The organism is Marinobacter lipolyticus SM19, assembly GCF_000397065.2.
Lineage (GTDB): Bacteria > Pseudomonadota > Gammaproteobacteria > Pseudomonadales > Oleiphilaceae > Marinobacter > Marinobacter lipolyticus.
Genome location: NZ_KE007317.1, coordinates 521,836 through 634,711, shown reverse-complemented (window position 1 = coordinate 634,711; position 112,876 = coordinate 521,836). Strand labels below are relative to the sequence as shown.

Below are 112,876 nucleotides of genomic sequence, written 5' to 3'. Positions count from 1 at the left end.
GGGGTGCGAGTTACACCTCCGAAGCGGACATGAATCTCAAGGGTACCTTCGAGATTGAGTACACTGATGACTGGTCGGGTTTCTGGCAGAGTGTGAATGGCTCGGTACTGGGGGCGATTACCTCCGCCATTCTCAGCTTGCCGTCAGGTGCCCCCCGTGAGGCCGGTAACGTAAGCATGGATCTGGTGTATCCTCAGCACTTCCAGACCGGTATCAGCGTGGACGTCCATCCGAAGCTGACGGTGAATGTGGATGCGGGCTGGACCGACTACAAACAGTGGGATGCGTTCGTTTTCCGCTTTGACCGCAACCTGGAATTCCTCAACGCGGCACGCATCCTGTCTCCGGATAATGCGACGCCGAATACCCTGCGGCTGCCCCTTGGCTTCACGGATCAGTGGAACTGGGCGTTTGGGCTGGAGTTCCATGCCTCATCCCGCCTGGACCTGCGGGCCGGGGTGGAGATCCGTGATTCGGTGATCCCGGATGACCAACGATCCATCATGGCGCCGTTTGGGGGCGCTAACCTGTATAGCATTGGTATGGGGTACCGGTGGGACAAGGACACCGAAATTGATATGAACCTGAGTTACCTGCACTCCGTTGAGACCATTCCGGCGGATACCAGTTGCAACATTAACTGTGACAATATAACCAATATCATCTACAACCCGTACGCTGGGCTGGATGTGAAAACTTCACTGCGTGTCGTGATGGCGGGCCTCAGTTTCCGGACAAAGTTCTGACGCGTCCCCAGGGTTTGGTTGCGTCGTTAAGGTGATCAGAAGATATGCCCAACAACCGGTTCCCGTACGCGGCAATTCTCACTGTAACGATGGCCCTTGCCGCTCTCGTTGGCTGCCAGGCCGATGGAAGTTCACCTTCCTCGCGGGAAGGGTATTTCACCTGGGTGGATGATAAGGGGCGGGTCCAACACTCCCGGATAATCCGTGAATCCGAACCGGAGTCTGAACAGCCCTCCCGGGATAAAGCCCGTAGCGAACAATCCGCCTCCGCAGATGACTCGGAGTTCAACCTGGAAAATTATCCGGATGGGAATGAACTGGAACGGCGAGGTTATGTCCGTCCGGGAGAGCCCCAGCCATACTTCACCTGGCAGGACGCCGAAGGCAATATCCGGACGAGCTATTATCAACCGGATACACGCTCAGAGGTGGAAAAAGGTCGAATCAGGCCACCCGTCAAGCTGACGCCTGCCAGCATCTATCACCGCAGCGCTTATTCTGCACCCGTTACCAAAAGGGAAGGTGGCGATCCGGATGCCTTTGCCATTCTCGGTATTGATGACGCAGGAGACGGCTTCCTCAAGCGCTGGGCAGGGAATTGTTGTGAGGACTTTGGGCGCGGGGATGTTGAGGTCTGGCGCAGCGATCGTGAGTTTGGCGTGACACTCGACGACAGCTCACCGGTTCATGATTTTATGACCGGGCGCAGTCCGTATCGGCTGATTCGTTTGCCTGCCGGGGCGGAGAAGCGTGATTTTATCCTGCGGCTGCGATCATTCGCGAATGACGGGCTGTTCGTACCTTCGATTGCCTTTCTCGATACCAGCATGAAACCAGTGAGAATTGTTACCGACCTGGTGGCGGAGTATGTGCCGGAAACCTGGCATCGCCATGGTTACCTGGAAGCCTTTATACCGGTGTTTCCCGGGCACGGTGAACGCTGGATGGTGATCTTCACCCGAGACGAGGACCTGCAGGGGCAGACCGTTGTTGAGGATAAACGCGGCCCCCGAGCCATTCACCACAGCCTGCGGGGCGAATTGGGTCTGGCTGAGATTCGGGAGCGTTAGGGTCAGTCTTCCGGCTGGCCCAGGTCCAGCCATTGTTGAGACAGCCAGTAGTAGCTGCCATCGTCGGCGGGGTGTGTGCAGTTGTAGCGGAAACGTCGACTGTTGAAGGCGTCTGGAGCCGTCACCTTGACTGTACCGCCGCCCATACTATCAACGTCGATACGGCCCTGGCCGGATGCGAAGCAGGCCAGTCGATTCACGCTCAAGGACCCAGGAAGCGTGAATTCCAGCGTTGGCGGATTGTCGGTGATAACGCCTGCAGGCAGGGTACTGGTATCTACAGGCAGTGCCTTGCTGAGCAGTTTGTCTTTCAGGGTACTGAGCTGGCCATAGGCGTTGGCCATGGGGAACCGGGGTAGCCGGGTGGTGCCTGAGTTTTCTCCAACGGCGCCTGATTGCTGTCCGAATCCGAACCAGCCTCTCTCAGCCAGTTTTTCCTCGAGCCGGGCATCAAATTCGCCGTAGGGATAGGCAAACAGGGCGGTATCAGTGCCGAGCTTCTCCTCCAGGCCAGACTGGGCGCGGTCGAGGCTGGTCTCCACTCTCTGTTCCCACTGAGATTGGCTTTCGTCGGGTCGCTTTGCCAGGTGGCCGTGATCGTGGCTGTGGTTGGCAATGGTAACCCCGTTCTTTTCCCCGAGTTCTCTCAGTTGGGCCCAGGTCATGTAGCCGGTGCCGCCCACGGCGCGGGTGTTTACAAATATCGTGTAGGGGTAGCCTCGGCGCGCGAGCCTGGGTGCCGCCTCCGAATAGACGGATTCATAGGCGTCATCGAAAGTGATGGCAATCAGTTTGCGATTCGTCAGTTCGCCCTTCAACGCCGCTTCTGTTCCGTGCTGCAGCGAGACGACGTCCAGCTGCAGGTCTTCGATCATTTCCAACTGCCTTTCAAACAGGGAAATGGACGTGCTGGTGGCTGGCGGTGTGGCATTACTGACGTGGTGATACTGGAGAACCACGAGGTCTGCCTGGGCACTGAGTGCGGCACCGGTAAACAATAAACCACATAAAAATCGGATTGTTATCTTCACCATTGATCCTTCCTGGCTCTGATTATTGAAAGTGTGCTTTGAGTACCGAAAAGGCCTGGTTCAGGCTCTGGATACTCTCGGTATCGCCACCGCGATCCGGGTGGGCCTGCATGACAGCCCGGCGGAACCGGTGCTTCACCTTGCTGAAACTGTCCGGAAGGTGAGCAAACCCCAGGATCTCGGCCGCCTCTATCGCTTCCTGCCGTTGCGGGCGTTTCGGGTAGTGTCCGGTCCAGAAATCGTTCATCATTTTCTGAATAGTGACCTCTGACATCCGATACTGGGAAATATCCAGGTAAAACTCCCGCAGTGTATCGACTTCGCCGGCAACACCTGACCCCGAAACGACAGGGCTCCTCAGCAATTGCAGGCGCATGGGGGAAATATTCAGGGTTTCCCCGTTGTCATTGAGCTGATCACGCAATCGATACAGGGTATGGAATAGTAGAAAGTGAACCGGGTAGAGCTTCTCCGGTTCACTGAATGAGACCTCGCCAATCAGTTCCCATGGTGGGCTCTGAAGGCGCTTGATGAGACTGAGTTCGTTGATACCTTCCGGGTGCCGGCGCAGTTCGTTCTCAACCGCGACCAGCATGTGCTGGATTTGCAGGTCCAGCACCGCACCGTGATCGGACTCTGCTGGCGAGGTTCCGTTTGCGGATGATGCGTTGGTCTGGGATGGTTCGTTCATGGCTCCATGTTAGGGGACCCGGCGTGGTTAGGAAAGCTTGGGCAGTTGTGTCAGTCCGCCCATAAACAGCGTGGCTGCAAATTGTGCTGCCTGTTGCGCCTCATGCTCACCCTTGCCTGGAGATTCATGAGTTCTTCTGGCGACGCGTAAACTCATTTCGTAGGCGACGCCGGAAAATGCCGCGCGAAGGTAATCCTGGTCAACGTCAGGCAACAGCTCCCGTTTGACGGCACTGTGGATTTCTTCGTCCAGGGCTAACATCGCCAGACCAAGGAGATCAGCCCCAAACAGGTCGCGGATGGCATGATCGTTCCGATGAGCCAGTTGGTAAACCAGCGGGTCATCCGCAGTGGCCTGGAACAGGGCAAGATAGGCCGTATGGATAAACTCCCTGGCGGTATCGGATGTCTGCCGGTAATGGTTCAGGTTGGTATTGAGCCGATTGAGGAAATCAGTCAGCAGGGCAGCGAATATATCCTGTTTGCTGGAGAAGTAATTGTAGAAGGTGCCGGCGGCGAGCCCCGTCCGGCGGACGATATCCCGGATGGTGGAGTTGTCATAGCCCTTTTCCCGGAAACATTCCCGGGCCGCCGCCAGTATGGCGTTGCGGTTACGGATACGGTTGGTTTCCCGTTTGCCAACGGTATCGTCCGTGGTTTGTAACATATCCATGTCGGTATCCTGTCCCTGAGTGTTTCACACGCGTATAATTCTGAGCCCACCAATCCAGTGAACGTAGTGTTTTATGTCTGATGCAATGACAGCCAACCCAGATTATCCCCTGACGTCCGACGCGGATCGCAGGAAGAAACTGGAACTTAACAAGCTGCAGAAGCGTCTGCGCCGTGAAGTCGGGCAGGCCATTGCAGAGTATTCGATGATTGAAGCCGGTGACAAGGTTATGTGCTGCCTGAGCGGCGGCAAGGATTCCTACGCGATGCTGGATATCCTGATGAACCTGCAGAAAAGTGCGCCGGTCTCCTTTGAACTGATTGCCGTCAACCTTGACCAGAAGCAGCCGGGTTTCCCGGAAGAGGTGTTGCCCGACTACCTGAAAGCCATGGGCATCGAGTACCACATCATCGAAAAAGACACATACAGTATTGTTAAGGAAAAAGTGCCGGAAGGGAAGACCACATGCGGTCTTTGTTCCCGCCTACGTCGCGGAATTCTTTATAATTTTGCGGAAGAGCACGGTGTCACCAAGATCGCGCTGGGACATCACCGGGACGATCTGCTGGAAACCCTGTTCCTGAACATGTTCTACGGGGGCAAGCTCAAGTCAATGCCACCGGTCTTGCACAGCGACGATGGCCGGAACACAGTGATTCGCCCCCTGGCATTCAGCCGTGAAAAGGATATTGCCCGTTATGCGGCACTGCGTGAATTTCCGATCATTCCCTGTAACCTGTGCGGTTCTCAGGAAAACCTGCAGCGTCAGGTAATCAAGGAGATGTTCCAGACCTGGGACAAGCAGCACCCAGGCCGTTTGGAAACCATGTTCCGTGCCATGTGCAACGTGGAGCCATCGCACCTGGCGGATAGCACGTTGTATGATTTCCGTGAGGGCAAGCGGCTGAACGGGCAGAGCGCACCGGCTGTTGGCTCCGTGGAGCCCGAGCCCGCTGACTTTGGTCGGCTGGACGTACTCAATATCTGAATCGGGAGCCTGGTAGGAGGCTTTACCCGCCGTGCCCGCTACGCAGAACCATGCCCAGGGGCAGTGTCCAGATCCCGAATCCGATCAGAAGCACACCGGTTAGCTGTCGGATCTGCTGCTGACCCTGAAGCTTTTTTATCCAGGTTGCCGCGTAACCGGTGGCCAGCATGGAAGGCAGGGTGCCGAGGCCGAAAAAGACCATGGTAGTGGCCGCGCTTCCGACAGAGGGCTGCAGCGCGGCCCACCCGAGGGTGCTGTAGATCAGGCCGCAGGGCAACCAGCCCCACAGACTCCCCAGGGCAAGTGCCTGCCAGGCGTGGTGGACGGGCAGGAAGCGTCGGGTCAGGGGGGAAAGCACCTTCCATACCGGTGCACCAACACGTTCAATATAACGAATACCCTGCCACCACTGGCCCATCGACAGGCCCATCAGAATCAGCAAAATGCCAGCGATGCTTCTCAGCACCGGTGCGAGCTGGGCCCACTGGTCGGCAGCGCTGGTGGTCAGCAACGCAATCAGGGTAGCAATCACCGTGTAGCTGCCAATTCGCCCGCCGTTGAAGGCCAGGAGCATCAACGTCTGACGCAGGCGAAACCCTCTGCCGACGGGCAGCGCCAGGGACAGAGACGCACTGATGCCACCGCACATGGCCAGGCAATGCGTACTGCCCAACAAGCCGATGAGAAAAGCGCTGGGGTAGCTCAGGTACAAGCCTTCGGTCATCAGCTGTCTTTTTTCTCGTCTTCGGTCTCGTCGGAGTCAGCGATCTTCCTTTCACTGGGCGGCTTGGCGTCATCCGGAATCATGTCTTTGTCGTCATCGTACAGGATGCGATGCGCCGGCCCTTCCAGGTCGTCGTACTGGCCGTTTTTGACCGCCCAGGAAAAAAGAACGATACCCAAGGCCACGAGGATGAGCATGACGGGGACCAGGATCATTACTATTTGCACAGTGAAACCTCGGATTAACTGGGTGTCCTGACTAAGGTATCAGGGTGTGGTCAGGGCGCCAACCGCATGGCCGGTCTGGTGATCATCAGGTGTTGTGCGGCCAAGCCTGAGTGCATTCAATACCACCACCAGTGAGCTCAGGGACATGCCAATGGCAGCAAGCCAGGGCGGCACCATGCCGGCTGCTGCCAGTGGTAGCGCCAGCACATTGTACACCAGGGCCCAGCCCAGGTTCTGACGAATGACCCGGCGGGTCAGGCGGCTGGTGTTCATGGCCTCGGTCAGTTGCATCAACTGGCCGTTGAGCAGCACGGCATCGGCCTTCAGTTGTGTCAGGTCGGCTGCACTTCCCATGGCCACGGAAATGCTTGCTCCGGCCATGGACGGAAGATCGTTCAATCCATCGCCCACCATCATTACGTTGCGGCCTTCCCTCACCAGTTTACGCAATGTTTCCAGCTTCTGTTCCGGTGTCGCTTGTCCAATGGCTTCGTCAACGCCCACGCTCCGTGCAATCTGCTCCACATGTCCTGACCGGTCACCACTGAGTAGCAGCGTGTGGATACCCAAAGACTTCAATCTGGCGATGGTGGCCTTCGCATCGGGCCGGGGCTGGTCGTCCAGCGTGAAGCGCGCCAGCCATTCGCTATCGGTGGCCAGCCAGATGTCGATACCCTGAGTGACCGGTACTGATGGTTGTGGAGCGCGGGTGTGCTCTCTGACAAACCCACTGTGGCCGATATACACCGGTTTGCCATCATGGACACCGGACAGGCCGCCACCCAGATGGTTGGTGACTGAGGACACGGTAGCGCCGGAAAACGGGTGGAATATCCGGGCAATGGGGTGCTCGGAGTGTTTTTCCAGGCCAGTGGCGAGACTGATGCAGGCTGGCTCGTTCAGGGATCCGGTCACTCGGGTTTCAATCAGGCTGAGTTCACCGCGGGTGAGGGTGCCGGTTTTATCGAAAATAACCGTATCGATATCGTTGAGGGATTCCAGAGTGTGGCCGCGAGTCGGCAGAAATCCCAGCCGGCGAAGTCTGACCGTTGCGGAGGTGATGGCCGTCGGCGTCGCCAGCGACAAGGCACAGGGGCAGGTGACCACCAGCACGGAGAGGGTGATATCAAAGGCGTTGTCAGCTCCCGCCAGCCACCAGCCTATCCATACCAGTGGCGTCAGGATCAGCACCCGGCTGACGAAGGTGCCCGCGATACGATCGGCCATCCTGGCGACCGGAGGTTTCTCCGCCTGTACGCGGTCGAGAATGCGAAGGATGCCTGAAAGCCGGGTCTGTGCACCAGCACTGCTGACTTCGATATCCAATGGGTTTTCGCCGTTAACGCTGCCGGCATGCACGGTATCGCCGGGCTGCCGGGTTTCTGGTAGGTATTCACCGGTCAGAGCGGCTTCGTTGAGAGTGGAATGGCCGCTGATGATGCGACCATCCACTGGTAACGTCTCCCCGGGACGTACCCGAATTGTGTCTCCGGCGCGCAGTTCATGGCTGGCGACGATGGTGGTCGTATCCCCACTGATACGCGTCGCTACGTCCGGCTGAAAGCCGGCCAGGGCGTTACCGGCAAGTCCTGCCCGATACCTCGCCTGCATCTCGATGTAGCGGCCCAGCAACAGGAAGAATGTAAACATGCACACAGATTCGAAATAGACTTCGTCACCGCCCATCACGGTGACCCAGGCGCTGGCGGCGTAGGCCAGACCAATAGCAATGGCGACCGGCACATCCATGGTCAGGTGGCGGCTTAGCAAGTCCCTGCGGGCGTTTCGGAAAAAAGGCCGGGCACTGAACAGCACCACCGGGGTGGCGACCAGCAGGCTGAACCAGCGAAAAAACGCAATGAAATCCGGAGACAGGTCATTGACCAACTCAAAATACAGGGGGAACGCCAGCATCATACTCTGCATTGTGCCGATGCCTGCAACCGCGAGCCGAATCAGCGTGGTACGGTGTTCTGCCTTGAGCGTTTTTTCCGCATCATCGGCCTGATAGGGTCTGGCCCGATAGCCGAGTTCGTGGATAGCAATGAGCAGATCGCTCAGCTTCGCCTGTTCCGCAGACCAGACCAGTCGTGCCCGCTGGGTGGTGTGGTTCACAGAGAATGACTGCACCCCGGGTTGCTTGGCCATGTGGTTTTCCAGCAACCAGATGCACGCAGCACAGGTGATGCCCTCAATCAGCAGTTGGGCTTCCTGCCCGCCTTTGGTGGCAGTGACGAAGGATGACTGAATCAGCGGATGATCTACTTCACGTATCCGCTCCAGCTCGTTTCGTGTCAGCTGTTTCGGCGTGACGGCGGGTTCCGTTCGGTACTGGTAAAAGCCGGTCAGTCCTTCCGAGCGGATGGTTTCACACACTGCCTTACAGCCCCGGCAACAGAAATGCCGGGTTTCACCGTCGAGCTCAAGGGTGATAGGCGGTGAGCCTTCAGCCGCTTCACCGCAATGGAAACAGAATAGGGTGTTCACACGAACTAACGGTTTACCACGCCTACCTGAATGGCTGTTTCAGAAGGCAGGGATGTTTCGCCCTTCAGGCGCCAGTCATTGTCGGGACTGCGCAGATCAAAGTACCAACGGCCTTTGATGTCCTGATTCATGGTTGCCCGATAGGTGCCCTGACCGGTTCGGGAGAACTGAATGGTCCTGTCCTTTTCAGCGATGGTCGGGTGGAACAGGTTGAGGATCAGGTAAGGGTAATCCGTCTGACCAGAGTGGCTGTCCAGCACCAGTTTGATGTTCCGGTCGGAGAATGACATTTGCGCCTGAAGTCCCAGATCGCTGGCTTTCTGATCGCGGGCAATTTCCATGTTGATGCCGCGACCTTCTTTGGAATAGTCGTCGGTCACCATGGAATTCTCGGTGTTCATTGCAATGGTGATGGCAATGGCGCAATAGGTGATGGAAGCCAACGGAAAAATCGTCAGGAACCAGAACCACGGCTGGCGATACCAGGGCTTAACAGTGTCTTCAGTCATAACTCATAATCTCTCAAATAGGTCCGTAACGGGTAGCCGGAATGCTAGCGGGTAGGACCGACAAATCGGCTTTCAGTTTCAATGATCAGTGACTCATCGGTTTCCGAGGTGATGCGGAACCGAATGATGTTGTTGCTTTGGGTGATTGTCTCCGGGTCGACATCCACGACCGTTGGAAGCGCCCGATTTTCGCCACTGTCGACTGTCACCTGGGTATTTGTTAAGAGTTGAATACCCTCCATGCCGGAAACTGAGATGTTGAAGGTTTGTGGTACCTCCGTCATATTGGCGATTTTCAGGGTGTATGAGTTCTCGACTCGCCCCTGTCCATTGAAGCCGAATGGCGCGCCGCGATCCTTGAGGACATCCAGCTGCGCCGGCACCCGGGTCGCCAGGACAAACACAATGGCGCCGGTCATCAACGCAAGCACCGCGCCGTAACCGAAGGTTCGGGGGCGCATGAGTTTGGAGGGTTTGCCCTCAAGCTCGTTCTCGGTGGTGTAGCGAATCAACCCTCTCGGGTAATTCATCTTGTCCATCACTTCATCGCAGGCATCAATACACAGAGCGCAGCCGATACATTCATACTGAAGCCCGTCCCGGATATCGATACCAGTGGGGCAGACCTGGACGCACTGGCCGCAGTCGATACAGTCCCCAAGCCCAAGTTCTGCCGGATCCGCATCCTTCTTGCGTCCGCCCCTGGGTTCACCTCGGTTTGGATCGTAGGACACCACACGGGTGTCAGGGTCAAACATCACTGACTGGAAGCGGGCATAGGGGCACATATACAGGCAGACCTGTTCTCGCATCCAGCCGGCGTTGAGGTACGTAGCCAGGGTAAAGAATCCGACCCAGAAGTAAGCCCAACCGTTGGCCTGAAGCGTGAACAAATCGGCAATCAGTTCACGAATGGGGTAGAAATAGCCGACGAACGTGAGACCCGTTGCGAGAGCGATCAATAGCCAGGCGGTATGCTTCAGGGACTTTTTCACCACTTTCTGCGTGGATCGTGGCGATTTGTCCAGTTTCATGCGTTTGTTGCGACTGCCTTCAATCCGTTCTTCGACCCACATGAAAATAAAGGTCCATACGGTTTGCGGACAGGTGTATCCACACCAGACGCGTCCAAACAGCGTGGTGATAAAGAACAGACCGAATGCGGCGATGATCAGAAGGCCGGACAACAGGAAGAAATCTTTCGGGTATAACGTCAGCCCGTACAGATGGAATTCCCTGGCGGGGAGGTCGAAGTGAATCAGTGGCTGGCCGTCCAGGGTGAGCCAGACAAACAGAAAATACATACCCATCAACACCAGCAGGCTGACGTTACGGATGCGCTGGAAGAAGCCTTCCTTGACTTCCTTGACGTAGATCTTCTTACGGCTGGCGTATAACTCGACGGTTCCGGATTTATTGTTCTTATCGGAGGGGTCAGAGGACGGGTCAATCTGTTTGACCGGTATCTCGTTGCTCATCGCTACCTCCCGATGAAAATTCGCCGCTGAGAAGGATCAGGGGCATAAGGGTCTGTTCAAGCCTGTGCCCGCAAGGGCAGACACAGGGTTGAGCAGACCTGGCCGGGCCCCGAAAGTCCCGGCCAGGTGATCAGTTGGACAGGCTATAGACGTACGCAGCCAGAATCTGAATCTGATCTTCGGAGAGACGCTCGCCCTGCGCAGGCATCTGGTTCTGTCGACCATTCATCACGGTCTCCTTGATCCACCCGTAAGTAGATCCGTAAAGCCAGGTGTCGTCTGTCAGGTTCGGTGCACCCATAGCCTGGTTCCCCTTGCCATCACTACCATGGCAGGCGGAACATGCCTGGGCAAAGACTGCCTCGCCAGCTTTTGCTGCCTCTGGATCCTTCGCGCGATCACTGAAGGACAGGACGTAGTTAACGACCTGGTCAACCTGATCGGACGTCATGTTTGGCATCATACCTTTGGCGGGCATGTTGCCGTTACGTCCCTGACGCAGGGTTGTCAGAATATTCTCAGGCTCGCCGCCGTAGAGCCAGTCGTCATCAGTCAGGTTAGGAAAGCCGAGGGATCCGCGGCCAGCCGACCCGTGACACACTGAACAATTGTTGGCGAACAGGCGCTGGCCCATTTTCATGGCGTCTTCATTTTCGGCCAGCTCCACCACCGGAGTATCGCCGAATTCGGCATAAAGCTCACCATATCGGGCTTCGGCCTGCTGAACCTCCGCTTCCCACTGGTTATATGAGGTCCATCCCAAAAGGCCTTTAAAGTTCCCCAGGCCTGGATAAAGCGCCAGATAGCCCAGAGAGAATACACATGTTGCGATAAAGAGATAGAACCACCACTTGGGCAGTGGGTTGTCCAACTCTTCAATGCCATCAAAGGAATGGCCTGTGGTCCGGTCTGTTTCGGTGTCCGTGGTCTGACTTTTGCGGGTTGCCAAGAGCAGCCACCAGCACCCGAAAATAGTACCGAGCACGATCACGCTGACCCAGATGCTCCAGAAGGTACTCATTGCTTTTTCTCCGTTTTTTCCTGTTCAAGAGTACGCTTGTCCACGTCGTCATCGTCGAAGGGCAGGTGTGCCGCTTCATCGTTTGCCTTCTTGCGATGGGCGCTGTAGGCCCACCAGACGATTCCCAGGAATACAGCCATGACAAAAAGGGTGTGAATACCGCGTAACTCGTTCAAATCCATCGGGATCACCGTTTCTCAGAAATCACTGTGCCCAGCTGTTGCAGGTAGGCTACCAGCGCTTCAATTTCGAATTTGCCTTCCACTTCGGCGGCTGCTTCGGCAATCTGCTCATCGCTGTATGGCACGCCCAGTGTCTGCAGTGTTGTCATCTTTGCTGCTGTGTCGGCATGGTTCACACGGTTTTCAAACAGCCACGGAAAAGCCGGCATGTTGGACTCGGGAACAACGCTGCGGGGATCGTACAGATGCTGGCGCTGCCAGGCATCGGAGTATCGACCGCCCACCCGGGCCAGATCCGGCCCGGTACGCTTGGAGCCCCACAAGAACGGACGGTCGTAAACGAACTCGCCCGCCACGGAGTAGTGGCCATAACGCTCAGTCTCTGCCCGGAAGGGGCGAATCTGCTGAGTGTGGCACACGTGGCAACCCTCGCGGATGTAGATATCGCGTCCTTCCAGCTCAAGCGCGGACAGGGGCTCAAGACCCTCGACCGGTTCATTGGTGTCCTTGCTGAAAAACAGTGGCACCACTTCGGCCAGGAAACCACCACTGATGGTGAGGATGATCAGTACGATCATCAGACCAAGGTTTTTTTCTACAATTTCGTGTTTCATCTTGATTGTCTCCCGTTACGCCGGCTGAGCTGCCGCGTTGTCCTGTGCGACGGCATCTTTCTGGCGAACGGTCATGTAGGTGTTGTAAGCCATGACCAGCATGCCGGAGAGGAAAATTGCACCGCCGATAAAGCGGACAAAGTAGCCGGGATAGGAAGCCTCAAGCGCTTCAACAAAGCTGTAAGTCAATGTGCCGTCCTGGTTTACGGCGCGCCACATCAGGCCTTGCATAATACCGTTTACCCACATCGCAACGATGTAGAGAACGGTGCCGACGGTTGCCAGCCAGAAATGCACGTTGATCAGGCTGGTGCTGTACATGGCAGGCACGCCCCAAAGTTTGGGAATCAGGTGGTAGATAGCACCAATACTGATCATGGCAACCCAGCCCAGTGCGCCAGAGTGCACGTGGCCGATGGTCCAGTCAGTGTTATGAGAGAGCGCGTTGACGGTCTTGATGGCCATCATCGGGCCCTCGAAGGTGGACATACCGTAAAACGACAGAGAAACCACCAGGAAGCGCAAAATCGGGTCGGTACGCAGTTTGTGCCACGCGCCGGACAGAGTCATCATACCGTTGATCATACCGCCCCAGGAAGGCGCCAGCAGGATCAGGGACATCACCATGCCCGCAGTCTGCGCCCAGTCAGGCAGCGCACTGTAGTGCAGGTGGTGGCCGCCGGCCCAAACGTAAGTGGCAATCAGCGCCCAGAAATGGACGATGGACAGGCGATAGGAGTAAACCGGACGGTTGGCCTGCTTGGGGACGAAGTAGTACATCATGCCCAGGAAGCCAGCTGTCAGGAAGAAACCCACGGCGTTGTGACCGTACCACCACTGCATCATGGCGTCGGTTACACCGGCGTAGGCGGAGTAGGATTTGAAAGCCGTCGCTGGCAGCGCAAGGTTATTGCCGATATGCAGAACGGCCACGGTCAGGATAAAGCCACCGTAGAACCAGTTGGCCACATAGATGTGCGGCGTGCTGCGCTTGGTAACCGTACCGAAGAATACCAGAGCATAGGTTACCCAGACCAGGGCGATGGCAATATCGATTGGCCACTCAAGCTCAGCGTATTCCTTGGTGGAAGTCAAACCCATTGGCAGGGTGATAATGGCGGCAACCATAATGGCCTGCCAGCCCCAGAAGGTGAACGCTGCCAGGCTATCCGAGATCAGTCGTGCCTGGCAGGTGCGCTGCACAACGTAATAGGAAGTGGCAAAGAGGGCTGAGCCACCAAACCCGAAGATAACCAGGTTTGTGTGGAGGGGCCTGAGACGACCAAAGTGGGTCCAGGAAAAGTCGAGGTTCATTGATGGCCAGACAAGTTGGGATGCGATCAGCACACCCATGCCCATGCCAACAATGCCCCAGACCAACGTCATGATGGCAAATTGTCTTACCACCTTGTAGTTGTATGTCAGGTTAGCATTTACTGTGCTCATAGCCTTACCAATGGGTTTAGAGTGGGAAAATATGCGGGCGCAAGTATGGAGAAACCATTAGCGCTTTGCAATGACTCAGATCAAGTCCTGATATCCGTCAATTGCGCCAGAATCAGCAACCTGCAAGGGCTCCTGAGTTTTTTTTGGCTTGCAGGGAGCTTAGCAGTAAAGTCGTGCTTTTGTTGTTTACCGCCCCTAATAATAAGGGGGAATGCACGCAAGGTGAATTGGATGGAAGTTTATACTACCAAAGGCGGCAATACCGACAGCGGGCCGATTCTCGTTCTTGCCCACGGCGCCGGAGCGCCTGCGGACTCTCCCTTTATGATCAGGCTTGCTGAGTCACTGGCAGCTCAGGGAGTGACCACCGTGAGGTTCGAGTTTCCCTATATGGCACGGCGGCGCAAGGATGGCAAAAAGCGTCCGCCTGATCGTCAGCCGAAGTTGTTGGAGCACTACGAACAGGTCATTGCTGAGGTAATGGCCGGGTCGCTATCCGGCCGCCCGCTGTTCATTGGCGGGAAGTCCATGGGAGGCCGGATGGCTAGCCTGTTGGCTGCCGACCCTCGGCTCGAAGGCCGCTTCAACGGCGTCGTGTGTTTCGGCTACCCTTTTCATCCGCCGGGCAAAATGGATCGTTGGCGAATCGATCACTTCCCGGCGGTCTGTTGTCCGGTGCTGGTTGTTCAGGGCACTCGTGATCCGTTTGGCAAGCCGGATGAAGTCAGTGAACGGGTGGCCTCATTCAAGAGGTTGCAACTGAGCTGGCTTGAGGGCGGAAATCATGATTTCCTGCCACTGGCAAAGCAACCGGAAAGCCAGGAGGAGCTTATCCAGCAGGCGGCCGAATCGGCGGCTTCCTTTATGGGGATGCACTAAAGTCCTACTGAGCGATTTCCGCGTCGATTATGGCGATCTGATTCCTGCCGGACGCTTTTGCCTGGTAGAGCGCGTCATCGGCGCGCTGGAAAAGCGTTTGCTCATGGTCATCGGCGGCAAATACAGCGATTCCGGCACTCAGGGTGAGGGTGACGTCGGTGCCGTCATTGGTCCTGATTGATGTGTGTTGCATGTCATCCAGAATGTGCTGGCATACAAGGTGCGCACCATCGCGGCTCGTTCCTGGCAAGAGCAGTGCGAACTCTTCGCCTCCGAAACGTATGGCGATATCTCTCGGACGTTTGACGTGACGCCACAGAACGTCGGCTATGCGCTGCAGGCAGAGATCGCCAAAGCCGTGTCCCCAGGTGTCGTTGATGTTCTTGAAATGATCGGCGTCAACCAATGCGAGGGTCAGGGGCTGGCCGGTGCGTCGGGATTCCGCGCACAGTTCGGGCAGTACGTTGTCGAGGTGTCGTCGATTATAAAGTCCAGTCAATGCATCGTTGAGGCTCATGGTCGCCAGTTTCCGGTTGGCCTTTTCCAGTTCCTCCATGGTGTTTCTCAGTTGTGCAGTCCTTTCATGAACCTTCAGTTCCAGCTCCGAACGGGCATTGTGCTCCACGTGCAGGAGTTTCTGGTTGAGCAGCCGCCAACGCTGCACCATCGCATAGTTAAGAAGGATAACCTGGGCCCCGATGGCAATAAGCATGAAAAACTCGCGGGCCAGAAAATCCGTGAGGTAACCAAATGCGGCCAGAGAGTAAATCAGAGTGCCGACCAGCATCACCGACCAGGCCAGCACATACCAGAGTGCTGGGGCATAGCCCTGACGCCATCTGAGTATGCCAATGAGGAACAGACTGGAAATGACGGTCAACGCCAACAGCGTATTGAGCAGGATTGATTTGTTGTAGGGCAGCAGGAATGTCATTGCCAGAAGACCGGCTGACGCCCAGCCCAGGGCTGTTAATGTGGTCGCTGACAGGGTTCCGGGCGAGACCTCCAGAAAAGAACGGCCGAACAGAGTCATTGACAGGGCGCAAAGGGCAATGAGTAACGGGATTGAGGTGTTGGCATATCCGATACTGTCGGGCCAGAAGTACTGGTTGGCAAAACCGCCCATCGCGAACAGGAATATGCCCATGCTGGCCATGTAAAACGCGTTGTGAAAGTAATAAGCGGTACCCGAACTGATAAACAGGAGAAGATTGAACACGGCAAAGACCAACAAGGCACCGTAAAACAGGCCGTGGGTCAGGGTGAGGTGATTGCTTTCAGCGATAAGGGCGCCAGGAGTCTCCAGCGACAGTGGCACATTGAGGGCCCCGCTGCTCCGGATTCTGAGGGTGATCTCCTGTTCATCCCCGGGACCCAGGGTGACGGGGAGCAGAAAATACCGGTAATCTATGCCCCGCGAGAGGAATGGGTGCTGGTCTCCGGTGACCAACGTGGAGGAAGTCGACGTGCCGTCTTGCCAGAATGTGACATCATCCAGCAGGGGATAGTTGAGTTTCAGATACCAGAATCCCCTTTTTTCGCTGGAATTGGTCAAGTGCAAGTGGACCCAGTACACGGAATCGGTGTGACTGAAAACCAGGTCATGGCCTCCGGCCTCTTGCCAATCGAGAGTGGCAGGTAACTCGGCCGGTTTTTTTGCCCGATGAGCCGGGTCTTCGGGAGCGGCCACATGGAAGCAGACGTGATCCATCAAAGTCGCTCGTTGGTAACTCATGCTGGCATCAAGGGTCGGGCAGGGGCTTGCCGGGTGGGCACCCAGTGCCGGCGAAGCACCAACCAGTGCCAGAGCCGTCAGCGCTATAAATATACGCAGGTAAAGCTGCATCAGTGGGTTCCTGCCGGGAAGTAGCCTGCAAGTTTAGCGGTAGCCCGTGCTCTTCACTGTTAAACAGTTTCAAATTCTTGAGGATTTCCCTGGCGGAAATCGCTAAAAGGTACTTCATGGAACACATGATCTTGTTTTGCCGTCCCGGTTTTGAATCAGAAGCGGGACAGGAAATAACCGATGCGGCTGCCGCCAGGGGTGTCTTCGGCTATTTTGAACCTCGTGGCAAACACGGATACCTGTTTTTCTTCCTGACGGGTCCAGAAAGGAGTGAGGAATTGCTTCGCCGCCTGGATCTGGATGACCTGGTGTTTGTCAGGGACTGGTTTGTCGTGCTTGCCAGGCTAGCCTTGCCGTCTGCAGATCGGGTTGGAGCTGTGATTCAGGGGCTGCAGGCGTTGCCCACCGGTTTTGCAAATTGCGCGCGGGTTGAAGTTCGGGTACCCGAAGACAACGCCGACCGCGATCTGGGAAATTTTGCCAGGAAATGGGTTGCCCCTTTATCGCGAGGGTTGCGTGGCGCCGGCTTGTTGAAGCCGGACCCTGGAGATAACGCGCCGGCAAGGCTGGAAATTCTCCTGCCGGATTTCGAGAGTGCCTTGATCGGGATCAGTTCAGCCGGGAACCGCGCCCGTTACGTTGGTGGGATTCCCAGGCTGCGTTTGCCGGCCTCGGCGCCGAGCCGGTCAGCGCTGAAACTTGAGGAAGCCTGGAAAGTTTTCCTACCGCCAGAGCAGGCTCTGGATTATCTCGGGGGCGGTAAGCAGGCTGTGGATCTGGGGGCTGCGCCGGGTGGCTGGACCTGGCAGTTGGTGCGTCAGGGCATGATGGTGGTGGCAGTGGATAATGGCCCAATGAACGCAGAATTGATGGCGTCGGGGCAGGTTGAGCATGTTGAAGCGGATGGCTACTTCTGGAAACCGCGTCGTGGTGTTGACTGGATGGTCTGTGACATTGTTGACCATCCTCGCCGCACGTCACAGATGGCTGTGGACTGGCTGAAGAATGGCCTGTGCCGTTACAGCATTTTTAACCTGAAGCTGCCAATGAAGAAACGGTATGAAGAATGGTTGATATGCCGGGAAATCATCGAAAGCGGGTTGGCGGAGGCGGAGATGACGTTTCGTCTCAGGGCGCGCCATCTCTACCACGATCGTGAAGAAATCACCTGCTTCATTGAGCGGTTGATGTAGTTGCTTGCAGTTGGTCAGCTCTGGAAGAGCACGGTGATAGTTTCGTCCTGGTCCATCATGGGGACCAGTTCGGCCATCAATTCTTTTCGTTCTTCGGAGCGATACCAATGGTCCCAGTCCATTTCCGAACGCCAGTTGGACAGCGTCAGGCGATGGTTGGGATCGCGCGCATCCACCAGGGTTTCACCGGATATGAATCCGGGGGCACTGACAGCTTGTTGCAGCACCTTGCGGGCCCGTACCTCATAGGCGGACTCAAGTGTCTCGGCGATATGACGTTCAATCAACACTCGGATCATAACTTACCTCGTAACATTTTGACTGTTATAAACAATAATTTAGCATGTAATCTCAGAAACACATGAAATTAACCAACGGAGAAGCGGCATTGGACGAGATAGCGTTTGACGGAGAGCTGGACGCTCGGGGGCTGCACTGTCCGGAGCCGGTGATGCTGCTGCATAACCGGATTACCGAGGTGCCAGTGGGCGGTATCCTGAAAGTGGTGGCTACCGACCCCTCAACGACCCGGGACATTCCACGCTTCTGTCAGTTTCTGGAGCACCAACTGGTTCACAGTGAGGAGTCCGGGGAAGAATTTCTATTTTTTATACGTCGAGGGAGTTGAGGTGGGTCAGAAACTGGTCCCTGTCCATTTCGCCCAGCACCCTCGCGCCTGATAGCTCACGCCCATTGCTGTCATAGAACAGGATGGCGGGTGGTCCAAACAAACCCAGTTCCTCCAGCAAAGCCTGTTGGGCTGGCGTGTTGTCAGTCATGTCGATCTGCAGCAGGTGATGTGATTTCAGGGCCTCCACCACGGTTGGGTCGGAAAACACGTTACGTTCCATAACCTTGCATGAGATGCACCAGTCGGCATAGAAGTCCAGCATGGCGGGTTTTCCCTGTTGGCGGGCCTTCGTCAGCAGTTCTCGTATTTCTTTCGGTGTTTCCACCCGGGTGAAACCTGCATGCACCTGAAAAGGCTGTTTTCCAGGCGTTGTGGTTGCTGTGGTGTAGGGTGCCAGTGGATTCAGGGGGTCCTGAGCGCCGCCGACGGCGCCAGCCAATAACGCCAGAGCATAGGCGAACATGACCAGCCCCAGGCCCTTGCGGGTCCTTTCCCAGCCGGCCCTGGCGGCGTCAAATGCACCGAGCTGAACGCCACTAATGGCAACGAGCAGGCCCCACAAGGTAAGTGCTACCCACGCCGGCACCAATCGCTCGATCAACCAAATGGCGACAGCCAGTAGCATCACCCCGTAAAAGGCTTTCACCATGTTCATCCAGGAGCCAGTGGATGGCAGCAGCTTGCGGCCGCCTACGGCGACCAGAATCAGGGGAATGCCCATGCCCAGGCCCAGTGAGAATAAGGCAATGCCGCCAATAAAGGCATCCTGGGTGGTGCTGATGTACAACAGGCTCCCCGCCAGAGGGGCGGATACGCAGGGAGAGACAATCAGCGCTGAAATCGCACCAATACCGAAAATGCTGAAAACCCGGGTACCGGTCAGTTGATGACTGGCGTTGTTCAATGGTTCCCGGATGAACCGGGGCAGCTGGATCTCAAACAGATTGAACATCGATAGTGCAAACACTACGAACAGCGTTGCGAACACGCCGAGCACCCAGGGGGACTGCAGATGAGTCTGAATGTTGAAACTGGCGCCAAGTAAGCCGGTGATAACTCCTGCAGCGGCGTAAGTCAGCGCCATGCCCAACACATAGCTGGAGGACAGCATAAGGGCATGAGCCGTTGTCTGGGTATTACGGCTCGACACCAGTGATGAAATGATGGGGACCATTGGTAGCACGCAGGGGGTGAATGTCAGGCCCAGGCCCAGCACCAGGAAAACGGTGGCAATGACGAGGGTCGATTGCTCCGAGAGAAAGCCTGCCAGCCCTGTCGCTGAATCGGTATTGACGCCAACAGTGGTGCTGGAGCCGCCGGTACCGTCCGCTGTGGTGGTGGAGGCAGCTGCACCTGCTTCGTTGGTGGAATCGTCAGCACCTCTGCCAGCGTAATAAAGGACATCCCGGGTCTGAGGCGGGTAACACAGTCCAGCCTCGGCGCACCCCTGATAGGTCACCTGTAGTTCGGCTTCCTGCACACCGTCGGGTAGGGATACAGGAACCCGCGCATCCACCGGTTTGTAGAACACGGTCACCTCGCCGAAATACTCATCTTCGGTCGTGGTGCCCTGGAGCGAGAATCGAGGTTCGCCAACGGTAACCCCGTCAGTCACTGATTCAACCGAGACCCTGCTCTTGTAAAGGTAGTGTCCGGGCGCCACATCCCAGGTCAGCACCACCCCGTTGTTTTCGGTGATGTAGTTAAACGGGAGCGCCTCATCAACAGGCAGGAAGTCGCCATTGTTTCCAAATAGTGAATTACCCGAGTTTCCAAGCCCCCAGGATGCTGAGGAAAGTAGTATAAGAAACAGGGTTATAGCACTTCGCCCGGGCAGTGAGTCCATGGTAAGGCGTTGTAAAAATGGAGCAGGCTCAGTCATAGGGGGTGTCAGTTCCTGGATGGGCGTGTTCTTGAATGTCGCTGGCGGAGGATTATACCCCCTTGAGCAGCGGAACATCGGTTGCAATAGACAAACATAGCACCCTAAAGTTCCCACTGGCATTGCGGGGTTTAAAGTCGCACAATAGCGACCCAATGAATCACAATCCAGACGATCTTATCATGCTGTTCAATGACCTGTTCCGGGAAAGCTACCGGACGGTCCTGATCAGGGGCAATGATGAGCCCGAATACCTGCCTGCTGCTGAGACAGGTAGCGTTGCACAGATTATTTTTGCCCACGGCTATTATGCAAGCGCCCTGCATGAAATTAGTCACTGGTGCATTGCCGGGGCACATCGCAGGACCCTGAGGGACTATGGATACTGGTACTGTCCTGACGGCCGTTCCGCGAGCCAGCAGCAGGCATTTGAGCAGGTAGAGGTTAAGCCTCAGGCCCTTGAATGGCTTTTTTCCGTGGCTGCGGGCACCCGCTTTCATATCAGTGTGGACAACCTCTCCGGAGACGGAGCAGCCGATGAAGACGGCTTTCGCCGAAAGGTAAGGGCGCAGGCCAATCGTTACCTGGAGTGTGGGATGCCGGCACGTGCCCGGGCATTCTTTGATACGCTCAGGTCATTTTACGGAGTCGGGGAAACGTTTGAACGAGCCTGGCATGAAGAGTCCCGGCGCATACTCCCCACGGATTCCAAAACAGACACAGAGGTAGACTGAATACATATGACATCTGACTCAAGCGAAACCGGCAAGACGCTGTTCAAGGACCTCAACCTCGATCAGCGCCTGCTGGACGCCATCACCGATATTGGTTTCGAGCACTGCACGCCGATCCAGGCAGAGACCCTGCCATTCACCCTGGTTTGTCAGGACCTGATAGGTCAGGCACAGACCGGTACCGGTAAAACTGCGGCTTTCCTGATCACGGCTATCCAGAGCCTGCTGGAAACTCCGATTCCTGAAAAAGACCGTTTTGCGTCCGAACCCCGCGTACTGGCGTTGGCGCCGACCCGGGAATTGGCCATGCAGATTGCCAAGGATGCCGAACAGCTCTGCGGTTACACCGGCCATAACGTAGTGACCGTTGTCGGTGGTATGAACTATGACAAGCAGCGGGATCAATTGCAGAACGAGATTGTTGATATTCTGGTTGCGACCCCCGGGCGATTAATTGATTTCCTCGGTTCTCAGGATGTGTTCCTGGATCAGCTTGATATCCTGATTCTGGATGAAGCGGATCGTATGCTGGACATGGGCTTTATCCCCGACGTCAAGCGTATCATTCGCAAGTGTACCCCGAAGGAAGACCGGCAAACCCTGCTGTTCAGTGCCACATTTAACCAGGACGTACTGAATCTGGCTTCCATGTGGACCCGAAATGCCGAGTTTGTGGAAATCGAACCGGAGCAGAAAACCGCGGAGCGGGTCGAGCAAACGGTTTATCTCGTGGGAGAGGACGAAAAGCTGCCGGTGCTGGTGAATTATCTGAAGCGACCGGATGTTGAAAAGGCCATTGTCTTTGCCAATCGGCGGGACCAATGCCGGGATCTGGACGAGGATCTTCGCAATCAGGGCGTCAAAGTTGCTCTGATGTCGGGGGAAATCGCGCAGAATAAACGCCTGAAGACCCTTGATCAGTTCAAGAAGGGCTCCATTCAGGTCCTGGTGGCAACGGACGTTGCCGGTCGGGGAATTCACGTTAACGGTGTCACCCACGTTTTCAACTACAATCTTCCCGAGAATGCCGAAGATTATGTGCACCGTATCGGCCGTACCGGTCGTGCCGGTAAAACCGGCGTTTCGGTGAGCTTTGCCAGTGAAGACGATGCCTTCTCACTGCCGGCAATTGAAACCTATATCAGCCAGAAGCTCAAAACCACCGTACCGGATGAAGAGTTGATGGCTCCCATGTCCAATGCGCCAATCACCAGAAAGCGTGGTGGACGCCGGCCCCAGGGAAGTCGGGGGCAGGGTGGTCGCAGTCAGGGTGGACGTCCCCAGCGACAGCGCAGGAACTAACGAGGCCGGAAGATCTGACCATGTTAATCGTAGCGGATGAAAACATTCCCCTGGTGGAGTCGTTTTTCGGGGATATTGGCAATATTCGCCGGGTGTCGGGGCGCAGTATGTCGCCCGAGGACGTCAACGACGCCGATATTCTGCTGGTGCGCTCGGTCACCAGGGTCAATGAGGCGCTACTGAAAGACAGTCGGGTTCGCTATGTTGGCACGTCAACCATCGGCACCGATCACGTCGACCTGACCTGGCTGGAATCCCGGGGGATTGCATTTTCCGCGGCTCCTGGTTGCAACGCCAACAGCGTGGCAGAGTATGTCCTGTCTGTGCTGTCACTGTACGCGGAAAAGCAGGGCGTGGATGATTGGGAAAACCTGAGCGTTGGCATCGTAGGTGCCGGCAATGTGGGCAGTGAGTTGGCGCGCAAGCTGGATAAGCTGGATTTCACCATTCGGGTGTGTGATCCGCCGCGCGCGGAGCAGGAGGAAAACGCGGAGGAGGTTTTCTGCAGTCTGGATGAGGCATTGGAGTGTGACGTTATTACGCTGCACACGCCGCTTACCAAAGAGTCTCCGCATGCAACATTCCACATGATTGACAAGGCGAGGCTCGATCGGCTGACCGCCGGTCAACTACTGATTAATACCAGCCGCGGGGAGGTTATTGACTCGGTAGCGCTGCAAGAACGCCTGGATGGCCCGAATGCGCCGACTGTGGTGCTGGATGTATGGGAGCAGGAGCCACGGATTAGCCCGAAGCTGGTTGATCAAGTCTGGCTGGCGACCCCTCATATTGCGGGTTACAGCCTGGAAGGAAAGGTTCAGGGCACTGAGATGATTTATTTGTCTCTGTGTCGATTTCTTGGCCTGCCGGTGCGCAAAAAAGCGGGGCAGTACCTGCCGGAACCGGCGTTGAGCAAATTGTCCTTTACCAGTGCGGCGGAAGAGATGGGCGCTGGCAATATTGCCATGCGTTCCTGTTACGATCCTCGCAGGGACGATGCGCGTCTGAGACTTACCATGGAGCTGCCGGAGGAAGAGCGAGCCGGGGCTTTTGACCGGCTGCGTAAGAATTATCCGGTGCGGCGGGAGTTTTCCAGCGTGAAGATTCAGCTCAAGGGCACCAGCAAATCCCTCCAGGACACATTCCGTGCCCTGGGGTTCAAGCTCAAGATCTGATCAGAGGTTTGCCTTTTGCAGAGCTTCGATGCGGCTCTCAAGTGGCGGGTGTGTCATGAACAGGGCACTGAGGCCTGCCCGGGCACCCCGGTTGATGCCAAACGCCTGCAGTGAATCCGGCATCTGATCCGGCACTTCGCTTTCCTGTTTTAATCTTGCCAGCGCGCTGATCATGGCGCTGCGTCCGGCGAGTTGTGCGCCGGCAATGTCGGCCCGGAATTCCCTGCGACGAGAGAACCAGAACACAATAGTGCTGGCCAGAATGCCGAGAACAATTTCCGCCACGATACTGACCACGAAAAAGCCGATACCATGCCCGCTCTCATTCTTGAACACGACCCGGTCCACGAATGAGCCAATAACCCGTGATGCAAAAATGACGAAGGTGTTCACCACGCCCTGAATCAGCGCCAGGGTTACCATGTCACCATTGGCCACGTGCCCGATCTCGTGGCCCAGCACGGCGCGGATCTCATCCTTGTTGAAGCGATGAAGCAGGCCTTCACTGACCGCTACCAGCGAATCATTCTTGTTCCACCCGGTGGCAAATGCATTGGACTGGGAGGCAGGGAAAATAGCCACCTCAGGCATTCCGATACCGGCATTTTTTGCCAATTCCGCAACGGTATCCACCAACCAGCGCTCTGCCGGAGTCCTGGGCGAGTCAATGACCTTGGCCTTGGTGCTCCATTTTGCCATTGGTTTGGAAATCAACAGGGACACGATGGCACCCGCAAATCCAAATACGGCGGCAAAAGCCAGTAGCGAAGCGTATTGAAGACCGTTCTGGGCCAGGTAGCTGTCTACGCCAAGCAGGCGCAGGGTAATGCTGGCCACAATGATGACCGCCAGGTTGGTGGCGAGAAACAACAGAATGCGCATATTCGGTTCCTTGGTTGCTTCGTTATCCGCAAGCGTGACTGGTTGTTGATGATTTATATAAGGGTAGTCGCCCCTGGTTCAACGGGGTTACGCGGATTTAATGATCTGCCGGTGATTCGGAAATTCCGCCAAAGAATACACCTTGCATAACGCGGCTGATGGTCGCCGAGCTGCCTTTGCGTAACGCATTGCGAATCAGGTGGATATGGGTCGAAAGATCCTGGCGGACCGACTCTGGCAACCCTTCCATCTCCGCGGGGGGCTGGATCTGGAGGTTGTTCAGGAGCTCAGCGCTGGCGGGGGTGCTCAGACGGACAAAGGCTTTCTGGGTAAGCACGGCCTGGTCCAGGGCCTCCTGACGGATGGTATCCACATAGCGCAGCAGACCTTCTTCCTCGAGCCAGAGCAGAGCGCCAAAGCAGGCCATGTGACGCTTGCTGTGGAGCCCGAACTCGTCCGGTTCGTCCGGACCGGCAATGTCTTCCACGAAAAGATTGGTGCGCCTCGGGAAGGCGCCATAAAGTTGAACCAGAGCGATGGCGGTATCTTTGTAAAATTCCTCTATATGTATGTCAGCCATGAATCGCACCAACTATTGCTGATACGTGGAGAGGAAATGGGCCAGACGCTTCATGGAGTCTTCCAGGGTATCGACCCGTGGCAGGAACACCACCCGCAAGTGCTGTTTGTCATCAATGTTGAAGGCGGAGCCCTGCACCAGCAGGATCCTTTCCTGCAGTAGCAGGTCCAGCACCAGCTTCTCATCATTCATGATCGGGAAGCGCTTGGGGTCCAGTTTCGGGAACAGGTAGAGCGCGCCTTTCGGTTTGACGCAGCTGACGCCTGGAATGTCATTGAGCAACTGCCAGGCGGTTTCGCGCTGCTCATAAAGGCGTCCGCCCGGGGCCACCAGATCATTGATGGACTGATAGCCACCGAGAGCTGTCTGAATGGCGAGCTGGGCTGGCACGTTGGCACAGAGCCTCATGTTGGACAGCATCTCGATGCCTTCGACGAGATCCCGGGCACGATGTTTGGCGCCGCTGACGATCATCCAGCCTGAGCGGTAGCCGGCGGCCCGGTAATTTTTTGACAGGCCGTTATAGGTGAAGAAGAGGACGTCATCGGCCAGCGAAGCCGTGGACACGTGCTCCGTCCCGTCGTAAAGGATCTTGTCGTAGATCTCATCGGAAAGAATGATGAGGTTATGCTGGCGAGCCAGTTCAATGACTTGTTCCAGCAGCTCGCGGGAATACACCGCTCCCGTCGGGTTGTTGGGATTGATCAGGACGATGGCGCGGGTCCGGGTGGTGATTTTCTTCCGGATATCATCGATATCCGGGAACCAGTCCTGCTTCTCGTCACAGTGATAGTGCACGGGCTTGCCGCTGGAGAGCGTGACTGCGGCTGTCCAGAGTGGGTAATCCGGCGCGGGAATCAGCACTTCGTCACCGGTGTTCAGCATGGCCTGCATTGACATGACAATCAGTTCGCTGACGCCATTGCCCAGAAAAATGTCGTCAATATCGACTTTATCAATGCCTCGTTGCTGGCAATAGTGCATGACTGCCTTGCGGGCAGAGAACAGTCCTTTGGATTCTACGTAACCCTGGGCCAGCGGCATGTTGTAGATGACGTCCTGCTGGATCTCCTCGGGGATGTCGAGTTCAAAGGCGGCTGGATTGCCAATGTTCAGTTTCAGAACCCGATGTCCCTCTTCTTCAAGGCGACGCGCCTCGCGCAGAACCACGCCACGTATTTCATAACACACGTTATCCAGCTTGGCGGACTTATAGTAATTCTGCATAGGACCCGGGCTTCCTTAACCTTGTATCAGTGATCAGTAATTCAAAATGACAAGCCTGTATTCTAGCGGAGCATGACCGCCCGGCAACAGGCCAATTGTGATGAATTGTGGCTTAATCATGGAGATTTATGGCGACAAGTTCATCCCGTCTGTAGTTTTGGTCGGCAAACGAGACAATGCTTGCGGGATATTGTATTGTGTACAATATAATTGAGTGAAATATAAGGGGAGAGAGATGACCGACAGCATTTACGATTTCAAAGTTCAGGATATCAAGGGTAATGAGCACGACATGGCAGAGTATAAGGGCAAGGTCCTGCTTATTGTGAATACCGCCAGCAAGTGCGGGTTCACCCCCCAGTTTGAAGGCCTACAGGGCTTGCACAGTGAGCTGGGAGAAAAAGGCCTGGCGGTACTCGGCTTTCCATGTAATCAGTTCATGAATCAGGACCCGGCGGATGAAGGCACGATCAGCCAGTTCTGCAGTCTGAATTATGGCGTTGATTTCCCCATGTTCGCCAAGATCGACGTTAACGGCTCAGAGGCTCACCCGCTTTACCGTTTCCTCAAGAAGGAGGCCACCGGTGTGATGGGGTCAGAAAAGGTAAAGTGGAACTTCACCAAGTTCCTGGTTAACCGGGAGGGCAAGGTGATTCGTCGATACCCACCCACCACCAAGCCCGAAGCGATCCGTGCAGATATTGAGACGTTGCTCTGAGCGATGGACAGTACGGACGATATCCTTGACCTGGACAACCAGCTTTGTTTTGCACTGTATGCTGCGAACCGCGCGGTAACGTCTCTCTACAGGCCTCTGTTGACTGAGCTTGGATTGACCTACCCGCAATACCTGGTGATGTTGGTGTTGTGGGAGGCGGCGACTGCCAGCGAGGTTGTACGGGTGTCCGGTCTGGGGAGTCGCCTCAGGCTCGATTCGGGCACACTCACTCCGTTGTTAAAGCGCCTTGAAGAGAGGGGGCTGGTCCGCCGTCAACGAAGTGTCGAGGATGAGCGGGTAGTGACTGTTGCCGTTACGGCTGCCGGTCTTGCGATGCGGGAACAGGCGAAGTCGATTCCTAGCCGTCTTTTGTGCAGTACCGGTGTGGACAGTGAGCGTCTGATGGCACTCCGGGATGAACTCAGGTCGGTTCTTGCCCGGTTGGAGAGCCGTCAGGCGCCCAGCGCTCGATAGCGGTTCTCAGGTCGTTACGGTTATAGGGCTTGGTGATGTAGTCATTCATGCCGGAGGCCAGGCAGTTCTCCCGGTCGCCCTGCATGACATTCGCGGTGACTGCGATGATCGGTAATGTTTGCCACTTCGGATTCTCCCGAATTATCCGGGTTGCCTCGTAACCATCCATGACGGGCATCTGGCAGTCCATCAACACAATGTCATAGGGCTTTTCTTCGAGGGCTTCCAACGCCAGCTTGCCATTGTTGGCAAGGTCGACGGAGTGGCCCAGTTTTTTCAGCAGGCTGCTGGCCACCAGCTGATTAACCTGATTATCTTCCACTAAAAGAATGTCCAGGCTTTCAATCGGTGTGGTTGTGTCGACGGAGGCTGTGGGCTCTGCTGGTTGTTGAGCGCTTTGTGCGTAGACCGGCAGGGGTAGTGTGACGGTGAAGTGAGTGCCGTGGCCAATCTCCGAGTCGACCAGAATCTGGCCGTGCATCTGTTCCACCAGTTGGCGGCACAGTGCCAATCCGAGCCCGGTTCCGCCATACAGGCGCGTGGTGTCAGTATCCGCTTGCGAGAAGGGGGAAAAAATCCGGTGCAGACCTTCTTTCGACATACCGATGCCGGTGTCCATCACGTCAATCCTCAGATTGCCGCCGAAGCGAGCCGCATGGATTCGGACGCTGCCTTTCTCGGTAAACTTGATGGCATTGCTCAGTAGGTTGTTGAGCACCTGACGGGTACGGGTCGGATCACCCAGGAACATGTCCGGCAATTCCGGATCAATGTCCATGTGTAGCTCAATTTTCTTGGTGTTAGCCTGTTGGGCATGAAGGGCGGCGCATTCCTGGATCAGGTTTTTAACACTGAACGGAATATTCTCCAGGCTCAGTTTGCCGGCTTCGACCTTGGAGATGTCGAGAATGTCATTCAACAACCCAAGCAGACTCTGCCCGGCGGTGAACGCGATCTCCAGGCGATTGCGTTGCTCCGGATCCAGGTTGTCTTCGAGGGCAAGGCCCAGCATCCCCAGCACGCCATTCAGTGGTGTGCGTATCTCGTGGCTCATGCTGGCCAGAAAATTGGCTCGCGATCTCGCCCGGCGAACGGCATCTTCTTTGGCCTTGACCAGCGCCCGGTTGCCTCGCTGAAGGGCGGCGTTTTTCTGGGATATCTCCCGTGTACGGTCATCGACTTCCTGTTCCAGTTGTGTGGAATAGTTTTTCATGGAGCTTTCAGCCTGACGAAGCTGCGCCAGGGTGGTGTCAATGGTGCTCAGGTGTTGGTTGATGATGCCGACCATGGCGCCGATTTCATCTTCCTGATGATTGACCGGGATTGGCAGGCGTACCTTTTCTGGCGATTCGACCTGTACGCGACTGAGTGCATTGATAACGTTCATCATCGGGCGCGTGAGGATAAAATAGAAAATTCCCAGAAGTGCACAGGAGAGGATCAGACTCTTGAAGAAACCGCTTACCAGCGTATAGCTCGCTCTTTTGAGGAACAGTAATCCGTAATGGTAGGTGTCAATCGTGACGTTCAGCGTACCTAGCGGAAGATCTTCCAGTTGTTTGACTTTCAGCTGGTCGCTGAAGGTACGGTTTACTCCGAACAGGGCATCGCTGATCCATCGATAGGGGGACGTAGGGCTGCTTTCACTGGCAGCGGCCATGGTATGGCCATCATTGTCGACGATCCTGGCATCAATGGTGGCCGGGTGCTGGAGCAGGCCATCGAGCAGCTCTTCTGCCAGCCGGACGTCGATGTTGTAGGCGATCTGTGATGCAGGGCTGTGGCTGATTTCGATAAGAGCGCGGATTTCGTTTTCCATGGACTCGCGGGCGCTGAAAAAGTCCAGGGTCACCTGAACCATGTTCAGAACGAGACCAAGGGCCATGGCCAGCAGTACCGTGTCGCGGGTCAGGCGAAAGGAAAGGCGTTTTCGGAATAGCCTGGTCACCAGTGGTTACAATCCTAGTCAGGAGGGCTTGTCAGGACAGACCGGCAAGCATTGGGTTAATCATCATAATCCGCTTTTTTCTTCCATTCATCATCGTGGAGAAACGTGTCCCACTCTTTGTCCAGTTTCGACTGCCCTTCCTGCGAGCCAGAGCGTGTGTCGTTCTCTGGCCCCATGGCTTCCAGTTCCTTGATACGGGTGCGGAAGCTTTTTACGGCTTTCATCGCTAGCGGATTATCCCGGGATTTTCCCATTTCCGTACTGGCAAGGTGGTAGGCGTGAATAGCCTTTCGAATCTCATTCTGCCGCACATAGTCCCTTGCCTGAAACACATGGAGGTCGGCGTGGGTCTTGTGGACCAGGAAAAGCACGTATTTCAGGTTTTTCTTGGCGGTTGAGTTGTCGAGCTTTCCTGTCTTGTGCATACCTTCAATCATTTTGAAAAGGCTTTGCAGTAACTCTTTGACGTAATTAGACTTTTCCGGGGAGTCGATTTTCACTGGTGACCGGTTGTCATTGTTTTCCAGCACTGTGTTTTTCAGTTGCCGAATTTCTTCCAGCCACTGTTTAATCGGGAGGGGGGATTTCAGGGCGCTCAGTTGCTGACAGGCTTCTTCCATGTTTTTGATCAGCAGAAGTTTGAGTTCCGAGGTCAGGTATTGGCCAGGGATTTCATCGAGCAGTCGATGAGCGCGTTTGTACTGATCTTCCTGGAACGTCATCCGCCTTGCCCGTTCAATACGGGAGCGTTCGCGCATCTGGCTGCCGACGATAAGGATAATAGAGACGGTAACAATGGCGGCAAGTATCAGAACGATCGTAGTGGTGTTCATGTCAGTTGCAACGACTCCGGTTTCGGGCCAGGGGACGGCGTATTCCGGCCATAAAAATCACAATGATTCAGCAAGTACCCGAAAGACTAGCAGAAAACCTGTATTGATTCCGTTTTGAAATGTGAATGTGCGCCCTATGCTATTTATTTCGTGAATCACGTGAATAATGTACATTGTCCCTATGAATGTTTGCGGTGCCGTGCCAAGGGTGTCGCGTTATCAGGAGTGTTGAATGGATATTTCCCGGGTCGACCTGAACCTTCTTGTGTATCTCGATGTACTTCTCAGGGAGCGGAATGTGACGAAAGCCGCTAACCACCTGGGGATTACGCAGCCGGCCATGAGCAACGGCCTGCGCCGATTGCGAGACGTCTTCGGGGATCCTCTGCTGGTGCGTACCAGTGAAGGCATGACGGCTACCGAACGTGCCCGGGAGTTACAGCCTCTGGTACGCAGTATTCTCTCGGACATTGAGCAGGCTGTGCAGGAGAAGACACCGTTCTCGGCGATGGACAGTCAGCGGGTGTTCCGCATCATGGCCAGTGACTACGCGGAGTCTTGCCTGATGCCGCGGGTTTTGCGGCGCATTCGTCAAGAAGCGCCCCACGTCACCCTGGATGTGTTGACGCCCAGTGACGTCAGCTTTTTGGATGTCGAGCAGGGCCGATTGGATATGGCCATAAACCGTTTCGACAAGATCCCCCAGTCATTCCACCAGAAAACCCTCTGGATCGAATATTTTGCCTGTCTGATGAACGCCCGGAACCCAATTCTCCGGGAGCCTTTCACTCTGGATACCTATCTGGATGCCAGTCATATCTGGGTGAGCAAAACCGGCTTCGGGGTCGGTGTTGGCGTCAATCCCAAGGACGTCCAGAGGTTGGGCTGGGTGGATGAAGCCTTATCGAGGATGGGGCGTAAGCGTCAGATTTCTGTTTTTACCCGGCATTATCAGGTCGCTATGTTGTTGGCGGAGCAGCACGATCTTGTCGCTACCCTGCCGACGCGAGCGGCCTGGCTACAGAAGGATAACCCCAACCTGGTGGTCAAGGTGCCACCGTTCGAGATTCCGCCTTTTGAACTCAAGATGGCGTGGAGCCCGCTGTTACAGCACAACGCAGACCATCAATGGCTGAGAAAACTGATCGCCGAAGTGGCAGAGGAAGTGGATGCGGAATTTGCACCGTTCGGGGCGCAGTTCGAGTCTGCGGATATTCCACAGGTATACCATTCAGAGCGGTAGCTCCCTTAATTCCAGGGAGCTGCGACTGACATCCCACATACGTTGAAATGCTTCCCCGAGAAGCTTGACCCTTCCACTATCGGCGAAGTTGGCAAAGCCTTCGGGGTTGTTGAAACTGTGGCGGTATACAACCCCTTCCCGGTCGGCGAGCAGGAACGGTCGTTCTTCGACAGGATAGTCATCTTTAACCAGTCGCAGTTCTATTCGGCTTGGCAAGCGCCTCATCAATTCCACAATCTGATGCCGCCGTTTGACCAGTGGCTTGTCGTCGTGGATCAGCAGACGCACTTCACTGAGGCGGTGGTGACGGGCAAGGGCGGACAACAGTTCGCGAAATTGATGACGGTCGTAGAGATCGTGCTCCAGCAGTCGATCATACAGCCAGAGCCGCTGTTTGGCCTGACCGGTGAGGGAATCCAGCAGGCTGATCAAATGGGTATCGGACTCGAACAGCCAGCTTTCCCGGTCCTTGCCCAGAATCATTGGATATTCCCGGTGGCTCTCCGGTGTCACCAGCACCGGTGACAGACAGCGCATGTCCACGTGTGGAATGCCGGCGTCGTCATAGAAATCGGAATACACATGAAAACCAGAGCGCTGGTAAAAGGGAATGGCATGCTCCTGGGCGGACAGTTTCAGTTCCCGGAACCGGGAAGCCTCGGTGATCAGGTGTCGCAACAGTGTCTCGCCCACGCCCTTGCCACGATATTCCGGTAAAACGGCCATGCGGCCGATATGGGCCGTTTCTTCGAGAGTGGAAAAGAGCCGGGCGACGCCAGCGGGTTTGTTGTCTTCGGTTATTGCCAGGTAGTGATCTGCAATATCGTCGGTGTCATCCCACTCCAGCTCGGGAGGGACGTTCTGTTCTTCAACAAAAACGCGCTGCCGTATGTCGCGGATGGAGCCTGGCGCCAATTGCCAGCTGTATTTGCGGATTCGAATACTGGTCATTCGAAATAAACGGATCCCTGGTTGTACAAGTTACCGAGCAAACCGCAGATGGCTTCGTCATCGACCAGCGGAGTCAGTGCCTCCATGTCGATACTGGCTCCGGCGCAGAGCAGAGGAGCCAGCGGGCGGGCGTCACCTTTTAGCAGGTATTGCTCGCCGTCGACGAACAGTGCGGTCTCGTCACCAATATCATGATAGGCAAAACGGGAGCCTTCATTCCAGCGCAATTGCGCTCCCTCGAACACCAGGTCCCGGAAGACCTCTGGTGCAATGGGCTCTTCGGAAGGTACGACGATATCCATGCTCTTTGGCGCCGTTGCGTATTGACCAAACCACAGGGAAAGCTGTCGGCGGTCTGACATCTTTTCGCGAATAACGCTCTCCAGGCGATCGATAACCTCGGGGGCAATCGTGCCCGGATTGTCCTGAATTCTAAGGTCGGGATCGCTGAGGTGATCGGAGGCATCGGACTGGCTGCCGAGGAAATCCGTAAAGCCGGTCAGGATGTCATCAATGGTTGGCGCTCGGAAGCCAATGGACAGGGTGATACAGTCATCCTCGGCCACGCCGTGGTGACCAATGCCCGGTGGCAGATAGAGCATGTCGCCCGGGGCCAGAGTAACGGTTTCTTCCCCGTCCCAGCTGCTGAGGATGCGCAGCGGAGTGCCTTCAACCCGGGGAGACGTGTGATCGCAGTGACCGCCGAAGGTCCAGCGCCGATGCCCTTGGGCCTGGAGCAGGAATACATCGTATTGATCGTAGTGCGGGCCAACGCTACCACCTTTCGGCGCGTAACTGGCCATGATGTCATCCAGCCGCCAGTTAGGGACAAAGCGGAAGTGGTCCAGCAGGTCAGCAATGTCTGGCACCCAATGATCCAGTCCCTGTACCAGGAGGGTCCAGTCCTGCTCGGGCAGGGTACTGAAACGATCCGGGCTGAAGGGCCCGTTGTGCAGCTGCCAGGGGTGACCATCCTCATTCTCGATAACGATCCGGGATTCGACGCCTTCCTCACAGGCCAGGCCGGCCAACTCGTCGGCCGACACCGGGCACTGGAATCCGGGAAATGCCTGACGGATCACCAGGGGTTTCTTTTGCCAGTAATCCCTGAGAAAGTCTGTCGCTGAGATGCCGCCAAGCATGTCCATAGTTCGGTATCCTGCTATCAGATGTTCTGCGCCTGGTCGATGGCGTTGCCGATGTAGCTACCCGGGGTCAGCGCCATCAGCTCGGTTTTCGCAGCGTCCGGGATTTCGAGGGTTTCGACAAAGTTCTTGATTACCTCTGGGGTCATCGCCTTACCGCGGGTCAGTGCCTTGAGCTTCTCGTAGGGCTTCTCGATATTGTAGCGGCGCATCACAGTCTGGATGGGTTCCGCCAACACTTCCCAGGCGTGGTCCAGATCTTCGTCCAGTCGCGTTGGATTGATCTCCAGCTTGCCCAGACCTTTCAGGGTGGCTTCATAGGCGATGAGGCTGTGGGCGAAGCCGACACCGAGATTGCGAAGCACTGTGGAGTCGGTCAGATCACGCTGCCAGCGTGAAATTGGCAGCTTGGCCGAAAGGTGGCTGAACAAGGCGTTGGCGATGCCCAGGTTGCCTTCCGAGTTTTCGAAATCAATGGGGTTAACCTTGTGGGGCATGGTGGACGAGCCCACTTCGCCTTCCACGGTTTTCTGTTTGAAGTAACCCAGGGAAATGTAGCCCCAGATATCCCGGTCCAGATCAATCAGGATGGTGTTGAAGCGGGCAATGGCATCGTACAGCTCGGCAATGTAGTCGTGGGGCTCGATTTGTGTGGTGTACGGATTCCAGTCGAGGCCGAGGCTTTCGATGAAGTCTTTGGCGTTCTGGGCCCAGTCGATAGCGGGGTAGGCAGAGAGATGCGCATTGTAGTTACCTACGGCACCATTGATCTTGCCCAGCAATTCGGTCGCGCGAATCTGTTTGACCTGACGGCGCAGGCGGTAAACCACGTTGGCCAGCTCCTTGCCCACCGTGGAAGGAGACGCAGTCTGTCCATGGGTGCGTGAGAGCATTGGCTGCTCAGCGTGGTCATGGGCCAACTGTGCCAGCTTGTCCACAACCCGGTCCATGGTAGGCAGAAGGCCGTGATCCAGGCCTTCTCTCAGCATCAGCGCGTGGGACAGGTTGTTGATGTCTTCGGAGGTACAGGCGAAATGTACGAATTCTGTGACTGCATGCAGCTCAGGAACCCCGGCGATCTTTTCCTTGATGAAATACTCGACTGCTTTAACGTCGTGGTTGGTGGTACGCTCAATGTCCTTGATGCGTTCGGCATCCGACAGGCTGAAATCTTGCACCATCTGGTCCAGGAAGTTATTCGCTTCGGGAGAGAAGGCCGGGACTTCCTGTACTTCGGGGTGGGCAGCCAGTTTTTGCAACCAGCGGATTTCGACGGTCACCCGGTTCCGAATCAGGCCGTATTCACTGAAAATATCGCGGAAGACGCTGACTTTGCTGCCATAACGTCCGTCGACCGGGGAAATGGCGGTCAGGGCGGTGAGTTCCATCGAAAACCTCTCAAATCATCAAAGAATGGGTCAATACTGAAGTGGGGTGCCTATGATACACCACCGCAAGTCGTGAATCAGTCGTAAACCGACCGGTTCGCTTTCTCGGCAAGGTCCCGTGCAGTGGCAATCACCTTGCGCCGGGAAAATATCAGCTGCCAGCGGCGTCCGCCACTCTGGCGCCAGAGGACGGCGGAGCGGATGCCGGCCAGGAGCAGGGCCCGTACGCGGGCTGCGTTCTCTTCCTGTTGCAGAATGGAAGGATCGCCGGTCACCTGGATACGCATCCGGAAGGTGCTGATTGTGTCGCCATAGACCGAGGCCAGGTTGCCGATCAGGTTACTGTGCAGGTAACCGAAATGGCTGGCGGTATGCCGGGCCTGATCAATACGGCTGCCGATGACGGCCATCATGTCCTTGTCGCGGTTCAGCTTTGATTCCAGGTGGATCAGGTTGAGGGTGTAGCGAAGAACCTCAATATCCTGCTGCTTGCTTTGCTGACTGAGCACGTTGGCCAGGGTATTCAGACCCTCGCGCAGGTCCTTGAGCTCGCCGCCGTAAACATCGAGGGTTGTATCCGGATCGGTCGCAAACAGGGACCGCATGGACGTCTCAAAGCTCGAATCGGCGCATTGGCCTGTGTGAGCCACCTGCTGAACCTGGGCGGCGGCCTGGAATACACCCGCCAGCGCCAGGGTCTGGTCGTACAGCGATCGGCTCATGCCTGTGCTCCGGTTATGGCGGCCCTTTGGGGAAGCGTTTCCCCGTCACGCCAGGTCTGTTCGATAACGCCGCCTCCCAGGCAAACCTCACCCTCATAGAAGACAACCGACTGCCCGGGTGTGACCGCACGCTGGGCATCGTCAAACACCACTGTGACACCGTCATCACATAGGGTAACGACACAGTCCTGGTCTGGCTGGCGATAGCGAGTCTTGGCTTTGCATCGGAATTCCTCTGCAGGCGCCTCGCCGGCTACCCAGTCAATCTGTCCGCTGACCAGTCCACGGGAAAACAGCAGTGGGTGTTGCTTGCCCTGTACTGCAATCAGCACGTTACGATTCAAATCCTTTTCGGCGACATACCAGGGATCGTCGCCAAATTCGCTGAGTCCGCCAATGCCGAGGCCCTGGCGTTGTCCGATGGTGTGATACATCAGCCCCTGATGGCGGCCAATCACCTGGCCATCGGGTGTTTCGATGTCCCCTGGTTGCGCTGGCAGGTATTGCTTGAGAAAGTCCCGGAACTTGCGTTCGCCGATAAAGCAGATGCCGGTGGAATCCTTCTTGTCATGGGTGACAAATCCCTGTTCTTCGGCAATCCGCCGGACTTCCGGCTTCTCGAGTTCCCCGACCGGGAACAGCGTGCGAGCGATACGGTCACCGGATACGGCGTGGAGGAAGTAGCTTTGATCCTTGTTGGGATCGAGCCCTTTCAGCAGCTGTGCTCTACCTGAACCGTCGTTGAGCGGCCGTTGACGGGTGTAGTGGCCGGTGGCGATGAAGTCAGCGCCCAGAGTAACGGCATAGTCCAGAAATGCGCGGAATTTTACTTCCTTGTTACACAGGATGTCCGGATTGGGTGTGCGACCGGCCTTGTACTCGGATAAAAAATGCTCGAACACGCGATCCCAGTATTCCGCAGCGAAACTCGCCGTGTGCAGCGGGATACCGATGGTATCGGCGACGGCCTGGGCGTCAGCCAGATCGGTCATGGCGGTACAGTACTCGGTGCCGTCGTCCTCGTCCCAGTTCTTCATGAACAGGCCTTCGACCTGGTAGCCCTGATCTTTCAGAAGCCACGCGGCGACGGACGAATCCACGCCGCCGGACATGCCAACGATAACTCGGGTGTTTTCGGGTGCGTCTGTCATAGCTGAACCGTACTGATCAAAGCGCCGCAGTTTAGCATTGTTGGACGGTTACGTCTCAGCATCGACAATCACATCAAGGGGGAATCGCCGGCCATTTCGGTAATCTTCTATGCACCGGAGTACCAGTGGACTGCGTAGCTGTCCACCCAGGCTGGCAATTTCGTCTGGCGTCAGCCAGTGGGCGGCGATAATGCCGTCGTCCAATTGGTCTGTGATCTTTTTCAATGCCTTGGCGGAATAGCAGAAGCGGTAATAGGTCACCCCATTGGCCGGCGCCTTGTAGGTATAGAGACCGAGAAAGTGCACGGGCTCCACCTGCCAGCCTGTTTCCTCCAGGGTTTCGCGTTTTACCGCATCCAGAATGGCCTCGTCTTCCTCGATATGTCCGGCTGGTTGGTTATAGACCACCAGACCGCTGCTGACTTCCTCCACCAGGAGAAACCGGCCTTGGTCATCTTCCACAACAACCGCAACCGTGGCATGGGGTGTCCAGGTCATGATCAGTTTCTTCTCCGTGTCTTGTTGCTGCTACCGGCGCGGCCAGCTTTCTGTGGGCGTCGGGGGCGGGCAGGTGCTGCCGGTACATGGACGGCCAGTTTGTTGTATTGGCCCGGTTCCAATTTATCGAGGGTCCAGTCACCAATACGATATCGAATCAGTCGAAGGGTAGGGAAGCCAACGGCAGCGGTCATGCGACGTACCTGACGGTTCTTGCCCTCAGTAATGGTGAGTTCGATCCAGGAGGTGGGAACTGATTCCCGGTGGCGCACCGGAGGGACTCTTGGCCACAATGGAGGTTCGGACATTCGCTCGGCAGTGGCTGGCCGGGTTTCGCCATCCTTCAGCAGGACCCCTGCCCGCAATCGGCGCAGAGCTTCCTCCGTGATATTGCCTTCCACCTGGACCCAATAAGTCTTTGGCATTTTCTGTCGGGGAGAGGCAATGCGATGCTGTAACTGGCCGTCATCGGTGAGCAGTAGGAGGCCTTCCGAGTCGAAGTCCAGGCGGCCTGCCGGGTAGACGTGGGGTATGTCAATCCAGTCTGCCAAAGTGGCACGTGCGGTTTTGCCATTCCCGGAATCGGTGAACTGGCTCATTACCCGAAAGGGCTTGTTGAAGAGAATCAGGGTCGCCATTCGGTGCTCTGGGTCATGATCCGGTGTTGTGTTGCGGCGTGACTGAAAACGACGAGGGTATCTGAACGGCGGGGAGAGGAAAAGTGAAATTGCTTCAGGGCTAACACACGCGCCCTGTGATCGTCACCTTCGAAGGTGTCGATGGCAAAGGTTGAGGTCGGCCCGAAGAGGGGCCGGCCACAAAATCAGCTCGCGCACGGTGACCTGGCAGACTCAGGTCTCACGCATTTACAGCGCGTGGCTCGTCTCTGAGCGCGCCTTCATGGCGGCTGCGTTCGGTGCTGGCGTCAGACTTCTTTTCCGTCCTTTCCGCCGTGCTGGCCTCGTTTTGTTTTCGCGGCTGTTCCTCTGGAACGATGTTTACCGCATGGACACCTTTGTCACTGGGTTTCTTGTCAAAGGTTACTGTTTGACCGGCCTTCAGGGTTTTGTATCCCTCCATCTGTACCGATGAGAAATGGGCGAACAGATCATCACTGCAGCCATCCTCTATGATAAAGCCGTAACCTTTGGCATTGTTAAACCACTTCACTTTGCCCTTTGGCATGATGAACTCCCCTGTTCTTTTACTGTCAATCACTGTTATTGGTGTTATTGCCGTACCATAGAGCGGGACGGGTGATATCGGATTACCTGTTACGAATGCTTCCGTGGATACACTAAGACCACGCCAATTTACATTATTTTACATTGCACTCTTACTGTTGACCAATATCGTCTTTGAGTCAATAGCGGACATTGGGGGAATGTATGGTTGAAGGGGGTCCGGAAGCGGTATCATGATCGTATTGATAACCAGCGCACGTCCGGTAGGCTTGTTGGCTTGAAAACCGGACGACTCACAACCATCTTTAACCAAGGGCACCGACTACCGGTAAAGAATCATGAGGACTATCCAGAATTCTCTACTAGTATTTAATCAGGGGGATGAAGAACAGCCGGGGCGTCAGGATGACCTCAGTGTTGCTCCCGAGAAGCCTGCACTCAAGCGCCCTGCGCGCTTTCGGGTAGTGCTTCTGAACGATGACTACACACCCATGGATTTTGTGGTGGATGTACTGATGAAATTCTTCGGGATGAACGAAGAAAAGGCGACGCAGGTGATGCTGCTCGTCCATACGCAGGGAAAAGCCGTATGTGGGGTATATACCCGTGACATCGCAGAAACAAAGGCGGCACAGGTGAATCAGTATTCCTCGGAATGCGAACATCCGCTCCTTTGCGAGATTGAACGTGCGGACTGATAGACCCAGGGGTGGCCCATGCTGAGCAAAGACCTTGAAATTACGCTGAATACGGCCTTCAAAAATGCCCGCGACAAGCGTCATGAATTCATGACGGTGGAGCATTTGTTGCTGGCCCTGTTGGACAACGAATCGGCAGTGGGCGTCCTGAAAGCCTGTGGTGCAGACCTGAAACGGCTTCAGGAAGAACTCATTGAATTTGTGGACTCCACAACTCCACTGATCCCGAGTAATGACAGCGAGCGCGAAACCCAGCCGACGCTGGGGTTCCAGCGGGTTCTGCAACGCGCTGTTTTCCATGTACAGTCCTCTGGCAAGAAGGAAGTGACCGGCGCCAATGTGCTGGTTGCCATCTTCAGTGAGCAGGAAAGCCAGGCCGTGTATGTGCTCAAGAAACAGAGCATTGCCCGAATTGATGTTGTGAACTTTGTTTCTCATGGAATCTCCAGGGTACAGGGAGGCGAGGAACAGGAAGGCCACGATCAGGCCTCCCATGAAGAAGCCGGTGAAGAGGGTGGTTCTGCACGACCGCTCGAGAGCTACGCGACCAACCTGAATGAACAGGCCCGTCAGGGTCGCATCGACCCGTTGATTGGCCGCGAGCATGAAGTGGAGCGTGTGGTCCAGATTCTGGTCCGTCGCCGAAAAAACAATCCGTTGCTGGTCGGGGAGGCTGGCGTCGGTAAGACGGCGATTGCTGAAGGGCTCGCCAAGCGCATTGTGGATGGCCAGGTGCCGGAAATTATCTCGGATGCTGTGGTTTACTCGCTGGACCTGGGGGCGCTGCTGGCGGGTACCAAGTACCGTGGTGATTTTGAGAAACGTCTGAAAGGCTTGTTGGCGGAACTCAAGAAAGAGCAGCATGCCATTCTGTTTATTGATGAAATCCACACCATCATTGGAGCCGGTTCGGCGTCCGGTGGTGTCATGGATGCCTCCAACCTGCTTAAGCCCATGCTGAGTTCTGGTGAGATTCGTTGCATCGGATCAACCACTTACTCCGAGTTCCGAGGCATTTTCGAGAAGGACAGTGCACTGGCCCGGCGATTCCAGAAAATTGACGTCAATGAGCCGAGCGTTGAGGACACCTACCAGATCCTCAAGGGTCTGAAGCCCAATTTTGAGAAGCACCATGACCTCAAATACACCGACAAGGCGTTGAGGGTAGCCGCCGAGTTGGCGGATCGCTATATCACTGACCGTCACTTGCCGGACAAGGCCATTGATGTCATCGACGAGGCTGGTGCCCGTCAGCGACTGATGGCAGAAAGCAAGCGGAAGAAAACGGTGGACGTGCGGGATATCGAGGACGTGGTGGCAAACATTGCCCGTATTCCGCCGAAGAACGTGTCCTCCAATGACAAGGATCTGCTGCGCAACCTGGAGCGGGATCTCAAGATGGTTGTGTTTGGCCAGGACCCGGCAATCGAGTCACTGTCTACGGCCATCAAACTTGCTCGCGCGGGGCTCAAGGCGCCAGAGAAGCCGGAAGGGGCGTTCCTGTTTGCCGGGCCTACTGGTGTTGGTAAGACCGAGGTCACCAAGCAACTCGCCAAGGTGTTGGGTATCGAGTTGGTCCGCTTCGATATGTCCGAGTACATGGAGCGGCATACGGTGTCCCGCCTGATTGGTGCGCCTCCGGGGTATGTCGGTTACGACCAGGGCGGGCTGTTGACGGAATCAGTCAACAAGCATCCTCACTGTGTATTGCTGCTGGATGAGATCGAGAAGGCCCATCCGGAAGTCTTTAACTTGCTGCTGCAGGTCATGGACCACGGAACGCTGACAGATAACAACGGTCGCAAGGCGGATTTCCGCCACGTTATCCTGGTGATGACCACCAATGCCGGGGCTGAGAGCATGGCTCGCCGTTCAATCGGGTTCAGCGAGCAGGACCACAGTACCGACGGTATGGAAATTATCAGCAAGACGTTCACACCGGAATTCCGCAACCGTCTTGATGGCATTATCCAGTTTGCTGATCTCCAGAAAGACACCATCACCCACGTGGTGGACAAGTTCCTCACAGAGCTGCAAGCGCAGCTGGATGAGAAACATGTGGTGCTGCATGTGGATGAAGCTGCCAAAGTCTGGCTGGCGGAGAAAGGCTATGACGTCACAATGGGCGCGCGGCCGATGTCCCGCCTGATTCAGGACAAGATCAAGCGACCGCTTGCCGAACAGATTTTGTTCGGTCGATTGTCTGAAAAGGGCGGGGATGTCCATATTCATCTTCGCGATGATGAACTGGTGTTTGACTACGAGGATGAGCCTGCCGAGGCAGTGTGATAGAGCCTCGAATCGGGTGTTGAGAAACCGCGCTGGCGACAGCGCGGTTTTTTTATGTCTGCATGTCGGGGTTGACCTTCTTTTAGCTGCTCAGTCGCCGTTGTCGTCAATTCAATCAGCATCATTCTCTGTCAGTTTATTGTGACGTGGTCGAAAGGTCCGGATTTTCGGCCGCGAAATCTCAAATAAACAATAATGACAAGGAATCACGACGAATGAAGGTATGTGCTGCAACACTGGCGGTCCTGATGGGGCTGTCTGTCTGGAACCCGGTGGCCGCCAGTGAACGGAAAGAATTCTGTGTCTTTGATGTCGCAGGAGCGGGCGGCTTTGTCTACCGTACACTTCAGGACTACCAACGCAAGGCGGTGAGCTCGGGCGTCAGTCTTGCGATGATTCCGTACACCGATGAAGATGAAGCGGTGGCGGACTTCAAGGCGGGTACATGCGATATCGTCGCTGTAACCGACATGGGTGTCAGGCATTTCAACAGCTTTACCGGGTCCATCAGCGCCATTGGGGCTGTACCTTATTATGAGGATCTGAGGGTCCTGATGCATATTCTCTCCAGTCCAAGGGTGGACGAGCATATGTCACAGGATGGCTATCAGGTGCTCGGCGTAGCCCCGATGGGGGCGGCGTACTTGTTTGTTAACGATCGGAGTATCAATGATGCTGATGCCCTGAAAGGTAAACGAGTCACAGTGTTCGAAGGGCACCACGACGCACGTCATATGCTTGAGTACATTGGAGCGGTGCCAGTGGACGCGAAGATTTCCAACTTCGCACGTTTGTTCAATACGGGGCAGGCGGATATCAGCTATGCTCCTGCAGCTGCCTACGAGTTGCTTGAAATGTTCAAGGGAATGGGGGACACAGGGGGCATCATAAAGTACCCGGTCGGCCAGGTATCAGTTCATCTGGTGGCTCGGGAAGGCGAGTTCGATGATCGCTTTGTGCGGCGTTCACGCAAGATAATGTCGCGGCTGTACCCTGAAGCGATGCGGATAGTAAGGCAGTACGAAGATTCCATTCCGGCAGAACGGTGGGTCGATATTTCCAAAGACGCCATGGTTGGCTACCAGGAGATGTTGCGCGAAGTGCGCATCGATATGCAGCAAGCAACGCATGCATCGGGTATGCAGGCAGCAAGCGTCTATGACGACAATATGATGACCATTCTCAGGAAGGTGCGTTGCTATACCAATCCAGGGGCGCTGGAGTGCAGTGCGGAGGATCGTGAGTAGGGCAGGCGCGGTAACAAAAAAAGCCCCGTTTACGGGGCTTTTTCAGATGTCACCTGGGTGATTAACGGGCGCGGTAAACGATACGGCCCTTGCTGAGATCGTAAGGGGTAAGCTCAACTTTCACCTTGTCGCCAGTCAGGATGCGGATATAGTTCTTGCGCATCTTGCCGGAGATGTGGGCAGTCACAACGTGGCCGTTGCTCAGCTCAACTCGGAACATGGTATTTGGAAGCGTATCAACAATAACGCCTTCCATTTCAATGACATCTGATTTCGCCATTCAGTAAAAACCTCGTTTGGAATTAACTTGCCTTGATTCTAAATTGCGCAATTCTGCCTGATTTGTTGCCATTTAGCAAAATCAGTTGCGTTTCAGTACCTGCCATTGACCATCCCTGAGGGCTTCAATGGGGGTAAAGCGGGTTTTATAGTTCATTTTCCGGCATTCCCGAATCCAGTATCCCAGATAAAGGTGGGGCAACTCCCATGATTTTGCGGCTTCAATTTGCCAGAGAATGGCAAAAGTGCCGAGACTGCGGCTCTCGTGGGCAGGGTCAAAAACGGTATAGATGGCCGACAGACCATCGTCCAGCATATCTACTGCTGCCAGGCCGATCAGCTCTTCTTCGAGGCGGATCTCCAGGAACCAGGAGTCGGTGGCTCCTTCCACCAGAAAGGATGTGAATTGTTCCCGGGACGGAGGGTACATGTCGCCATCCGCGTGCCGTTGCTCAATGTAATGGGAGTAAAGCCGGTAATAGCGTTCGCTAAAACTGGCCGGTACCAGCTCGCAAGTCAGATCCCGGTTCTTCTCGAGCACCCTGCGTTGATTCCGGTCGGGCTTGAATTCGTTCACCTTGAGTCGCACAGGAATGCATGCGTTGCAGTTTTCGCAGTGGGGGCGGTAGTAATGGGAGCCGCTGCGGCGAAAACCCAAGGCGGTGAGCTGGCTGTACAATTTTTTGTCGATATGTGCTCGCGGGTCGACGAACATAGTGGTCGCTTCACGATTCGGCAGGTAGCTGCAGTCGTGCGGGGGCGTAGCGAAGAATACCAGTGTTCTGAGATTGCTCATTCACACCTCCGGGCCAGGCCATTGCCACTGGATTTGCCAGGAGCTCTGCGTTGGAGAGCGGTCTACACTTGCCCTGAGTATAGATAAAAACTCGTCGCGTGGAATGGATCGGGCCCCCATTTTTAACAGGTGGTCGTTCTCCACCTGGCAGTCCATGATTTCATAGCCCCATTCTGACAATTGATTGGCCAGATGCACCATCAGTACTTTTGACGCGTTGGTTTCCAGCGAGAACATGGACTCTCCAAAAAAGCACTGACCCATGGCCAGGCCGTACATGCCGCCTACCAACTCACCGGCCGCATTCCAGGCTTCGATGGAGTGGGCAACTCCGAGTTTGTGTAGCTGGGTGTAGCTGCGAGCCATGTCTTCGGTGATCCAGGTGCCTTCTCTTTCGCGGGTTTCTGCACACAGGCGTATAACGTTGGTGAAATCCTGGTCTGCAGTTATCGAGAAGTGTTGCCGGTTGAGGGTGCGGCGCAGGCTGCGGGATACGTGAATTTCGTCCGGGAACAGGACACATCGTGGGTTGGGGGACCACCAGAGGATGGGTTGGTCGTCGCTGTACCAGGGGAAGATGCCGTTACGGTAGGCGAGGGTCAGGCGGTCGGTGGAGAGGTCTCCGCCCAGTGCCAGCAGGCCATCGGGTTCGTCCAGGGCTTCCTCGGCGGGAGGGAACCAGAGTTGGTCGGGGTCTATCCAGGGTAGTGAGGTCATCCAGGTCCGGTTTCGGAGTGTGCTGCCTTGTTCTTTGGCTTGGGAGTATCAGCCGTTGGGCGGGGTGTTCTGAAACACGCTCAAGCACATCCATGTGACGCTTGGGCTCCGCCATCCATGGCTCCGCACAGTTTCAGAACACCCCACCCAACGGCTTCTTCTGACTTCAGAGTAGCCTGCCGTCAGTACAGGTCAATCCTGGTCCAGGAACTTCTCTGCATCCAGTGCGGCCATGCAGCCGAAACCGGCAGAGGTTACTGCTTGGCGGTAGACGTGGTCGGCTACGTCGCCGGCCGCGAAGACGCCGGGAATGCTGCTCTGGGTGGCCATGCCTTCCAGGCCGGAGCGGATTTTGATGTAGCCGTTTTCCATGTCCAACTGGCCGTCGAACAGGTCGGTGTTCGGTTTGTGGCCGATGGCGATGAACACGCCCGCCAGGTCGAGTTCCTGTGTGGAGTCGTCCTTGGTGCTTTTGATGCGCATGCCGGTGACGCCGGTGCCGTCGCCCAGGACTTCGTCGAGGGTGTGATCCCACACGATGTTGATGTTGCCGTTTTCGGCCTTTTCGAACAGTTTGTCCTGCAGGATTTTTTCGGCGCGCAGGCTGTCGCGACGGTGCACCAGGGTGACTTCGTCGGCGATGTTGGAGAGGTAGAGGGCCTCTTCCACAGCGGTGTTACCGCCACCGATGACGGCGACTTTCTGTTTCTTGTAGAAGAAGCCATCGCAGGTTGCGCAGGCGGAAACGCCCTGGCCTTTGAACTTCTCTTCCGATTCCAGCCCAAGGTACATGGCGGACGCGCCGGTGGCGATGATCAGGGCGTCGCAGGTGTACTCACCACTGTCGCCTTTCAGACGGAAGGGGCGGTTGCGCAGGTCGGCTTCGTTGATGGTGTCGTAAACCACATTGGTTTCAAAGCGTTCTGCGTGCTTGAGCATGCGCTGCATCAACTCCGGGCCCTGTACGCCGTCGTTGTCACCGGGCCAGTTGTCCACGTCGGTAGTGGTTGTGAGCTGTCCACCCACTTCGATGCCGGTGATCAGGGTTGGCTTCAGGTTTGCGCGGGCTGCGTAGACAGCAGCGGTGTAGCCGGCAGGGCCGGAGCCAAGGATGATCAAGCGGGAATGTTTGGTTTCGCTCATTGTGGGTCTCTCGTTAAAAACTGAAAGTGCTGAAGGCTACCATGAACGGGGCGTTGTTCCAGTTGTTTTGGCTAATTTCTGTTATTAAATGATGCTATTTACTCACCAACGCCCTTCCATCAATGGTGTTCTTCATTCGATGACAGAAACAGAGGCAAGAAGTTGCCTTACCCGTTCGGTGCTCTTTCCGGATTCTCCCTGTTCCAGTCGGTGTTCCGCAACAGCTGGAAACACAGCCTGAATGTCGTCGGGCAATACGTGGTGTCGTCCGTCCATCAAGGCCCAGGCCCTGGCGGCGCGAACCAGGCCAAGACCCGCGCGGGGCGACAGGCCATAAAGCAAACCGGGCATGCGGCGGCTGTGTTCGAGCAGGCGCTGGACATAATCCAGTAAAGCCGGGCTGGTGGTTACCCTCCCAACGGCCTCCTGGAGGGTGTCCAGGTCTGACTGGCTCAACAGGGTTTGCAGTTTGCCGGTCAGCATGCGGCGATCTTCGCCTTCGAGCAGCTCCCGTTCCGCCTTGGGATCGGGATAGCCGAGCCGTAGACGCATCAGAAAACGGTCCAGCTGGGATTCCGGGAGAGGGTAGGTTCCGCCCTGTTCAATGGGGTTCTGGGTGGCGATAACAAAGAACGGGTGGGGTAGCGGGCGGGTCTCGCCTTCGATGGATACCTGTCGTTCTTCCATGGCCTCCAGCAGTGCGCTTTGGGTACGCGGTGAGGCGCGGTTGATTTCGTCAGCAAGTACAACCTGGGCGAAGATGGGGCCCTTGTGGAATACCAGTGTCCCGGCTTCCTTGTCGTACATGGAGTAGCCGAGGACGTCGGCCGGGAGCAGGTCGTTGGTGAACTGGATGCGCTGGTAACTGAGGCCCATGATCCGGGCGAGGGCATGGGACAGTGTGGTTTTGCCCATACCGGGAATATCTTCGATCAACAGATGGCCGCGGGCCAATAGTCCACATATGGCCAGGCGAACCTGTTGCTCCTTGCCCAGCAGTATGGTGTTGAGCTCGCTGACAACGGTATCAATCATTTTCTTCATGCAGGATTCAGTCCCGTACCCTTTTGAGGATGTCGCTGTAGGCGTCAATGCGTCGATCTCTCAGATACGGCCAGATGCGCCGTATCGATTCGCTGCGGTTACGGTCGATGGTGGCGTGCAGGATCGATTCCGATTGGTCATCCGCTCTCGCCAGGAATTCCCCCTGGGGGCCACAGATAAAACTGTTGCCCCAAAAGCGAATGCCTTTGGACTGGCCGGATGGGTCGGGCTCGGTGCCAACCCGGTTTGGCGCAATCACCGGAAGGTTGTTGGCGACGGCGTGGCCCCGTTGTACGGTGACCCAGGCTTCCAGTTGCCGTGCCTGTTCTTCCGCTTCATCGGTGGTATCCCAGCCAATGGCGGTGGGGTAGATCAGCACCTCAGCGCCGGCGAGGGCCATCAATCGTGCCGCCTCTGGATACCACTGGTCCCAGCACACCAGGACACCGAGCTTGCCAATGGAGGTTTCAATCGGGGTGAACCCATTACGGCCATCATTGAAGCTGGCGTCGCCGGGGGTAAAGTAGAATTTTTCGTAGAATCCGGGATCATCCGGGATGTGCATCTTGCGATAGATGCCGGCAATGGAGCCGTCTCGCTCAAAGACCACCGCGGTGTTGTGATAGACGCCGTTCATACGCCGTTCAAAAATGGACCCAACCAGCACGATGCCGAGTTCGGCGGCAAGCGCCGAAAGATGGTTGCTGGACGGCCCTGGGATCGGCTCAGCCAGCTCAAACACCGAGGTGTCTTCGGTTTGGCAGAAGTACAGGGTGGCGTGCAGCTCCTGCAGCACGATCAGTTGTGCGCCTTCGGAGGTTGCCTGCCTGACCAGCTTTTCACTGGTCGCAAGGCTGGCAGCTTTGTCCGGGCTGGAGGTCTGCTGAATGGCTGCTACGTTCAGTGCGGAGCGACTCATGGGGTTACCACTCCTGCGGGCAGTTGCATGGTGACACAGTGCAGGCTGCCGTGTTGCTGGATCAATGGCCGGCAATTGATTGGAACGATCTCCCGCTCCGGGAACAGGCCCTGCATGATGGTAATGGCTTCGTCGTCCTGAGGCACGTCGTAAACAGGCAGTAGCACGGCGTCGTTGATAATCAGGAAGTTGGCATAGGTGGCCGGCAGGCGCTGCCCGTCATCGTCTACGATAGCATCGGGCCAGGGTAGTGGTGTCAGCTTGTAGGGAGAACCATCCGCCTGGTGGAAGTGCTGTAACTCTTCTTCCATGGCCGCCAGGGCACTGTAATGTTCATCGGCAACGTCCGGGCACGCCACATAGCAGATGTGGTCGGGAGCGCAGAACCGGGCCAGGGTATCGATGTGACTATCGGTGTCGTCGCCGGCCAGATAGCCATGGTTCAGCCATAAAACACGATCTGCCCCCAGGGTTTCGGACAGCAGGTCTTCTATGGCTGCACGATCCACGGTCGGGTTCCTGGTCGGGGTCAACATGCACTCGCTGGTGGTCAGGATGGTTCCCTGTCCATCGGATTCGATGGAGCCACCTTCCAGCACGAAATCCACTGGCATGATGGGGGTCGTCCCAAAAGCGCCGGCATTGTGGAGATGCTGATTCAGAGCGTTGTCTTTCTCCCAGGGGAACTTGCCACCCCAGGCGTTAAACCTGAAATCCAGTATTGCCATGCCGCTCTGTGTTTCCACCGAAATCGGGCCATGGTCTCTGGCCCAGGTATCGTTGGCAGGGGCCGGTACCGTTATGACGCGACCCGGTAGCCCTTCTTCGCTCGTATAGGCAGATAGCAGCTGGCCCAGTTCCTGCAGGCGGGCGACATGCTCACAGCTGATCACCAGATGCTCGTGTTCAAGCACTGCCTTGGCGATCGCCATAAACACGGGTTCCACTTCCTCGAGAATACTGAACCAGTCGGTACCGGCGTGCGGCCAGGTCAGCATGACCGCGCTTTGAGGAGCCCATTCGGCGGGCAACACACGTCTGGAAGTCAATTTATCGCCACCTATTGCAAAAAGTCGCCATTCTAACCAACGAACGACGTTGCGTCAGGATGTGCATGAAGGAAATTTGTTCAACTGTTTAGCGATCCCGTTTCAATACTGTATGGATAACGTGGTTGCCTTCGAAATAGACCACAAATCCATCGTAATGCCATTGTGATATGGGTGGATCGCCAACGGGGCCTCTTGTTTCACGAGGTGTCCCCCATGAGTCGCGGACACTGGCCTGGCTCATGCCGGTGCGGGGAAGATCCGCCTCCGACCGTTCAGCCTGTGATCCGACCGGTATTTTCACTTCATCGGCCGTGACTGGCGTCATGGGGGACAGGCCAAGGGTTGCCACCGTTACTACGGCGCCGAGCAGACGGGTTACAGGCTTTTTCATTGGTGTTGTACTCCCTGGAATCTTGATGCGCTGTTATACAGTAAGACATCTTAAGGACATGGATGAAACGTAATATCCGAAAAACGTTAGCAAAAGTCACACATTTTCTTCAGTTTACACGTTTTGACGTTGCCGGATTTGCCAGCGCATCACATGTCGGGCAATTTGTTGGCGGTCACCGTCGTGTATCTCGGTAAACTCGGTGTGAACCCAGGCGCCACCGCTTTCCTCGGGGACTGTGTGAAGTACCCGGGCGATGGCCCGGGGTTGAAACAGTTCGGGAGGCAGCGTCATCCTGACGGCCAGAATATCCCCTCCGGACCAGGCGTTCGTGGGACTGTGAAAAGCCAGTCCACCTTCGCTGAGCGTAACATCCTGCCAGTCCTCAGGTTGCAACGGATTTTGCTCAAAGGCCATAATGCGCGCCAGCGTATCCAGCTTCCCGTTCAGTGACTTGATCAGCGAGGTCAGCAGGCGGTCCCGCTCCGCGAGATTGGCCAGTTGAATCCGGACGTCCTGGTCCAGTCGTTTCAGCTCGGCGCGAAGGGCGTCCAGATGATCGCCATTGAAAGGATCGTATCCTTCTTTGGCGCTTTGCGGAACCTTGCGGATCTCCAGGCCAATGCGGTCCTCGATCCGGAAAAAGTCCCGGCGATCCGAAGCTGTCTCCGGTGGAGAGGAATCTGGAGAGGTGTTGGGTGTTCGTGACGGCATCACGGCTCCGTATACACAGCAATTTTTTGTTTATGTTGAAAAGTTTAGCAGTTTCCAGGCAGTCGTGTGTCCGGAAATCCGAATGACCCGAAGGTAGCAACAGGCACCTCCTCATGTTCAGACCTTTATCGTTATATGTTGGTTTGCGATACACCGCGGCAAAGCGGCGCAATCACTTTATTTCCTTTATCTCACTCACTTCGATGATCGGGTTGATGCTCGGCGTTGCGGTGTTGATTATCGTCCTCTCGGTGATGAACGGATTCGACCGTGAGTTGAAGCAGCGCATCCTCGGCATGGTTCCCCACGCGGTTATCCAGGGGGCCGATCAGCTTCGGGACTGGGAAACTGTCGACGCAAAGGTCGAAGAGCACCCCCGGGTGCTTGCCGCCGCTCCCTTCATTCAGGGCCAGGGCATGGTCACTGGTGGCGGTGATGTCAGGGGTGTGATGCTCAATGGTGTGTTGCCGGAGCAGGAGCGCAGTGTATCCATCATCGAGAATCATATGCTTGAAGGCAGTCTGGATGACCTGAAATCCGGTGAGTTTGGCATGATTATCGGTCGGCTGATGGCATCCAGTCTGAGGTTGCAGATCGGTGACAAGGTCACCGTTGTGCTGCCGGAGGCCTCCGTCACTCCGGCGGGAGTGTTGCCCAGGCTCAAGCGGTTTACGGTGAAGGGGATCTTCAGTGTCGGCGCTGAACTTGATGGAAACTACACGCTGATTCATATGGATGATGCGGCAAAACTGATGCGAACCGGCGGCCGGGCCCAGGGGGTAAGGTTGCTGGTGGATGATCTTTTCGCGGCACCGAAAGTGGCAGAACAGGCGGCCCGTGGACTGGATGGCCGGTACTATATTTCCGACTGGACCCGAACCCATGGCAACCTGTTCCAGGCTATTCGCATGGAAAAGACCATGATCGGGCTGCTGTTAATGTTTATCGTGGCGGTGGCCGCATTCAACATTGTATCGACGCTGGTCATGGTGGTAACCGACAAAACTGCGGATATCGCTATCTTGCGTACCATGGGGGCAACACCGGGGCGGATCATGCGGATCTTTATCATTCAGGGCGGCGTCATAGGTATTTTCGGCACTCTGGTTGGTACCGCACTTGGCGTTGTCGGGGCGTTGAATATCAGCGCCTTCATATCCTGGCTTGAGGCAGCCCTTGGTCATCAGTTCCTGAGTGCAGACGTGTACTTCATCAGTTATCTGCCATCGCAGTTGCAGTGGCAGGATGTGGCCATTATCAGTGGTGCCGGTCTGGCAATGAGCCTGCTGGCGACCATTTATCCCGCCTGGCGGGCATCACGAATCGATCCGGCGGAGGCCCTGCGTTATGAATGATGTGATTGACTGCCAGCAGGTAACTCGTACCTACAATGAAGGGCCGGAAAAGCTCACTATATTTTCCGATATTTCACTGCAGGTGGCGGCCGGCGAGACGGTCGCGATTGTGGGCAGTAGTGGCGCCGGGAAAACCACATTGCTGAACCTGCTCGGAGGGCTTGATCGACCGTCATCTGGTCACATTTCCATCTGTAATCAGGATATTCACCGCATGAGTGAGGCAGGTCGGGCACGGTTTCGTAACCGGCACCTGGGGTTCGTATACCAGTTCCATCACTTGCTGCCTGAATTCACCGCTCTCGAGAACGTAATGATGCCCTGTGCACTGGGTGGGATGAGCGTAAAGACCGCTGAGGAAAAAGCCAGTGCTGTGCTTGCCAAAGTGGGTCTGAGTGAACGGCTCAGTCATAAGCCGGGAGAGCTTTCGGGCGGTGAGCGCCAACGGGTGGCGATAGCCAGGGCGCTGGTGAACGAGCCGGAATGCGTCCTGATGGATGAGCCCACCGGGAATCTTGATGAGCATACTGGCGAGGGTGTACGGCAACTGATTGAATCCCTGCGGGACCAATTGGGAATCGCATTCGTGATGGTTACCCATGATATGAGCATGGCGCGGAGTCTAGGGCGGGTATTGCGTCTGGAGCAGGGGCGGCTGCTGGTCGAACAGGAAGCTGACAGCTAGTGCTTGCGGCGGCGGAGGAATCGCCGCTCCTGCCAGTCAGAGCGCACCTTGCGGCGCCACAGGTACTGAATTGACAGATACGCCACGCAAGCGGACAGGGTGCCGATAATCAGTGAGCCCAGGTACAGGGGGATGCCGATGTCCAGTATCCGTTCACTGATCCAGGACCAGGACAGCTGGAACTCGAAATTGAGTACCGGCCGATTCAGTATCCATGCGCCGATCTTGTAATTGAAGTAGAACATCGGCGGCATGGTTAGCGGATTGCTGATCCAGACCAGCACCACGGACAGGGGCAGGTTGGCATTGAACCAGATGGCAAAGAATGCGGCTGCCAGCATCTGGAATGGCATGGGAATAAAGCCCAGGAAAATGCCTACCAGGAAGGCGCGGGAAACGCTGTGACGGTTAATGTGCCATAAGTTGGGTTCATGAAGGATGTCGCCGAGAAATCGCAGCGACTCCATCGCTCTGACTCGATCAGGCGTTGGTAGGTATCGTTTCATGAACTTCTTTGGCATCTGGAAGTTCTGCCTGCTCAGAATGACAGCCCGGGACACGATGTCTTGCCGGAGCTTGGGAAAAATCAGGAGGACATGGATTGTCCGGAAGTCTTGTCGCTTTTGCCTGCGGCGTTATCTTACTTTATACCTTCCCGGTCGTGCCACCTCTGAAGTGGCTGATTGTTGCCCTGTTGTCAGTACTTTATGGGGCTTTTGCGTTGCGCTCGCGGCGGGTGCGCGCAGTTCCCCTGATTCTGGCCTGGTTGCTCGCCGGTGTGCTCTGGTCATCCTGGCATGCATCCGAGCGCCTGCAACATGTCTTCCCGACTGAACTGGAAGGTGTGGTGGTCGAAGTGTCGGGCTACCTGTGTGAAATTCCCACCAAAGGAAGTTTTAACAGCCTGAGGTTCAGTTTTTGTGTCACCCGGTGGCACCTTCCTGAAACGTTCACGGGAAAAGCCGTGCTGTTTCCAGGCAAGTTACGGCTGGCATGGTATGGCCGTGATGGGCAATCCCTGCCTGGACACCGGCTCAGGCTAAAGGTTTCGCTCAAACAACCGCACGGAGCAATCAATCCCGCCGGATTCCGTTACGAAACCTGGCTGTACCGCAAAGGCTTCCGGGCTACCGGAACCATCCGGGAAGTCGATTACGATGATTCGGTACCATGTAACCTGCATTGCGGCTATATGGCCTGGCGCCAACAATTGGCTGATGGTGTGAATGCCGCCATGAGCGGAGCCAGACACTACCCGCTGGTCTCTTCTTTGCTCATTGGGTATCGGGGGGAAATGACACCCGACCAGTGGGACGTTCTGAAGGCGACCGGCACCATCCACCTGGTGGCCATCTCCGGCCTGCATATTGGGTTGATTGCTCTTGGCGCGGGTGTTGTGGTCCGCAAGCTGCTTCTCTGGTTGCCAGGATCATTCCCCTCTCCGCGTCACGGGCGTTACCTGGTCTATGTGTCTGTTGCCCTGGCCAGCATCGCCTACAGTCTTGCCGCCGGCTTCACGGTTCCGACACGCCGGGCACTGGTAATGGTATTGGTTGCCGGCTGGGTGGTAGTTCATGGCCGCCAGGTGTCGCCCTGGCAGGGCCTTTTGCTGGCGCTGTTCCTGGTGCTTCTGGCAGATCCGTTTTCCCCGCTTGATCAGGGTTTCTGGTTATCCTTCGGAGCCGTCACGGTGCTGGTGTTGGTGTTTTCCCGCCGCTTGTCCTCACCGGGCTGGGTCGGGGCCCTGCTACTTGCTCAGGTGGCAGTGTTTGCCGGTCTATGGCCGGTGCTTGCTGCACTGGGGCAAGGGCAGCCTGTCTCGGGGCTGTTGGCCAATGTGTTCGCCATTCCCTGGGTGTCTGTCGTCGTCATGCCGGCCTTGATGGTCGGAGCTGCGCTGATATGGTTGCTGCCGCAGAGTCAGGGGTGGGTATTGGACTGTTTTGACCTGGTGCTCGGAGTCTTGTGGAGCGTGTTGGAATGGCTATCCTGCCTGGATTTGCCCAATGGCAATCCTGGTGTTGCCGCAACACTGGGGGTTGCTGTGGTGGCCACGCTTGCCCTTATTGTCCCATCGCTGCGGATTCGTCTGATGGTCACCCTGGTAATGTTGCCCTGGTTGTTGGTATCCCTGCTTGTGGAGCAGGATGATAACCTTTGGGTGGACACCCCGGAGGTCTGGGTGTGGGATGTTGGCCAGGGATTGTCGCTGCTTGTACGTCACCAGGATCAGGTATTGCTGTACGATACCGGGCCGTCTATTCCCGACGTTTTTTCCGCTGTTGAGTCAGTTCTCATTCCAAATTTATCGGATCTGGGTGTAGGCCTCATCAATACGTTGGTGATCAGCCATGGCGACAGCGACCATGCCGGGGGATTGCCCCTGTTGTTTGCTACGTTGCCGGTGTCGGAGCTGATCGTCGGGGAGCCGGGGCGCACAGTTGAGCGCTTGGGTGAGGGCGGGCCGGTGCCCGAACTTTGTCGCCCGGGGCTGGTCCGTCACATCGGGCAGCTGACCGTGGGTTTTTGGCGCAATCCTGGAGCGACGACAGCCACGGATTCAAACGATACGTCCTGCGTGGTGACAGTCACCAGCCCGGACGGATTCATCCAGATAGTGTTGCCCGGAGATATCTCGAAACAGGTGGAATCCCGCATGCCGGATCAGCCCCTGTTTTCCGATTGGGCATCACCAGGTACTTACCGGGTTGTCCTGGCGCCTCATCACGGCAGCAAAACCTCATCTTCCCGTTCTTGGGTCGAGTGGCTCGATCCTGACCTGGTGATATACAGCGCAGGGTATCGGCATCGTTTCGGGCATCCGCACCCGTCGGTCGTTGAGCGCTACGTGAGGGTAGGCAGTATGCAGCTGAATTCCGCCTATTCCGGTGCAATCCGGTTGGTGATGGGCAAAAAAGGTCTCGGGGTGGAGGAACAACGGCAGTCAGCACCGTTCTGGATTCGGCGGCCTGTAACGGATTGGTGGGCTTTGTAAAATACCGTGACACAACGGGTGTGGCCTGCGGCGGCAGCTATGCTAAAGTAGCGCGGCTTGTTAACAATCAGGGAGACCAAGCGTGTTCGAGCTGTTGAAAGCCGGTGGCATTCTGATGGTGCCAATTGTAGCCTGTTCCATCCTGGCACTTGCCATAATCCTTGAACGTTTCTGGACGTTGCGGCCCTCAAGGGTGGCACCCGCCCAGACCATTAACGAACTCTGGCGCTGGATCAAGAAAAAAGAGCTGAATGGCCGTAAGCTGAAGGCGCTGCAGGGGTCGTCTCCCCTTGGCCGGATTCTCGCTGGCGGGCTGATGAATGCCAAACATGGCCGCGAGATCATGAAGGAAAGCATTGAGCATGAGGCCAGCCAGGTTATCCATGATCTCGAACGTTTCCTGAATCCCCTCGGTACTGTAGCCACCATTACGCCATTGCTCGGTCTTCTGGGCACAGTGATCGGGATGATCAAGGTATTTGCCGAGATTCAGTTGGCCGGAGTCGGCAACGCTGGCAATCTGGCTGGCGGCATATCAGAGGCGTTGATTACCACCGCGGCAGGGTTGAGTGTTGCCATTCCGGCGTTGATTGGCCACCGATATTTCATTCGTCGCGTTGATGAACTGGTGGTAGGCATGGAGCAGGAAGCAATCAAGCTGGTGGAAGTGGTCCATGGTGACCGTGAAATCGACGTGGAAGGAGCCTGAACGCCGTGAAGTTCAAGCGCCAGAGAAGCCAGGAGGTCGGAGTAGACCTGACACCATTGATTGACGTGGTGTTCCTGCTGCTGATCTTCTTTATGGTCTCCACGACCTTCACCCGTGAGAGCCACCTTGAGGTGGAACTGCCACAGGCGAGCGCGGAAGCACGTGCAGAGACTGAGGTGCGGGAGATTGATGTGGTGATCAACGCCGAGGGACAGTACATTCTCAACGACCGAACCCTGGTCAATAATCGCCGGGAGACCCTGGAGCGGGCCGTGCGGGAACTCTCGGAAGGTGATAGCTCGTTGCCCTATGTGATCACGGCAGATGCCCGGACACCTCATGAGTTTGTGGTCAGGGCCATGGATGTGGCCGGTCGTCTGGGATTCGCAAAACTGAGCATCACCACTGAGCGGGAGGCTGACGGGCAGTGAATGATTCTGCTAAGGCTGACGTCAGCGAGTCGCAAGGCGTCTCCAATTGGGCAACCTATAAACGCCTGCTGGCCTACGTTAAACCATTCTGGCTGGCATTCTCGCTGGCGGTTCTTGGTAACGTGATCTACGCCGCTGCCTCCACTGGTATGGCGGCGGCTATGGAGTACGTTATTGAGGCCATTGAGAACCCCACGGAACAGAACCGCATCCTGCTTACGCTGCTAATAGTTGGTGTATTTGCTTTCCGGGGTGTAGGTACGTTCCTGAGCCAGTACTTCATCAGTTACGTCGGGCGTCAGGTTATTAATGCGTTGAGGAACCAGGTCTTCGACCGGCTGATGAGCCTGCCCTCCCGTTACTTCGATGACAATGCCTCCGGGCGCCTGGTCTCCAAGCTCACCTTTAACGTTGAGCAGGTCGCGGAGGCAACCACCAATGCGGTGACAATCACCCTGCGTGAAGGCCTGACCATACTTGGCCTGCTCGGTTTCATGCTCTACACCAACTGGAAGCTGACCGTGGTGTTCCTGGCCGTGGGGCCCATTATCGGGTTAGTGGTCAACTACGCCAGTAAACGATTCCGCAGGATCAGTAAACGGATACAGGGCTCGATGGGGGATATTACCCACGTAGCGTCTGAATCCATCTCCGGGTATCGCGTGGTTCGAACCTTTGGTGGTGAGGATTACGAGCGTGAGCGATTCCGGGATGTCAGTGAGCGTAACCTGAAACAGAGCCTGAAGATGGCTTCTACCCAGGCCATAAGCGTGCCAGTTATCCAGGTGCTGGTGGCACTGGCCATTGCTGCTCTGGTCTGGACCATGCTGGCGCCGGAAATTCGCGGCGAAATGAGCACCGGTGAGTTGATCGCCTTCATCACTGCCGCCACCACCATGGCCAAGCCGATTCGTCAGGTAACGTCCGTGCACGCGAAAATCCAGAAGGGTGTTGCTGCTGCCCATGATGTGTTCGGTACCATGGACGAAGAGCCCGAGCACGATGGTGGCACCTACAGTCCGACACGGGTGAACGGCGATATTACATTTGATGATGTGTCCTTCCGTTACCGGGATCAACTGGATGACGTGCTGACCGGTATCTCAGTGGATATCCCGGCGGGCCAGAGCGTGGCGCTGGTTGGTCGGTCTGGTAGTGGCAAATCCACCATGGTCAGCCTGTTGCCCCGTTTCTATGAATACACCGGGGGAGACATCCGCATAGACGGCCATTCTCTCAAAGAGTTCACCCTCCAGGCGTTGCGTGCGCAAATTGCGCTGGTTACCCAGAATGTGGTGCTGTTCAACGATACCATTGCCTCTAACATTGCCTACGGAGCACTGCGTCATTGCAGCCGCGAGGAAATTCGGGAGGCTGCCGCCAAGGCTCATGCACTGGAGTTCATCGACCGGATGCCCGGCGGGCTGGATACCATGATAGGGGATAACGGTGTCATGCTCTCCGGCGGACAGCGACAGCGCCTGGCCATTGCCCGGGCGCTGCTTAAGAATGCGCCGATCCTGATACTGGATGAGGCAACATCGGCACTGGATACCGAATCCGAGCGGCACATCCAGGAGGCACTGGAAACGGTGATGCAGGGCAGGACCACGTTGGTTATTGCACACCGTCTGTCGACTATCGAGAAGGCCGATCGCATCCTGGTGATGGACGGCGGCCAGATCGTCGAGTCCGGCCGGCATGATGAGCTTCTGGCCGCTGACGGTGCCTACGCCCAGTTACATCAGATGCAGTTCAGCGAGCAGGCATGACCACGCTGACAGACAGGCTCTGGTACAGCCATGGCCGGCCTTTGTGGCCGTTGTACCCGTTAGCCTGGTTGTATCGGATAGTAGCCGAAGGGCGGCGTCGGAAAGCCTGGCAGGTAAAAGACGAGCCCCTGCCAGTACCTGTTGTTGTGGTTGGGAATATTACCGCCGGTGGAACGGGTAAATCCCCGCTGACGGCCTGGCTTGTGAGCTTGTTGAAAGAGCAGGGTTGGCGACCGGTGATCCTGAGCCGGGGATATGGCGGTCGTTCCAATGAATACCCCCTGCAGGTTGGCCCCGGTACTGGCGCTGAAGTGGCTGGCGATGAGCCGGTGATGCTGGCACAGGAAACCGGTTGCCCTGTGGTGGTTGACCCCCAGAGAAAGCGCGGTGCCTTGTGGGCACTTGAACATCAGCTTGGCGACGTGCTGATTTGTGACGACGGATTGCAGCATTACCGGTTGCCCCGGGATATCGAACTGGCGGTATTCGATGCCGAGAGAGGCATCGGGAATGGGGCGGGCATTCCCGTTGGTCCCTTGCGCGAACCTCTGGACAGGCTCTCAGGCGTGGATTTCGTGGTGACCAATGGCGGCACTCTGGAAGAGCTGGAGCATCCTGCCCAGTTTGCAATGACCCTCGAACCTGCAGAATTACGCAACCTGAAAACCGGTAAAACGGCTTCCCTCGACTGTCTTCGTGAAAAACATGTACATGCTGTTGCGGGTATCGGTAATCCAGGGCGTTTTTTCGCTACACTGGAAGCACTCGGAGCCCGGGTTTCTGCGACAGCCTTCGCGGACCACCACAAGTTTCGTGCCGCGGATCTTCAGGTAGGTGACGGTGACTGGCTGCTGATGACGGCCAAGGATGCCGTGAAATGTCGCGAATTTGCTCCGGACAATGCCTGGGTGCTGTCGGTACAGGCAAAATTACCAGAGACCTTTGCTAAGGCATTTCTGGCCCGTGTGCAGGAGTGCAAGGATTATTTAACAATTAATGAACCTGTGAGAGCGCATAATGGATAAGAAATTGCTGGCCATGCTGGCGTGCCCTGTCTGTAAAGGGGACCTGAAACTGAACCGGGAAAAAACCGAGCTGATCTGCTACCAGGATGCCATGGCGTTTCCAATCCGCGAGGGCATTCCGGTCATGCTGGCAACGGAAGCCCGTACCTTGTCCACTGACGAGCGCCTCGATAAACGCTGATAGGTGAGTTCCATGTCTTTTACGGTGGTGATTCCTGCCCGTTACGCCTCCACGCGCCTACCCGGAAAGCCATTGGCAGATATAGCCGGGAAGCCGATGATCCAGCATGTCTATGAACGTGCCGGGGAGAGCAGTGCCAGTCGTGTGGTTATAGCCACTGATGACAAACGAATTGAAACAGCTTGCCGTGCATTTGGCGCGGAAGTGGTCATGACCTCGCCCGACCATGTCAGTGGTACGGACCGGTTGGAGGAAGTGGCCCGCAAGCTGGAGTTTGCCCCGGATGACAGGGTGGTCAATGTCCAGGGCGACGAGCCACTGATCCCACCCTCCCTGATCGATCAGGTGGCCGCCAACCTGAAGCGTTTTCCCGATGCCGCCATCGCCACTCTGTGCGAAAAAATCACGGATGTAGCCAGCGTGTTCAACCCGAATGTGGTGAAAGTGGTGTCTGATCATCTCGGCATGGCTCATTACTTCAGCCGCGCGCCCATACCCTGGGCGAGGGATACCTGGACTAATGGGGACTGGTCGTTGTGGACCGCGGCAATTCCGGACGAAGTAGACTACTACCGTCACATTGGCATCTATGGCTACCGTGTACGTTTGTTGACGGATTTTGTCCGCTGGGCACCCGCGCCTACCGAGATGACGGAATCCCTGGAACAGCTGAGGGCGCTGTATAACGGAGCTCGCATTCACGTAGAAGAGGCCAGAGAGACCCCACCTGCTGGTGTCGATACGGAAGCCGACCTCGAACGGCTGAGGCAGTGGATGGAAACCGAGGCACGGGGCGTATGACTATGAGAAAACCCGTGAGCGTTCTTTTTGTCTGTCTTGGCAATATCTGTCGGTCTCCCAGTGCCGAGGGTGTGTTTCGCCGCGCTGTCCGCGAGGCGGGCCTGGACGAGATGATAGAGATCGACTCCTGTGGTACAGGAGACTGGCATATCGGCAAGGCGCCAGACGATCGCGCCCAGCAAAAAGCCCGTCAGAGGGGAATCGATATTTCCGGTCTCATTGCGCGACAGTTCCGCGCCAGTGATCTGGAATGTTTCGATTACATTCTGGTGATGGATCGGCAGAACCTTGCGGACGTTCGGGAGTTCTGGCGACAGAATGGCGGTACGGAGCCCGAGCTGTTCCTGAGTTATGGCCGTAGTGAACTCGAGGAAGTTCCTGATCCCTATTACGGTGGAGACAAGGGTTTCGAAACCGTGCTGGATCTTATTGAAGACGCCAGCGAGGGTCTCCTGGATGCGATACGGAGGCGCCAGGCTTGAGCTTTCCACCAGAGCTTGATGAGCATGTCAGCCTGACGGCGATGAACACTATGTCCATCCCGGCCAGCGCGCGTTGGTTTGCGGAAGTGACCTCCGACCAGGATCTTCAGGCCCTGCTTGAGGTCGCAGCGCAGAGAAACCTGGCCACCTTGATTCTGGGAGGTGGTAGTAACCTGATCTTTGCCGGTGATTTCGAAGGGCTGGTGTTGCACATGTCCATAACCGGGCGTCGCTGGGAAGAGATCGAAGGGGATTCGGCTGTCCTGGTGTTGGGGGCGGGGGAGAACTGGCATGAGTCCGTACTCTACGCAGCTTCTGCGGGCTACCGTGGTATCGAAAACCTGGCGCTGATTCCCGGGACGGCAGGGGCGGCCCCCGTACAGAATATAGGCGCCTATGGTGTGGAGTTGAAAGATACCCTGGTGAGCGTCACGGCCTTCGACCGTAAAACAGGCGAATGGGTAGTCCTGGCCAACGAAGAGTGCGGATTCGGGTATCGGGACAGCCTGTTCAAGCACCAGCCCGGACGGTACGTTATTACGGAGTTGCGCCTACGCTTGTGCCGATCCAGGGAACTGTCTCTGGGGTATGCGGATCTGGCCAATTACTTCGACGGAGCCGACACCTCAGCCCTGACGCCGCTGGATGTCGCCCAGGCGGTCATGGCAGTACGTCGTCGTAAGCTTCCGGAGCCCCAGAAGATTCCCAACGCTGGCAGCTTTTTCAAGAACCCGGTGGTGGACCTGAAAGTCTGGGACGAGCTCAGGTTGGCATACCCGGACATGCCCGGGTATCCGGGCGAACGGACTGCCAAGCTGGCGGCGGCCTGGCTCATTGATCGGTGCGGTTGGAAGGGGTTCCGTAACGATCGCGTTGGCGTCCACAATCGCCAGGCGCTGGTGCTCATCAATCATTCGGGCGGCAGCGGGTCGGATGTGCTTGCGCTGGCGGAGCGCATCCGACAGGACGTCATGGCGAAGTTCGGGATAGCACTGGAAATGGAGCCCGGTGTTATCCCGCCGGACGGTGCATTGAGGGTGTGACCCCAATGCACCTGTCTGGTACCTGTGTCAGAGCCCTTTTCGGGGCGAGGCGTTAATCAGGAAAGGCAGGGCTTCATCCAGGGTGACGTCCTGTTTGTCGGCGTCACGACGACCCTTGTATTCCAGGGTGCCAGCCTCGATGCCGCGGTCAGACACCACAAAACGGTGGGGAATACCGATCAGCTCCATATCGGCGAACTTGACTCCGGGACGCTCTTTCCGGTCGTCCAGCAGGACGTCAAAACCGGCCTGACGGAGCTGATCGTAAAGTTTCTCTCCGGCTTCCGCTACTGCTGGCGATTTGTGGGCGTTCAGCGTGACCACGGCAACTTCGAACGGGGCAATGGCGTCGGGCCAGATAATGCCCTTGTCGTCGTGGTTCTGCTCGATGGAGGCAGCCACAATCCGGGAAACGCCGATGCCATAGCAACCCATCTCCAGAATCACGCTTTTGCCATTCTCATCCAGCACCGTGGCATTCATTGCTGTGCTGTATTTGTTGCCCAGCTTGAAAATGTGGCCCACTTCGATGCCGCGACGGATTTCCAGGGTGCCCTTGCCGTCCGGGCTGGCGTCTCCTTCGACCACATTACGGAGGTCCTCGATACGGCCGAGCTCCGCATCACGGCCCCAGTTAACGCCAGTCAGATGGAAGCCTTCTTTGTTGGCGCCACAGACGAAGTCCGCCAGGTGCGCTGCACTCCGGTCAACGATCACAGGTACTGGCAGTTTTACTGGGCCGATGGACCCCGCCTTGCATCCCGTTGCTTTCTCGATTTCTTCATCGGTGGCCATGGTCAAAGGCGAGGCGATACCAGGCAGATTTTCGGCCTTGATCTCGTTCAGGGTGTGATCACCACGGAGTATCAGGGCCACCACGCCGGAGTCGCCGTTGTCGTCTTCTTCAGCTTTGACCAGCAGGGTTTTCACGGTGCGGGTAGCGTCAATACCAAGGAATTCTGCAAGGGCGTCGATCGTACGCTGATCCGGTGTTGATACTTCTTTCAGCTCTTCCGATGGTGCAGGGCGATCACCAGCGGGTGCAACCGCTTCGGCTTTCTCGATGTTTGCGGCGTAGTCACTATCGCTGCTGAATACAATGTCGTCTTCGCCGGATGACGCCAGTACATGAAATTCGTGCGAAGCGCTGCCGCCGATGGCACCGGAGTCAGCCTGAACCGGACGGTAGTCGAGACCGAGACGATCAAAAATAGCGCAATAGGTGCGGTGCATGACCTGGTAGGTTTCGTTCAGGGATTCTGCGTTCAGATGGAAGGAGTAGGCATCCTTCATGATGAATTCCCGGGCGCGCATGACGCCGAAACGCGGACGACGCTCGTCACGGAATTTGGTCTGAATCTGGTAAAAGTTGGAGGGCAGCTCTTTGTAGCTCTTCAGCTCGTTACGAATCACGTCCGTAATGACCTCTTCATGGGTCGGACCGAAACAGAAATCGCGACCGTGGCGATCATTCATCCTCAGCAGTTCGCCGCCGTATTGTTCCCAACGACCGGATTCCTGCCAGAGTTCTGCCGGTTGTACTGCTGGCATTAACACTTCCTGGGCACCACTCTTGTCCATTTCCTCCCGCACGATGCGCTCAACTTTGCGCAGGGTACGCAGACCCATCGGCAGCCAGGTGTAAAGGCCCGAGGCAAGTTTACGGATCATACCGGCCCGGAGCATCAACTGGTGACTGATAACTTCGGCATCCGCGGGTGTTTCTTTCTGGGTAGCAATCAGGAAACGGCTTGCTCGCATTGTGTCTTCCGTATGAGGTTGTGAAGGTTCTTAGACTAATGGACAGGCCCGATATGGCACGTCCGGACCTTTATTTGTCGTAAAGTGATGGTTATTGTACGGAGCCTGTCACACAAGGTACAGATCGAGTGGCTATATGACCGCAGACAACACAGAAGCACCCGTTAGTGTCACCCCGCGCCGGAAACCGGTTCAGGCCCGCAGCCGTGAGCGCGTGAACACCATCCTTGAACATGCTGCTGCCATCTTCCACGAGGTCGGTGTGGATAGTACCAGCATGTCAGCCATTGCGCGGCAATCCGATATGTCGCTGGCCTCCCTGTACCGTTATTTTCCCAACAAGGTCGCTATCGTAAAAGCGATTGCAGAACGCCATGTTGAAAGCATGGAAACCGCATTGCGGGAGCGGTTGGGTGAGGTCAGCATGGTGGATGCTGTCGATGTATTGATTGATCTTTTTTATGAGTTTTACAGGACAGAACCGGCTTACTCGGCGATCTGGAGTGGCGTCGAGGCCATGCCGGAATTGCGCGAGCTGGATCTCCGGGAACTCTACAATAACGCCAAGGATCTGGACGCCCGCTTGAGTGAAGAATACCCTCACGTTCCCGATGACCGACGCTGGAATGCCTGCCTGATGGTGCCCCGGTCCGCCGGGTCTGTTTTGAGACTGGCGGCGACATTGCCAGAGGATGAGGCACGACGCCTGGTTTCCGAACTCAAATGTATGGTGAGAGCCTATTTGCGGGAACTCATTTGTGAAAAATGACCTCGTATCAGGATAAATAGCCAAGGGGCAGCGCCGTGCTGTCGATCACCCGGCGCAGAACAAAGCTGGAATGGACGCCACTGACCCCCTGAATGCGGGTAATGCGATTGAGAAGAAAGTGGTGGTAGTGATCCATATCCGGCACCACAACCTTCAGCATATAGTCCGCATCTTGGCCGGTGATCAGATAGCACTCCTGAACTTCCGGATATTCCGCCACTTGCTCCTCGAATGCTGCAAAACGTTCAGGCGTGTGGCGATCCATGCCGATCAGTATTATGGCGGTCAGTGATAACCCCAGCTTTTTATGGTCCAGGATGGTCACCTTCCGCACGATCACGCCAGCGTCCTCCATGGCTCTGACCCGTCGCAGACAGGGGGAGGGGGATAATCCTACTTTGTCTGCGAGTTCCTGGTTGGTAAGAGAGCCGTCCTGCTGCAACTGTTCCAGTATCCGGCGATCGGTTTTGTCGATTTTGATGAGGTTTTCCGATGTTGTTGGCACAATATTGCGTCCTTTGTATTTGTATGGGCAGAAAACACCAAAATACTAGATTAAAGATGAAAAATAGCAATCATTTGTCCCGGAATTCCGGTTATTCTGTCCACCATACATAGATTGTCCCTGAGAAGCGCAAGGAATAGACGTCATGGCATTTGATCATCGCAAGTATGTTGCTTTTACGCCGGTTGCCAAGAAAGATCGTCGCTGGCCGGATCGTGTGATTGAAAAAGCGCCGACCTGGTGTGCGGTGGACCTTCGTGATGGTAACCAGGCGCTGGTCAAGCCCATGTCTGTTGCCCAGAAGCAACGGCTGTTCGATTTGCTGGTAAAACTGGGCTTCAAGGAAATTGAAATCGGTTTCCCGGCCGCAAGTCAGCCGGATTTTGATTTTTGCCGCAAGTTGATTGAGGAGGATCGCATTCCAGCGGATGTGAAAATCCAGGTACTGACCCAGGCGCGCCCGGAGCTCATTGAGCGTACCTACGAAGCATTGCAGGGCGCGAAGCAGGCGATCGTCCATGTTTACAACTCCACCTCCACTGTTCAGCGTGAGCAGGTCTTCGGTCTCGACCGCGATGGTATTCGGGATATCGCGGTTAACGGCGCCCGCCTGGTCAAGGAAATTGCTGCGCGCCACCCTGAAACGGAATGGAGCTTCCAGTACTCCCCGGAGAGCTTCACCGGAACCGAACTGGAATTTGCTGCTGAAGTGATCGATGCCGTAAACGACGTATGGCGTCCAGACCAGGGCCAGCCGGTTATCATCAATTTGCCGGCTACTGTGGAGATGGCGACACCGAACGTATTTGCCGACCAGATTGAGTGGATTTGCGATCAGGTCCGCTACCGTGAGCATATCAGTATCAGTGTTCATACCCACAATGACCGTGGGTGTGCGGTTGCGGCCGCGGAGTTGGCGGTTATGGCCGGCGCTGATCGGGTGGAAGGTACCCTGATGGGGAATGGCGAGCGCACCGGGAATATGGATCTGGTCACTATGGCTATGAACCTTTATTCCCAGGGGATCGATCCGACACTGGATTTGTCCTGTATGGCCGAGATTACCGAGGTGGTTGAGGCCTGTACCGGACTCTCGACCCACCCACGTCATCCCTATGCGGGTGAGTTGGTCTTCACGGCTTTCTCCGGCAGTCATCAGGATGCCATTCGCAAGTGTCTCTCCAGGCGCAAGGACGGAGATGTCTGGAATGTTGCCTACCTGCCCATCGATCCCCGGGATCTTGGCCGCCGGTACGAAGAGGTGGTTCGTATCAACAGCCAGTCCGGTAAAGGGGGCGTGGCCTACGTGTTGGAGCGTGATTACAAGATTACTCTGCCACGCTGGTTGCAGATCGAATTCAGTAAAGTGGTACAGAGTGAGGCGGAGGTCAACGGCGGCGAAATTGATTCCCTGACCATTCATCGCCTGTTTGAAGAGCGATACCTGAAAGTCCACGAGGCATGGGCGTTAACGTCATACGATCTGCACCGCGACGAGGACGGTGTGATGGCCCTGGTCAGTATGGGGCAGAGCGATCACCAGATTCGTCTGGAAGGTCGTGGTCTCGGCGCTGTAGAAGCGGTGTCCGCTGCCCTCGAAGATCGGTACGGAGTGAAAATTGCCGTTGAGGCTTACGATGAGTTTGCTTTGGGTGAGGGCACCAATGCCAATGCATTGGCCTGTATCCGTCTGACTGCCAACGGAGCCCATTGCAGTGCCGCGGCACTGGCGGAGGATACGACGTCTGCGACTCTTCAGGCCCTGTTCTCGGCGGTTGCTCAGGTCGTCGATGCATCGGCGAACACTGACGCAGTGGTGGTGTCCATGGAATCTGCCGGAGCCTGAACAGGTTCCAGGCAATAAAAAGCCGGCACACGCCGGCTTTTTAAACTGCTTGGTCATTGCCATTGCCCGTGAGGGGCAAGGCGGTCGCGTAACCTCAGACCGGGGTTACGTTTTCCGCCTGAGGACCTTTCGGACCCTGTGTTACGGTGAACTGCACCTGCTGACCTTCGGTCAGGGTGCGGAAACCGCTGGCATTGATTGCACTGTAGTGAACGAACACGTCACTGCCACCATCCTGAGCGATGAAGCCAAAGCCCTTGGACTCGTTAAACCACTTCACGTGGCCGGTTTTTGTATCAGACATTGATCTTTCCTGTATTCCTGAAATTTTGCCCTCACGGGACCTTCGGTTTTTCTGGAGTTAAACCGATGCTGAGAAATCCGAGCGTACTGAGGAAGGGACAACGAAGAGCACTGCGGCAGGACGTTGGAGCACTTTCACCAAATACCGCTGTATTTTCACAGCAATTTCAGTATAGACCGACTTTCGGGGTCGTCAACGCTTTTTGATGACTTTTATTCAGGTTTTTAAGGCAGAAAAAACAACGGCTTGTCACGAAATCGTCACTGAATATCCCGGCCTATACAGGGCCTGGATATTCAGTCGGTTGCCGCTGGTGTTGGTTCAGTTCCGGAAATGTTGTCGGATTTCCTCCAGAATTGCCGGGTCATCAATGGTACTCGGAACCGAGTAGTCTTCGCCGTCCGCTATCTGACGGATAACCCGTCGGAGTATTTTTCCGGAACGGGTTTTCGGCAGACGCTCAACAACCATGGCGCGCCGGAAGCAGGCGATGGCTCCAATTTTTTCGCGCACCATATCCACCAACTCCTCCTCCAGCTCATCGTGGTCAATGGTCGCCCCATCTTTGATGAGAACCAGGCCCACGGGGATCTGACCTTTCATTTCATCCTGGGCGCCAACCACACAACACTCGGCGATGGCAGGGTGGGAGGCGACTACTTCCTCCATTTCCCCGGTTGACAGGCGATGGCCAGCGACGTTAATGACGTCATCGGTCCGGCCCATGACAAACACGTAGCCATCATCATCAATGAAGCCGCCGTCTCCCGAGCTGTAGAAGCCTTTGATTGGGTCGAGATAGGTTTTGCGGAAGCGCTCGTCGTCGCCCCAAACAGTCATCATGCAGCCGGGGGGCAATGGGAGTTTGACGGCGATCTGTCCCTGCTCTTCCGCTGGCACCTGGTTGCCCTCCATGTCCACCACCTGGACATTGAAGCCGGGGGAAGGAACCGTGGCGGAGCCGGGTTTGGTGGCCATCATCTCGATGCCGACCGGGTTGCAGCAAATGGCCCAGCCGGTTTCGGTCTGCCACCAGTGATCCAGTACTGGCAAGCCGGTCTGTTCCCGCAGCCACTCGTAGGTCGCAGGGTCCAGGCGTTCGCCAGCCAGGAACAGCCTTTTCAGGGAGCTGATATCGTATCGCGTGAGGTGGTCTGCTTCCGGGTCTTCCTTGCGCACAGCGCGGAAGGCCGTTGGCGCAGTAAACAGCATGTTGACTTTATGGTCCTGAACCACGCGCCAGAACGCCCCCGCATCCGGAGTCTTGACCGGTTTGCCCTCGTAAAGAATGGTAGTGCAGCCGGCGAACAGGGGGGCATAGACGATGTAGCTGTGCCCAACGACCCAGCCCACGTCTGATGCGGCCCAGTAAACATCGCCGGGTTTGGCGTCGTAAACCAGTTTCATGCTATAGCGGAGTGCGACTGCGTGGCCGCCGTTGTCTCTCACCACACCCTTGGGTTTGCCTGTGGTGCCTGAAGTGTAAAGGATGTAGAGCGGATCTGTGGATTTGACCGGGACCGGTTCTACCGGCCGCGCGTTGGTTGTCAGTTCTGACCAGTCATAATCCCGTCCTTCCTGCAGCTGTGCGGTTACCTGGGGGCGTTGATACAGAATGCAGAATTCCGGTTTATGGCTGGCCTGATCGATGGCTTTGTCCACCAACGGTTTGTATTCGATGACTTTCGTTACTTCAATGCCGCAAGAGGCGGTAATGATAGCTTTGGGTTGGGCGTCATCAATGCGTACCGCCAGTTCGTGGGCAGCAAACCCACCGAATACCACGGAGTGTATGGCCCCGATTCGGGCGCAACCAAGCATCGCGACAACCGCTTCCGGAATCATCGGCATGTAAATGATAACGCGGTCACCCTTGGAAATTCCCCGGTCTCTCAGTGCCCCGGCGAACTTGGCGACTTCGGCGGTCAGCTCGTTATAGGTGTAGGATTTCTGAGAGTTGGTTACGGGCGAATCGTAGATGAGGGCAGTCTGATCTCCGCGGCCTGCACGGATGTTGGCGTCAAGCGCGACATCGCAGGAGTTGAGCTCGCCATCGGGAAACCACTCGCCATGGCCATTGTCGGTTGCCTGCCAGATGGTGTCGGGCGATTTGAACCAGTCAATATTCGCTGCCTGTTCTCGCCAGAACTCGTCAGGCCTGTCGATCGAGCGCCTGAATTCAGAGTTGTAGTCCATTCCATCTACCTCATGATCCTGTTGTTGTTTTAGTGATGTTAACGACAACTGTAGGCGCTTTGATGGGAAGGACTACTAGACCATAGGCTTAGTCGGGCTGTTCCTTGGAGGGGTGAACCTCTGTGACGGTGGCGGTGAGATCTCCCTTGGCGAGGCGTGTATTGATGACGTCGCCGGTAGCGACTTCGTTGGCATCCCGGATAATGGCGCCATCGCTCTCCCGTCGGGTAATGGCGTAGCCCCTTCCAAGTGTGGCCAGTGGGCTGACCACATGCAGTGTCTGGCTGGTATGGCTGAGCCTGTCGTGGTTGCGATCCAGGCGCAGTCGAATAGCCTTGTCCCGTCTGTCCTTGAGGCGCTGCAGGCTATCCTGGGCGAGGTCCAGCTGGCGCCCGGGGGATTGCGTCAGCAGCCGTTGCTTCAAATGATCTGCACGCAGGCTGCGCTGCTCCAGAGCGTTTGTTATGGCTTTACCCAGGCGCATATCGAGCTCATCCATGCGCTGGGCCTTATCCATAAGTTCGCGTCGTGGATCTCTGAGCCGTGCTGCCAGGTGCAGCATCTGTGTTTCCATACGCTGCAGGGTTCGTCGCACGGCATTGGCAAGGCGGATCGCTTTCTCGTCTACCTGTCTTACCCATTCCCTCTGGTCCGGGGAGATTTTCTCCGCTGCGGCGGATGGCGTAGGAGCCCTGAGATCGGCAACGAAATCCGCGATGGTCACGTCGACCTCGTGGCCAACCGCGCTGACTGTCGGGATGCTGCAACTGGCGATGGCCCGGGCGACGGCCTCTTCATTGAAGCACCACAGATCTTCAAGGGAACCACCACCGCGACCGATAACAAGTACGTCGGCCACCCCATGGGATTGAGCCCGCTCAATGGCGCGGACAATGTCAGCAGTGGCCGCCTTGCCCTGGACGGCTGTGGGATAAAGGGTCACCGGTATCGCTGGGCATCGACGTGCCAGCACGGTCAGGATGTCGTGGATCGCAGCACCGGTTGGTGAGGTAACCACGCCAATGTGGTGAGGGATCGGGGGCAGTGTTTTCTTGCGGGCAACGTCGAACAGCCCCTCAAGTTGCAGCTTTCTCTTGAGCTCCTCGAACGCCTGCTGGAGCGCCCCCAGACCGGCGGGTTCAAGGTGTTCGACGATAATCTGGAAGTCACCCCGGTTTTCATACAGTGTGACTTTGCCACGAATTCTTATCTGGTCACCTTCCTTGGGCAACTCACGGATGCGCTGATTGAAACCTCTGAACATTGCGCACCGGACCTGGCACTTGCGATCCTTCAGAGAAAAATACCAGTGGCCGGACGACGGGCGTGAAAATCCGGACAGTTCACCTTCCACCCAAACTTGCATGAAGCTGGTTTCCAGCAGGTGTTTGGCCTGGTGATTCAGTTCGCTGACACTCAATGCCCGGGGACGGGAATCCTGAACGGGGGTATTCAACGTGTGACTCCCTGTTTAAACATACGCAATAGCCGAAAAATTGAAGGGCAAAAATAGCGGAATTTCAAAAAGATGCAATCCAAGGTTCAAATAACGCCGGTTTACTGTCCACCCGAGCCCATTTATAATAGGTCGATTAAGGTTTTTGCTTTGCCGCGCCATGCCGGGCGTAGCATGTGAAATCCCAACTTAGCATGTTCAAAAGGCGGATCCCAATGCTGCGAATTGCCGAAGAAGCCCTCACATTTGACGATGTTCTGCTGATCCCAGGATTTTCGGAAGTTCTTCCCCACGAGGTCAGCCTGAAGACTCAGTTGACCAAAGGCATTACCCTTAACGTTCCATTGGTGTCGTCAGCAATGGATACGGTGACCGAGGCCGAGTTAGCCATCGCCATGGCACAGGAAGGTGGTATCGGCATCATGCACAAAAACATGACCGTCGAGCAACAGGCAGCTGCCGTTCGCAAGGTCAAGAAGTTTGAAAGTGGTGTGGTGAAAGACCCGATTACCGTAAGCCCGAATAACACCGTTCGTGAGCTGGTGGACATCACCATGGCCAACAACATCTCCGGTTTACCGGTGGTGGATGGCCGTGATCTGGTGGGTATTGTGACTGGCCGTGATATTCGTTTTGAGAGCCGCATGGACACGCCGGTGTCGGATATCATGACGCCGAAGGACAAGCTTGTTACCGTCAAGGAAGGGGCCAGCCTTGATGATGTTAAAGAATTGCTGCACCGCCATCGCATCGAAAAGGTGCTGGTGGTGAATGATGATTTCGAGCTCAAGGGCCTGATTACCGTCAAGGACATCCAGAAAGCCAAGGATTACCCATTGGCTTGCAAGGACGAGCAGGGGCGCCTGCGCGTAGGAGCTGCTGTCAGTACGGGTGGTGATACCGAGGCACGCATCACGGCACTGGCGGAAGCTGGCGTGGATGTGATTGTGGTCGATACTGCACACGGCCACTCCAAAGGCGTGATTGATCGTGTGAGCTGGGTCAAGGAGAACTTCCCCGAGGTTCAGGTGATCGGTGGCAACATCGCCACTGCGGAAGCTGCCATTGCGCTGGCGGACGCGGGGGCGGACGCAGTAAAAGTGGGCATTGGTCCCGGCTCCATCTGCACGACGCGTATCGTTGCTGGCATTGGCGTTCCGCAGATCTCCGCGGTGTCCAACGTCGCTGCTGCCTTGAAGGAGCGTGGTGTCCCACTGATTGCAGATGGCGGCGTCCGTTTCTCTGGTGATATTGCCAAGGCGATTGCCGCGGGTGCGCACAGTGTCATGATTGGTAGCCTGCTGGCGGGGACCGATGAGGCTCCGGGAGAAGTCGAGCTGTTCCAGGGGCGTAGTTACAAGGCATACCGGGGTATGGGATCCCTAGGCGCCATGGGGCAGGGTTCCAGTGACCGTTATTTCCAGGATGCCAGCAAGGGCATTGAGAAACTGGTGCCGGAGGGCATCGAAGGCCGGGTTGCCTGTAAGGGTCCCATGCGCAATATCGTGCATCAGCTTATGGGTGGCTTGCGGGCGTCAATGGGGTACACCGGCAGTGCCACTATGGAAGACATGCGCACCCGTCCGCAGTTTGTTCGCATCACCAACGCGGGTATGCGTGAGAGCCACGTCCATGACGTGACCATTACCAAGGAAGCACCCAACTACCGTGTTGGTTAATCACGCCTTTCCGGGCGCGGTTCAGTGGCTGAACCGCGCTTATTATTTCTGATTCGAGGACTCCATGGCCCAGAACATCCACGACCACCGAATTCTGATTCTCGATTTTGGTTCCCAGTACACCCAACTGATTGCGCGCCGTGTGCGGGAGATCGGGGTTTACTGTGAAATCAGAGCCTTTGATATCACCGAGGAAGAACTCGAAGCGTATAACCCCAAAGGCATCATTCTTGCAGGCGGTCCCGAATCTGTTACTCAGCTTGGTGGTCCCCGTGCTCCGGAAGGCCTGTTTGATCGCGGTATCCCGATTCTTGGTATTTGTTATGGCATGCAAACCATGGCGGAACAGCTCGGTGGGCGCGTTGCCAGTTCCGAAAAACGGGAGTTTGGCTATTCGCAGGTCAAGGTACGTGCCGCCGGCCCGTTGCTGCAGGATATCACCGACCACCTGACTGCGACCGGTGAATCCCTGCTGGATGTGTGGATGAGTCACGGGGACAAGGTTGTGGCCCTGCCGGAGGGTTTTGAATTGCTGGCCTCCACCGAAAGTGCTCCGATCTCCGCCATGCAGGACCTCAGTCGCAACCTTTACGGGGTTCAGTTCCATCCGGAAGTAACCCACACCCTTCAGGGTAAGCGTATTCTCGAGCACTTTGTGCTGAATATCTCCGGCTGTGAGGCGCTATGGACGCCAGCCAAGATTGTTGATGATGCGGTGCAGCAGATCCGTGATCAAGTGGGTACTGACAAGGTGTTGCTTGGTCTTTCAGGGGGCGTGGATTCGTCGGTGACAGCGGCGCTGCTGCATAAGGCCATCGGTGATCAGCTGACCTGTGTGTTCGTGGATAATGGCCTGCTTCGCCTGCACGAGGGCGATCAGGTCATGGACATGTTCGCCAGCAACATGGGTGTGAAAGTAATCCGCGTGGACGCTGAGGAACTGTTCCTGTCCAAACTCAAGGGCGAGGCGGATCCGGAGAAAAAGCGCAAGATTATCGGCAACACCTTCATTGACGTGTTCGATGAAGAAGCGGCCAGTATTCGCGATGTAAACTGGCTGGCCCAGGGCACCATCTACCCGGACGTTATTGAATCCGCAGCGTCCAAGACTGGTAAGGCGCACGTGATCAAGTCCCACCACAATGTGGGCGGTCTGCCGGAAACCATGAAAATGAAGTTGGTGGAACCGCTGCGTGAGCTGTTCAAAGATGAGGTTCGCCGCATAGGCCTGGAGTTGGGGCTGCCTTACGATATGGTTTATCGCCACCCGTTCCCTGGTCCGGGGCTTGGTGTTCGCATTCTGGGTGAAGTGAAAAAGGAATACGCGGACATTCTTCGCCGTGCCGATGCCATCTTCCTGGAGGAGCTGCATCGAGCCGATTTTTATCACAAAACCAGTCAGGCGTTTGCCGTATTCCTGCCCGTGAAGTCCGTCGGTGTGGTTGGAGATGCCCGCCGTTACGAATACGTGATCGCATTGCGGGCAGTAGAAACCATCGATTTCATGACTGCCCGGTGGGCTCATTTACCTTATGAGTTATTGGAAACGGTATCTAACCGGATTATCAATGAGATTACCGGAGTTTCCCGGGTGACCTACGATGTGTCATCCAAGCCGCCGGCCACTATTGAGTGGGAGTAAAGGGCTAAGGGCGCGCCGGTTTAACCGGCGGCCTTTGCGGCTTTCACGCGCACATAGCTCCCCGGAGCATCCTCGATAACTGGTAATTTACCATCGCCCGGTATGCGTGCTGGCACTTGCTGGCCCGAGAACCGGGCGATCCATTCCAGCCAGTGCGGCCACCAGGACCCCGGTGATTGTTCGGAACCTGAAAACCACTCGTCTGCGTCCGCTACAAGGTTGTTGTTGGTCCAGTAGCCGTACTTCTCCTTGTAAGGTGGATTGATGACGCCGGCGATGTGGCCTGAACCAGACAGCACAAACTGCACATCGCCCCCGTGGGCGAGGGCACCTTTGTAGGTCGCTTTCCACTTGGCGATATGATCCTGCCGTGCTGACAGGAAGTAAGAAGGTACGTCAATCTCCGACAGATTGATGGATTCTCCGGCCAGGGTCAGAGCATCCGGCTGAACCAGGCGGTTGTTCAGATACATTTCGCGAAGATAAAAACTGTGCATTTTCGCCGGTAGATTGGTGCCATCGGTATTCCAGTACAATATGTCGAAAGCCGCCGGTCTCTCTCCTTTCAGGTAATTATTGGTCCAGAACGACCAGAACAGTTCGTTTTCCCGCAGTAGATTGAAGGTAAATGCCATGGCGCGTCCGTCCAGGTAACCCTTTCGCGCCAGCATTCGTTCAATACCCCGCACCGAGTGATCATTGATAAAAACGCCAATGCCACCCGGATCGGAGAAGTCCAGAAGTGTCGTCAAGTAGGTGGCGCTTACCACAGGGTTGTGGCGTTTTTTCTTGAGCCATGCCAGTGTGGATCCCAGCAAAGTGCCACCAATGCAATACCCGATAACGTTCATCCGGTCTTCGCCCGTCGCCTCGGTTACAGCATCCATAGCGGCCAGAGGCCCAAGCTGCATGTAGTCTTCCCATCCCTTGTCCCTGTGCTCGGGGCCGGGATTGCGCCAGGAAATTATGAAGACGGTTTGTCCCTGGTTTACGAGCCACTGGATGAAAGATTTTTTGGCTGTCAGGTCCAGTATGTAGAACTTGTTGATCCAGGGCGGAACAATCAGGAGAGGGCGTTGACTGACCGTCTCGGTGGAGGGTGAGTACTGGATCAACTGCATTAGTTCGTTCTGGTAGATCACTTTTCCCGGCGTCATTGCGAGGTTGCGACCCACTTCAAATGCTGATCGATCCGTCATGCCGACATTGAATAGCGCCGGATTCTGGCGCACGTCTTCAACCAACTGGCGGCAACCATCAACCAGATTCATGCCTTTGCGCTCCCAGGTTATTCTGAGAACTTCCGGGTTGGACGCAGGGAAATTTGATGGGGACAGTGCGCTGGTCAATTGCCGGGCATAGAACAGCATCTGGTCACGGCCAGTCTGGGGGAGGACCTCCATTGCACCGACCCAGTTAAGAAAAGCCCGGGAGTTAATCAGGTAAGCCTGGTGGAGCACATCAAAGGGCAGGTACTTGTGCCAGTCTTCGGCCTGGAAGCGCCGGTCGTCCGACTCCGGCTCTGCCACGGGGTTTCGGGCTTTACCGCTCAGTCGTGCAAGGGTGTAATAGCCAAGCGCCATGTGCTTTTTGGCAAGGTCCAGCTCGGTGCCTGCAAATCTGAGCGGGTGCAGCAGGAGATCTTCTGCCATTGCCCGGTAGGCATCGGATATCTCAGACATCGTGGCAAGTTTGGCATCGTCCATGATGCCGGTATCGCCAAGCCATGTTTCAAGGTTTTGCTGAGTCAGTCTGACGCCAGACTCAAAACTGTTGATCAGTTGGCTGGCCGTTTTCCCCAGCGTATCCATGCCGAACATAAACGTCCTCTACTTTGCGGCTTTCGGAGTCGTCTTGGCGGGCGTTGCATCAGGCTCAGGCGCTTTCTCAAAAACCTTCCGAACCTGCTCGCGAGTTTCATTGAAATAGTCCTGCCAGGCTTTCCAGTCATTTGAGAACTGTTCACTGAGAGATTTGAGGGTTTCGGCCTGGTCTCCGGTAACTGCTTTCAACCCCTCCAGATCCCGGACTTCAGAAACCTTTTGGGCCTGCTCCATGGTCACATCAGCGTACCGGCGAAAAGCGTCCATTTGCATTTCTGCCGCCTTACTGAACTGCTCGAAAAGCGTTTCATTGAGTCGTGTCGCTTTTTCAAATAAATCGTTGTTCATTTTTGAAGCTCCTTTGTATTCACATCGTGCGGAGCCCAATTGTGCCCCAGCGTTACTGATGCGATTTTGATAAGCATCAACTGGGGGGAGGTTTTCAAGATTCTGAAGAATTTTGTTGGCTACGGAAGCCTTTGGAAATGGGTAAGGCATGATAAACTTGGCCCCCCAGTAGGTACTGATGTGGTATTTTCATGGTATTGGCATGTGGAAGCAGCGCAGAGGATGAGGCGTGGATGAATCGCGCTTTGCAACTGGCAGGGCAGGCGGCGGATGCCGGGGAAGTGCCAGTGGGTGCTGTACTGGTCCGAAACGGCAAGGAGATTGGTGCCGGTTTCAATGCCCCGATCAGTGGCTGTGATCCCACAGCCCACGCTGAAATACAGGCTCTTCGTGATGCGGCGAAGCGCGTCGGAAATTACCGGCTGCCGGGCGCCACGCTCTACGTCACCCTTGAGCCCTGCACTATGTGCGTGGGCGCTATTGTGCATGGCCGGGTCAGCCGGTTAGTGTATGGTGCCGCTGAACCCAAAGCTGGAGCCGTGGAGTCTGCCCGGCAGACTCTCGATGAAAAGCACCTCAACTGGCGTATAGAAGCTCAGGGTGGCATTCTTGCGAGCCAATGCAGTCAGATCATCCGTGATTTTTTTGCTGCGCGACGGGCGCAGATCCGGCGTAGAAAACAACTGAGTTCAGGGAAGGAGTGACGTCACATCATGAAGGTACTGGTGACCGGCGGAGCCGGCTATATTGGCAGTCATGTTGTAAGGCAGCTTGGTGAAGCCGGGCACGATGTCGTGGTGTTCGATAACCTCTCAACGGGTTACCGATGGGCAGTAACTTGTGGTGAGCTGGTGGTGGGCGACCTGGCAGATGAAGGGGCCATCGCGGATGTTTTCTCGCAGCATCGCTTCGATGCAGTTCTGCATTTTGCCGCCAACATTGTGGTGCCCGAGTCTGTCGAGAACCCGCTCAAGTATTACAGCAACAACACCCGCAATACACTGAACCTGTTGCGGGCTGTTGATCAAAATCGTGTGCCCTACATGGTGTTCTCGTCCACCGCCGCTGTTTATGGCATGCCGGAACAAACCGTGTTGACCGAAGATTTGCCGTTGGCACCAATCAACCCTTACGGCGCCTCCAAGATGATGAGTGAGCGCATGATCATGGATCTTGCGGCGGCTTCTTCCCTGAATTATGTCATTCTGAGGTACTTCAATGTGGCCGGGGCCAACCCGGACGGACTGCTCGGGCAGGCTACGCCCGAAGCCACGCATCTGATCAAGGTTGCCAGTGAGTGCGTGGCCGGAAAACGTAACGGCATGAGTGTATTCGGTACGGATTATGATACCCGTGACGGTACCTGTATCCGAGACTACATTCATGTGGAAGATTTGGCCAAGGCCCATGTGATGGCTCTGAGCTATATGGCGGCCGGTGGTGATTCGCGGGTTCTGAATTGTGGGTATGGTCGTGGTTTCACCGTGCGAGAGGTGATTGACGTGGTCAAGCGGCTGTCCGGTGTGGAGTTTCCAGTGCAGGAAACGGGGCGCCGGGCAGGTGATCCTGCCGCATTGATGGCGGACAACGGGCGGATCAAACAGATACTGGGCTGGGAGCCGGATTACGATGATCTGGAAACCATTGTGGGCACTGCGCTGGCCTGGGAGAAAATCTGGCAGAATCGCCAGGCAAGTGAAGGCGTCTGACCCGGATTTTTCTAAAACGTTAAAACTATCGGGATTGATTGGATGAAGATTACCATTTTTGGTACCGGTTACGTCGGGCTGGTGACAGGGGCCTGTCTGGCCGATGTGGGGCACGATGTCCTGTGTATGGATGTTGATCGAGGCAAAATCGAAAAGCTGGAGAATGGCCAGATCCCCATCTATGAGCCGGGCCTGGAAAGTATCGTCAAGCACACAGTGGAAGCCGGACGTCTGTCTTTTACCACAGATACCGCGAAAGCGGTCAGCCACGGTGTTCTGCAGTTCATTGCGGTGGGAACACCACCGGATGAGGACGGCTCCGCTGACCTTCAGTACGTCACAGCGGTTGCGCGCTCCATCGGTGAACATATGGACGACTACAAGGTAGTCGTCGATAAATCCACCGTACCCGTGGGCACCGGGGATAAGGTCAAGGCGGCTGTGCGTGCAGAGCTGGACCGCCGCGGCCTCGAGTTGGAGTTTGATGTGGTGTCCAATCCGGAGTTCCTGAAGGAAGGGGCCGCCATCAATGATTTCATGAAACCCGATCGCATTGTCGTTGGTACCGACAGCGACAAGGCCGCGGACATGCTGCGGGAAGTTTACTATCCGTTCAATCGTAATCACGACCGGATGATCTTCATGGATATCCGCTCAGCCGAGTTGACCAAGTACGCGGCCAACTCCATGCTCGCGACCAAGATCAGTTTCATGAATGAAATTGCCAACCTGGCTGAACGTCTTGGGGCAGACATCGAGGCGGTGCGTCGTGGTATTGGCTCTGATCCCCGCATCGGATATCACTTTATTTACCCGGGCTGCGGTTACGGTGGCTCCTGTTTCCCAAAGGATGTTCAGGCTCTGGCCCGGACGGCGCGGGATTGCGACTATGAAGCGCGTCTGCTCAACGCTGTGGAATCGGTGAATTTCGCCCAGAAGCACGTTCTGTTTGACAAGATCAGTCATTATTTCAATGGCGATCTCAGGGGCAAGGTGGTGGCCCTGTGGGGGCTGGCATTCAAACCTAACACCGATGACATGCGCGAAGCGTCGGCCCGCACGCTGATGGAAGACCTCTGGAAAGCGGGTGCCAGCGTGCAGGCCTTTGATCCCGAAGCCATGGAGGAGACCCAGCGGCTTTATGGTGACCAGTCCGGTCTCACGCTGTGTGGAACCAAGGAGCAGGCGCTCAAGGGGGCCGACGTTCTGGCCATCTGCACGGAGTGGAAGGAATTCCGTTCTCCGGATTTTGCAGCCATTGCCACCGCCCTGAAGGAGCCGGTGGTGTTCGATGGCCGCAACCTCTACGAGCCGGACATGTTGAGCCGCAATGGGCTCATCTACTACGCCATCGGCCGTGGCCGTAACCAGTTTCAGTTCGATTGATATGCATGCGTTCAACGATTTTCAGCTTCACGAGCGCCTTGCTGCTGATACGATCAGCCTGGGCCGGAGCCGGTTGTGCGAGATGCGGTTGATGAATGACCGTACCTGGCCCTGGGTGATCCTGGTGCCGGCAGTCCCGGGAATTCGCGAAATCTATGAGCTTGAAGTCACGGAGCAACACCGGTTGCTGGCAGAGTCGTCTGCTTTGAGTAAAGAGATGATGGCCCTGTTCGATGGCGACAAAATGAATGTCGCAGCGTTGGGAAACATGGTGCCGCAGTTGCACCTACATCATATTGTCCGCTTTCAGGGAGATCCGGCCTGGCCGGGCCCTGTCTGGGGTGCACAACCGCCAGTCCCTTATGACGAGCCCGGGCTGGCGTCAGTCCTCGAAAAATTAAGTCCTGTTATTTCATTTCTTGCCTGACAATCAGAGGCGATCAACCACCGCCGAATACCGCTGACTTTGCTGGGTGGCCCATTTGGCCACCCATACCTTCCTTCTTGGGCCAAAAGAACCTCTCCTGTAAGCATTTGCCAGTACATTCAGGAACCTAGGATGCTATACAAGCGTGTAACTATGGAAGTGTGACGTAGATCCCAAAAAACCAAGTAAAAAGAGAGTGGAACTATGGAGAATCAATCCTGTGCTCAGGTGAATTTGCCGCAGGCCTCCCACGATACTGATATCGTAAATTATCGATATCTGGCACTTGGACTCTTGTCCGCCAGGGTTTACACGGAAAAGTCTTTGGAACTCATAGAAGAGTGTGCAGTGCTGGATTTTGATCGGGATGGTGTGGCCCTGATCTTGTCCGGTGCTCGGATCAATCCTGACGAAAATATATGTATATCCCTGATTCGCAAGCATGAGGTGAGGAATCCGAGGGATGAGCCAGCCATCAGCTTTGCGCCTGGTAATGTTCGATACGTCAATGATGTTGATGAGGGAGTCCGAGTAGGAATCCGGCTGGATTATTCCCTGAGTCGGGAGTTGGATGGGGCGTTTCGCCATCGCGCCATTGAGATTGAAGGCTATCTTGAAAGGCACCGCGCAGACGCCGCACGTATGGCATCATCTGTCTATCAAGTGCCCGAAGGGTATGAAATTGGCGGACGGATGAAATTCGCCTGCTAGGGAAGTGTCATAAAAAAGCCCGCCAAGCGGCGGGCTCAAGTCGCCTCTTGGAGGCAACGACTCAACAATAGGATAGGCTCTATCCCGATTAACTGACGAACGTTGAGTCATTAAGGTTCCATGGAATTCCGATAAATTAAAAAAATACCTGACATTCAGGTTCAGGGCTTTCTTGTGTGATTGGCAAGACTTTGAGAGCCCAGAAGAATCATCCGCAATTCCGTTTTCAGTTTAACTTTCAGGCTGTCCTTCTCTTTCGGCGTCGCATCCAGCGCTTCGGCACCCTGATTGAATACCAGTGTAACCATAGCTTCTGCCACCAGCCGCGCGTCGGACAGGGGTTTGTTCTGTTCCTCAGCAAAACGTCTCAGGTCATCCGCCAGTTCCGTAACAAAGTGGTCTATTTCCGCCTTAATGGCTGTGCGGAAAGGTTTGGACACACCGGTGCGCTCCCGCAGCATCAATCTGAACAGGTTGGCGTTGTTGCCGAGATATTCCATAAAGGTTTCAACGGAAGTGCTGATGGCGCTGCCGTCTCTGGCAATTCGTTTGCGTGCGTGGCGCATCAGCTGCCGCAGTGCTACCCCCCCTTCATCCACCAGTGCCAGGCCTAATTCGTCCAGTTCAGCAAAGTGGCGATAGAATGAGGTCGGTGCAATGCCTGCTTCCCGGGCAACTTCTCTGAGGCTCAGGCTGCCAAAGCCGCGATCCGCGCTGAGTTGGGCGAGGGCGGCGTCCATCAGGGCGCGACGTGTTTTAAGTTTTTGTTCGGCTCGGGACGACAATACAACGGCTCCGATTGCTGAGAAGGGTGATACATTCTATCGGTCTGTGCAGAAGGCGTCACCCACCGTGATTGGAGCCTGATTTTCACGTCCATTGTGTTTATAATGGGCGGCTTTTCCAGTAGTGTCCGCCGAATCCATATTTCGCACACATTTATGCACACATTTGAAACAACGGGAACCGGTATGCGCAGTCATTATTGCGGTGGTATCAACGAATCTCACATTGATCAGGAAGTAACACTCTGCGGTTGGGTTCACCGTCGCCGTGACCACGGTGGGGTGATTTTCCTCGACCTGCGGGACCGGGACGGTATCTCCCAGGTCGTGGTCGATCCGGACACCCCCGAGAGCTTTGCGCTGGCGGAAAAGATACGCAGTGAGTTTGTTATCAAGGTCACAGGTCGCGTTCGCCGCCGTCCGGCCGGTACTGAGAACAGCAACATGCCAACGGGTCAGGTTGAGTTGCTGGGCAAGGACGTAAGCATTCTGAACGCCGCTGCCACGCCGCCATTCCCGTTGGATGAGCACGTTGACGTTGGCGAGGATGTTCGCCTCAAATATCGTTTTGTTGATCTGCGTCGTCCGGAAATGCTGAATCGACTGCGCTTCCGCTCCCGTGTGACCAGCTATATCCGTAACTACCTCGACGGCAATGGGTTCATGGATGTGGAAACGCCTATCCTGACCCGCGCAACCCCGGAAGGTGCCCGGGATTATCTGGTACCGAGTCGGACCCATGACGGTTCCTTCTTTGCGTTGCCCCAGTCCCCGCAGCTATTCAAACAGTTGCTGATGGTGTCGGGCGTTGACCGTTATTATCAGATTGCCAAGTGCTTCCGTGATGAAGATCTGCGGGCGGATCGTCAGCCTGAATTTACCCAGGTGGATGTCGAGGCGTCGTTCGTTGATGAAGAAAGCCTGATGTCCCTCAACGAGGGCATGATTCGCTCCCTGTTCAAGGATGTCCTGAGTGTTGAGCTGCCGGAATTCCCGCGCATGCCATACGCAGAGGCCATGCAGCGCTATGGCAGTGATAAGCCGGATTTGCGGATTCCGCTGGAGCTGCTGGATGTGGGGGATCTGGTCGAAGGGGTGGACTTCAAGGTCTTTGCAGGTCCTGCGAAAGATCCGAAGGGCCGTGTTGCCGCGCTGCGTGTGCCCAAGGGCGGTGTGCTGACCCGTAAGCAGATTGACGACTACACCAAGTTCGTCGGCATCTACGGGGCCAAAGGTCTTGCCTACATCAAGGTAAATGAACTCGCCAAGGGCGTTGAGGGCCTGCAGTCACCGATCATCAAGTTCCTTGGTGATGACGTGGCCACGGCGATTATCGAGCGTGTTGGCGCGGAAGACGGCGATATCGTTTTCTTTGGCGCGGACAAGGCGACCGTGGTGAATGAGGCCCTGGGCGCTCTGCGTATCAAGGTGGGGTATGACCTCGAAATGCTGACCTCTGAGTGGGCGCCTCTGTGGGTCGTGGATTTCCCGATGTTTGAGGAAACTCCGGACGGCAGCCTGACGGCTATTCACCACCCGTTCACCGCGCCTTCCTGTTCTGCTGAGGAGCTGGCGGCGAACCCGGCAACGGCGCTTTCAAGGGCCTATGACATGGTTCTTAACGGTACCGAACTTGGTGGTGGTTCTATCCGTATTCACAGCGAGGAGATGCAGGAAACAGTATTCCGTATCCTGGGAATTGGCGAGGACGAAGCGCGCGCGAAGTTCGGCTTCCTGCTGGATGCCCTGAAGTTCGGTTGTCCTCCTCACGGTGGCCTGGCCTTTGGTCTGGACCGCCTGGTGATGCTGATGACCGGAGCGTCGTCGATCCGTGATGTCATCGCCTTCCCGAAAACCCAGAGTGCCACCTGTCTGATGACCCAGGCGCCTGGTGAAGTGGACGAGAAGCAGTTGCGTGAACTTCATATTCGCCTGCGCAAACCGGCAGCCAAAGTAACTGAAGCCGACAAATCGGAAGGCAATAACGAGTAAGCAGCACCCTGTCCGGGCTCTCCCGTTGTGGATCGGGAAGCCCGGACGATTGATGAATTCCCCGTAGCCAACCAAGGAATTTGATGTGGCTATTATTCTGGGCGTAGATCCGGGGTCCCGCATTACCGGATACGGTATTATCCGGGCGCAAGGTCGCCACATCGAATACATCGACAGTGGTTGTATCCGCGTGGGTGAGAAGCCCATGGCAGAGCGTTTGCAAACGATCTTTCACAGTCTTGCCACATTAATTGGGGAATACCGTCCGGAAGAATTTGCCATAGAACAGGTATTTATGGCCCGAAACCCGGATTCTGCACTTAAATTGGGGCAGGCTCGCGGTGCAGCTATTGTCAGTGCTGCCAACAGTGGACTGCCAGTTCATGAATACTCGGCACGCCAGGTCAAACAGGCGGTGGTGGGTAAGGGGGGGGCTGACAAGTCCCAGGTTCAGCACATGGTACAGGTGCTGTTATCCCTTTCCCGAACCCCTCAGGCGGATGCCGCCGATGCGCTGGCAATTGCATTGTGTCATGCCCATATGAATCAGAGTGTTACGCGGTTGGCGGCCGGTGGTAAGGTGCGGAGCGGGCGGGTGAGACAACAATAGCCGGCGCGTTTGCGCCTGAGGAGACTTTCGTTGATAGGTCGAATTCGAGGCACGCTGATAGAAAAGTCTCCCGGTCAGGCACTGGTTGAGTGCACTGGCCTGGGGTATGAAGTTGATATTCCCTACACCACCTTCTTCCATCTCCCTGAAGCGGGAACGGAAGTAACCCTCCATACTCATTTCGCTGTTCGTGAAGATGCCCAAAGCCTGTTCGGTTTCGTCTCTCGCCTGGATCGGGATCTGTTCCGATTGCTGATCAAGGTCAATGGTGTGGGACCGAGGTTGGCGGTGGGGATCCTGTCGGGGCTGGATGCGCAACAGTTTATCCGTTGTGTGGAAACGCGGGATGCCAACGCGCTGGTGAAGCTGCCAGGTGTTGGTAAAAAAACCGCTGAACGTCTGCTTATTGAAATGACGGATCGGATAGGGCAACTTGAGGGACAGTTCGTGCCTATGTCGTCCGAGACGACAGGCGGTGGTTCGGGCAGTGTTGAGACCAACACGGCTGGTTACGATCCCCGGGATGAAGCTGAAGCCGCGCTGATTGCCCTTGGTTACAGGCCTCAGGAGGCGGCAAAGGCCATCAACAAGGTAGCGGAGAAAGGCATGGCGAGTGAGGAGCTGATACGCCTGGCCCTCCGCAATATGATCCCGGCGGGATGAAACTGCCGTAATTCGTGACCTGTCTGGCGCCTAATCTGTATAGAGCGTAACGTGACAGCCACTGAGTCGTTTGTACAATTGGGGCACCTTAATGTGCAGGCATGATGTGTAGTCCCACTGTTCTGGTAACGTCATGATTGAATCTGATCGTCTGATTTCTGCCCAGGCCGGGCAGTACGAAGAAGTGCAGGACCGAGCTATTCGGCCTACGTTGCTGGCCGAGTATGTCGGACAGCCGGCGGTGCGGGAACAGATGGATATCTTTGTCTCGGCTGCCCGTGCTCGCGAGGAAGCGTTGGACCATGTCCTGATCTTTGGGCCTCCGGGGCTGGGCAAGACGACGCTGGCGAATATTATTGCGAACGAAATGGGCGTGGCCATCAAAACCACATCGGGACCGGTGCTGGAAAAGGCCGGTGACCTGGCGGCAATGCTGACAAATCTGGAAGAGGGCGACGTCCTCTTTATTGACGAGATTCATCGGCTGAGCGCAGCAGTGGAAGAGGTCCTTTATCCGGCGATGGAAGATTATCAGCTGGATATCATGATCGGTGAAGGACCCGCGGCGCGATCGATCAAGCTCGATCTGCCGCCGTTCACTCTGGTGGGAGCCACCACCCGGGCCGGCCTTCTGACATCGCCACTGCGAGATCGTTTCGGGATTGTTCAGCGCCTGGAATTTTATAACACCAGGGATCTGACCAGCATTATTCTACGGTCCGCCCGCTTGTCATCGGTGGCTATTGATGAAGGCGGCGCGTATGAGATAGCGCGGCGTTCCCGGGGTACGCCTCGCATCGCTAACCGGCTGTTGCGTCGGGTCCGCGACTTCGCCGAGGTCAAGGCGGACGGTCGTATCAGCGACTCCATCGCAGACCAGGCATTGAATATGCTGAAGGTGGATGATCAGGGTTTTGATCATATGGATCGCCGCCTGTTGCTGGCGATGATCGAAAAGTTTGATGGTGGTCCTGTCGGTGTAGAGAGTCTGGCTGCGGCCATCAGTGAGGAGCGAGGCACCATTGAGGATGTTCTGGAGCCATTCCTGATCCAGCAGGGGTTCATGGTGCGCACACCGAGAGGGCGCATGGTGACCTCCACTGCCTATCAGCATTTCGGTGTTGTACCGGTACGGTCAGGAAAGGAGGATCTCTTTGACTGAAGCTCTTCACTCCGGACAGTTCCGCCTGCCGGTCAGAGTCTATATTGAGGATACGGATGCAGGTGGCATCGTATTCCATGCGAAGTACCTGCACTATATGGAGCGTGCACGCACGGAATGGGTACGGACCTGTGGCGTCGGTCTGCGAGCAGGGCTGTCGGATAACATCAGTTACGTGGTCCAGCGTCTGAATATCCATTATGCGGTGCCGGCGAAGCTTGATGATCAGTTGCTGGTAACGGCGGAGCCCATCGGCTTCGGTCGTGTCTGGATGGATTTTCGGCAGCGGGTGTTGAAGGCGGGGGACGAAACCCTGCTTGCCTCCGCCGATGTGCGGGTTGCTTGCGTGGCACTGGATAGCGGGCGCCCGAGACGGTTGCCGGACAATATGCGTGAACTCTTGGAAAGCGTTCACGAAAACCAACTTTTAACCGGAACAAGCCAGGAGTAGAAGGTGGAGTCAGAAGTTTCTGTTTGGTATCTCATAGCCAACGCGGGTGTGCTGGTTCAACTGGTCATGCTGTTGCTGGCTCTGGCTTCCGTGGTGTCCTGGGCGCTTATCTTCCAGCGTTTTCAGGTTTTCCGTAAGGCACGGCGGGCGCAGCTTGAGTTTGAGGAACGTTTCTGGTCCGGTATGGATCTGGGGCAGCTGTACCGGGAAGTAAACAGCGATCCCACACCCTTCTCGGGGATGGAGTCGCTGTTCCGTTCCGGTTTCAAGGAGTTCTCCCGACTGCGTCAGCAGAGTCGTGATGCCGATGCTGTTATGGAGGGTACCCAGCGCGCCATGCGTGTTGCGTTCTCCCGTGAACAGGAGAGGCTGGAAGCGTCGTTACCCTTCCTTGCTTCCGTCGGTTCGACCAGTCCCTACATCGGTCTGTTTGGTACGGTCTGGGGCATCATGAACTCGTTCCGTGGTTTGGCACAGGTTCAGCAGGCCACTCTGGCTACGGTAGCACCGGGGATTTCCGAAGCATTGATCGCGACCGCGATGGGTCTGTTTGCCGCGATTCCGGCGGTTATTGCCTATAACCGTTTTTCCTCCATGTCCGATGCACTGTTAAAGAACTACGAGACCTTTGCGGATGAGTTCTCGAGTATTCTCCATCGTCGCGTGCATAGTAGCGAGCGGTCGTCAGCAGCGTGATATCCATGGGCCAGTGTAAGTCAGTCAGGAGCATGCAGGCATGAGAGGCATGGGAATGATGCCGGCGCACCGCCGGAAGCCAATGTCCGAGATCAATGTGGTCCCGTACATCGACGTCATGTTAGTACTGTTGGTGATCTTTATGGTCACCGCACCGATGCTGACTCAGGGCGTAAAAGTGGATTTGCCGGAAACAATGTCGGATCCGATTCAGTCCGACAAAGATGTGGAATCGATCATTGTGTCAGTGGATTCCAATGGCGCCTACTTTCTGGAAATTGGTGATGAGAACAGTGATCCGATGTCTCTGGGCGAGGTTCGGACACAGGTATCCAAGATACTGTCAGAGCGAAGTGCCCGGGAAATTCTGGTGCGTGGAGACGAGCATGTGGAATATGGAACCGTAGTCCGTCTGATGGCGGAACTTCAAGGGGCCGGCGCCACCAGTGTGGGGCTGATTACCGAAGCGCCATCCACCGAAAACTGAGCATAGAACGGGCAGGTTTTTGTGACAGGTCAGGAACGTGATGTAACCAATATCGGGCAGCAACCGTGGAAGTCGCCCGTTGCCTTGTCACTGCTGCTGCATGGGCTGATTGTGGTGGTGGCACTGGCTGGCTGGTCCTGGACTACACCAGAGAGTGAGCCAGAGCCCCGTAGCATTGCTGCCCGGCTGGTGACGCAGCAAGAGCCTGAGCCCAGCCCGGTCGTCGAAGAGGTCGATGAACCGGATCGGGATGAGGAGCGCAAGAAGGAGCAGCAAGAGCAGAAGCGGCGCCAGGAAGCAGAGCGCAAGGCTGCCGAGGAAGAGAAGGCTCGGGAAGAGGCTCGGCGTATCCAGCAGGAAAAGGAGCGGAAACGGCAGGAGGAGGCCGCCGCTCGTGAACGTGCTGAACAAAAAGCGCGTGAGGAAGAGGCTGCCCGACAAAAAGCCGAAGCCGAGGCGAAAGAGCGTGCGCGACAAAAGGCGGAAGAGGAAAAGCGCCGTCAGGAAGAAGCCAAGCGACGAGCTGAAGAGGAACGCCGCAAGGCAGAGGAAGAGCGTCGCAAGCGTGAAGAGGCCGAAAGGCAAAAGCGCGAAGAGCAGGCCCGACGCGAAGCGGAACAGAAACGCAAGGAAGCTGAGCGTCGTCTGAAGGAGCAGCAGCTGGAAGCGCTGGCTGAGGAAGCCAGTCGGGAGCGCGAGGCAGAGGCGAGGCGTCAGCAGGAAGCCGCTGCAGCGAAAGCCAGAGAGGCTCGCATGATGTCGGAGAGCGAAAAATATCAGGCCTTGATTCGTGAGCGATTGAGTCAGGCATGGTATCCGCCATCGTCCGCAACGGAGGAGATGACCGCAAGGTTGCAGATCACACTATTGCCGACAGGCGAACTTCAGTCAGTGAAGCTGATCAACGGCAGTGGCAATACGGCATTCGATAATTCGGCAATCAGTGCGGTGAAGTCCCTTAATCGTTATCCGATTCCGGATGACCGGGACACGTTTGAGCGTTATTTCCGCCAGTTCACGATCGAATTCAATCCACGGCGGTTGAAATAAGGATAGATGGAAAAGCTGATGACACATCGGACAAACAATACCTACACCTTCATGGCGCTTACCCTGGTTTGCTCGCTTCTTGTCTGGGCGCTTGGTACAGGTCCCGCGTCGGCAGAGTTGACTATTCGAATCACCGAGGGAGCGGATTCTGCGATTCCGGTGGCCGTCGTTCCGTTTGCGGAAAACGGAGGGATTCCGGCTGGAGACAAGATCAACAGTATCGTTCAGGACGACCTGGCCATGAGTGGTGAGTTCCGGACCTTGTCGCCAGAGAAAATGCTGAGCCTGCCGTCCAAGCGTTCGGAGGTTTATTATAGAGACTGGCGCCTGTTGGGCCAGCGATATGTACTGGTTGGTCAGTTGAGTCGCAACGGGGACCGCGTGGAAGCCCGTTATGAGTTGCTGGACGTCAATCGGGAAGAGCGCATTCTCGGTGAGTCCGCGGCTGTCAGCGTCGGCAATATGCGTACTCTGGCCCATCACATCAGCGATAAGGTCTATGAGGCGATTACGGGCGTGCCGGGTGCGTTCTCAACCAAACTTGCCTACGTCACCCTGGATACAGCTAAAGGTGAGCCCCGTTATCGGCTTCAGGTGAGTGATGTGGACGGCAAGCGCGCGCGCGTGCGGCTGGAAAGCAAAGAGCCAATCCTCTCTCCCGCCTGGTCACCGGATGGCAAGAAGCTGGCGTATGTATCCTTCGAAACCGGCAAGCCAGCAATTTATATTCACGAATTGGGTTCCGGAAATCGTACAAAAGTAGCGGATTTTCGTGGGCTGAATTCAGCGCCAGCCTGGTCCAGGGACGGCCGTTCGCTGTTGCTGACCCTCTCCAAGGATGGCAACGCTGAAATCTATCGTATGGATATCCAGAGCCGGAATCTGAAGCGTCTGACCAACCACTGGTCCATCGATACTGAAGGCGTTTGGGATCACAGCGGAGAGGGTATTTTCTTTACTTCGGACCGCTCAGGCGGGCCACAAATCTATCATAAGTCCAGTGAGACGGCAGAGCCCCGACGCATTACATTTGGTAGCCGGTACAATGCTCGTCCACGACCGGACAGCCAGGGAGATTACGTGTACTACGTCCATCAGCGCAATGGTGGATTTCATATCGCACGCACCGATTTGAGTAACGGAGAAGAAACGGTTCTGACTCGAACCGCGTCTGATGAGTCTCCGTCTCTTGCTCCGAACGGGAGAATGCTGATTTATGCCACCAAACACAGTGGTACCAGCGTACTGACGGTAATTTCGGCGGACGGTGGGGCAGCCTATAGCCTTCCGGCAACCGAAGGTGACGTCCGGGAGCCGGCGTGGTCGCCGGTTATCCGTTAATACGGAACCGCCCCGGTGGGGGTTCTTAGTCAAAACACCAGATAACAGTAAACCAACAGGAAGGAAAGATTATGAAATTATCAGTTCACCAGAAAGCATTTGCGATGGTTCTGTCCCTTGGTCTGGTTGCCGGCTGTAGCTCTACTGGCGAGACCATGGGTGAAGATGAATACGGTTCCGACGTGTCGGCCGTTGATCAAGATGGTGGTAGCACTGTTTACGGTGGCAGTGACGGAAGCGGTGTTTCTGCTTCAGACCTGACCGAGGAAGAGCTGCGCGCACGTGAGGAGCGGGCCGAGCAGGAAGCCATGCGTAACATCACGACCTTCTACTTTGACTTCGACACGGCTGAAATCAAAGCTGAAGCTCGCGAAGTGCTGGTGGCTCACGCACGCTTCCTGGAAAACAACCCCAATCAGCGGGTGCGTCTGGAAGGTCATGCCGATGAGCGTGGTACCAAAGAGTACAACCTGGCACTGGGCGAGCGCCGCGCCAACGCTGTTGAACGTTTCCTGATTGTAAATGGCGCTTCACGTGCTCAAATGGAAACCGTAAGCTATGGTGAGGAAAAGCCGGCGGTCATGGGCTCTAGCGAGAGTGCCTGGGCTCAGAACCGTCGTGTTGAGCTCGTTTTCGAGTAACCGTTAGATAGCCACAGGATCTCCCATGAGATATTTGCTCATGGCGACGGCCGTTCTTTCGCTGGCCCTTGGGCCAGCGGGAGGCGCGCTGGCGCAATCTACAACACCGGTGTTTCAGGACAACGCATCCCAGGCACGCAGTAAGGCAAGCGGCAGTCAGGCAAACGCTGAGTTGTTCTATATGATTCAGCAACTTCAGGGGGAGGTGCGTCGGCTTCAGGGCGAAGTTGAAGAGCAGCGAAACCTGATTGACCGGCTGACCCGTCAGTCCCGTGATCGATACATCGATCTGGACCAGCGGATTCTTGAGCTTTCCGAGCAGGTGTCTTCCGGTGGAGCAGCACCGGGCACCAACGAGAGTGGTGATGCTGCGGCTGCGGATTCGGCTGCGAATGAGAAGCCGGTTGCCAAGGTTTATCGTCAGCCAGAAGCCGACGAGCGTGAGGCCTACGAGCAGATTCAGGATCTGATCCACCAGGAGAAGAAATACGACGAAGCCATAAATCGGATATACGACTTTGTCGATAAATATCCAGAAGGTGATTTGTCGGTTAATGCTTATTACTGGCTGGGTGAGGTATATCTGGTCAAGCCTCAGCTTGAGCAGGCCAAGCAAGCATTCACCATTGTCGCTACCCGGTACGCAGATCATCGGAAAGCCCCGGACGCAGTCTATAAGCTGGGGGTAACGCTTGATCGTCTGAATGAAAAGTCCGAGGCGAAAAGCCGGATGGAGTCCGTCGTTCGTAACTATCCCGGGACCAATGCAGCCAAACTCGCGCAAAAGTACCTGGATTCTTTGGGTAGTTAATAACCAGCTCTGAAAGAATGTTGAGAAACCTGAGAAAAGGGGTTGATCAGCGGCAAAAAATCATTACTATATGCGCCTCGTTTGGGTCGTTAGCTCAGTTGGTAGAGCAGTTGGCTTTTAACCAATTGGTCGAAGGTTCGAATCCTTCACGACCCACCAAATACGGAGCATGGCAACTGGCTGAGTGGTTGCGGTGTTCGATCCTGACACAGATGCAAGAATGTGCAGATGTGGAGAGCGGGTCAACAGTCAAGGGTCGTTAGCTCAGTTGGTAGAGCAGTTGGCTTTTAACCAATTGGTCGAAGGTTCGAATCCTTCACGACCCACCAATACGATGGGAAGCTACAGGCTTCTTATCTGAAAAAAGAGCCTTCGGGCTCTTTTTTTTTGCGTGAACGCTCCCAATGGTATAATCCACACGCCAACGAAACACAGAGACGCAGTAATGACACGATCTGAAGACCGGATTCTGGTTCAGGAGCATCTGGCGCACCAGGCTGAACCCAAACCGTTGAGTGAGGATGAGAAAGCCGAGCTGGAGTCACGTATCCGCCAAGCGTTGCAGGACCAGGATGCGGTACTGGTCGCCCACTATTACACTGACCCCGATATTCAGCGTCTGGCTGAGGAAACCGGCGGCTGTGTCGCCGATTCCCTGGAGATGGCGCGATTCGGAAATCAGCATCCGGCCTCAACGGTTGTCGTGGCCGGGGTTCGTTTTATGGGTGAAACAGCCAAAATCCTGAATCCGGAAAAGCGCGTGCTGATGCCAACGCTGGAAGCCACGTGCTCTCTGGACGTTGGTTGCCCGGCGGATGAGTTCGCCGAATTTTGTGACCAGCACCCGGACCGGACCGTTGTGGTCTATGCGAACACTTCAGCGGCAGTGAAGGCGAGGGCTGACTGGGTGGTTACGTCCAGCTGTGCCCAGTCTATTGTGGAATCCCTGGACGCCAGGGGAGAGAAGATCCTCTGGGCTCCGGACAAACACCTGGGCCATTATGTTCAGAAGACCACCGGTGCTGATATGTTGCTGTGGGACGGCTCCTGTATCGTCCACGAAGAGTTCAAGTACCGAGGTCTGGAAGACCTGAAAGCTATATATCCTGATGCGGCGGTGTTGGTGCATCCGGAGTCGCCGGATGCTGTGGTTGAAATGGCCGATGTTGTCGGCTCGACGTCGCAATTGATCCATGCGGTGCAGACGTTGCCAAATGAACAATTCATCGTGGCGACAGACAACGGCATTTTTTACAAGATGCAGCAGCTGGCGCCGAACAAAACCCTGATTGAGGCGCCCACTGCCGGTAATGGCGCAACTTGTCGCAGTTGTGCCCATTGCCCGTGGATGGCCATGAATGGCCTGGAGAACCTGCTTCACGTGCTGGAAAACGGCAATCAGGAGGTGCTGGTGAGTGATGACCTGCGGGAGCAGGCCTTGAGGCCGCTTCAGCGAATGCTGGATTTCACCGCAGGCATGAATCTGAAGGCAGCCGGTAACGCCTGACTGTTGTTTCTGGCGACAGCGGGGCATCAGCTCCGCTGTGCATTCAGTCTCTCGGTGATTTCGGTCAGGCGCTCGGTCACGACCTGGCGCATGGGTGCGCCCGCAGGCAGTTTTTCCTGCGCCTGCCGGAGCTGTCTTTGGGCCGCTTCCAGATCTCCCATCAGGGCTTCGTATTCCGCCCGGGCACGGTGAACGCCAACTATGTTCCGTGCCAGTCCCTCCGCTTCTGCCAGTCGGCTCCAGAGATGTTCCTGGCGGGGCATTTGTCTGGTCAGTTGTCGAAGGTATTCCGCCGCCGCCTCACCATTGCCGTTTGCCGTCTCCAGCCTGGCAAGAGTGTAGGTTATGGGGTAGTTCCCGGGGTTGCGTGCAAGACCCTCCCTGAGAATGTCCCTCGCCTGGTCCAGTCGTTGTTGATCGATCAGCGCTTCGGCAAGGGTGACGATGTAAGTGATGCGCCCCGGACTGCCTTTCAGTAATTTCTCGAGAATGATAACGGCGCTGCCCGGGTCACTGTCGCGGAGGTGGGCTACCGCCAGGCCGTAGCGGATAGCATCGGTTTTATCGGTATCGGGGCGTTCCATATAATCCCGGAAGGTTTCCACAGCCACCTTGGCGGATCGGGCGTAATGAACCTGCAGTCGTGAGCGGATCAGGTGGTATTCCTGGGTATCCTGGATGTCGCGTACCGGGTATTGTTCAGCCCGGTTGCGGGTATCCGATACCCGGTTCTGGGTCAGTGGGTGTGTCGACAGGTATTCCGGCAGGCGACTGCCTTGCAGGCGGTTCTGTTTCATCATGGTTTCGAACATTTCAGGCATACCGCGTGGATCCATGCCGGCGTCTGCAAGGATCTCCATGCCTACACGGTCGGCTTCCTGCTCATGGGCCCTGCTGTAGGCAAGCATGTTCTGCACGGACAATGCTTGGGTGCCGGCAATAGCCGCAATACCGATGTCCGACTGAGTGACGGCGGACAGGACAATACCGGCGAGCATCCCGGCGATTGTCAGTGGTGCGCTGGTTTCCTGCTGTTCCATGCGGCGGGCAAAATGCCGCTGGCTCAGGTGTGCAAGTTCGTGCGCCAGTACCGATGCAAACTGTTGTTCGCTGCTGGCGTTTAGCACCAGCCCCCCGTTGATTCCGACAATGCTTCCCGGTACCGCAAAGGCATTGATGTCAGGGCTGTCTATGATTGCAAGGGTAAGATCACGGTTCTTCAGCGGGGCTGATGGCACCAGGCGGTAGATAACGTCGTTCAGGTAGCTGTACACCAGTGGATCAGTAATCTGCGGTGCAGAGCGCCGGATAGAGATCATTACCTGGCGCCCGATCTCCGATTCCTGTTGCTCCGAAATCAAACCGCCCCCGGCACCACCAATGGAGGGGAGTGAGCTTTCCTGGGCCTGGGTGACTCCTGGTAGCAGGAATGTCAGCGCCACCAGGTAACAAACGAGCCATGAAGGCGCCCGCTTTTGGGATGGAAAAAGCATGCTCATCTATATGGACTACCGTGGTTAAATCGCTTGATATGACAGCATTTTGCCATTAAAAGTTCTGGTACATTTCATTAATTACGTTTGAGGTGCATTCGCCGGGGTGTGTCGGCATAATGCCGCCTCGTGATTGTAGTTCTGCAAGGTAATCTTTTCCCATGGCTGAGCGAATTCTTGATGCATCCGGGCTGCGTTGCCCAATGCCATTGTTAAAAACCAAGCTGGAACTGAGCAGCATGTTACCGGGCGAAGAGTTGGAGGTGATAGCAACAGACGCCGGCTCAGCGCGTGATATTCCCGCCTTCCTGAAGCTCTCGAAACACCAACTCGTGAGTTCAACGGAAGCGGATGGCTGTTTTCGGTTTGTGATAAAGTGCGGCGGTTGATGATACGGCACTAATGCCTCCTGCCGTGATGCCACGGAGATGTACATGGTTAGAATTTTACGCGGTCTTGCCCACAAATACTTTTCAGATGAAGAAGCCGTCATTCTTTTTCTGATTCTTGTAACGGGCACGGTATTCGTTATTTTGTTCGGCGCGATGCTCGCGCCAGCAATAGCTTCAGTCATTATCGCCTTCATCCTGCAGGGGTTGGTGACAAAACTGACACGGATGGGCGTGCCGGAAATTGTCTCCATTCTCGGGGTATTCATCATCTTCCTCGGCATTCTCGTTGGCTTTATCTTTGGCCTGCTGCCGCTGATCTGGACCCAGGTTACGTCCCTGGCAGGTGAGGCACCACGAATCATCCGTGAGATGCAGTCTTATCTGGAATTGCTTCCCCAGGAGTATCCCACGCTCATCTCCATGGAGGCGGTAAACACCATTTATCGACAGATCAGTACTGAAGCCGGGCACCTGACTCAGTGGCTGGTATCTTTCTCTTTGTCCAGTATTCCCGATTTGGTGGCCCTGCTCATTTACATGGTGTTGGTGCCGATTCTTGTGTTCTTTTTCCTCAAGGATCGCAACCTGTTACTGACATCAATTTCCCACCTGCTGCCTCCGCAGCGCCCGATGATGTTGCGTATCTGGCATGAGGTAAATCTGCAATGTGCCAACTATGTAAGGGGCAAGGCTGTTGAGATTCTCATTGTTGGCGGGGTCACCTACGTGGCATTCAAGCTTCTGGGTATGCCATATGCGGCATTGCTGGCTTTACTGGTCGGGCTGAGTGTCGTTATCCCTTACATCGGGGCCGCGGTCGTTACCATTCCAGTTGCGATGATTGCGCTGTTCGCATTCGGGTGGGGATCGCATTTCATCTGGGTCATGGTGGCCTATGGCATTATTCAGGGGCTGGATGGGAATGTGCTGGTGCCCGTACTGTTTTCAGAGGTGAACAACCTGCACCCGGTTGCCATCATCGTGGCGGTGCTGTTCTTCGGCGGGATCTGGGGCTTGTGGGGCGTGTTCTTTGCCATCCCACTGGCGACTTTGCTCAAGGCCGTATTTTCCGCATGGCCGGTCAAGGACAGTCTGCCAGTGGAAGAAGTTGAGGAATCCTAGAGATTCCTGGTCGCTTCGAGCACCTCGTCGGCGTGGCCTTTGACTTTAACGCTCCGCCATTCCTGGCGAAGGATGCCTTCTTTGTCGATCAGGAAGGTGCTCCGGTCAATGCCCATGTACTCCTTGCCATAGAGTTTCTTGAGCTTGATCACATCGAAATGCTGGCACACCGTTTCATCCATGTCTGAAATGAGGTGGAACGGAAACTGGTGTTTGGCACGGAAGTTCTCATGGGCTTTCAGACCATCGCGGGAAACACCCAGGATTATGGTATCCATGGCATCGAATGCGTCCATGCGATCACGAAAGTCCTGGCCTTCGGTGGTGCAACCCGGTGTATTATCCTTGGGATAGAAATAGATCACGACGTTTTTGCCCCTGAGATCCGACAACCGGATCGTCTGGTCACCGGTTGCCGGTGCTTCAAAATCGTCAACGGGTTGGTTTAGTGCAACTACTGGCATGACATCTCCTTTAATTCCCTTGTGTCAGTTCGCACCCAACATTACCATATCGGTTTTATTCGGACGGAGCTTTTATGATTACGGGTAGCCTTGTCGCACTGGTCACGCCCATGCATCCTAATGGTGATATTCACTGGGAGGATCTGGACAAACTGGTGGACTTTCATATTGAAAACGGCACGGATGGTATCGTCGCCGTGGGTACTACTGGCGAATCCGCAACGCTGGACCCGGATGAGCATTGTCGTGTCATCGGTCACATCATAAAGCGGGTCAATGGTCGTATTCCCGTAATCGCCGGCACTGGTGGTAACAGCACACGTGAAGCCATCGAGCTGACCAGCGAAGCCCACAAGTTGGGAGCGGATGCGTGCCTGTTGGTTGTCCCTTACTACAACAAACCGACCCAGGAAGGGCTCTACCAGCACTTCAAAACCATCGCCGAAGCTGTGCCAGGGATGAGCCAGATGCTCTACAACGTTCCCGGGCGTACAGCGTGTGACATGCTGAACGAGACCGTTGAACGTCTGGCCGATATTCCCAATATTATCGGAATCAAGGATGCTACGGGCAACATCCCCAGGGGCTCTGAGCTGATCGAAGCGGTCAAGGGGCGTCTGGCAGTGTACTCCGGTGATGATGCCACGGCCGCCGAACTTATGCTGGCAGGCGCCAAAGGTAACGTGTCGGTCACCGCTAATGTGGCCCCCAAAGAGATGTCTCAGTTGTGCGCAGCCGCCATTGCGGGTGACCGTGAAGAGACTGATCGCCTCAACGAATTGTTGATGCCGCTTAATCGCAAGCTGTTCCTGGAAGCCAACCCGATCCCCGTGAAGTGGGCACTGTGCCGCATGGGAATGATCGGGGAAGGGATCCGCCTGCCGCTGACACCGCTTAGCGAAAAATTCCACAGTGAAGTGGAAGATGCCCTGAAGGCCTCGGGCGTACTCTGAGTTTTCCGTATCACCAAAGAACCTGGAGTAGCCTGATGGCGTTCTTTTTCAGGACAGAAGTAAAGCGTGTATTGAGCTCGGTAGCTCCCGCAACCGGGCTCGTCTTTGTATTGGCTGCCAGTGGTTGCAGTTTTCTGGAAGATCGGTCAGAGCGCTATGTCAACGCGAAGGAAGGGGATGAGCTCCGTCTCCCTGAGACCGCTGACGAAAGTCGTTTTGGTCAGGTCATGCCGGTCCGCGAGGTAACCACTGCCGATTCTGGTCGAATGTACCGCTCGTCTATTCCCAAACCGCCGGATATGACGTCCGAGATCCTCGATGAGAACTATGTCGTTGAAGAGCTGGATGGCCAGATGTGGCTGCTGATCAACGATGTACCGGGCCGCGTCTGGCCGTCTGTTTCATCGTATATGAACGATCGCGGTCTGGGTGTAGCCTACGACAGTCCCCAGCTTGGTCTCGTGCAAAGTGAGTTGGTGAATTTCAGCAAGCGTGCCAGAGCCTTGCTGGAACTTGAAAACGATCCAGGACCCGCTGAAGACATGCTGATCGTTCAGGCCCGTGTGGCACCCGGTGTTCGTCGCAAGACCACCGAGGTTCAACTGCGCGTCCATGAAGTTGATGGTAATCCCGAGGAGCTGCTGGCCTGGCAGGCCGGTGCCGAGCCGACGGAAGAAGGCCTTGCCACCAGTAAAAAACTGCTTGGTGACATGGGGGAGTTCCTGCGTGGCCGCGAGGAGAGTAAGTCCTATTCCAGGGCGGCCTTGGGTATGACGGCCGAGCCACTGGTACGCCTGATATCCGAAAACGAACAGCCAGTAGCTGTCGAAATGGATCTGGACTACGGCCGGGCCTGGTCTGAAGTCAGCCGCGCACTTAACGAGGCAAAGATTCCGGTTCTGGACCTGAACCGAAGTGAAGGCTGGTTTAATGTGGATTTTCGTAGCGAATCGGAGCGTGAGTCAGGATGGTTCGACTGGTTCGGTGATGATGAGAAACCACAACACACCTTCGATTTGCGTCTTCAGGAAGAAGAGGGCGTCCTGGTGGTGACCGCCGCCCGCGCATCGGAATACAACGGCGATGACCGCTCTTCCGAACTGCTTTCTGAACTGTTTGAATACCTTTATTAATTATGAGATGTCGGCACAGAGCTGACATCTCCGGAGATTTTGAAATGGAAAAGCGCGAAGAACTTTACGCGGGCAAAGCCAAATCCGTTTATCGCACCGATGACCCCGAGCGATTTGTACTTGTGTTTCGTGATGATACCTCGGCCTTCGATGGCGAGAAGAAAGAGCAATTGAATCGCAAGGGCATGGTGAATAACCGCTTCAATGCGTTCATTATGGAAAAGCTGGAAGCAGCGGGCGTGCCCACCCATTTCGAGGGTTTGCTTTCACCCACCGAATCTCTGGTCAAGAAGCTGGATATGATCCCGGTGGAGTGTGTGGTGCGTAATGTCTCTGCAGGAAGCCTTTGCCGTCGGTTGGGTGTCGAAGAGGGGCTGAACCTGAATCCGCCTACCTTCGAATTGTTCCTCAAGAACGACGAATTGCACGATCCGATGGTGAACGAATCCCTGGCGGTCAGCTTTAGTTGGGCAACAGCGGATGAGCTCGCCAAAATGAAAGAGCTTACCTATCAAGTGAACGACGTGCTCAAGAGTCTGTTTGACGACGCCGGCATGCTGCTGGTGGATTACAAGCTGGAGTTCGGTCGTTCTGGTGGGCAGATCGTGCTGGGTGACGAATTCAGCCCCGATGGCTGTCGTATCTGGGACAAGGAAACCCGCAAGAAAATGGACAAGGACCGTTTCCGCCAGGGACTGGGTGACGTGATTGAAACCTATGAAGAGGTGGGTCGTCGGCTGGGTATCCAGTTCGATTGATAAAAAAGAACCAAACAACAAGCAACGGGTGTTTTATGCGCAAACTGATTCTGGCCATGGGTGGTGCGGCAATTCTGGCAGCGCCACTGGCTCATGCCGACGTGGTCGGCCTGGGAGCGAACGTAAGTTATTGGGACTCTGACCTGTCCGGTAAAGCTGCCTCCAACGGTGATGTGGTTGATGTGGAGAATGACCTTGACCTGGACAGCGATTCCAACGCCAACCTGAGTGCCTACATCGAGCACCCGGTACCTTTGCTGCCGAATGTTCGCCTGAATTACACAACGATTGAGCAGAGCGGTCGCGGCGAACTGGGAGCCAGTTTTGACAACATCATTGTCGGCCTGGGTGGCACCACTGAAGTCCAGTCGGACCTGGACCTGGACCAATTGGACCTGACCCTCTATTACGAGGTTCTGGATAACTGGGTCAACCTGGATCTGGGTTTGACGGTTCGTGACCTGGACGGCGAACTGAGGGTACAGGAAGTCGGTGGCACTGCAGTCAGCGAATCCGAAATTGATGCGGTTGTGCCGATGGGCTATCTGGCGGCACGGTTCGACCTGCCATTCACCGGTGTGTCCGTTGGTGGTGAAGCCAATCTGATCACGTTTGACGGGGATTCCGTCTACGACTATAACGCCTATGGTCAGTACGAGATCGCCATGCTGCAGCTGCGCGCCGGCTATCGTGAAATCTCCATCGACTACGAAGATGGCGACGATGAGCTGGACATTGATCTGGGCGGTCCCTTCGCGAGTGTTGGCGTTCGCTTCTGACAGGGTGGCTGATAGGGTCTGATAAGGAGAAAGGACTTGAAAATCCTGGTTACGGGAACCGCCGGTTTTATCGGCTCGCATCTCGCTCACCGCTTGCTCGATCGCGGTGACGAGGTGATCGGCGTGGATAACGTTAATGACTATTACGACGTTACCCTGAAAGAGGCCCGCCTGGCGAGGCTGACGGGCAAGTCGGGCTTTACCGAAGTGCGCAAGGACGTTGCCGACCGGGGGGCCATGGAAGCGCTGTTCCGTGACCACAAACCGGAGCGGGTGGTGCACCTGGCCGCGCAGGCCGGTGTTCGTTACTCACTGGAAAACCCGCACGCCTATGTGGATGCGAACCTCGTTGGCTTCATGAACATACTGGAGGGGTGCCGTCACAATAACGTGAAGCACCTGGTGTACGCTTCCAGCAGTTCCGTATATGGAGCCAATGAAGCCATGCCATTCTCCGTCCATGACAACGTGGACCATCCCCTGAGCCTCTACGCCGCCTCCAAAAAGGCCAATGAGCTGATGGCTCACACCTACAGCCATCTCTACAACATGCCGACCACGGGGCTCCGTTTCTTCACGGTTTATGGACCGTGGGGACGGCCGGACATGGCGTTGTTTATCTTCACCAGGAAGATCCTTGCTGGCGAGCCAATCGACGTCTTCAACCATGGTCATCATAAACGGGATTTCACCTATATTGATGACATTGTGGAGGGGGTGATTCGCACACTGGACCACGTTGCGGAACCCAACGAAGACTGGAGCGGCGCAAAGCCGGATCCGGGAACCAGTAAGGGCCCATACCGTCTCTACAATATCGGTAGTAACAACCCGGTGGAACTATCCCGTTTTATCGAGATCATTGAGGAGCAGGTAGGCAAGAAGGCAGAGAAGAACCTGCTGCCGCTGCAGCCCGGCGATGTGCCAGCCACCTACGCCAATGTCGACGACCTGATCGACGATGTAGGGTACAAGCCATCCACGACGGTGGAAGAGGGCATTGCCAACTTCGTGGATTGGTATCGGGATTTTTACAAGGTGTAATGGTCGAAGCCGTTATGAAGGGCCAGCCTGTGCTGGCCCTTTTTCGTTAAACCGCAGGCAATACATCGTTGAGTTCAGGAGGCAGGCGTAGCAGGCGCTTCTTGCGGGTCAAAGGACAAATGAACTCGAGCTCCACCGCCACCAGCTGAAGTGGCAGCTTGTCCGCAGTGCCATATAATCGGTCACCAACAATCGGGTGACCCAGCGCGGCGAGGTGTTGCCGAATCTGGTGTTTTCGTCCGGTTTCAATGATCACTTCGACCACTGTGTTGGCTTCAGGCCCGGACGCTCCAGTGGCCAACGTGGTGACATGGCTGATGGCTTCCTTGTTATCCACTGGTGTGTCAATGGTCAGTGCCTGTGCCTCCAGCTGGCCACACACCCGGGCATGATAGACCTTCCGCAGCGCCCGTCCGGAAAAACATTCTGACAGGGCTCCCGCAGCTTTGCTGTCGTGGGCGATGAGCATTAACCCAGCCGCATCCGCATCAAGCCTGTGCACCAGGAAGCAGGGCTTTCCCGTTTGTACTTCTGCAACCCGTAAGAGACTACAGTGATCCCCCCACTGGGAACCCTGGGCCAGCAGCCCATGGGGCTTGAACCATACACTGTAGTGACCAAAGTCGGTCAGAAGTTCCGCCGGTTCGGCTTTGCGGGCCAGTACAATATCGTCATAGAACAGCTGCAACCGGGTACCCGCTTTCACCTCCCGCTTCGCCTTACGCAACCGCACCTGCTTGCCCTTGTGGGTCCAGCGACAGGCGCCTTTGGCCATGGCGTCCTTGATGCGCTGCTTGGACAGCCCGGTTGCATCGCTGAGGGCATCGACAGCGATCTGGGGCTTTTTGAGGGTAAGGTCAGCAATGGTTCGCATGAGGCTACAGGTTCCGGGTGAGGTAAGGCGGGTTGGCTGGGGAGGATTATAGCACTCAGCGGCAGGGTGGGGCTGAGGATCAGGCATAAAAAAAGCCAGTTCTCACGTAGGCCGTAAGTAACTGACTTTCTTCACAGAGTTGGTAGGACCACCCAGATTCGAACTGGGGACCTCTACCATGTCAAGGTAGCGCTCTAACCAACTGAGCTATGGTCCTGTCTCTGCAACGGGGAGGAAATATACTGATTCCGGCGGTGCGGGTCAACCACTTTTATGCAGTTTCCCGATGTCTGAGCCAGCCTTTAAGTGCCTTACTGATGACACCCCAGCGATTGACCAATAATGCAGCAAAAATCAGCCCGCAACCGGCCAGTTGTGAGGCGCTCATGGTCTCTGAAAACCAGCCAGCGGCAAACAGGGCCACCCATACTGGCTCCAGAACCAGAATTACCACGCCGTGGCTGTTGGCGGACAGGCTCTGGGCATAGGTTTGTAGCAGGAAGCGGCCAGCGGTGCCGATCACCGCACTGGCAAAAATCCACCAGGCGAGTATGGCGGAGAAATCCTCGATCACCGGTTGCCACGGCTCAAGCGCCAGGGATTCCACCAGTGTCAGCGCCCCTACAGTGAGTAGGGCGATGGCAGTCAGTGGGAGCGCCGGAACCCGGTGTTTTTCTACGGTCTCGCCCTGCCGGTTAATGATGGTCCTTTGATTGGCGGCACGGGTGTTCAGGGTGAAATACAGGGCAAAGATGAAAGCTGCGGATACGAAGAACAGCTGCCCGAGCTCTGGGCGGAAACCATTTTTCAGGGACAGCAGTGCCAGGCCGGCCACCGCGATAGGAATGGCGACCCAGGTACTGGCGGGTTGGGGTTCCTTGAAGACGAGGCGGGCGATGATTGGGACAATGACCACGCCAAGGCTGGTCAGAAAAGCGCCTTCACCAACGTGTGTGCCGTGGAACAGGCCCATGATCCAGCAACTCATTGCAGTGCCAAACACCAGGCCCACCCCGACGCTACGACGTATCTGATCGGCGCTGAGCCGCCGCAGGGAACGACTGGCCAGGATGGCCAGTAGCCCGCCTGCCATGAGGAATCGCACAGCCATAAAAAGCAGCGGCGGCATCAGCAGTACGGCCTCCTTGGAGAACATCCAGCTGATGGCTGCGAGCAGGGTGACAATGACCAGGAACAAGTCAGATTTGTGGGCGTCGGACATCGGGATCGCACTTAATCAGTGATTCATAAATTTGGAGAGCGAAACAATGTATAGCTTGCGAACTAGAAAAGAAAGTGGGGGATGTACGGAGCCGATTGTGTGTAGTGCTGAATATACGATACATTCCCAAGTTGATTCATTTTAAGCGACTTTCTTTCAGGATCGGAGTTCCGGATGAGCCGGGGCGAATGTGGCCAGTCCAGGCAGAGGGATCAAGCTATGCGGTACCTGCAAACTTTTAATCGTCGCCTGCGGCAAATCCGTGAAGCCGGGCATCTGTCCCGTGAGGATGTGGCGCGGATGTGCGGTGTCGACGAAGCCAGGGTTTCAAGCTGGGAGGCATCGGACAGCCGACAGCGCAGTTACCCCGGCGTAGCAGAACTGCTGGATGTGTGTATACACACGGAAACGCCATTGGAGAGCCTGGTGGACCTGGAAGCCAGTGCCGACAACAGCCAATTGGAACTGCCCGGCCTGGCGTTCAGTAACAGTGATGATCTTGGGGTGGCACTGGCGGAACTCGAAAAGGAACTGAGCCGCGTACACCTCTCGGAGGAGGAGTTGGAACTGTTGCGCCGGTTCCGGAAGGCCTCCGGGGAAAACCGGCGCATGATTCTTCAGATCCTGGGCCGGTAGCCCGGCCCCGATACCTTACTTGCCTTTCTTGTAGATGTTCTCGTAGACGTAATTGGTGGCGTCTACGAAGCCATCAATGCTGCCGCAGTCAAATCGCCGCCCTTTGAATTTATAGGCCAGCACACAACCGTTCTTCGCCTGTTCAAGCAGCGCATCGGTGATCTGAACTTCACCATTCTTGCCCGGAGGCGTGCGCTCAATGATGTCAAAAATGTCGGGCGTCAGGATGTAACGACCAATAATCGCGAGATTGCTGGGAGCGTCTTCCGGTGAGGGCTTTTCAACCATGTCGGTGATGCGGTATAGCCCGTCTTTCATGGACTCACCGGCAATCACACCGTATTTGTGAGTTTCGTCAGCCGGCACTTCCTCAATCGCGACGATGGAGCAACGGAACTGATTGTACAGCTTCACCATTTGAGCGAGGACACCTTCACCCGCACCATCTTCCACACAGAAATCATCTGCAAGAACCACTGCAAAGGGGTTATCACCCACCAGATTCCGACCAGTGAGAATGGCATGGCCCAGGCCTTTCATTTCGTTCTGCCGGGTAAACGCAAAGGAATTGTTGTCGATCAAATCGCGAATGGACGTTAACAGGTCTTCTTTTCCAGAGCCTGCAATCTGATGTTCCAGCTCGTAGCTGATATCAAAATGATCTTCGATGGCGCGCTTGCCCCGTCCAGTGACAAACCCGAACTCATGAATGCCAGCTTCTGCGGCTTCTTCCACGCCATATTGCACCAGAGGCTTGTTCACAATTGGCAGAATTTCCTTGGGCATGGCCTTGGTCGCCGGGAGAAAGCGGGTGCCGTACCCGGCAACGGGGAAGAGGCACTTTTTGATCATAATGGTCGTCCTTATATCTTTTTGGGGCACTGCCTGTCACAAAGGCTGTATCACGAAGTGTGCCAAGTGTAACCAAGTTATTGGTGCAAATGGAGCTTCTGATTGTGAAATGTATATATTGGTAATAACGGGGGCCCTTTCACCCTTGATGTGGCTCGTTGATTTACATAGAAAAAGCTTTCACATGACTCTATAACATACTGTTTTGTAGGAATATTAACTTTGTAAAGTTTGGCAACAAGGAATGGATTTGTGGTCCCTGATGCAATACAGTCTGCCGTGACAAGTTTTTAATAATCGCCGGATGCCCCGTTCACCTGGGGCCAGACTATCTAGCAGGATCAGAGACTTTGAAATATTCCCTGTTGATCGCACTGATGTTGTGCGCTCTCAGCCAGTCCCTCTACGCTCAATCCTCGGGTTCCTGGTTGCGTAATGGGTGGCAGCCCTACGCCAATAACTTTTCGGGGGGTGATGGATCGTTCAGAGAGGAGCGCGAGCACTGGCTACGTTCCCGGCTGAAATTTTCCGGTAGAACCTCGCTAACCAGTGATGGCCTGGATGGTGCCATTGGCGTTTCGGCTGACAGCCTGGTCGGTCGGAGTGATGATGTTAGTTTTAATTACAGGGACCTGCAGTCCAGAAACGACGGCAGTGACCTCAACTCAACAACGTTTAATTACCGGTTTCCAGCCGGGGTGAATGAACTCAGCCTGAAGACCTCAAGTTACCGCTACCATCATGCGGTCAATGATTCAGGCCGACGCTATAATGCCAGTGGTGACTCCCGGGCGGTGGGAATCGGGGCAAGCCGGCCCCTGTTTTCTCGATATGGCGTAGTGATTGATGGGGTCGCGCGTCACACGGGAAGGGATAGTCGGAGCTTTGAGGAGGACAATCTGGTGTCAGAGTCCAGCTACCAACTGTCTTCCCTGGGGGTTGAGGCCCATGGACGCCATGAATTATTGGATGGCATCCACGCGACTACCAGTATTCTTGCCGTCAGCGGTCGCGAGTACACGGCAACGGACTACCAGTCGAAAGACAATGTTGGTGAGAAAGACGAGTTTTACAAAGTCGCTATGTCTGCATCGATTGAGCAGGAACTCTGGCGCTGGCGCTGGAAGATTCATGGCCGTTATCAGTTTGCGGATGAGGATCTGCCGGTTGCGGAATATCTAACGGTAGCCGGCCCATCCATGATTGCGGGTTTTAACGGCCAATCTGTATCAGCTTTGCAGGGTGGATGGCTGCGCATGGATACTGCCAGTCCTTCATGGCAATTACCTTTTGTAGATGGCGTGCTGTCCAGTGTGAACTTCTCTGTGCTTCACGGCTGGGTTCCTTACTCGGAATTGCAGTCAGGCAGGCATGGTCGCGCCAGTGCCGGTCAGGTCTCTCTGACTCTCAAGGGGCGAGCCTTCTCAGCCGGTGTCAGTGTTGGTCGTATGATTCGCACGTCCACGGTAGCGATGACCATGCCAGACAATCCGGACGTCCGCTTCTCGTTAACCATGGGTATCTGATCCCGGATTTTCCCTGCTTTCTCCCTGTCTTACAAAGATGTCACTTGAGACGGTGCCGGTCGCCGGTGCTACATTAAAATCTCGAGGAAAGGCATCAAGGTAGGGGCTTCATGCGTTCAGGGACAAGATGGTTTATTGGTTTTATATTGTCGGGGGTATTCTACACCACCGGAGTCTGGGCCCTTGAATTCGATGATATTGTCGATAAAGCCAGGGATAAGGCTGAAGCCGCGTATCAGCCGCCGCCAGAGGTGCCGGAGTTTCTCAGGGATTTGAGCTACAGGGCTTACCAATCCATTCGCTTTAACCCGGAAGCCAGTTTATGGAGAGATGGGCGTTCCCGCTTCCAGGTGATGATGGTGCCACCCGGAAGTTACTACACCCATACCGTAAAGTTGCATGAAGTAGATGCCAATGGTGTCGAACCTATTCCATTCGATAAATCCGCATTCAGTGTTCCGGACCCTGAGTTGGAAAAGCGAATCCCCGCTGACCTCGGTTATTCCGGCTTTAAGCTGACCTACCCAATGGGCGACGGCAGTGAACAGAATCAGTTTCTGGTTTTCGCTGGTGCCAGCTATTTCCGGGGCGTTGGCGCCGAAAACCGCTTTGGCCTGTCTGCTCGGGGTATTGCCATTGATACAGGTCTTCCCTCCGGTGAGGAGGTACCTTCGTTCGTTGAGTTCTGGCTTGAACGGCCAGGCGCAGGAAGCGACCGTATTCGGGTTTATGGGTTGCTGGATGGCCCCAGTGTTACCGGCGCCTACCGTTTTGATGTCCAGCCCGGCTCCGCGACCCGGATAGACGTGACAGCCGAACTGTTTTACCGCAACCAGGTGGAGCAGCCGGGCCTGGCGCCTCTGACCTCCATGTTTTACTACGGTGAAAATACTGCCCAACCTTTGGGAGAATGGCGGCCGCAGGTGCACGATTCCGACGGTCTCCTGATTCATGATCGTGGCACCGGAGAATGGTTATGGCGTCCATTGGTCAACCCTTCGCGTCTCAGGCTCAGTTATCTGCAGGTCAATCATCTGGGCGGGTTTGGGCTCATGCAGCGGGACACGGCCTTTCACGAGTTCGAGGATGCCGAAGCCCGTTATGATCGGCGGCCGAGTGCCTGGGTTTCGCCGCGCCAGGGTTGGTCCGATGGTGAGGTGGTACTGGTTGAAATCCCGACGGATTCCGAGATCAACGACAACATTGTCGCGTTCTGGAAACCGAAAGACCCAGTTCAAAAAGGTGAGCATCGAAAGTTGACCTACAGCCTGCGTTTTGGCGGAAACGAGATTGCTGAACAGGATTCGGGTCGTGCGGTACAAACCTTTGTGGGAGGGGGTAATCGCGTCGGCGGCGGCAACGTGGAAGATGCTTACCGGATCATTGTCGACTTTTCCGGCGGGCCTTTGGATAACCTGGAGCCCGACGCGGCTGTAGTCAGTAAGGTCAGTGAAGGAAGTGGCAATGCTGAAGCAGTGGAGATCATTGAGCACTTTGTCGAGTACGTTGAGGCCGACGACAACTGGCGGCTGTCGATGCTGGTTCGTCCCGCTGACGAAGGCGCCCCAGTACTTCGTGGCCAGCTCATGCTTGATGGTAAGCCGCTCACCGAAACCTGGACCTATTCACTGGCGCCGAATTCAGGAATAGGTCAAGGCCGATAACACAGGAGCACGCTGATGCCAGAAACTGTATGTCAACTGGCGCTGGAAAGAGTGCTGACTTTCCTATGTGACAGTGGAGTAGACCTGGACTCCGAAACCTGTAGGACGGCATTGCGACTGGTTGATGACGCGCTGACAGAGGGCGACGGCCCGGACCTGACAGCACGTTGTGTTGACCGGGTTCCAGAGTATTTCAGTCTGCCTGAGATGAATGTTCCACTTGCGGGGCCGCCGCTTGAACGTGGCCACATTGGATATTATCCCCATGACTGAGGCCGCGAACAGTCGTATTCCGACGCATTCAACGACCTGGAAGCGTGTAGCCACCGTTCGGCGATTCTTCCTGACTCTTTTTGTCGTTGGGCAAACCGTTATTGCCAGTTATTTTCTGCTCTGGATTTTGCCGTACCACGGGGGAACGCTGGTCGAAATAGGTCTGCTGGTATTGTTCATTTTCCTTTATATGTGGATAGCCATCGGCTTCTGGACGGCGGTATACGGTTTTGTGCTCAGGTTGGTCGGGGGGGACCGTCAAAGCCTTCTTCGTCGCCACCGGGGAAAGGCGCTTGAAAATACCACCTTGGCAAAGACGGCCATTGTTATGCCGATTTACCATGAACCTGTGCAATGGACGCTCAGTGGCCTGAAAGCGGTATACCGGGATATTGAGCGGACGGGCCACCTTGATCAATTCGAGTTCCACGTTCTTTCAGATAGCCGGGACCCCAATGTCTGGCTCGAGGAGCAGAGTCAGTGGTACCGGCTTTGCCAGGAGCTGGGGGCAGAGGGACGGCTGTTTTATCGTCGTCGGCGGGTCAACCTCAACTTCAAGAGTGGCAATATTGCTGACTTTCTCCGGAGATGGGGCAGGCGTTATCGCTACATGGTGGTGCTGGATGCAGATAGTCTGTTGAGTGCGGGCACCATTGTGAAAATGGTGCAGTTGATGGAGCGCGAGCCCAACGTCGGCATCTTGCAAACAGCTCCCACCATCATTAACGGTGAGTCCCTGTTCGCCCGTGTCCAGCAATTCGCCAATCGCCTTTATTCCAATCTGTTCGCCACTGGTCTGGCCGCAATACAGCTGGGGGATGCGGCCTTCTGGGGCCACAATGCAATCCTGCGTGTGCAGCCTTTCATGGAACATTGTGGGCTCCGTAGGCTCCGTGGGTTTGGTCTCTTCCGTGGTGCCATCATGAGCCACGATTTTGTGGAGGCTGCCTACATGGGCCGGGCGGGTTATGAAGTATGGCTCGAACCCGGGCTGGGACACAGTTTCGAAGAATCACCACCGTCGATTTCCGATGAGCTTGCCAGGGACAAGCGTTGGTCCAAGGGGAACCTGCAGCACCTCTGGATACTGTTATTCGGGCGCAGGCTGCGCCTGGCACACCGGCTGGCGCTTCTCAACGGCATCATGGCCTACCTGGCGTCACCCCTCTGGTTGGCCTTTCTGATACTGACCACCCTGGAAGCAGTGCAGATGACGGTTGCCAGCATCAATTACTTTCCCGAAGGGCATCAGGGGCTGTTTCCATTGTGGCCGGAATGGCGTCCGGAATGGGCTTTGGGCCTTGCTCTAAGCACGCTGTCGCTGTTGTTCCTGCCAAAATTTCTGGCCGTTCTCGACGCAGGTATTCACGGGCTTGCAAAGAATTTCGGGGGACTCTGGCGGCTACTTCTGAGTGTCCTGGTGGAGATTCTGGTTTCAGTCTTGCTGGCTCCTGTAAGAATGATGGCCCACAGCCGTTATGTGCTGGGCGCTCTTCTAAACCTGTCCCTGTCCTGGGCGGGGCAGAATCGTACTGAAGAGACTACATGGCGGGAGGCATTTATGATCCAGTTTCCGGGGATGCTGGTTGGGGCTGGCTGGTCCGCTTTTGCCTGGAGTCTGGACCCGATGTTTTTTCTTTGGTCTTTACCTGTGGCGGTACCGCTGGTTTTGGCGGCTCCGACGTCCGTGGCTCTCAGTCGTATTGGTTTGGGGCAGGCCTTCAGATCAAGCGGGTTGCTGGTGATCCCCGAAGAGATCGCGCCTGTTGACGTATTGGAAGACGCGAGGAAAGCACGGGCCTTGAACGATGAGAGCTCAGTGCTGACTGCCGTGGAAGCGGCCGTGGTACGACCACGGCTTAACCGTCTTCATCATACCCTCGCAAGATCCCATCGCCAGCCCATCAGGGCCGGATTACTGGCCCCTTTAGTCTCGCGGCTTGGCAATGAAGGCCCGGATTCCCTGTCTCGGAGTGAGCTCAGCCAACTGTTTAGTGATCGCGCTTCCCTCGAGGAGCTGCATCGGATGGCCTGGCGTTCGCCGCCGGACAGTTTCTGGGGGCAGCGTATAAGCGGCCTGAGCAGGGCGGATCTGAAACGGTAGAATGGAGCAGGACATGGATAGACGTACATTGGTCAAGGCTTTAGTCAGCCTGGCTGGAGCCCAATCGCTACCTTTGTCGGCATTGTTGTATGCACCTTCGGGAGTGGCCGGCACTGTTGGCAGGCCGAAACCATTCAGTTACGGATGGCTAAAGGGGCATGCCCGGGCGTTGGCCGGAGAACCCTGGAAGTCGAGGGAAGGGAACCTTCCCGCATCCTTGAAGGGCTTGTCCTGGGATGATTACCAGGCCATTCGTTTTCGCCCGAATAAAGCCCTTTGGCGGAACGATGACAACGCCTTTCAGGTCCAGCTTTTTCATCTTGGCCTGTACTTCAAATCACCGGTTCGGATCTACGAAGTAGAAGACGGTGAGGCCCGGGAGCTGCCCTACAAACCGGAATTTTTCGAATACGATGGTAATCAGCCGTTGAACTCGCTGCCAGAGGATCTGGGCTATGCCGGGTTCCGGGTTCATTTCCACACTGATTACGAACGTGACCTGGCGGCTTTCCTGGGAGCCAGCTACTTCAGGGCTGTCGGATCAGAGATGCAGTACGGGCTTTCTGCCAGGGGGCTCGCTATTGATACCGCATTGGCTGGGGAAGAGGAGTTCCCGCAATTCACCGCGTTCTGGTTGGAAAAGCCACCGTCGGGGAGCGACCATCTCGTGGTCTACGCATTGCTGGATTCGCCCAGCACTACTGGCGCCTACGCTTTTACGTTAACACCTGGCCGTAGCATGGAAATGAGGGTAGATGCGGCCTTATACCCGCGTAAACCGATGGAGCGCGTGGGAATTGCGCCTCTCACAAGCATGTATCAGACCGGAGAAAACGATCGACGCATGGCCTACGACTGGCGTCCGGAAATTCACGACTCGGACGGACTTTCGATTCACAACGGAAAGGGAGAATGGCTTTGGCGCCCGCTGGTCAATCCGCGTTCAGTGCGGACAAACAGTTTTGTTGACAATAATCCCCGGGGATTTGGCTTGCTTCAGCGAGACCGGCAATTCGCAAACTACCAGGATGACGGGGTGTTTTATAACAAGCGCCCTAGTGCATGGGTAAGACCTCGCGACGGCTGGGGCAAGGGAAGCGTCATGCTGGTGGAGATTCCCACCAGGGATGAAACGTTTGACAATATCGTGGCCTTCTGGAATCCGGAGCGGCCGCTGGAGCCGGGACAGGAATATCTGTACGCCTACACACTTTCCTGGGCGGGCGAATCCCCGATGGAGCCCGTGGGTCTGGCAACCGTTCGTGCGACCAGGACTGGCCTGGGCGGCGTGGTAGGGCAGGAGAGAACGTATTTCTCCTGGCGGTTTGCGATCGATTTTGCGGGAGGTCCGCTATCCATGCTGGCGGAGGACGCTCAGGTAACGCCGGTCATCACGGCAAGCCGGGGAGAGATCGAAATTACGTCCGCGCGCCCACTCGCTTCTATTAATGGTTACCGTGCAATGTTTGACCTGGTGCCAGATGAATCCCTGGAGCCCATCGACCTGCGTTTACAGCTCAAACTAGAAGATCAGGTGTTGACTGAAACCTGGCTGTATCAATACACGCCACCCCCCAAGGAAGAGCGAGTGCTCTACTGACAGGGCCGGGCATGTTGTGTCAACAATAAAGATACCCTGAGTTCGCGGATTGTTGACAATAAGGTTGTGAAGGCGTAGATTTCCGGTAATTCCAGTCACTATTGTTGACAATGTATGCCGGAAGTCATCTCTCAGTCCTACACCCGCGCCGACGAAGCTTTCGATTGTCTGCAAACGGCTATCGTTAAGGGCGATCTCTCCCCGGGCGAAAAGATCGGCGAAGTCGAGTTGTGTGCCCGCTTTAACCTCACCCGTGGCCCTCTGCGTGAAGCACTGGGGCGTCTTGAATCCCGTGGTCTTCTCGTGCGTCGCCCCCATGCCGGGGTGAAGGTGGTGTCCGTCAGCACAGAGGAGCTGATGGAGCTTTATCGTATCCGCGAAGTCATGGAAGGCCTGGCGGCCCGCCAGGCAGCGGAGCGCATGACGGACACAGAAATTGCAGATCTCTATGCCACCCTGGATAGCCACGAAACCATGATTGAGCAAGCTCAGGGACAGGCCTACTATCAGGCGGAAGGGGATTACGATTTTCACCACCGGATCGCCACAGGCAGCCGCAATACAAAGCTCGCGCAAATGCTGTTGGGTGATCTTTACTACATGGTCCGGATGTACCGTTATCGACTGAGTACCGCTTCCGGCCGGCCACATATGGCCCTGGGCGAACACCGCCGCATAGTCGAAGCCATCGCCCAGCGGGACGGTGAGTTGGCGGAATTCCTTATGAAACGCCACATCAACGCCGCCCGCCAGAACATAGAACGCAAGATCCAGGAAGGCGGTTTAACCATCTAACAATGTAGGTCGGATTAGCGAAGCGTAATCCGACAAAGCAAGAATCGCAGGTCGGATCAGGTAAAGCCCCAATCCGATAAAAAGAATCCACCAGAGAAGAGGTCAACACCATGTCCAATAAACTCAGCCCCGGCGCTCGCTTCCGCAAGGCCCTGAAGGAAAATAACCCCCTGCAGATCGTGGGAACCATTAATGCCTACTCCGCGATGATGGCCGAACGGGTAGGGCACCAGGCGATCTACCTGTCTGGCGGTGGCGTGGCAAACGCCTCATACGGCCTGCCGGATCTCGGCATGACCTCCATGAACGATGTCGTTGAAGATGTCCGCCGCATCACCGCCGCGACTGACGTGCCACTGCTGGTAGATATCGATACCGGCTGGGGCGGCGCCTTTAACATCGGCCGCACCATTCGTGAAATGGAACGTGCCGGCGCAGCGGCGGTCCACATTGAAGACCAGGTTGCCCAAAAGCGTTGTGGTCACCGTCCGAACAAGGAAATCGTTTCCCAGGAAGAGATGGTTGACCGGATCAAGGCCGCCGTGGATGCCCGTGAAGACGACGACTTTTTCATCATGGCCCGTACCGATGCGTTCCAGAAAGAAGGCCTGGAAGCCGCCATTGAGCGTGCCAAAGCCTGCATCGAAGCCGGCGCTGATGGCATCTTTGCCGAAGCGGTGACCGAGCTTGAGCACTACAAGGCGTTCTCTGAAGCCCTCGATGTGCCAATCCTGGCCAACATTACCGAATTTGGTGCCACACCGTTATACAACCGCAAGGAACTCGCCGAAGCCGGTGCCGATATGGTGCTGTACCCGTTGAGTGCCTTCCGTGCCATGAACAAGGCGGCACTGATGGTGTATGAGAACATTCTGGAAAAAGGCGATCAGAAAGATGTGGTCGACCTGATGCAGACTCGCATGGAGCTGTATGACTTCCTGAACTACCACGATTTCGAGCAGAAGCTGGATCAATTGTTCCAGCAGCAGAAAGGTTAATGACGTTTGTTGGATTACGGCTTCGCCTAATCCAACCTACGGGTACTCCGAGAATCAAAATGTAGGTCGGATTAGGCGAAGCCGTAATCCGACAACCCAAACAAGATGAGGGAGAACAACAATGGCTGAAGCAAAACAACTGAGTGGCGCGGGCCTTCGTGGCCAGGTGGCTGGTGAAACCGCACTGTGCACCGTA

At 55.9% G+C, this 112,876-nt stretch carries 114 protein-coding genes and 3 tRNA genes (2 of these 117 running past the window's edge); 65 read left to right on the top strand and 52 right to left on the bottom strand.

The features are described 5' to 3' along the window. On the top strand, window positions 1-746 hold the 3' portion of the coding sequence (locus tag MARLIPOL_RS09280; protein WP_012137800.1) for an OmpP1/FadL family transporter. It extends 880 nt beyond the left edge of the window; the window shows 746 of its 1,626 coding nt (coding positions 881-1,626); its start codon lies beyond the left edge, outside the window; the stop codon is at window positions 744-746. 44 nt (window positions 747-790) lie between these two features. Next, on the top strand, window positions 791-1,816 hold the full coding sequence (locus MARLIPOL_RS09275; protein WP_012137799.1) for a MalM family protein: 1,026 nt from the start codon (window positions 791-793) through the stop codon (window positions 1,814-1,816). A 2-nt stretch (window positions 1,817-1,818) separates the two neighbouring features. Here MARLIPOL_RS09275 and MARLIPOL_RS09270 read toward each other — a convergent pair whose 3' ends face one another. The 3 genes from MARLIPOL_RS09270 to MARLIPOL_RS09260 are packed head-to-tail and all read right to left on the bottom strand — an operon-like array spanning window position 1,819 to window position 4,210. Further along, window positions 1,819-2,850, bottom strand: a complete 1,032-nt coding sequence (locus tag MARLIPOL_RS09270; RefSeq protein WP_012137798.1) for a polysaccharide deacetylase family protein — start codon at window positions 2,848-2,850, stop codon at window positions 1,819-1,821. A gap of 19 nt (window positions 2,851-2,869) precedes the next feature. Beyond that, a complete protein-coding gene (locus MARLIPOL_RS09265; protein WP_012137797.1) occupies window positions 2,870-3,538 on the bottom strand; it encodes a DNA-J related domain-containing protein in 669 nt (222 codons plus the stop codon). A 27-nt stretch (window positions 3,539-3,565) separates the two neighbouring features. Next, window positions 3,566-4,210, bottom strand: coding sequence for a TetR/AcrR family transcriptional regulator (locus MARLIPOL_RS09260; protein ID WP_012137796.1), 645 nt, complete (start codon window positions 4,208-4,210; stop codon window positions 3,566-3,568). Window positions 4,211-4,283: 73 nt separating this feature from the next. On the opposite strand from MARLIPOL_RS09260, the gene ttcA reads away from it, so the two are divergent. Further along, window positions 4,284-5,198, top strand: coding sequence for a tRNA 2-thiocytidine(32) synthetase TtcA (gene ttcA / locus MARLIPOL_RS09255; RefSeq protein ID WP_012137795.1), 915 nt, complete (start codon window positions 4,284-4,286; stop codon window positions 5,196-5,198). A 22-nt stretch (window positions 5,199-5,220) separates the two neighbouring features. Here ttcA and MARLIPOL_RS09250 read toward each other — a convergent pair whose 3' ends face one another. The 9 genes from MARLIPOL_RS09250 to ccoN form a co-directional block, all read right to left on the bottom strand. Then, on the bottom strand, window positions 5,221-5,922 hold the full coding sequence (locus MARLIPOL_RS09250; RefSeq protein ID WP_012137794.1) for a sulfite exporter TauE/SafE family protein: 702 nt from the start codon (window positions 5,920-5,922) through the stop codon (window positions 5,221-5,223). Next, complete coding sequence (ccoS, locus tag MARLIPOL_RS09245; RefSeq protein WP_012137793.1) at window positions 5,922-6,137, bottom strand: cbb3-type cytochrome oxidase assembly protein CcoS; 216 nt, start codon at window positions 6,135-6,137, stop codon at window positions 5,922-5,924. The genes MARLIPOL_RS09250 and ccoS overlap by 1 nt, the downstream gene beginning before the upstream one ends. 51 nt (window positions 6,138-6,188) lie before the next feature. Beyond that, window positions 6,189-8,636 (bottom strand): heavy metal translocating P-type ATPase, encoded by a 2,448-nt coding sequence (locus MARLIPOL_RS09240; RefSeq protein ID WP_036191008.1) that lies wholly within the window; start codon window positions 8,634-8,636, stop codon window positions 6,189-6,191. A gap of 5 nt (window positions 8,637-8,641) precedes the next feature. Continuing rightward, window positions 8,642-9,145 carry a FixH family protein gene (locus MARLIPOL_RS09235; protein WP_012137791.1) on the bottom strand — a complete coding sequence of 168 codons (504 nt, stop codon included), beginning with the start codon at window positions 9,143-9,145 and terminating at the stop codon, window positions 8,642-8,644. Window positions 9,146-9,189: 44 nt separating this feature from the next. After that, window positions 9,190-10,623, bottom strand: a complete 1,434-nt coding sequence (ccoG, locus tag MARLIPOL_RS09230; RefSeq protein WP_012137790.1) for a cytochrome c oxidase accessory protein CcoG — start codon at window positions 10,621-10,623, stop codon at window positions 9,190-9,192. 130 nt (window positions 10,624-10,753) lie between these two features. Beyond that, the gene (gene ccoP / locus MARLIPOL_RS09225; protein WP_012137789.1) at window positions 10,754-11,644 is read right to left on the bottom strand and encodes a cytochrome-c oxidase, cbb3-type subunit III; all 891 of its coding nucleotides are present in this window, start codon (window positions 11,642-11,644) and stop codon (window positions 10,754-10,756) included. Beyond that, entirely contained in the window at window positions 11,641-11,826 is a 186-nt protein-coding gene (locus MARLIPOL_RS09220) for a CcoQ/FixQ family Cbb3-type cytochrome c oxidase assembly chaperone (protein WP_012137788.1), read from the bottom strand. Before MARLIPOL_RS09220 ends, ccoP begins: the two co-directional genes overlap by 4 nt. Window positions 11,827-11,831: 5 nt before the next feature. Next, window positions 11,832-12,440 carry a cytochrome-c oxidase, cbb3-type subunit II gene (gene ccoO / locus MARLIPOL_RS09215; protein ID WP_012137787.1) on the bottom strand — a complete coding sequence of 203 codons (609 nt, stop codon included), beginning with the start codon at window positions 12,438-12,440 and terminating at the stop codon, window positions 11,832-11,834. A 15-nt stretch (window positions 12,441-12,455) separates the two neighbouring features. Continuing rightward, window positions 12,456-13,886: a cytochrome-c oxidase, cbb3-type subunit I gene (ccoN, locus tag MARLIPOL_RS09210; protein ID WP_012137786.1), complete on the bottom strand. Its 1,431-nt coding sequence runs from the start codon at window positions 13,884-13,886 to the stop codon at window positions 12,456-12,458. A 231-nt stretch (window positions 13,887-14,117) separates the two neighbouring features. On the opposite strand from ccoN, the gene MARLIPOL_RS09205 reads away from it, so the two are divergent. Next, window positions 14,118-14,765: an alpha/beta family hydrolase gene (locus MARLIPOL_RS09205; RefSeq protein WP_012137785.1), complete on the top strand. Its 648-nt coding sequence runs from the start codon at window positions 14,118-14,120 to the stop codon at window positions 14,763-14,765. Window positions 14,766-14,769: 4 nt separating this feature from the next. On the opposite strand, the gene MARLIPOL_RS09200 is transcribed toward MARLIPOL_RS09205, so the two are convergent. Beyond that, complete coding sequence (locus tag MARLIPOL_RS09200) at window positions 14,770-16,611, bottom strand: sensor domain-containing diguanylate cyclase (RefSeq protein WP_012137784.1); 1,842 nt, start codon at window positions 16,609-16,611, stop codon at window positions 14,770-14,772. A 116-nt stretch (window positions 16,612-16,727) separates the two neighbouring features. Between MARLIPOL_RS09200 and rlmM the strand changes: the two genes are divergently transcribed. Further along, a complete protein-coding gene (gene rlmM / locus MARLIPOL_RS09195; protein ID WP_012137783.1) occupies window positions 16,728-17,804 on the top strand; it encodes a 23S rRNA (cytidine(2498)-2'-O)-methyltransferase RlmM in 1,077 nt (358 codons plus the stop codon). Between the two features lie 14 nt (window positions 17,805-17,818). On the opposite strand, the gene MARLIPOL_RS09190 is transcribed toward rlmM, so the two are convergent. After that, window positions 17,819-18,103, bottom strand: coding sequence for an antibiotic biosynthesis monooxygenase family protein (locus MARLIPOL_RS09190; protein ID WP_012137782.1), 285 nt, complete (start codon window positions 18,101-18,103; stop codon window positions 17,819-17,821). Between the two features lie 89 nt (window positions 18,104-18,192). On the opposite strand from MARLIPOL_RS09190, the gene tusA reads away from it, so the two are divergent. After that, the gene (gene tusA, locus MARLIPOL_RS09185) at window positions 18,193-18,432 is read left to right on the top strand and encodes a sulfurtransferase TusA (protein ID WP_036191006.1); all 240 of its coding nucleotides are present in this window, start codon (window positions 18,193-18,195) and stop codon (window positions 18,430-18,432) included. Here the strand turns inward: tusA and dsbD are convergent. Beyond that, window positions 18,413-20,281, bottom strand: coding sequence for a protein-disulfide reductase DsbD (gene dsbD, locus MARLIPOL_RS09180; protein WP_036191154.1), 1,869 nt, complete (start codon window positions 20,279-20,281; stop codon window positions 18,413-18,415). The genes tusA and dsbD overlap by 20 nt on opposite strands. Before the next feature lie 191 nt (window positions 20,282-20,472). Between dsbD and MARLIPOL_RS09175 the strand changes: the two genes are divergently transcribed. The 3 genes from MARLIPOL_RS09175 to pdxB are packed head-to-tail and all read left to right on the top strand — an operon-like array spanning window position 20,473 to window position 23,528. After that, on the top strand, window positions 20,473-21,051 hold the full coding sequence (locus MARLIPOL_RS09175; RefSeq protein WP_012137779.1) for an elongation factor P hydroxylase: 579 nt from the start codon (window positions 20,473-20,475) through the stop codon (window positions 21,049-21,051). A 6-nt stretch (window positions 21,052-21,057) separates the two neighbouring features. Then, window positions 21,058-22,353: a DEAD/DEAH box helicase gene (locus MARLIPOL_RS09170; protein WP_012137778.1), complete on the top strand. Its 1,296-nt coding sequence runs from the start codon at window positions 21,058-21,060 to the stop codon at window positions 22,351-22,353. Between the two features lie 20 nt (window positions 22,354-22,373). Continuing rightward, the gene (gene pdxB / locus MARLIPOL_RS09165) at window positions 22,374-23,528 is read left to right on the top strand and encodes a 4-phosphoerythronate dehydrogenase PdxB (protein WP_012137777.1); all 1,155 of its coding nucleotides are present in this window, start codon (window positions 22,374-22,376) and stop codon (window positions 23,526-23,528) included. On the opposite strand, the gene htpX is transcribed toward pdxB, so the two are convergent. From htpX to MARLIPOL_RS09150, 3 genes are all read right to left on the bottom strand, one after another. Continuing rightward, a complete protein-coding gene (gene htpX / locus MARLIPOL_RS09160; protein ID WP_012137776.1) occupies window positions 23,529-24,410 on the bottom strand; it encodes a protease HtpX in 882 nt (293 codons plus the stop codon). 97 nt (window positions 24,411-24,507) lie between these two features. Beyond that, window positions 24,508-24,990 (bottom strand): hypothetical protein, encoded by a 483-nt coding sequence (locus MARLIPOL_RS09155; RefSeq protein WP_012137775.1) that lies wholly within the window; start codon window positions 24,988-24,990, stop codon window positions 24,508-24,510. A 12-nt stretch (window positions 24,991-25,002) separates the two neighbouring features. Further along, complete coding sequence (locus tag MARLIPOL_RS09150; RefSeq protein ID WP_012137774.1) at window positions 25,003-26,217, bottom strand: pyridoxal phosphate-dependent aminotransferase; 1,215 nt, start codon at window positions 26,215-26,217, stop codon at window positions 25,003-25,005. A gap of 235 nt (window positions 26,218-26,452) precedes the next feature. Between MARLIPOL_RS09150 and MARLIPOL_RS09145 the strand changes: the two genes are divergently transcribed. Both MARLIPOL_RS09145 and MARLIPOL_RS18315 read left to right on the top strand, forming a co-directional pair. Further along, the gene (locus MARLIPOL_RS09145; protein ID WP_012137773.1) at window positions 26,453-26,935 is read left to right on the top strand and encodes a glutathione peroxidase; all 483 of its coding nucleotides are present in this window, start codon (window positions 26,453-26,455) and stop codon (window positions 26,933-26,935) included. A gap of 3 nt (window positions 26,936-26,938) precedes the next feature. Then, window positions 26,939-27,409 carry a MarR family winged helix-turn-helix transcriptional regulator gene (locus tag MARLIPOL_RS18315; RefSeq protein WP_012137772.1) on the top strand — a complete coding sequence of 157 codons (471 nt, stop codon included), beginning with the start codon at window positions 26,939-26,941 and terminating at the stop codon, window positions 27,407-27,409. Here MARLIPOL_RS18315 and MARLIPOL_RS09140 read toward each other — a convergent pair. Beyond that, window positions 27,357-29,357 carry an ATP-binding protein gene (locus tag MARLIPOL_RS09140; RefSeq protein WP_012137771.1) on the bottom strand — a complete coding sequence of 667 codons (2,001 nt, stop codon included), beginning with the start codon at window positions 29,355-29,357 and terminating at the stop codon, window positions 27,357-27,359. The genes MARLIPOL_RS18315 and MARLIPOL_RS09140 overlap by 53 nt on opposite strands. 56 nt (window positions 29,358-29,413) lie before the next feature. Next, window positions 29,414-30,190, bottom strand: a complete 777-nt coding sequence (locus MARLIPOL_RS09135) for a hypothetical protein (RefSeq protein WP_012137770.1) — start codon at window positions 30,188-30,190, stop codon at window positions 29,414-29,416. A 232-nt stretch (window positions 30,191-30,422) separates the two neighbouring features. Between MARLIPOL_RS09135 and MARLIPOL_RS09130 the strand changes: the two genes are divergently transcribed. Then, window positions 30,423-31,433, top strand: a complete 1,011-nt coding sequence (locus MARLIPOL_RS09130; protein WP_012137769.1) for a LysR family transcriptional regulator — start codon at window positions 30,423-30,425, stop codon at window positions 31,431-31,433. Here the strand turns inward: MARLIPOL_RS09130 and MARLIPOL_RS09125 are convergent. From MARLIPOL_RS09125 to MARLIPOL_RS18910, 8 genes are all read right to left on the bottom strand, one after another. After that, window positions 31,422-32,384 carry a GNAT family N-acetyltransferase gene (locus MARLIPOL_RS09125; protein ID WP_012137768.1) on the bottom strand — a complete coding sequence of 321 codons (963 nt, stop codon included), beginning with the start codon at window positions 32,382-32,384 and terminating at the stop codon, window positions 31,422-31,424. The two genes, MARLIPOL_RS09130 and MARLIPOL_RS09125, sit on opposite strands and share 12 nt — an antisense overlap. Then, window positions 32,381-33,532 carry a cupin domain-containing protein gene (locus tag MARLIPOL_RS09120; RefSeq protein WP_012137767.1) on the bottom strand — a complete coding sequence of 384 codons (1,152 nt, stop codon included), beginning with the start codon at window positions 33,530-33,532 and terminating at the stop codon, window positions 32,381-32,383. Before MARLIPOL_RS09120 ends, MARLIPOL_RS09125 begins: the two co-directional genes overlap by 4 nt. 17 nt (window positions 33,533-33,549) lie before the next feature. Beyond that, complete coding sequence (purB, locus tag MARLIPOL_RS09115; protein WP_012137766.1) at window positions 33,550-34,917, bottom strand: adenylosuccinate lyase; 1,368 nt, start codon at window positions 34,915-34,917, stop codon at window positions 33,550-33,552. Between the two features lie 77 nt (window positions 34,918-34,994). After that, the gene (hflD, locus tag MARLIPOL_RS09110; protein WP_012137765.1) at window positions 34,995-35,639 is read right to left on the bottom strand and encodes a high frequency lysogenization protein HflD; all 645 of its coding nucleotides are present in this window, start codon (window positions 35,637-35,639) and stop codon (window positions 34,995-34,997) included. Beyond that, window positions 35,636-36,790, bottom strand: coding sequence for a tRNA 2-thiouridine(34) synthase MnmA (gene mnmA, locus MARLIPOL_RS09105; protein WP_012137764.1), 1,155 nt, complete (start codon window positions 36,788-36,790; stop codon window positions 35,636-35,638). Before mnmA ends, hflD begins: the two co-directional genes overlap by 4 nt. A 48-nt stretch (window positions 36,791-36,838) precedes the next feature. Beyond that, window positions 36,839-37,288 (bottom strand): NUDIX hydrolase, encoded by a 450-nt coding sequence (locus MARLIPOL_RS09100; protein WP_012137763.1) that lies wholly within the window; start codon window positions 37,286-37,288, stop codon window positions 36,839-36,841. 2 nt (window positions 37,289-37,290) lie between these two features. Continuing rightward, window positions 37,291-37,926, bottom strand: a complete 636-nt coding sequence (locus MARLIPOL_RS09095) for a pseudouridine synthase (RefSeq protein WP_012137762.1) — start codon at window positions 37,924-37,926, stop codon at window positions 37,291-37,293. Window positions 37,927-38,146: 220 nt separating this feature from the next. Then, window positions 38,147-38,473: a cold shock domain-containing protein gene (locus MARLIPOL_RS18910; RefSeq protein ID WP_012137761.1), complete on the bottom strand. Its 327-nt coding sequence runs from the start codon at window positions 38,471-38,473 to the stop codon at window positions 38,147-38,149. 337 nt (window positions 38,474-38,810) lie between these two features. Here MARLIPOL_RS18910 and clpS point away from each other — a divergent pair, with 337 nt between their 5' ends. The 3 genes from clpS to MARLIPOL_RS09075 all read left to right on the top strand — a co-directional run bounded on the left by clpS (window position 38,811) and on the right by MARLIPOL_RS09075 (window position 42,706). Continuing rightward, the gene (gene clpS, locus MARLIPOL_RS09085; protein ID WP_012137760.1) at window positions 38,811-39,170 is read left to right on the top strand and encodes an ATP-dependent Clp protease adapter ClpS; all 360 of its coding nucleotides are present in this window, start codon (window positions 38,811-38,813) and stop codon (window positions 39,168-39,170) included. An 18-nt stretch (window positions 39,171-39,188) separates the two neighbouring features. Continuing rightward, entirely contained in the window at window positions 39,189-41,459 is a 2,271-nt protein-coding gene (gene clpA / locus MARLIPOL_RS09080) for an ATP-dependent Clp protease ATP-binding subunit ClpA (protein WP_012137759.1), read from the top strand. A 215-nt stretch (window positions 41,460-41,674) separates the two neighbouring features. Further along, complete coding sequence (locus MARLIPOL_RS09075; RefSeq protein ID WP_012137758.1) at window positions 41,675-42,706, top strand: putative solute-binding protein; 1,032 nt, start codon at window positions 41,675-41,677, stop codon at window positions 42,704-42,706. Between the two features lie 61 nt (window positions 42,707-42,767). Here the strand turns inward: MARLIPOL_RS09075 and infA are convergent, their stop codons facing one another. From infA to MARLIPOL_RS09030, 9 genes are all read right to left on the bottom strand, one after another. Then, window positions 42,768-42,986 carry a translation initiation factor IF-1 gene (infA, locus tag MARLIPOL_RS09070; protein WP_008938619.1) on the bottom strand — a complete coding sequence of 73 codons (219 nt, stop codon included), beginning with the start codon at window positions 42,984-42,986 and terminating at the stop codon, window positions 42,768-42,770. An 81-nt stretch (window positions 42,987-43,067) separates the two neighbouring features. Further along, window positions 43,068-43,781, bottom strand: a complete 714-nt coding sequence (locus MARLIPOL_RS09065) for an arginyltransferase (protein ID WP_012137757.1) — start codon at window positions 43,779-43,781, stop codon at window positions 43,068-43,070. Next, window positions 43,782-44,498, bottom strand: a complete 717-nt coding sequence (gene aat, locus MARLIPOL_RS09060) for a leucyl/phenylalanyl-tRNA--protein transferase (protein ID WP_012137756.1) — start codon at window positions 44,496-44,498, stop codon at window positions 43,782-43,784. A 192-nt stretch (window positions 44,499-44,690) separates the two neighbouring features. After that, window positions 44,691-45,641 (bottom strand): thioredoxin-disulfide reductase, encoded by a 951-nt coding sequence (trxB, locus tag MARLIPOL_RS09055; RefSeq protein ID WP_012137755.1) that lies wholly within the window; start codon window positions 45,639-45,641, stop codon window positions 44,691-44,693. A 132-nt stretch (window positions 45,642-45,773) separates the two neighbouring features. After that, complete coding sequence (locus MARLIPOL_RS09050) at window positions 45,774-46,685, bottom strand: AAA family ATPase (RefSeq protein WP_012137754.1); 912 nt, start codon at window positions 46,683-46,685, stop codon at window positions 45,774-45,776. Between the two features lie 7 nt (window positions 46,686-46,692). Next, window positions 46,693-47,604 carry a carbon-nitrogen hydrolase gene (locus MARLIPOL_RS09045; protein ID WP_012137753.1) on the bottom strand — a complete coding sequence of 304 codons (912 nt, stop codon included), beginning with the start codon at window positions 47,602-47,604 and terminating at the stop codon, window positions 46,693-46,695. Next, a complete protein-coding gene (locus MARLIPOL_RS09040) occupies window positions 47,601-48,653 on the bottom strand; it encodes an agmatine deiminase family protein (protein ID WP_082446113.1) in 1,053 nt (350 codons plus the stop codon). The genes MARLIPOL_RS09045 and MARLIPOL_RS09040 overlap by 4 nt, the downstream gene beginning before the upstream one ends. Before the next feature lie 88 nt (window positions 48,654-48,741). Then, entirely contained in the window at window positions 48,742-49,047 is a 306-nt protein-coding gene (locus MARLIPOL_RS09035; protein ID WP_012137751.1) for a hypothetical protein, read from the bottom strand. 114 nt (window positions 49,048-49,161) lie between these two features. Next, window positions 49,162-49,761, bottom strand: a complete 600-nt coding sequence (locus MARLIPOL_RS09030) for a PilZ domain-containing protein (protein WP_012137750.1) — start codon at window positions 49,759-49,761, stop codon at window positions 49,162-49,164. A gap of 113 nt (window positions 49,762-49,874) precedes the next feature. Between MARLIPOL_RS09030 and MARLIPOL_RS09025 the strand changes: the two genes are divergently transcribed. Together MARLIPOL_RS09025 and MARLIPOL_RS09020 are read left to right on the top strand one after the other, a co-directional pair. Continuing rightward, complete coding sequence (locus tag MARLIPOL_RS09025; RefSeq protein WP_036191003.1) at window positions 49,875-51,116, top strand: lipoprotein-releasing ABC transporter permease subunit; 1,242 nt, start codon at window positions 49,875-49,877, stop codon at window positions 51,114-51,116. Continuing rightward, a complete protein-coding gene (locus MARLIPOL_RS09020; RefSeq protein ID WP_012137748.1) occupies window positions 51,109-51,801 on the top strand; it encodes an ABC transporter ATP-binding protein in 693 nt (230 codons plus the stop codon). The genes MARLIPOL_RS09025 and MARLIPOL_RS09020 overlap by 8 nt, the downstream gene beginning before the upstream one ends. On the opposite strand, the gene MARLIPOL_RS09015 is transcribed toward MARLIPOL_RS09020, so the two are convergent. Further along, window positions 51,798-52,322: a DUF2062 domain-containing protein gene (locus MARLIPOL_RS09015; RefSeq protein WP_036191152.1), complete on the bottom strand. Its 525-nt coding sequence runs from the start codon at window positions 52,320-52,322 to the stop codon at window positions 51,798-51,800. The genes MARLIPOL_RS09020 and MARLIPOL_RS09015 overlap by 4 nt on opposite strands. 80 nt (window positions 52,323-52,402) lie before the next feature. On the opposite strand from MARLIPOL_RS09015, the gene MARLIPOL_RS09010 reads away from it, so the two are divergent. The 9 genes from MARLIPOL_RS09010 to murB all read left to right on the top strand — a co-directional run bounded on the left by MARLIPOL_RS09010 (window position 52,403) and on the right by murB (window position 61,240). Beyond that, the gene (locus MARLIPOL_RS09010; protein WP_012137746.1) at window positions 52,403-54,796 is read left to right on the top strand and encodes a DNA internalization-related competence protein ComEC/Rec2; all 2,394 of its coding nucleotides are present in this window, start codon (window positions 52,403-52,405) and stop codon (window positions 54,794-54,796) included. A gap of 82 nt (window positions 54,797-54,878) precedes the next feature. Further along, window positions 54,879-55,505, top strand: coding sequence for a MotA/TolQ/ExbB proton channel family protein (locus MARLIPOL_RS09005; protein ID WP_012137745.1), 627 nt, complete (start codon window positions 54,879-54,881; stop codon window positions 55,503-55,505). A 5-nt stretch (window positions 55,506-55,510) separates the two neighbouring features. Then, the gene (locus MARLIPOL_RS09000; RefSeq protein WP_012137744.1) at window positions 55,511-55,936 is read left to right on the top strand and encodes an ExbD/TolR family protein; all 426 of its coding nucleotides are present in this window, start codon (window positions 55,511-55,513) and stop codon (window positions 55,934-55,936) included. Beyond that, complete coding sequence (gene msbA, locus MARLIPOL_RS08995) at window positions 55,933-57,708, top strand: lipid A export permease/ATP-binding protein MsbA (protein ID WP_012137743.1); 1,776 nt, start codon at window positions 55,933-55,935, stop codon at window positions 57,706-57,708. Before MARLIPOL_RS09000 ends, msbA begins: the two co-directional genes overlap by 4 nt. Further along, on the top strand, window positions 57,705-58,733 hold the full coding sequence (gene lpxK, locus MARLIPOL_RS08990) for a tetraacyldisaccharide 4'-kinase (RefSeq protein WP_012137742.1): 1,029 nt from the start codon (window positions 57,705-57,707) through the stop codon (window positions 58,731-58,733). Before msbA ends, lpxK begins: the two co-directional genes overlap by 4 nt. Beyond that, the gene (locus MARLIPOL_RS08985) at window positions 58,726-58,914 is read left to right on the top strand and encodes a Trm112 family protein (RefSeq protein WP_012137741.1); all 189 of its coding nucleotides are present in this window, start codon (window positions 58,726-58,728) and stop codon (window positions 58,912-58,914) included. Before lpxK ends, MARLIPOL_RS08985 begins: the two co-directional genes overlap by 8 nt. A 12-nt stretch (window positions 58,915-58,926) precedes the next feature. Beyond that, on the top strand, window positions 58,927-59,715 hold the full coding sequence (gene kdsB / locus MARLIPOL_RS08980; protein ID WP_036191001.1) for a 3-deoxy-manno-octulosonate cytidylyltransferase: 789 nt from the start codon (window positions 58,927-58,929) through the stop codon (window positions 59,713-59,715). Window positions 59,716-59,717: 2 nt separating this feature from the next. Continuing rightward, window positions 59,718-60,197: a low molecular weight protein-tyrosine-phosphatase gene (locus MARLIPOL_RS08975; RefSeq protein ID WP_036190999.1), complete on the top strand. Its 480-nt coding sequence runs from the start codon at window positions 59,718-59,720 to the stop codon at window positions 60,195-60,197. Continuing rightward, a complete protein-coding gene (gene murB, locus MARLIPOL_RS08970; protein ID WP_012137738.1) occupies window positions 60,194-61,240 on the top strand; it encodes a UDP-N-acetylmuramate dehydrogenase in 1,047 nt (348 codons plus the stop codon). Before MARLIPOL_RS08975 ends, murB begins: the two co-directional genes overlap by 4 nt. Before the next feature lie 27 nt (window positions 61,241-61,267). On the opposite strand, the gene MARLIPOL_RS08965 is transcribed toward murB, so the two are convergent. Further along, window positions 61,268-63,001 carry a proline--tRNA ligase gene (locus MARLIPOL_RS08965; RefSeq protein ID WP_012137737.1) on the bottom strand — a complete coding sequence of 578 codons (1,734 nt, stop codon included), beginning with the start codon at window positions 62,999-63,001 and terminating at the stop codon, window positions 61,268-61,270. Window positions 63,002-63,137: 136 nt separating this feature from the next. Between MARLIPOL_RS08965 and MARLIPOL_RS08960 the strand changes: the two genes are divergently transcribed. Continuing rightward, window positions 63,138-63,770 (top strand): TetR/AcrR family transcriptional regulator, encoded by a 633-nt coding sequence (locus tag MARLIPOL_RS08960; protein WP_012137736.1) that lies wholly within the window; start codon window positions 63,138-63,140, stop codon window positions 63,768-63,770. Window positions 63,771-63,777: 7 nt separating this feature from the next. On the opposite strand, the gene MARLIPOL_RS08955 is transcribed toward MARLIPOL_RS08960, so the two are convergent. Further along, window positions 63,778-64,275, bottom strand: a complete 498-nt coding sequence (locus MARLIPOL_RS08955; protein ID WP_012137735.1) for an Lrp/AsnC family transcriptional regulator — start codon at window positions 64,273-64,275, stop codon at window positions 63,778-63,780. A gap of 145 nt (window positions 64,276-64,420) precedes the next feature. On the opposite strand from MARLIPOL_RS08955, the gene leuA reads away from it, so the two are divergent. Continuing rightward, window positions 64,421-66,121, top strand: coding sequence for a 2-isopropylmalate synthase (gene leuA, locus MARLIPOL_RS08950; RefSeq protein WP_012137734.1), 1,701 nt, complete (start codon window positions 64,421-64,423; stop codon window positions 66,119-66,121). 94 nt (window positions 66,122-66,215) lie between these two features. Here leuA and MARLIPOL_RS08945 read toward each other — a convergent pair whose 3' ends face one another. The 3 genes from MARLIPOL_RS08945 to xseA form a co-directional block, all read right to left on the bottom strand. After that, window positions 66,216-66,425 (bottom strand): cold-shock protein, encoded by a 210-nt coding sequence (locus MARLIPOL_RS08945; RefSeq protein WP_008169155.1) that lies wholly within the window; start codon window positions 66,423-66,425, stop codon window positions 66,216-66,218. A gap of 321 nt (window positions 66,426-66,746) precedes the next feature. Continuing rightward, window positions 66,747-68,669, bottom strand: coding sequence for a propionyl-CoA synthetase (locus tag MARLIPOL_RS08940; protein ID WP_082446111.1), 1,923 nt, complete (start codon window positions 68,667-68,669; stop codon window positions 66,747-66,749). Window positions 68,670-68,709: 40 nt separating this feature from the next. Continuing rightward, entirely contained in the window at window positions 68,710-70,077 is a 1,368-nt protein-coding gene (gene xseA, locus MARLIPOL_RS08935; protein ID WP_012137732.1) for an exodeoxyribonuclease VII large subunit, read from the bottom strand. Window positions 70,078-70,292: 215 nt separating this feature from the next. Here xseA and guaB point away from each other — a divergent pair, with 215 nt between their 5' ends. Together guaB and guaA are read left to right on the top strand one after the other, a co-directional pair. Further along, window positions 70,293-71,756, top strand: coding sequence for an IMP dehydrogenase (gene guaB, locus MARLIPOL_RS08930; RefSeq protein ID WP_012137731.1), 1,464 nt, complete (start codon window positions 70,293-70,295; stop codon window positions 71,754-71,756). A gap of 64 nt (window positions 71,757-71,820) precedes the next feature. After that, the gene (guaA, locus tag MARLIPOL_RS08925) at window positions 71,821-73,398 is read left to right on the top strand and encodes a glutamine-hydrolyzing GMP synthase (protein ID WP_012137730.1); all 1,578 of its coding nucleotides are present in this window, start codon (window positions 71,821-71,823) and stop codon (window positions 73,396-73,398) included. Between the two features lie 20 nt (window positions 73,399-73,418). On the opposite strand, the gene MARLIPOL_RS08920 is transcribed toward guaA, so the two are convergent. Beyond that, the gene (locus tag MARLIPOL_RS08920; RefSeq protein WP_012137729.1) at window positions 73,419-75,218 is read right to left on the bottom strand and encodes a PHA/PHB synthase family protein; all 1,800 of its coding nucleotides are present in this window, start codon (window positions 75,216-75,218) and stop codon (window positions 73,419-73,421) included. 9 nt (window positions 75,219-75,227) lie between these two features. Beyond that, the gene (locus MARLIPOL_RS08915; RefSeq protein ID WP_228677598.1) at window positions 75,228-75,719 is read right to left on the bottom strand and encodes a phasin family protein; all 492 of its coding nucleotides are present in this window, start codon (window positions 75,717-75,719) and stop codon (window positions 75,228-75,230) included. A gap of 41 nt (window positions 75,720-75,760) precedes the next feature. Between MARLIPOL_RS08915 and tadA the strand changes: the two genes are divergently transcribed. From tadA to MARLIPOL_RS08890, 5 genes are all read left to right on the top strand, one after another. Beyond that, window positions 75,761-76,273 carry a tRNA adenosine(34) deaminase TadA gene (gene tadA / locus MARLIPOL_RS08910; RefSeq protein WP_036190997.1) on the top strand — a complete coding sequence of 171 codons (513 nt, stop codon included), beginning with the start codon at window positions 75,761-75,763 and terminating at the stop codon, window positions 76,271-76,273. 9 nt (window positions 76,274-76,282) lie between these two features. Beyond that, window positions 76,283-77,278 carry a UDP-glucose 4-epimerase GalE gene (galE, locus tag MARLIPOL_RS08905; protein WP_012137726.1) on the top strand — a complete coding sequence of 332 codons (996 nt, stop codon included), beginning with the start codon at window positions 76,283-76,285 and terminating at the stop codon, window positions 77,276-77,278. A gap of 42 nt (window positions 77,279-77,320) precedes the next feature. Continuing rightward, a complete protein-coding gene (locus MARLIPOL_RS08900) occupies window positions 77,321-78,664 on the top strand; it encodes a UDP-glucose dehydrogenase family protein (protein WP_012137725.1) in 1,344 nt (447 codons plus the stop codon). Between the two features lies 1 nt (window position 78,665). Beyond that, window positions 78,666-79,091, top strand: a complete 426-nt coding sequence (locus MARLIPOL_RS08895; protein WP_012137724.1) for an HIT domain-containing protein — start codon at window positions 78,666-78,668, stop codon at window positions 79,089-79,091. Window positions 79,092-79,295: 204 nt separating this feature from the next. Then, a complete protein-coding gene (locus tag MARLIPOL_RS08890; protein WP_012137723.1) occupies window positions 79,296-79,802 on the top strand; it encodes a hypothetical protein in 507 nt (168 codons plus the stop codon). Between the two features lie 161 nt (window positions 79,803-79,963). On the opposite strand, the gene fabR is transcribed toward MARLIPOL_RS08890, so the two are convergent. Then, window positions 79,964-80,587 (bottom strand): HTH-type transcriptional repressor FabR, encoded by a 624-nt coding sequence (gene fabR, locus MARLIPOL_RS08885; protein WP_012137722.1) that lies wholly within the window; start codon window positions 80,585-80,587, stop codon window positions 79,964-79,966. 186 nt (window positions 80,588-80,773) lie between these two features. Here fabR and aspS point away from each other — a divergent pair, with 186 nt between their 5' ends. From aspS to nadA, 14 genes are all read left to right on the top strand, one after another. Next, window positions 80,774-82,579: an aspartate--tRNA ligase gene (gene aspS / locus MARLIPOL_RS08880; protein WP_012137721.1), complete on the top strand. Its 1,806-nt coding sequence runs from the start codon at window positions 80,774-80,776 to the stop codon at window positions 82,577-82,579. 85 nt (window positions 82,580-82,664) lie between these two features. After that, on the top strand, window positions 82,665-83,189 hold the full coding sequence (ruvC, locus tag MARLIPOL_RS08875) for a crossover junction endodeoxyribonuclease RuvC (protein ID WP_012137720.1): 525 nt from the start codon (window positions 82,665-82,667) through the stop codon (window positions 83,187-83,189). A 30-nt stretch (window positions 83,190-83,219) separates the two neighbouring features. Further along, window positions 83,220-83,852, top strand: a complete 633-nt coding sequence (gene ruvA, locus MARLIPOL_RS08870) for a Holliday junction branch migration protein RuvA (RefSeq protein WP_012137719.1) — start codon at window positions 83,220-83,222, stop codon at window positions 83,850-83,852. Between the two features lie 133 nt (window positions 83,853-83,985). Further along, on the top strand, window positions 83,986-85,014 hold the full coding sequence (ruvB, locus tag MARLIPOL_RS08865) for a Holliday junction branch migration DNA helicase RuvB (RefSeq protein WP_012137718.1): 1,029 nt from the start codon (window positions 83,986-83,988) through the stop codon (window positions 85,012-85,014). After that, window positions 85,007-85,465 (top strand): YbgC/FadM family acyl-CoA thioesterase, encoded by a 459-nt coding sequence (locus MARLIPOL_RS08860; protein WP_012137717.1) that lies wholly within the window; start codon window positions 85,007-85,009, stop codon window positions 85,463-85,465. The genes ruvB and MARLIPOL_RS08860 overlap by 8 nt, the downstream gene beginning before the upstream one ends. A 3-nt stretch (window positions 85,466-85,468) precedes the next feature. After that, window positions 85,469-86,161, top strand: coding sequence for a protein TolQ (tolQ, locus tag MARLIPOL_RS08855; protein WP_012137716.1), 693 nt, complete (start codon window positions 85,469-85,471; stop codon window positions 86,159-86,161). Between the two features lie 40 nt (window positions 86,162-86,201). Next, complete coding sequence (tolR, locus tag MARLIPOL_RS08850) at window positions 86,202-86,648, top strand: protein TolR (RefSeq protein ID WP_012137715.1); 447 nt, start codon at window positions 86,202-86,204, stop codon at window positions 86,646-86,648. Between the two features lie 21 nt (window positions 86,649-86,669). Further along, a complete protein-coding gene (tolA, locus tag MARLIPOL_RS08845) occupies window positions 86,670-87,698 on the top strand; it encodes a cell envelope integrity protein TolA (RefSeq protein ID WP_012137714.1) in 1,029 nt (342 codons plus the stop codon). A gap of 51 nt (window positions 87,699-87,749) precedes the next feature. Further along, entirely contained in the window at window positions 87,750-89,039 is a 1,290-nt protein-coding gene (gene tolB, locus MARLIPOL_RS08840) for a Tol-Pal system beta propeller repeat protein TolB (protein WP_407638062.1), read from the top strand. 71 nt (window positions 89,040-89,110) lie between these two features. Next, window positions 89,111-89,680 carry a peptidoglycan-associated lipoprotein Pal gene (gene pal / locus MARLIPOL_RS08835; RefSeq protein WP_012137712.1) on the top strand — a complete coding sequence of 190 codons (570 nt, stop codon included), beginning with the start codon at window positions 89,111-89,113 and terminating at the stop codon, window positions 89,678-89,680. A gap of 25 nt (window positions 89,681-89,705) precedes the next feature. Beyond that, a complete protein-coding gene (gene ybgF / locus MARLIPOL_RS08830) occupies window positions 89,706-90,491 on the top strand; it encodes a tol-pal system protein YbgF (RefSeq protein WP_036190996.1) in 786 nt (261 codons plus the stop codon). A gap of 83 nt (window positions 90,492-90,574) precedes the next feature. After that, window positions 90,575-90,650, top strand: a tRNA-Lys gene (locus MARLIPOL_RS08825). 94 nt (window positions 90,651-90,744) lie between these two features. Then, window positions 90,745-90,820: transfer RNA gene (locus tag MARLIPOL_RS08820), tRNA-Lys, on the top strand. 116 nt (window positions 90,821-90,936) lie between these two features. Continuing rightward, on the top strand, window positions 90,937-91,998 hold the full coding sequence (gene nadA / locus MARLIPOL_RS08815) for a quinolinate synthase NadA (RefSeq protein WP_012137710.1): 1,062 nt from the start codon (window positions 90,937-90,939) through the stop codon (window positions 91,996-91,998). A gap of 26 nt (window positions 91,999-92,024) precedes the next feature. Here the strand turns inward: nadA and MARLIPOL_RS08810 are convergent, their stop codons facing one another. After that, the gene (locus MARLIPOL_RS08810) at window positions 92,025-93,497 is read right to left on the bottom strand and encodes a M48 family metalloprotease (protein ID WP_012137709.1); all 1,473 of its coding nucleotides are present in this window, start codon (window positions 93,495-93,497) and stop codon (window positions 92,025-92,027) included. Window positions 93,498-93,652: 155 nt separating this feature from the next. On the opposite strand from MARLIPOL_RS08810, the gene MARLIPOL_RS08805 reads away from it, so the two are divergent. Together MARLIPOL_RS08805 and MARLIPOL_RS08800 are read left to right on the top strand one after the other, a co-directional pair. Next, the gene (locus MARLIPOL_RS08805; RefSeq protein ID WP_012137708.1) at window positions 93,653-93,880 is read left to right on the top strand and encodes a sulfurtransferase TusA family protein; all 228 of its coding nucleotides are present in this window, start codon (window positions 93,653-93,655) and stop codon (window positions 93,878-93,880) included. 45 nt (window positions 93,881-93,925) lie between these two features. After that, the gene (locus MARLIPOL_RS08800; protein WP_012137707.1) at window positions 93,926-95,005 is read left to right on the top strand and encodes an AI-2E family transporter; all 1,080 of its coding nucleotides are present in this window, start codon (window positions 93,926-93,928) and stop codon (window positions 95,003-95,005) included. Here the strand turns inward: MARLIPOL_RS08800 and MARLIPOL_RS08795 are convergent. Beyond that, window positions 95,002-95,469, bottom strand: coding sequence for a peroxiredoxin (locus MARLIPOL_RS08795; protein ID WP_012137706.1), 468 nt, complete (start codon window positions 95,467-95,469; stop codon window positions 95,002-95,004). The two genes, MARLIPOL_RS08800 and MARLIPOL_RS08795, sit on opposite strands and share 4 nt — an antisense overlap. Window positions 95,470-95,543: 74 nt before the next feature. On the opposite strand from MARLIPOL_RS08795, the gene dapA reads away from it, so the two are divergent. The 5 genes from dapA to MARLIPOL_RS08770 are packed head-to-tail and all read left to right on the top strand — an operon-like array spanning window position 95,544 to window position 100,136. Then, a complete protein-coding gene (gene dapA / locus MARLIPOL_RS08790) occupies window positions 95,544-96,422 on the top strand; it encodes a 4-hydroxy-tetrahydrodipicolinate synthase (protein WP_012137705.1) in 879 nt (292 codons plus the stop codon). Window positions 96,423-96,457: 35 nt separating this feature from the next. Beyond that, window positions 96,458-97,555 (top strand): outer membrane protein assembly factor BamC, encoded by a 1,098-nt coding sequence (gene bamC / locus MARLIPOL_RS08785; RefSeq protein ID WP_012137704.1) that lies wholly within the window; start codon window positions 96,458-96,460, stop codon window positions 97,553-97,555. A 44-nt stretch (window positions 97,556-97,599) separates the two neighbouring features. Beyond that, complete coding sequence (gene purC / locus MARLIPOL_RS08780) at window positions 97,600-98,313, top strand: phosphoribosylaminoimidazolesuccinocarboxamide synthase (protein ID WP_012137703.1); 714 nt, start codon at window positions 97,600-97,602, stop codon at window positions 98,311-98,313. Between the two features lie 35 nt (window positions 98,314-98,348). Continuing rightward, window positions 98,349-99,092, top strand: coding sequence for a TIGR04219 family outer membrane beta-barrel protein (locus MARLIPOL_RS08775; RefSeq protein ID WP_012137702.1), 744 nt, complete (start codon window positions 98,349-98,351; stop codon window positions 99,090-99,092). 36 nt (window positions 99,093-99,128) lie between these two features. Beyond that, window positions 99,129-100,136, top strand: a complete 1,008-nt coding sequence (locus MARLIPOL_RS08770; RefSeq protein ID WP_012137701.1) for an NAD-dependent epimerase — start codon at window positions 99,129-99,131, stop codon at window positions 100,134-100,136. Between the two features lie 46 nt (window positions 100,137-100,182). On the opposite strand, the gene MARLIPOL_RS08765 is transcribed toward MARLIPOL_RS08770, so the two are convergent. From MARLIPOL_RS08765 to MARLIPOL_RS08755, 3 genes are all read right to left on the bottom strand, one after another. After that, on the bottom strand, window positions 100,183-101,010 hold the full coding sequence (locus MARLIPOL_RS08765) for an RluA family pseudouridine synthase (RefSeq protein ID WP_012137700.1): 828 nt from the start codon (window positions 101,008-101,010) through the stop codon (window positions 100,183-100,185). A gap of 140 nt (window positions 101,011-101,150) precedes the next feature. Next, window positions 101,151-101,227 (bottom strand) — tRNA-Val (locus MARLIPOL_RS08760). 54 nt (window positions 101,228-101,281) lie between these two features. Then, window positions 101,282-102,232 carry a DMT family transporter gene (locus MARLIPOL_RS08755; protein ID WP_012137699.1) on the bottom strand — a complete coding sequence of 317 codons (951 nt, stop codon included), beginning with the start codon at window positions 102,230-102,232 and terminating at the stop codon, window positions 101,282-101,284. 174 nt (window positions 102,233-102,406) lie between these two features. Between MARLIPOL_RS08755 and MARLIPOL_RS08750 the strand changes: the two genes are divergently transcribed. Beyond that, the gene (locus MARLIPOL_RS08750; RefSeq protein WP_228677597.1) at window positions 102,407-102,868 is read left to right on the top strand and encodes a helix-turn-helix transcriptional regulator; all 462 of its coding nucleotides are present in this window, start codon (window positions 102,407-102,409) and stop codon (window positions 102,866-102,868) included. Window positions 102,869-102,883: 15 nt separating this feature from the next. On the opposite strand, the gene galU is transcribed toward MARLIPOL_RS08750, so the two are convergent. Beyond that, the gene (gene galU, locus MARLIPOL_RS08745; protein ID WP_012137697.1) at window positions 102,884-103,720 is read right to left on the bottom strand and encodes a UTP--glucose-1-phosphate uridylyltransferase GalU; all 837 of its coding nucleotides are present in this window, start codon (window positions 103,718-103,720) and stop codon (window positions 102,884-102,886) included. Between the two features lie 350 nt (window positions 103,721-104,070). Here galU and MARLIPOL_RS08740 point away from each other — a divergent pair, with 350 nt between their 5' ends. The 8 genes from MARLIPOL_RS08740 to prpC all read left to right on the top strand — a co-directional run. Further along, window positions 104,071-105,246 (top strand): ShlB/FhaC/HecB family hemolysin secretion/activation protein, encoded by a 1,176-nt coding sequence (locus tag MARLIPOL_RS08740; RefSeq protein ID WP_012137696.1) that lies wholly within the window; start codon window positions 104,071-104,073, stop codon window positions 105,244-105,246. Window positions 105,247-105,356: 110 nt separating this feature from the next. Then, window positions 105,357-106,910: a glucan biosynthesis protein G gene (locus tag MARLIPOL_RS08735; RefSeq protein ID WP_012137695.1), complete on the top strand. Its 1,554-nt coding sequence runs from the start codon at window positions 105,357-105,359 to the stop codon at window positions 106,908-106,910. A gap of 15 nt (window positions 106,911-106,925) precedes the next feature. Further along, window positions 106,926-107,183: a hypothetical protein gene (locus tag MARLIPOL_RS08730; RefSeq protein WP_012137694.1), complete on the top strand. Its 258-nt coding sequence runs from the start codon at window positions 106,926-106,928 to the stop codon at window positions 107,181-107,183. Further along, complete coding sequence (mdoH, locus tag MARLIPOL_RS08725) at window positions 107,176-109,287, top strand: glucans biosynthesis glucosyltransferase MdoH (protein WP_012137693.1); 2,112 nt, start codon at window positions 107,176-107,178, stop codon at window positions 109,285-109,287. The genes MARLIPOL_RS08730 and mdoH overlap by 8 nt, the downstream gene beginning before the upstream one ends. Before the next feature lie 13 nt (window positions 109,288-109,300). After that, window positions 109,301-110,887 (top strand): glucan biosynthesis protein, encoded by a 1,587-nt coding sequence (locus MARLIPOL_RS08720; protein ID WP_145768763.1) that lies wholly within the window; start codon window positions 109,301-109,303, stop codon window positions 110,885-110,887. A gap of 114 nt (window positions 110,888-111,001) precedes the next feature. After that, window positions 111,002-111,682: a GntR family transcriptional regulator gene (locus MARLIPOL_RS08715; protein ID WP_012137691.1), complete on the top strand. Its 681-nt coding sequence runs from the start codon at window positions 111,002-111,004 to the stop codon at window positions 111,680-111,682. A 110-nt stretch (window positions 111,683-111,792) separates the two neighbouring features. Continuing rightward, window positions 111,793-112,680: a methylisocitrate lyase gene (prpB, locus tag MARLIPOL_RS08710; RefSeq protein WP_012137690.1), complete on the top strand. Its 888-nt coding sequence runs from the start codon at window positions 111,793-111,795 to the stop codon at window positions 112,678-112,680. 121 nt (window positions 112,681-112,801) lie between these two features. Beyond that, window positions 112,802-112,876, top strand: the 5' portion of a protein-coding gene (gene prpC / locus MARLIPOL_RS08705) for a bifunctional 2-methylcitrate synthase/citrate synthase (protein ID WP_012137689.1). The gene runs 1,056 nt beyond the window's last position; only the first 75 of its 1,131 coding nucleotides appear in the window; its start codon is at window positions 112,802-112,804; the stop codon falls past the right edge of the window.

Coding starts and splice junctions, on each gene's coding strand:
- MARLIPOL_RS09135 (WP_012137770.1), bottom strand. CDS start 30,190: ATGAACACCACTACGATCGTTCTGATACTTGCCGCCATTGTTACCGTC.
- ccoO (WP_012137787.1), bottom strand. CDS start 12,440: ATGAAACACGAAATTGTAGAAAAAAACCTTGGTCTGATGATCGTACTG.
- purB (WP_012137766.1), bottom strand. CDS start 34,917: ATGGAACTCACCGCCCTGACCGCCATTTCCCCGGTCGACGGACGTTAT.
- MARLIPOL_RS09275 (WP_012137799.1), top strand. CDS start 791: ATGCCCAACAACCGGTTCCCGTACGCGGCAATTCTCACTGTAACGATG.
- MARLIPOL_RS08895 (WP_012137724.1), top strand. CDS start 78,666: ATGCATGCGTTCAACGATTTTCAGCTTCACGAGCGCCTTGCTGCTGAT.
- mnmA (WP_012137764.1), bottom strand. CDS start 36,790: ATGACAGACGCACCCGAAAACACCCGAGTTATCGTTGGCATGTCCGGC.
- MARLIPOL_RS09220 (WP_012137788.1), bottom strand. CDS start 11,826: ATGGATTTGAACGAGTTACGCGGTATTCACACCCTTTTTGTCATGGCT.
- hflD (WP_012137765.1), bottom strand. CDS start 35,639: ATGAGCCGATCGCTGTACGACCAGACCCTGGCGCTGGCGGGTGTATTC.
- MARLIPOL_RS09035 (WP_012137751.1), bottom strand. CDS start 49,047: ATGAAAAAGCCTGTAACCCGTCTGCTCGGCGCCGTAGTAACGGTGGCA.
- MARLIPOL_RS09030 (WP_012137750.1), bottom strand. CDS start 49,761: ATGCCGTCACGAACACCCAACACCTCTCCAGATTCCTCTCCACCGGAG.
- mdoH (WP_012137693.1), top strand. CDS start 107,176: ATGACTGAGGCCGCGAACAGTCGTATTCCGACGCATTCAACGACCTGG.
- MARLIPOL_RS08965 (WP_012137737.1), bottom strand. CDS start 63,001: ATGCGAGCAAGCCGTTTCCTGATTGCTACCCAGAAAGAAACACCCGCG.
- pdxB (WP_012137777.1), top strand. CDS start 22,374: ATGTTAATCGTAGCGGATGAAAACATTCCCCTGGTGGAGTCGTTTTTC.
- MARLIPOL_RS08750 (WP_228677597.1), top strand. CDS start 102,407: ATGAGCCGGGGCGAATGTGGCCAGTCCAGGCAGAGGGATCAAGCTATG.
- htpX (WP_012137776.1), bottom strand. CDS start 24,410: ATGCGCATTCTGTTGTTTCTCGCCACCAACCTGGCGGTCATCATTGTG.
- pal (WP_012137712.1), top strand. CDS start 89,111: ATGAAATTATCAGTTCACCAGAAAGCATTTGCGATGGTTCTGTCCCTT.
- lpxK (WP_012137742.1), top strand. CDS start 57,705: ATGACCACGCTGACAGACAGGCTCTGGTACAGCCATGGCCGGCCTTTG.
- ccoN (WP_012137786.1), bottom strand. CDS start 13,886: ATGAGCACAGTAAATGCTAACCTGACATACAACTACAAGGTGGTAAGA.
- rlmM (WP_012137783.1), top strand. CDS start 16,728: ATGGAACACATGATCTTGTTTTGCCGTCCCGGTTTTGAATCAGAAGCG.
- purC (WP_012137703.1), top strand. CDS start 97,600: ATGGAAAAGCGCGAAGAACTTTACGCGGGCAAAGCCAAATCCGTTTAT.
- MARLIPOL_RS09155 (WP_012137775.1), bottom strand. CDS start 24,990: ATGGCTGACATACATATAGAGGAATTTTACAAAGATACCGCCATCGCT.
- MARLIPOL_RS08800 (WP_012137707.1), top strand. CDS start 93,926: ATGGTTAGAATTTTACGCGGTCTTGCCCACAAATACTTTTCAGATGAA.
- MARLIPOL_RS08900 (WP_012137725.1), top strand. CDS start 77,321: ATGAAGATTACCATTTTTGGTACCGGTTACGTCGGGCTGGTGACAGGG.
- MARLIPOL_RS09120 (WP_012137767.1), bottom strand. CDS start 33,532: ATGGACATGCTTGGCGGCATCTCAGCGACAGACTTTCTCAGGGATTAC.
- MARLIPOL_RS08975 (WP_036190999.1), top strand. CDS start 59,718: ATGAGAAAACCCGTGAGCGTTCTTTTTGTCTGTCTTGGCAATATCTGT.
- clpA (WP_012137759.1), top strand. CDS start 39,189: ATGCTGAGCAAAGACCTTGAAATTACGCTGAATACGGCCTTCAAAAAT.
- MARLIPOL_RS18315 (WP_012137772.1), top strand. CDS start 26,939: ATGGACAGTACGGACGATATCCTTGACCTGGACAACCAGCTTTGTTTT.
- tolB (WP_407638062.1), top strand. CDS start 87,750: ATGGCGCTTACCCTGGTTTGCTCGCTTCTTGTCTGGGCGCTTGGTACA.
- infA (WP_008938619.1), bottom strand. CDS start 42,986: ATGGCGAAATCAGATGTCATTGAAATGGAAGGCGTTATTGTTGATACG.
- MARLIPOL_RS08945 (WP_008169155.1), bottom strand. CDS start 66,425: ATGTCTGATACAAAAACCGGCCACGTGAAGTGGTTTAACGAGTCCAAG.
- MARLIPOL_RS09235 (WP_012137791.1), bottom strand. CDS start 9,145: ATGACTGAAGACACTGTTAAGCCCTGGTATCGCCAGCCGTGGTTCTGG.
- MARLIPOL_RS08715 (WP_012137691.1), top strand. CDS start 111,002: ATGCCGGAAGTCATCTCTCAGTCCTACACCCGCGCCGACGAAGCTTTC.
- MARLIPOL_RS09250 (WP_012137794.1), bottom strand. CDS start 5,922: ATGACCGAAGGCTTGTACCTGAGCTACCCCAGCGCTTTTCTCATCGGC.
- MARLIPOL_RS08755 (WP_012137699.1), bottom strand. CDS start 102,232: ATGTCCGACGCCCACAAATCTGACTTGTTCCTGGTCATTGTCACCCTG.
- MARLIPOL_RS09145 (WP_012137773.1), top strand. CDS start 26,453: ATGACCGACAGCATTTACGATTTCAAAGTTCAGGATATCAAGGGTAAT.
- ccoS (WP_012137793.1), bottom strand. CDS start 6,137: ATGATCCTGGTCCCCGTCATGCTCATCCTCGTGGCCTTGGGTATCGTT.
- MARLIPOL_RS09075 (WP_012137758.1), top strand. CDS start 41,675: ATGAAGGTATGTGCTGCAACACTGGCGGTCCTGATGGGGCTGTCTGTC.
- dapA (WP_012137705.1), top strand. CDS start 95,544: ATGATTACGGGTAGCCTTGTCGCACTGGTCACGCCCATGCATCCTAAT.
- MARLIPOL_RS09095 (WP_012137762.1), bottom strand. CDS start 37,926: ATGGCGACCCTGATTCTCTTCAACAAGCCCTTTCGGGTAATGAGCCAG.
- clpS (WP_012137760.1), top strand. CDS start 38,811: ATGAGGACTATCCAGAATTCTCTACTAGTATTTAATCAGGGGGATGAA.
- MARLIPOL_RS09125 (WP_012137768.1), bottom strand. CDS start 32,384: ATGACCAGTATTCGAATCCGCAAATACAGCTGGCAATTGGCGCCAGGC.
- MARLIPOL_RS18910 (WP_012137761.1), bottom strand. CDS start 38,473: ATGCCAAAGGGCAAAGTGAAGTGGTTTAACAATGCCAAAGGTTACGGC.
- MARLIPOL_RS08810 (WP_012137709.1), bottom strand. CDS start 93,497: ATGAGCATGCTTTTTCCATCCCAAAAGCGGGCGCCTTCATGGCTCGTT.
- MARLIPOL_RS08805 (WP_012137708.1), top strand. CDS start 93,653: ATGGCTGAGCGAATTCTTGATGCATCCGGGCTGCGTTGCCCAATGCCA.
- kdsB (WP_036191001.1), top strand. CDS start 58,927: ATGTCTTTTACGGTGGTGATTCCTGCCCGTTACGCCTCCACGCGCCTA.
- guaB (WP_012137731.1), top strand. CDS start 70,293: ATGCTGCGAATTGCCGAAGAAGCCCTCACATTTGACGATGTTCTGCTG.
- ccoP (WP_012137789.1), bottom strand. CDS start 11,644: ATGAGTACCTTCTGGAGCATCTGGGTCAGCGTGATCGTGCTCGGTACT.
- MARLIPOL_RS09260 (WP_012137796.1), bottom strand. CDS start 4,210: ATGGATATGTTACAAACCACGGACGATACCGTTGGCAAACGGGAAACC.
- MARLIPOL_RS09170 (WP_012137778.1), top strand. CDS start 21,058: ATGACATCTGACTCAAGCGAAACCGGCAAGACGCTGTTCAAGGACCTC.
- MARLIPOL_RS08890 (WP_012137723.1), top strand. CDS start 79,296: ATGGAGAATCAATCCTGTGCTCAGGTGAATTTGCCGCAGGCCTCCCAC.
- galU (WP_012137697.1), bottom strand. CDS start 103,720: ATGATCAAAAAGTGCCTCTTCCCCGTTGCCGGGTACGGCACCCGCTTT.
- MARLIPOL_RS09100 (WP_012137763.1), bottom strand. CDS start 37,288: ATGACCTGGACACCCCATGCCACGGTTGCGGTTGTTGTGGAAGATGAC.
- MARLIPOL_RS09175 (WP_012137779.1), top strand. CDS start 20,473: ATGAATCACAATCCAGACGATCTTATCATGCTGTTCAATGACCTGTTC.
- MARLIPOL_RS09045 (WP_012137753.1), bottom strand. CDS start 47,604: ATGAGTCGCTCCGCACTGAACGTAGCAGCCATTCAGCAGACCTCCAGC.
- MARLIPOL_RS08960 (WP_012137736.1), top strand. CDS start 63,138: ATGACCGCAGACAACACAGAAGCACCCGTTAGTGTCACCCCGCGCCGG.
- MARLIPOL_RS09065 (WP_012137757.1), bottom strand. CDS start 43,781: ATGAGCAATCTCAGAACACTGGTATTCTTCGCTACGCCCCCGCACGAC.
- MARLIPOL_RS09050 (WP_012137754.1), bottom strand. CDS start 46,685: ATGAAGAAAATGATTGATACCGTTGTCAGCGAGCTCAACACCATACTG.
- ccoG (WP_012137790.1), bottom strand. CDS start 10,623: ATGAGCAACGAGATACCGGTCAAACAGATTGACCCGTCCTCTGACCCC.
- ttcA (WP_012137795.1), top strand. CDS start 4,284: ATGTCTGATGCAATGACAGCCAACCCAGATTATCCCCTGACGTCCGAC.
- nadA (WP_012137710.1), top strand. CDS start 90,937: ATGACACGATCTGAAGACCGGATTCTGGTTCAGGAGCATCTGGCGCAC.
- leuA (WP_012137734.1), top strand. CDS start 64,421: ATGGCATTTGATCATCGCAAGTATGTTGCTTTTACGCCGGTTGCCAAG.
- MARLIPOL_RS08720 (WP_145768763.1), top strand. CDS start 109,301: ATGGATAGACGTACATTGGTCAAGGCTTTAGTCAGCCTGGCTGGAGCC.
- MARLIPOL_RS09200 (WP_012137784.1), bottom strand. CDS start 16,611: ATGCAGCTTTACCTGCGTATATTTATAGCGCTGACGGCTCTGGCACTG.
- MARLIPOL_RS08730 (WP_012137694.1), top strand. CDS start 106,926: ATGCCAGAAACTGTATGTCAACTGGCGCTGGAAAGAGTGCTGACTTTC.
- MARLIPOL_RS09150 (WP_012137774.1), bottom strand. CDS start 26,217: ATGCAGAATTACTATAAGTCCGCCAAGCTGGATAACGTGTGTTATGAA.
- MARLIPOL_RS08985 (WP_012137741.1), top strand. CDS start 58,726: ATGGATAAGAAATTGCTGGCCATGCTGGCGTGCCCTGTCTGTAAAGGG.
- MARLIPOL_RS08795 (WP_012137706.1), bottom strand. CDS start 95,469: ATGCCAGTAGTTGCACTAAACCAACCCGTTGACGATTTTGAAGCACCG.
- trxB (WP_012137755.1), bottom strand. CDS start 45,641: ATGAGCGAAACCAAACATTCCCGCTTGATCATCCTTGGCTCCGGCCCT.
- MARLIPOL_RS08735 (WP_012137695.1), top strand. CDS start 105,357: ATGCGTTCAGGGACAAGATGGTTTATTGGTTTTATATTGTCGGGGGTA.
- prpB (WP_012137690.1), top strand. CDS start 111,793: ATGTCCAATAAACTCAGCCCCGGCGCTCGCTTCCGCAAGGCCCTGAAG.
- tolR (WP_012137715.1), top strand. CDS start 86,202: ATGAGAGGCATGGGAATGATGCCGGCGCACCGCCGGAAGCCAATGTCC.
- MARLIPOL_RS09130 (WP_012137769.1), top strand. CDS start 30,423: ATGGATATTTCCCGGGTCGACCTGAACCTTCTTGTGTATCTCGATGTA.
- aspS (WP_012137721.1), top strand. CDS start 80,774: ATGCGCAGTCATTATTGCGGTGGTATCAACGAATCTCACATTGATCAG.
- MARLIPOL_RS08775 (WP_012137702.1), top strand. CDS start 98,349: ATGCGCAAACTGATTCTGGCCATGGGTGGTGCGGCAATTCTGGCAGCG.
- MARLIPOL_RS09015 (WP_036191152.1), bottom strand. CDS start 52,322: ATGCCAAAGAAGTTCATGAAACGATACCTACCAACGCCTGATCGAGTC.
- MARLIPOL_RS09025 (WP_036191003.1), top strand. CDS start 49,875: ATGTTCAGACCTTTATCGTTATATGTTGGTTTGCGATACACCGCGGCA.
- MARLIPOL_RS08765 (WP_012137700.1), bottom strand. CDS start 101,010: ATGCGAACCATTGCTGACCTTACCCTCAAAAAGCCCCAGATCGCTGTC.
- aat (WP_012137756.1), bottom strand. CDS start 44,498: ATGACCTCACTACCCTGGATAGACCCCGACCAACTCTGGTTCCCTCCC.
- dsbD (WP_036191154.1), bottom strand. CDS start 20,281: ATGGACTCACTGCCCGGGCGAAGTGCTATAACCCTGTTTCTTATACTA.
- guaA (WP_012137730.1), top strand. CDS start 71,821: ATGGCCCAGAACATCCACGACCACCGAATTCTGATTCTCGATTTTGGT.
- ruvB (WP_012137718.1), top strand. CDS start 83,986: ATGATTGAATCTGATCGTCTGATTTCTGCCCAGGCCGGGCAGTACGAA.
- MARLIPOL_RS08915 (WP_228677598.1), bottom strand. CDS start 75,719: ATGCCTTACCCATTTCCAAAGGCTTCCGTAGCCAACAAAATTCTTCAG.
- MARLIPOL_RS09020 (WP_012137748.1), top strand. CDS start 51,109: ATGAATGATGTGATTGACTGCCAGCAGGTAACTCGTACCTACAATGAA.
- MARLIPOL_RS09270 (WP_012137798.1), bottom strand. CDS start 2,850: ATGGTGAAGATAACAATCCGATTTTTATGTGGTTTATTGTTTACCGGT.
- MARLIPOL_RS09190 (WP_012137782.1), bottom strand. CDS start 18,103: ATGATCCGAGTGTTGATTGAACGTCATATCGCCGAGACACTTGAGTCC.
- MARLIPOL_RS09205 (WP_012137785.1), top strand. CDS start 14,118: ATGGAAGTTTATACTACCAAAGGCGGCAATACCGACAGCGGGCCGATT.
- bamC (WP_012137704.1), top strand. CDS start 96,458: ATGGCGTTCTTTTTCAGGACAGAAGTAAAGCGTGTATTGAGCTCGGTA.
- ybgF (WP_036190996.1), top strand. CDS start 89,706: ATGAGATATTTGCTCATGGCGACGGCCGTTCTTTCGCTGGCCCTTGGG.
- MARLIPOL_RS08920 (WP_012137729.1), bottom strand. CDS start 75,218: ATGTTCGGCATGGATACGCTGGGGAAAACGGCCAGCCAACTGATCAAC.
- galE (WP_012137726.1), top strand. CDS start 76,283: ATGAAGGTACTGGTGACCGGCGGAGCCGGCTATATTGGCAGTCATGTT.
- tadA (WP_036190997.1), top strand. CDS start 75,761: ATGGTATTGGCATGTGGAAGCAGCGCAGAGGATGAGGCGTGGATGAAT.
- MARLIPOL_RS09265 (WP_012137797.1), bottom strand. CDS start 3,538: ATGAACGAACCATCCCAGACCAACGCATCATCCGCAAACGGAACCTCG.